Source organism: Halorubrum kocurii JCM 14978, assembly GCF_000337355.1.
Taxonomy (GTDB): Archaea; Halobacteriota; Halobacteria; order Halobacteriales; family Haloferacaceae; genus Halorubrum; species Halorubrum kocurii.
In genome coordinates this window covers 1-89,046 of record NZ_AOJH01000037.1, presented here as the reverse complement: position 1 = coordinate 89,046, position 89,046 = coordinate 1, and the positions used below count along the sequence as shown (strand labels likewise).

72 protein-coding genes and 9 pseudogenes are annotated in these 89,046 nt (G+C 54.7%); 47 read left to right on the top strand and 34 right to left on the bottom strand.

What is annotated here, in order from left to right:
* Together C468_RS04935 and C468_RS17515 are read left to right on the top strand one after the other, a co-directional pair.
* A partial coding sequence (locus C468_RS04935; protein ID WP_008847775.1) for an IS110 family transposase occupies positions 1–902 on the top strand: 902 nt, incomplete at its 5' end.
* A 466-nt stretch (positions 903–1,368) separates the two neighbouring features.
* Positions 1,369–1,854 carry an HNH endonuclease gene (locus tag C468_RS17515; protein ID WP_080510615.1) on the top strand — a complete coding sequence of 162 codons (486 nt, stop codon included), beginning with the start codon at positions 1,369–1,371 and terminating at the stop codon, positions 1,852–1,854.
* Positions 1,855–2,120: 266 nt separating this feature from the next.
* On the opposite strand, the gene C468_RS04930 is transcribed toward C468_RS17515, so the two are convergent.
* The gene (locus C468_RS04930; protein ID WP_008847774.1) at positions 2,121–2,726 is read right to left on the bottom strand and encodes a hypothetical protein; all 606 of its coding nucleotides are present in this window, start codon (positions 2,724–2,726) and stop codon (positions 2,121–2,123) included.
* 103 nt (positions 2,727–2,829) lie between these two features.
* Between C468_RS04930 and C468_RS04925 the strand changes: the two genes are divergently transcribed.
* Both C468_RS04925 and C468_RS04920 read left to right on the top strand, forming a co-directional pair.
* Positions 2,830–3,222 carry a hypothetical protein gene (locus C468_RS04925; protein ID WP_008847773.1) on the top strand — a complete coding sequence of 131 codons (393 nt, stop codon included), beginning with the start codon at positions 2,830–2,832 and terminating at the stop codon, positions 3,220–3,222.
* Entirely contained in the window at positions 3,219–4,106 is an 888-nt protein-coding gene (locus C468_RS04920; protein ID WP_008847772.1) for an SDR family NAD(P)-dependent oxidoreductase, read from the top strand. Before C468_RS04925 ends, C468_RS04920 begins: the two co-directional genes overlap by 4 nt.
* Before the next feature lie 106 nt (positions 4,107–4,212).
* On the opposite strand, the gene C468_RS04915 is transcribed toward C468_RS04920, so the two are convergent.
* The 6 genes from C468_RS04915 to C468_RS04890 form a co-directional block, all read right to left on the bottom strand.
* Positions 4,213–4,401, bottom strand: coding sequence for a ribbon-helix-helix domain-containing protein (locus C468_RS04915; protein ID WP_008847771.1), 189 nt, complete (start codon positions 4,399–4,401; stop codon positions 4,213–4,215).
* Positions 4,402–4,582: 181 nt separating this feature from the next.
* A complete protein-coding gene (locus C468_RS04910; RefSeq protein ID WP_008847770.1) occupies positions 4,583–5,752 on the bottom strand; it encodes an ABC transporter ATP-binding protein in 1,170 nt (389 codons plus the stop codon).
* 2 nt (positions 5,753–5,754) lie between these two features.
* Positions 5,755–6,636, bottom strand: a complete 882-nt coding sequence (locus C468_RS04905; RefSeq protein WP_008847769.1) for a carbohydrate ABC transporter permease — start codon at positions 6,634–6,636, stop codon at positions 5,755–5,757.
* A 1-nt stretch (position 6,637) separates the two neighbouring features.
* The gene (locus C468_RS04900; protein ID WP_008847768.1) at positions 6,638–7,522 is read right to left on the bottom strand and encodes a carbohydrate ABC transporter permease; all 885 of its coding nucleotides are present in this window, start codon (positions 7,520–7,522) and stop codon (positions 6,638–6,640) included.
* 18 nt (positions 7,523–7,540) lie between these two features.
* Positions 7,541–8,728: an ABC transporter substrate-binding protein gene (locus tag C468_RS04895; RefSeq protein ID WP_008847767.1), complete on the bottom strand. Its 1,188-nt coding sequence runs from the start codon at positions 8,726–8,728 to the stop codon at positions 7,541–7,543.
* 312 nt (positions 8,729–9,040) lie between these two features.
* Positions 9,041–10,054, bottom strand: a complete 1,014-nt coding sequence (locus C468_RS04890) for a glycerophosphodiester phosphodiesterase (protein WP_241430983.1) — start codon at positions 10,052–10,054, stop codon at positions 9,041–9,043.
* 344 nt (positions 10,055–10,398) lie between these two features.
* On the opposite strand from C468_RS04890, the gene C468_RS04885 reads away from it, so the two are divergent.
* Entirely contained in the window at positions 10,399–11,394 is a 996-nt protein-coding gene (locus tag C468_RS04885) for a M48 family metalloprotease (RefSeq protein ID WP_049912047.1), read from the top strand.
* Between the two features lie 225 nt (positions 11,395–11,619).
* Positions 11,620–12,867, top strand: a complete 1,248-nt coding sequence (locus tag C468_RS04880) for an RNA-guided endonuclease InsQ/TnpB family protein (protein ID WP_049912045.1) — start codon at positions 11,620–11,622, stop codon at positions 12,865–12,867.
* A 97-nt stretch (positions 12,868–12,964) separates the two neighbouring features.
* Here the strand turns inward: C468_RS04880 and C468_RS04875 are convergent, their stop codons facing one another.
* Positions 12,965–14,083 carry a hypothetical protein gene (locus C468_RS04875; protein WP_008847763.1) on the bottom strand — a complete coding sequence of 373 codons (1,119 nt, stop codon included), beginning with the start codon at positions 14,081–14,083 and terminating at the stop codon, positions 12,965–12,967.
* A gap of 121 nt (positions 14,084–14,204) precedes the next feature.
* Here C468_RS04875 and C468_RS04870 point away from each other — a divergent pair, with 121 nt between their 5' ends.
* The 6 genes from C468_RS04870 to C468_RS04850 all read left to right on the top strand — a co-directional run bounded on the left by C468_RS04870 (position 14,205) and on the right by C468_RS04850 (position 18,476).
* Entirely contained in the window at positions 14,205–14,963 is a 759-nt protein-coding gene (locus C468_RS04870) for a hypothetical protein (protein WP_008847762.1), read from the top strand.
* A 127-nt stretch (positions 14,964–15,090) separates the two neighbouring features.
* Entirely contained in the window at positions 15,091–15,915 is an 825-nt protein-coding gene (locus C468_RS04865) for an IS5 family transposase (protein ID WP_008847761.1), read from the top strand.
* A gap of 195 nt (positions 15,916–16,110) precedes the next feature.
* Positions 16,111–16,395 carry a hypothetical protein gene (locus tag C468_RS04860; protein ID WP_049912043.1) on the top strand — a complete coding sequence of 95 codons (285 nt, stop codon included), beginning with the start codon at positions 16,111–16,113 and terminating at the stop codon, positions 16,393–16,395.
* Positions 16,396–16,923: 528 nt separating this feature from the next.
* Entirely contained in the window at positions 16,924–17,076 is a 153-nt protein-coding gene (locus C468_RS18520) for a DUF7837 family putative zinc-binding protein (RefSeq protein WP_008847759.1), read from the top strand.
* A gap of 55 nt (positions 17,077–17,131) precedes the next feature.
* Complete coding sequence (locus tag C468_RS04855) at positions 17,132–17,545, top strand: TRAM domain-containing protein (RefSeq protein WP_008847758.1); 414 nt, start codon at positions 17,132–17,134, stop codon at positions 17,543–17,545.
* Between the two features lie 172 nt (positions 17,546–17,717).
* A complete protein-coding gene (locus C468_RS04850; protein ID WP_008847757.1) occupies positions 17,718–18,476 on the top strand; it encodes a hypothetical protein in 759 nt (252 codons plus the stop codon).
* Positions 18,477–18,598: 122 nt separating this feature from the next.
* On the opposite strand, the gene C468_RS18010 is transcribed toward C468_RS04850, so the two are convergent.
* On the bottom strand, positions 18,599–19,330 hold the full coding sequence (locus C468_RS18010) for a hypothetical protein (protein WP_152422872.1): 732 nt from the start codon (positions 19,328–19,330) through the stop codon (positions 18,599–18,601).
* A 374-nt stretch (positions 19,331–19,704) separates the two neighbouring features.
* On the opposite strand from C468_RS18010, the pseudogene C468_RS04840 reads away from it, so the two are divergent.
* Together C468_RS04840 and C468_RS17510 are read left to right on the top strand one after the other, a co-directional pair.
* Positions 19,705–20,046: pseudogene (locus C468_RS04840) on the top strand (hypothetical protein); the annotation flags it as partial.
* 136 nt (positions 20,047–20,182) lie between these two features.
* Positions 20,183–21,523, top strand: coding sequence for an RNA-guided endonuclease InsQ/TnpB family protein (locus tag C468_RS17510; RefSeq protein ID WP_008847754.1), 1,341 nt, complete (start codon positions 20,183–20,185; stop codon positions 21,521–21,523).
* A 147-nt stretch (positions 21,524–21,670) separates the two neighbouring features.
* Here C468_RS17510 and C468_RS18005 read toward each other — a convergent pair whose 3' ends face one another.
* Positions 21,671–22,429 (bottom strand): hypothetical protein, encoded by a 759-nt coding sequence (locus tag C468_RS18005; RefSeq protein WP_152422871.1) that lies wholly within the window; start codon positions 22,427–22,429, stop codon positions 21,671–21,673.
* 114 nt (positions 22,430–22,543) lie between these two features.
* Between C468_RS18005 and C468_RS18000 the strand changes: the two genes are divergently transcribed.
* Positions 22,544–23,137, top strand: coding sequence for a hypothetical protein (locus tag C468_RS18000; RefSeq protein WP_152422870.1), 594 nt, complete (start codon positions 22,544–22,546; stop codon positions 23,135–23,137).
* An 8-nt stretch (positions 23,138–23,145) separates the two neighbouring features.
* On the opposite strand, the pseudogene C468_RS18980 reads toward C468_RS18000, so the two are convergent.
* From C468_RS18980 to C468_RS19175, 4 genes and pseudogenes are all read right to left on the bottom strand, one after another.
* Positions 23,146–23,261, bottom strand: a pseudogene (locus tag C468_RS18980) (7-cyano-7-deazaguanine synthase QueC); the annotation flags it as partial.
* Positions 23,262–23,378: 117 nt separating this feature from the next.
* Complete coding sequence (locus C468_RS04835) at positions 23,379–23,630, bottom strand: type II toxin-antitoxin system HicA family toxin (RefSeq protein WP_008847753.1); 252 nt, start codon at positions 23,628–23,630, stop codon at positions 23,379–23,381.
* Positions 23,631–23,891, bottom strand: coding sequence for a type II toxin-antitoxin system HicB family antitoxin (locus tag C468_RS04830; protein ID WP_008847752.1), 261 nt, complete (start codon positions 23,889–23,891; stop codon positions 23,631–23,633). It lies immediately after the preceding gene.
* 105 nt (positions 23,892–23,996) lie between these two features.
* A pseudogene (locus C468_RS19175) lies at positions 23,997–24,141 on the bottom strand (7-cyano-7-deazaguanine synthase QueC); the annotation flags it as partial.
* A gap of 81 nt (positions 24,142–24,222) precedes the next feature.
* Between C468_RS19175 and C468_RS04825 the strand changes: the two are divergent.
* Together C468_RS04825 and C468_RS19320 are read left to right on the top strand one after the other, a co-directional pair.
* Positions 24,223–24,792 carry a DUF7342 family protein gene (locus tag C468_RS04825; protein WP_008847751.1) on the top strand — a complete coding sequence of 190 codons (570 nt, stop codon included), beginning with the start codon at positions 24,223–24,225 and terminating at the stop codon, positions 24,790–24,792.
* The gene (locus tag C468_RS19320; protein ID WP_080510614.1) at positions 24,785–25,222 is read left to right on the top strand and encodes a hypothetical protein; all 438 of its coding nucleotides are present in this window, start codon (positions 24,785–24,787) and stop codon (positions 25,220–25,222) included. Before C468_RS04825 ends, C468_RS19320 begins: the two co-directional genes overlap by 8 nt.
* Positions 25,223–25,236: 14 nt before the next feature.
* Here the strand turns inward: C468_RS19320 and C468_RS18975 are convergent.
* Both C468_RS18975 and C468_RS04820 read right to left on the bottom strand, forming a co-directional pair.
* Positions 25,237–25,341: pseudogene (locus C468_RS18975) on the bottom strand (7-cyano-7-deazaguanine synthase QueC); the annotation flags it as partial.
* Between the two features lie 5 nt (positions 25,342–25,346).
* Positions 25,347–25,703, bottom strand: a complete 357-nt coding sequence (locus C468_RS04820; protein WP_008847750.1) for an ATP-binding protein — start codon at positions 25,701–25,703, stop codon at positions 25,347–25,349.
* 344 nt (positions 25,704–26,047) lie between these two features.
* On the opposite strand from C468_RS04820, the gene C468_RS04815 reads away from it, so the two are divergent.
* A complete protein-coding gene (locus C468_RS04815; protein ID WP_241430980.1) occupies positions 26,048–26,860 on the top strand; it encodes a DUF5794 domain-containing protein in 813 nt (270 codons plus the stop codon).
* A 1-nt stretch (position 26,861) separates the two neighbouring features.
* Positions 26,862–27,401 (top strand): hypothetical protein, encoded by a 540-nt coding sequence (locus tag C468_RS17985; RefSeq protein ID WP_152422869.1) that lies wholly within the window; start codon positions 26,862–26,864, stop codon positions 27,399–27,401.
* Positions 27,402–27,493: 92 nt separating this feature from the next.
* Here C468_RS17985 and C468_RS17980 read toward each other — a convergent pair whose 3' ends face one another.
* Positions 27,494–28,267, bottom strand: coding sequence for a hypothetical protein (locus C468_RS17980; RefSeq protein ID WP_152422868.1), 774 nt, complete (start codon positions 28,265–28,267; stop codon positions 27,494–27,496).
* A 280-nt stretch (positions 28,268–28,547) separates the two neighbouring features.
* On the opposite strand from C468_RS17980, the gene C468_RS04805 reads away from it, so the two are divergent.
* Both C468_RS04805 and C468_RS04800 read left to right on the top strand, forming a co-directional pair.
* Positions 28,548–30,665 carry an AAA family ATPase gene (locus C468_RS04805; protein ID WP_080510613.1) on the top strand — a complete coding sequence of 706 codons (2,118 nt, stop codon included), beginning with the start codon at positions 28,548–28,550 and terminating at the stop codon, positions 30,663–30,665.
* An 8-nt stretch (positions 30,666–30,673) separates the two neighbouring features.
* A complete protein-coding gene (locus C468_RS04800; RefSeq protein WP_008847746.1) occupies positions 30,674–31,009 on the top strand; it encodes a hypothetical protein in 336 nt (111 codons plus the stop codon).
* A gap of 1,091 nt (positions 31,010–32,100) precedes the next feature.
* On the opposite strand, the gene C468_RS17490 is transcribed toward C468_RS04800, so the two are convergent.
* Complete coding sequence (locus tag C468_RS17490; protein WP_152422867.1) at positions 32,101–34,962, bottom strand: AAA family ATPase; 2,862 nt, start codon at positions 34,960–34,962, stop codon at positions 32,101–32,103.
* Positions 34,963–35,179: 217 nt separating this feature from the next.
* On the opposite strand from C468_RS17490, the gene C468_RS17975 reads away from it, so the two are divergent.
* Positions 35,180–35,554, top strand: coding sequence for a hypothetical protein (locus C468_RS17975; protein WP_152422866.1), 375 nt, complete (start codon positions 35,180–35,182; stop codon positions 35,552–35,554).
* A gap of 53 nt (positions 35,555–35,607) precedes the next feature.
* Here C468_RS17975 and C468_RS04790 read toward each other — a convergent pair.
* Positions 35,608–35,886 (bottom strand): annotated as a pseudogene (locus tag C468_RS04790) (7-cyano-7-deazaguanine synthase); the annotation flags it as partial.
* A gap of 158 nt (positions 35,887–36,044) precedes the next feature.
* On the opposite strand from C468_RS04790, the gene C468_RS04785 reads away from it, so the two are divergent.
* Together C468_RS04785 and C468_RS04780 are read left to right on the top strand one after the other, a co-directional pair.
* The gene (locus C468_RS04785; RefSeq protein ID WP_049912039.1) at positions 36,045–39,311 is read left to right on the top strand and encodes a PD-(D/E)XK nuclease family protein; all 3,267 of its coding nucleotides are present in this window, start codon (positions 36,045–36,047) and stop codon (positions 39,309–39,311) included.
* On the top strand, positions 39,308–43,180 hold the full coding sequence (locus C468_RS04780) for a UvrD-helicase domain-containing protein (protein ID WP_008847742.1): 3,873 nt from the start codon (positions 39,308–39,310) through the stop codon (positions 43,178–43,180). Before C468_RS04785 ends, C468_RS04780 begins: the two co-directional genes overlap by 4 nt.
* A gap of 38 nt (positions 43,181–43,218) precedes the next feature.
* Here C468_RS04780 and C468_RS04775 read toward each other — a convergent pair whose 3' ends face one another.
* The 4 genes from C468_RS04775 to C468_RS04760 all read right to left on the bottom strand — a co-directional run bounded on the left by C468_RS04775 (position 43,219) and on the right by C468_RS04760 (position 47,864).
* A complete protein-coding gene (locus C468_RS04775; protein WP_049912037.1) occupies positions 43,219–45,456 on the bottom strand; it encodes a Piwi domain-containing protein in 2,238 nt (745 codons plus the stop codon).
* A gap of 386 nt (positions 45,457–45,842) precedes the next feature.
* Positions 45,843–46,532, bottom strand: a complete 690-nt coding sequence (gene queC, locus C468_RS04770; RefSeq protein ID WP_008847740.1) for a 7-cyano-7-deazaguanine synthase QueC — start codon at positions 46,530–46,532, stop codon at positions 45,843–45,845.
* A 94-nt stretch (positions 46,533–46,626) separates the two neighbouring features.
* Positions 46,627–47,403 carry a 7-carboxy-7-deazaguanine synthase QueE gene (locus tag C468_RS04765; protein WP_008847739.1) on the bottom strand — a complete coding sequence of 259 codons (777 nt, stop codon included), beginning with the start codon at positions 47,401–47,403 and terminating at the stop codon, positions 46,627–46,629.
* The gene (locus tag C468_RS04760; protein WP_049912035.1) at positions 47,403–47,864 is read right to left on the bottom strand and encodes a 6-pyruvoyl trahydropterin synthase family protein; all 462 of its coding nucleotides are present in this window, start codon (positions 47,862–47,864) and stop codon (positions 47,403–47,405) included. Before C468_RS04760 ends, C468_RS04765 begins: the two co-directional genes overlap by 1 nt.
* Before the next feature lie 186 nt (positions 47,865–48,050).
* On the opposite strand from C468_RS04760, the gene C468_RS04755 reads away from it, so the two are divergent.
* A complete protein-coding gene (locus C468_RS04755; RefSeq protein ID WP_008847737.1) occupies positions 48,051–48,710 on the top strand; it encodes a queuosine precursor transporter in 660 nt (219 codons plus the stop codon).
* A 55-nt stretch (positions 48,711–48,765) separates the two neighbouring features.
* Here the strand turns inward: C468_RS04755 and C468_RS04750 are convergent, their stop codons facing one another.
* Together C468_RS04750 and C468_RS04745 are read right to left on the bottom strand one after the other, a co-directional pair.
* The gene (locus C468_RS04750) at positions 48,766–49,212 is read right to left on the bottom strand and encodes a phospholipase D-like domain-containing protein (RefSeq protein WP_241430979.1); all 447 of its coding nucleotides are present in this window, start codon (positions 49,210–49,212) and stop codon (positions 48,766–48,768) included.
* Complete coding sequence (locus C468_RS04745) at positions 49,184–53,260, bottom strand: DEAD/DEAH box helicase (protein ID WP_241430978.1); 4,077 nt, start codon at positions 53,258–53,260, stop codon at positions 49,184–49,186. The genes C468_RS04750 and C468_RS04745 overlap by 29 nt, the downstream gene beginning before the upstream one ends.
* Positions 53,261–53,671: 411 nt before the next feature.
* On the opposite strand from C468_RS04745, the gene C468_RS04740 reads away from it, so the two are divergent.
* From C468_RS04740 to C468_RS17970, 5 genes are all read left to right on the top strand, one after another.
* Entirely contained in the window at positions 53,672–58,336 is a 4,665-nt protein-coding gene (locus C468_RS04740; RefSeq protein ID WP_008847734.1) for a DEAD/DEAH box helicase, read from the top strand.
* Positions 58,333–59,262 (top strand): hypothetical protein, encoded by a 930-nt coding sequence (locus C468_RS04735; RefSeq protein WP_152422865.1) that lies wholly within the window; start codon positions 58,333–58,335, stop codon positions 59,260–59,262. Before C468_RS04740 ends, C468_RS04735 begins: the two co-directional genes overlap by 4 nt.
* Positions 59,259–60,092 carry a hypothetical protein gene (locus C468_RS17480; RefSeq protein ID WP_008847732.1) on the top strand — a complete coding sequence of 278 codons (834 nt, stop codon included), beginning with the start codon at positions 59,259–59,261 and terminating at the stop codon, positions 60,090–60,092. Before C468_RS04735 ends, C468_RS17480 begins: the two co-directional genes overlap by 4 nt.
* A 146-nt stretch (positions 60,093–60,238) precedes the next feature.
* Positions 60,239–63,013, top strand: coding sequence for a TFIIB-type zinc finger domain-containing protein (locus C468_RS04725; RefSeq protein WP_241430977.1), 2,775 nt, complete (start codon positions 60,239–60,241; stop codon positions 63,011–63,013).
* Positions 63,003–63,704, top strand: a complete 702-nt coding sequence (locus C468_RS17970) for a hypothetical protein (RefSeq protein ID WP_152422864.1) — start codon at positions 63,003–63,005, stop codon at positions 63,702–63,704. Before C468_RS04725 ends, C468_RS17970 begins: the two co-directional genes overlap by 11 nt.
* Before the next feature lie 19 nt (positions 63,705–63,723).
* Here C468_RS17970 and C468_RS19250 read toward each other — a convergent pair.
* From C468_RS19250 to C468_RS18960, 3 pseudogenes are all read right to left on the bottom strand, one after another.
* Positions 63,724–63,876, bottom strand: a pseudogene (locus tag C468_RS19250) (helix-hairpin-helix domain-containing protein); the annotation flags it as partial.
* A gap of 603 nt (positions 63,877–64,479) precedes the next feature.
* Positions 64,480–64,761, bottom strand: a pseudogene (locus C468_RS18965) (PadR family transcriptional regulator); the annotation flags it as partial.
* Between the two features lie 162 nt (positions 64,762–64,923).
* Positions 64,924–66,237 (bottom strand): annotated as a pseudogene (locus C468_RS18960) (homing endonuclease associated repeat-containing protein); the annotation flags it as partial.
* Between the two features lie 211 nt (positions 66,238–66,448).
* Here C468_RS18960 and C468_RS17965 point away from each other — a divergent pair.
* The 4 genes from C468_RS17965 to C468_RS04695 all read left to right on the top strand — a co-directional run bounded on the left by C468_RS17965 (position 66,449) and on the right by C468_RS04695 (position 71,788).
* Positions 66,449–66,907 carry a DUF6884 domain-containing protein gene (locus C468_RS17965; protein ID WP_152422863.1) on the top strand — a complete coding sequence of 153 codons (459 nt, stop codon included), beginning with the start codon at positions 66,449–66,451 and terminating at the stop codon, positions 66,905–66,907.
* On the top strand, positions 66,907–68,145 hold the full coding sequence (locus C468_RS04705; protein ID WP_241430976.1) for a tRNA-guanine transglycosylase: 1,239 nt from the start codon (positions 66,907–66,909) through the stop codon (positions 68,143–68,145). The genes C468_RS17965 and C468_RS04705 overlap by 1 nt, the downstream gene beginning before the upstream one ends.
* A complete protein-coding gene (locus C468_RS04700; RefSeq protein ID WP_008847725.1) occupies positions 68,146–69,696 on the top strand; it encodes an ATP-binding protein in 1,551 nt (516 codons plus the stop codon). It abuts the gene before it with no gap.
* A gap of 73 nt (positions 69,697–69,769) precedes the next feature.
* Positions 69,770–71,788, top strand: coding sequence for a tRNA-guanine transglycosylase (locus tag C468_RS04695; RefSeq protein ID WP_241430975.1), 2,019 nt, complete (start codon positions 69,770–69,772; stop codon positions 71,786–71,788).
* 39 nt (positions 71,789–71,827) lie between these two features.
* Here the strand turns inward: C468_RS04695 and C468_RS17470 are convergent, their stop codons facing one another.
* Together C468_RS17470 and C468_RS17465 are read right to left on the bottom strand one after the other, a co-directional pair.
* A complete protein-coding gene (locus tag C468_RS17470) occupies positions 71,828–73,072 on the bottom strand; it encodes a hypothetical protein (RefSeq protein ID WP_080510611.1) in 1,245 nt (414 codons plus the stop codon).
* Between the two features lie 142 nt (positions 73,073–73,214).
* On the bottom strand, positions 73,215–73,466 hold the full coding sequence (locus C468_RS17465; protein WP_241430974.1) for a MarR family transcriptional regulator: 252 nt from the start codon (positions 73,464–73,466) through the stop codon (positions 73,215–73,217).
* Positions 73,467–73,622: 156 nt separating this feature from the next.
* On the opposite strand from C468_RS17465, the gene C468_RS04690 reads away from it, so the two are divergent.
* From C468_RS04690 to C468_RS04645, 13 genes and pseudogenes are all read left to right on the top strand, one after another.
* Complete coding sequence (locus tag C468_RS04690; RefSeq protein WP_008847722.1) at positions 73,623–74,216, top strand: hypothetical protein; 594 nt, start codon at positions 73,623–73,625, stop codon at positions 74,214–74,216.
* Positions 74,216–75,136: a hypothetical protein gene (locus C468_RS04685; protein ID WP_008847721.1), complete on the top strand. Its 921-nt coding sequence runs from the start codon at positions 74,216–74,218 to the stop codon at positions 75,134–75,136. The genes C468_RS04690 and C468_RS04685 overlap by 1 nt, the downstream gene beginning before the upstream one ends.
* Positions 75,136–75,963: a hypothetical protein gene (locus tag C468_RS04680; RefSeq protein WP_008847720.1), complete on the top strand. Its 828-nt coding sequence runs from the start codon at positions 75,136–75,138 to the stop codon at positions 75,961–75,963. The genes C468_RS04685 and C468_RS04680 overlap by 1 nt, the downstream gene beginning before the upstream one ends.
* 589 nt (positions 75,964–76,552) lie before the next feature.
* Positions 76,553–77,497, top strand: coding sequence for a hypothetical protein (locus tag C468_RS04675; protein WP_008847719.1), 945 nt, complete (start codon positions 76,553–76,555; stop codon positions 77,495–77,497).
* Positions 77,494–78,156, top strand: a pseudogene (locus tag C468_RS19315) (hypothetical protein). Before C468_RS04675 ends, C468_RS19315 begins: the two are co-directional and overlap by 4 nt.
* A gap of 126 nt (positions 78,157–78,282) precedes the next feature.
* Positions 78,283–79,407 carry an HNH endonuclease gene (locus tag C468_RS04665; RefSeq protein ID WP_008847718.1) on the top strand — a complete coding sequence of 375 codons (1,125 nt, stop codon included), beginning with the start codon at positions 78,283–78,285 and terminating at the stop codon, positions 79,405–79,407.
* Positions 79,408–79,659: 252 nt separating this feature from the next.
* Positions 79,660–80,016 carry a hypothetical protein gene (locus tag C468_RS17960; RefSeq protein WP_152422862.1) on the top strand — a complete coding sequence of 119 codons (357 nt, stop codon included), beginning with the start codon at positions 79,660–79,662 and terminating at the stop codon, positions 80,014–80,016.
* Positions 80,013–80,384: a hypothetical protein gene (locus C468_RS17955; protein ID WP_152422861.1), complete on the top strand. Its 372-nt coding sequence runs from the start codon at positions 80,013–80,015 to the stop codon at positions 80,382–80,384. Before C468_RS17960 ends, C468_RS17955 begins: the two co-directional genes overlap by 4 nt.
* Positions 80,377–80,634: a hypothetical protein gene (locus tag C468_RS17950; RefSeq protein WP_152422860.1), complete on the top strand. Its 258-nt coding sequence runs from the start codon at positions 80,377–80,379 to the stop codon at positions 80,632–80,634. The genes C468_RS17955 and C468_RS17950 overlap by 8 nt, the downstream gene beginning before the upstream one ends.
* Before the next feature lie 270 nt (positions 80,635–80,904).
* Positions 80,905–82,278: an exodeoxyribonuclease VII large subunit gene (xseA, locus tag C468_RS04660; protein ID WP_049912049.1), complete on the top strand. Its 1,374-nt coding sequence runs from the start codon at positions 80,905–80,907 to the stop codon at positions 82,276–82,278.
* Between the two features lie 33 nt (positions 82,279–82,311).
* On the top strand, positions 82,312–82,530 hold the full coding sequence (locus C468_RS04655) for an exodeoxyribonuclease VII small subunit (RefSeq protein WP_008847716.1): 219 nt from the start codon (positions 82,312–82,314) through the stop codon (positions 82,528–82,530).
* 453 nt (positions 82,531–82,983) lie between these two features.
* Entirely contained in the window at positions 82,984–83,481 is a 498-nt protein-coding gene (locus C468_RS04650; protein ID WP_008847715.1) for a hypothetical protein, read from the top strand.
* 172 nt (positions 83,482–83,653) lie between these two features.
* Positions 83,654–85,045 carry an ATP-binding protein gene (locus C468_RS04645; protein ID WP_008847714.1) on the top strand — a complete coding sequence of 464 codons (1,392 nt, stop codon included), beginning with the start codon at positions 83,654–83,656 and terminating at the stop codon, positions 85,043–85,045.
* A gap of 63 nt (positions 85,046–85,108) precedes the next feature.
* Here C468_RS04645 and C468_RS18340 read toward each other — a convergent pair whose 3' ends face one another.
* The 4 genes from C468_RS18340 to C468_RS04635 form a co-directional block, all read right to left on the bottom strand.
* Positions 85,109–85,285, bottom strand: coding sequence for a hypothetical protein (locus C468_RS18340; RefSeq protein ID WP_161609720.1), 177 nt, complete (start codon positions 85,283–85,285; stop codon positions 85,109–85,111).
* The gene (locus C468_RS04640; RefSeq protein ID WP_241430973.1) at positions 85,282–85,893 is read right to left on the bottom strand and encodes a winged helix-turn-helix domain-containing protein; all 612 of its coding nucleotides are present in this window, start codon (positions 85,891–85,893) and stop codon (positions 85,282–85,284) included. The genes C468_RS18340 and C468_RS04640 overlap by 4 nt, the downstream gene beginning before the upstream one ends.
* Positions 85,894–86,552: 659 nt before the next feature.
* Positions 86,553–87,704 (bottom strand): DUF7537 family lipoprotein, encoded by a 1,152-nt coding sequence (locus tag C468_RS17945; protein WP_152422859.1) that lies wholly within the window; start codon positions 87,702–87,704, stop codon positions 86,553–86,555.
* A gap of 539 nt (positions 87,705–88,243) precedes the next feature.
* A partial coding sequence (locus C468_RS04635) for an IS110 family transposase (RefSeq protein WP_008847712.1) occupies positions 88,244–89,046 on the bottom strand: 803 nt, incomplete at its 5' end.

Genomic DNA, 89,046 nt, shown 5'->3' with positions numbered 1-89,046 from the left:
ACCTCGACGACCTCGCCCAGCGGTACGCCGGCGCACAAGCCGTGCTTGAGGCGACCTCCAACTACTACCACATCCACGATACGCTGTCGGAGCACTTGGATGTGACCGTTGCTCATCCCAAAAAGATCAACCAGATTGCAGACACCGACAAGAAAACCGACCGCGTTGACGCCAAAGAACTCGCGCGGATGCTCCGGTTAAATTCGGTGCCTGAAAGCTACGTTCCGACCGAGGAGGTTAGGGAAGCCCGCGCACTCGTGCGCGGGCGACAGACTCTGGTCGAAAACCGTACCAAGTACGCCAACAAGGTCCATGGACTCCTCTCCGATCACGGCATCACCGAAGACGTGAAACCGCTAACCGTGGAGGGACGAGAGTCCCTGCGGGGACTCTCGATCCCGACGCCGTTCGACACGCTGCTCGAGTCGTACCTCGACCTGATCGAGTCGCTCACCGAAGAGATTCAGAAGCTCGATGAGACGATCGAAGAGCGCGCTGGGTCTCTGAAGGAGACCCAGCTGCTCATGACGATTCCCGGTGTGAGTTACTACACTGCGCTGACAATCTACGCGGAGTTAGGTGGGATCGACCGGTTTGACGGTGACAAGGAGGTTGTCAGTTACGTGGGATTGAACCCGGTGATCCGCGAGTCAGGCGACTCGCGGATCGAAGGGGGCATTTCGAAACGTGGATCGGGGCGTGTACGATGGCTGCTCGTCCAAGCAGCAAACACCGCAGTTCATACGAGTAACGACGAGTATCTCAGTCGGTTTTACGACCGGTTAGCAAGCCGGAAGAACTCACAGAAAGCGATCGTGGCAGCAGCTCGGAAGATGCTGGTATCGATCTACCACATGCTTGATCGGAGAGAAGCGTACGATCCACCGGGTGTAACCGCATAGACGAGGGATCTGAGGGCCGCCGGTCCGGCGGCCCTCAGTGGCCGGCCGAGGCCCTCCGTGAGCGTCAGCTATCGCCAGACAGCGACCGCACCGCAGACACGTTCCGACCGCCTACCGGCTGTGAAAACAGCAGATCCCCAGACGGCGTAATCATTTTGTCGCTAGACGTGGTTTGCCCGGGTAGCAGCGTTTCCATAGGTGAAATNGGCTGTGAAAACAGCAGATCCCCAGACGGCGTAATCATTTTGTCGCTAGACGTGGTTTGCCCGGGTAGCAGCGTTTCCATAGGTGAAATTCTTAAGAGCTGATGAAATCGACGTGCGAGATACAGAGGATGAATACAGTACAATGGCTACATTCATTCTATTTCTGACCTACCGAATCGCCTGTAGTACTCGAAATTTGTATTGACCGGCGAAAATCCCACCTGAACAGTTATGCTACTCTGATTACCAAATATTCCACGATGAGTAAACACGTATGTCCGTCCTGTGGACGAGATGATTTCGTTCATGAACGAGATATGAAAGCACACCATACAATTTCTCATGGAGAGAAACTCGTCGACTATACCAACCCAAGAGAGTGCCCGACGTGCGGGGAGGTGTTTGCCAACGAGGGAGGGATGCGCGCACACCACAAAATAGTCCACTCCGAGAGCATCGCAGAAACCAGACGACTGCCTCAATCACTACGCGAACGGGTCATCAAGCGAGACGAACAAAAATGTCAACGATGTGGTGACGTAGTTACCCCCACTGATGAGGATGGCCCCTCCTTCGAAGTACATCATATTATTCCGTTTTCAGCTGGTGGCCCTGACCATGTTGACAATCTCATCGTTCTCTGTCGTGATTGTCATACTGCGGCACACTCACGCGTGAAGCAGATAGTCGATGAACGCCCGGATCTTCTTGAAGATCTCCAAGAGTTCGTGCTTGACAACGGTTAATAGTGCGACGACTGGGCCAACTGCCAGAGTAACGGACTTCACATATCTCCCATCACCGTACTTGTATCCGGTACTGACTGATTCGAACAGACAATCTTCTTCAAACTCTCAGCGGGAGATACGCGCTCTGTATTCAGCACGGCTCCAAGAAGACATCACCGGGTGAGGATTTCAACAGGACCTATCTCGTCGAAACCAGAGTCACCGAACAGTTCCGTGAGACGGGTATAGACTGTGCTTGTCTATGGGCGATTGTAGGCATCCGATTATATCTGAGGCGTCTTCCTATCGAACAGAGATGTGAATTTGACTAGAAGAACCAACACGATGGCGAGTCCGAGGGTCGGGTATTCGACCGTGACCACCAGCCATTTCGCCGATTGGGTGGTGTTCATCAAGCTTATGAGAACGGTGGGATAGCTATCGGGGTTTGAGTAGATCAGGATAACCCAGAAATTCTCCAATGAATCGAGGAGCCGTGAACAAACAGTCAGCACCATCCCGAGCTTCGGAATTAGCACTAGACGGTCGTCGAACGACAGTCGCTGCATCACGAGTGAATGGAGCGAGAAAAAGAGAAAGAACCCAGCGACAATAAAGAGGTAATCGAGCATAGAGAGGAGAACAACCGAATCCATGATCGGCTCGAATGCCTGTAAGATGGTGTCTACGCCGGTTCGATTTGTTGACTCCTGTAGGTCTGCGGTCGAATAACCGGATGTTTCGATTTCCCTCGTGACCGGGATAAATCCGAAAATAATGGTTCCGACGAACATACAGAAGGAGATGATTGCGACCACGCCATGCGTTCTAGAAGAGCCGGCCTCCGCGTAGGCTTCGACCGGCCGAAAGACGCTGATATCTCTTCGCATGTTTGCGACGGCGCTGGCGGTAATTTAGTGGCCGCAATGATAAAGTGAGGAGTCCATTCTGCTGGCACCGACTCTTAAGCTACGTCAGATTGAAAAACCGCGTATGCTACGGCGGTTTCTCGGTGCGCTCGGTGTTCTCACGACGCTCGTTCCGGATCGGATCGTGGACGTATTCGAGGGGATTGCGGTCGAGAACCCTGAGGAAAACACCGTCCATCCGTGGTTTAATCCCCTGATTCGGGCTGAAGGAGTCGTTATCACACTCGCTGCGCTCCGTGGCGGCCGCCTCTACGCGTGGCTGATGAATGTCACCGGAATCTTTGGTGCCGTCTTGCTTTTCATCCCGCGACTGTACGAGCACATCGCGGGGTCGCTCGTGTACGAAGACCCTGAGTCAGTGGAGTGGAACGAACACCTCACCGATGGTGTCCGCGTGATCGGCGCTGTGTACGTGCTCCTCGCGCTCTTGGACCGTCGGCGTCGAAACGGGAGATGACCGACGATCTCTCTGACCGCACGATCCTTCTCACAGGCGGAACGAGCGGATTCGGACGGGTGGCAGCGGTTGACCTCGCAAACCGAGGTGCGACCGTCGTAGTCGTCGGCCGCGACGAGTCGAAGGGGGTAACTCTCGTAGAACGGTCCAAAGACTTTGTCGGAACAATCGCGTTCCATCAGGCCGATCTCGCCTCCCAATCTACCGTTCGGTCCCTCGCAGCAACCGTGAAACGCGAGTACGACCGGATCGACGTCCTCGCTCACAACGCCGGACTCTCAGCCGGATCACGGCGTGAGAGTCCGGACGGAATCGAACTCACGCTCGCGGTGAACCACTTGGCCCCCTACCTCCTGACATACGAATTGCTCGACCACCTCCGTGACGCACCCGATCCGCGTGTTGTCGTTACTGCTTCGGACATCCACCGGCGGGCGACACTCGATCTCGACGACCTCCAACTGACGGGCGGGTACGACTCACTCGACGCGTACGCCCGCTCGAAGCTGGCGAACATCGCGTTCACGGTCGAACTTGATGCCCGTCTCCCGGACGACGCCGCAGTCACGGTCAACTGCGTTCATCCGGGGTTCGTTCCGTCAACGAACCTGTTCCGGGAGGCGTCGCTCCGAACGCGGCTGCTGGTTCGGATCGCCGGGATGGTTCCGGGTGTCGCCACCTCAAAACGGGCGGCCGCCGAACGCCTCCAAACACTTCTCGTGGGCCCTCGGTATGGCTCCGTAAGTGGCCAATACGTCGGCAGCGATGGTCCCGAAGACCCCGCTCCCGAGGCCACGAACCAAGCGGTTCGACGGCGACTCTGGCAGATAAGTGCCGAGCTGGTCGACATTACACCCGACTGGCCGGCATCGACCACGAACTAGCAACTGGTAGCATGCTCTCTCCCTGCTTCTGACGTATCTGTACTTCTCAGAGGAGCGTCGCTCGTGGGACTGCCTAAGCGCACGCTGAGTTTTCTCGCAGGGACAACTAATGAGATTCAGATTCATCCGTCTCAACCCGTCCGTGTCGTCTATCGATATCATCGAGCATGTCGAGCGTTTTCCGGATCGATGCCCGAACTGCGTCGCTTCGGTTGACGAACTTTCCCTCGTCACCAACGTGCTCGTCGAGGTCATCAAGCAATTCCTGGGGAATCTCGACGCTGACCTTCGGCATGTGTTCGTATTCGCAGAGGAATATCTTCAGCGTGTCGCACAGCACACCCAACAGCCCAATATTGTCTGGTACGGAAATAATACCGACGCTACTCGTAACAGTAGTTGGTTTTGTGATGATTTGTCGTGACCTAGATTGAATGAATATCCTGTCACACAGTATACTATTTCTTCTCGGATCGCTATTTCGAAACTTGGGACACTACCTGTTCATCGGATGGGAGATGTAACCCTGAGTGATAGAACGCTTCTCCGGTCTTATCTTCGAACAAATGAAGCCGCGCAGGGTCGTACGTGACGGACACCGTGTCACCGGCATGAACTTCTGTTCGCGGCTCTGCCTGTATGTTACACGCTGTGGCTCCGATTGAACAGTGTAAGAGCAAACTGTCTCCGAGCGGTTCTCGAACGTTTACCTCGGCGTCTATCGTCGGTAACCCGTCATCTGTCTGTACATCCGAGAGGCGGAAATCCTCCGGGCGAATGCCGAGAATCGCGTGCCGGGCGTCACTAATCCGCGTGTCCCCAGCTCCGTTCCGCTCAGTCGAGGGTGAGTCGTCGCCGGACGGAAGCGGAAGGGTAAACGCGTCGTGGACGGCGTGACCGTTCTCGATATCGACGGGGATCATATTCATCGCCGGGTCGCCGATGAACTCCGCAACAAACCGGTTCGCCGGGAAGTCGTACAACACCTGCGGCTCATCGACCTGCATGATCTGCCCGTCGTTCATCACGACGACTCGCTCTCCGAGCGTCATCGCTTCGGTCTGGTCATGAGTGACATAGACAGTCGTCGTCTCAAGCGCAGAGTGAAGTCGAGCAAGCTCAGCACGCATTTGGATTCGGAGTTTCGCGTCGAGATTACTCAGCGGCTCATCCATCAGGAAGACGTCCGGATCACGGACGATGGCGCGGCCGAGCGCAACGCGCTGCCGTTCACCACCGGACATCGCCTCCGGTTTCCGATCGAGTAAGTCTTCGATATCGAGGGTTTCGGCCGCGTCTTCTACCCGGCTCTCGATCTCCGCATCGGAAAAATCACCGCTCGATTTCATTCCGAAGGTAATGTTTCGCCGCCCAGTCATGTGGGGATACAACGCGTAGTTCTGAAACACCATCGCCACGTTCCGATTTTTGGGCTCGACGCCGGTGACGTCTCGATTTCCCATCTCAATCCGGCCGTCAGTCGTCGGTTCAAGCCCCGCAAGCAGCCGCAACGTCGTGCTTTTGCCACACCCGCTCGGACCGACGACAACGAGAAACTCTCCGTCCTCGATTTCGAGATCAATGCTATTGACGGCGACGACATCGCCGAACGATTTTTGTAGGTTCTGTAGTGTTACGGTTGTCATTGTTATTTTTGTTGGATGCTGAACGTCTCTAACAGTGGTTTACGGAACACGATCATCAGCAGTAGCGGTGGTAGCAGGGTTAGCGTCGAGCCGGCCATCACGAGCGACCACGAGAGCTGCCCGCCCTGAACGTCGCCCTGTAGCAGTTGGAGTCCGACCTGAGCGACTTGATTGGCTTCGGAGTCGATGATGATCAGCGGCCAGAGGTACTGATTCCACGCGTAGACGAACATGATGATAGAGACGCCGACGAGGACGCCTTTTGACATCGGCAACAGCACAAACAGCATGAATCGGAGCGGCCCGACACCGTCGATTTTCGCCGTTTCGACGATCGATGTCGGAATCGATAGGAAGTGCTGACGGAGGATGAACACCGTCGTAGCGCTGGCGATGTACGGAACGGTAATAGCGAGGATCGTGTTGCTCCACCCGAGATCGTTCATGAGTTGGAACAGTGGGATGAACCGAACGGGGACGGGCAACAACAGCGTAAACAGGATGAACAGGAACACGAGGTCCTTGTACGGGACTCGATAGTAGACAATCGCCATCGCCGCGAACACGGAGACAATGAGCTTCCCGACGACGATCACGAGCGACATCGCCAGTGAGTTCCACATGAATCGGCCGAACTGGTAATCGACCAGTGCCTCGCGGTAGTTCTCGACGGCGTAGCTCCCAGGTAGCAGATCGCCGAGGCTCGTCACCACGCCTGTCTCTTTGGTACTGACGATCACCGCGACGACAATCGGGAACACCACGACCAATACGAGGAACCACAGTTGGAGGTGCGTCCCGGGACGCACATCGTGGGTGGTTTCTGTTTGGTTCCCTCTAAGCGCGTTGGCCTGTCGCTTCGCGTATTGGAGTAGTTGGACCATTTTAGCCACCGTAGTAGGAGTATTCTTCAGTCACACGGAACTGTACGAGCATCAGTACGCCGACGACGAGGAACAACACGACGGACTTCGTCGAGGCGACGCCGAAATTGAAGAAGGAGAATCCTTCCTGATACAGGTCGAAGATCAAGATGTTCGTCGCGTTCGACGGCCCACCGCTCGTGAGTAGATCCACGAACGCGAACGTACCGAAGAACGCATAGATGGTGTTGATGATGACGAGGAAAAACAGCGTCGGCGTCATTATCGGTACGTACACGGACAAGAGCCGTCGGATCCCACTCACACCGTCAAGTTCCGCCGTCTCTGTGAGCGTGTCCGGGATGTTGTTCATCGCCGCAATCATGAAGATCACGTTGTAACCGATCTGTTTCCATATCGCTGCGAGCGCGACGACGACGAACGCCTGGGGGCCGTTGTTGAACCAGTCGACGTCAATTCCGAGCGCCTCGACCGGACCGGTCAACACGCCCAGTGTCGGATGTGCGATGAACAGGAAAACGAGCGCACCGACCGCGGGTGGAAGAGCGTACGGCCAGATTACGGAGATCAGGTACAGCCCCTGGCCGGTGTCAACCTCGTGGATGAGAAACGTGAGATATAGCGAGACGGAGATGACGCCGGCCACCACGACAGCAGCAAACAGTATTGAGAGAAGTAGACTCGAATGATATCCCGAGTCAGCCAGAAGTGTAACGTAGTTTTCCATGCCGACAAACTCGTCTACCTGCCCGAAACTTGAGTCGAAGAAGCTAGTTCGCACGGCGAGCGCTGTCGGATAGTACAGGAAGACAATCGAGACGAGCAGGGTCGGCAACAGCAGCAACCCGGACTCGATCCGGCTGTCAAAAATTTCGCGTGTGGACATGGGTGTGTGACTCCGCGGTCAGTTGTAGTACTCAGTCAGCACGTCGTCCACGTCGGTCTTGAGCGCCTCAATCTCGGCATCGATGCTGTCGGCGTTCAAAATGTCTACCGACTTGTTTTGGATGACCGTTTGGACATTCCGCGCCGGACCGAGCAGCGCCCGCTTGGTCGCCGGGTCGCTCGCATCGCCGTTTTGCAGCTGATCGAGCGCAACCTGGTACATCGGATTCTCTTCGAACCAGCCCTCCTCATCGAGCGCGTCGACCGACGGCTGCGTGATCGGGTAGTAGCCCGACCCCTTGTGCCACTCCGTTTGGACCTCCGGCCGAGACATGTATTCGAGCAACTGCCCGATTTCTTCATATCGTTCTTCAGGCAATCCGTCGGGGACGTAAAACGAAGCACCGCCAATCACCGGGCCGACACGGGTTTCGCTGATACTCGGATACGGCGCGGCACCGACGGTGAAGTCCTCAGAGTCAGCGATGAGCCCTGCGACAGAGGCGGTGCTAGTGAGTACCATCGCGGCTTCCTGTTCGATGAACAGCGACGTCGCCTCGCCCCACGCCTCGATCCCCGGGTTCGTGTAGAGGCCGTCGTCAGACATGCCCTTCCACCAGTCGTAGAGGTCGTAGGCCGCATCAGGGGTCCGGAATTCCGATGGCTCCCCGGCGTGGCCGTTTTCTGCATCGGTCAAGAGTTCGCCCTCGAACCCGTACCACGTCTCGACGAACCAAACGTGATTCGGCCATGTGATCCCGTACTGCGTCACGCCCTGGTCAACGAGCTGTTCCGAGGCGCTGCGGACTTCCGCCAGTGTCTGCGGCGGATCATCGGGATCGAGTCCGGCCTCCTCGAACGCGTCCCGGTTGATGTACATAATCGCGTTCGAGTTGTTGAACGGGAGCGAGGTGAGCTCGCCGTCCACGGTGAAGAACTCCGCGACGTTGTCGAGGAAAATGTCGGCGTCGAAATCATCGGGAAGAATCTCCTCGACCGGCCGCACCTGATCGGTGTCGAGCACTTGCTGCGCGAACAGCGAGTCGACCTGCAGCATGTCCGAGACATTCCCGGAGTCAAACGCCGAGAGGGTGTTCGTGAGGACGTTCTCGTAGGAGTCCTGAAACTCCATGTTCACGCCCGTCTCGAACTCTTCTTCGAAGTTCGTCCCGATCTGATTCAGGGTCTCACCGTTTGTTCCACCCATCGCATGCCATACGGTGAGTTCCTCGTTGATCGGTGAGAACTGTGCGCCACCACCGCTACTGTTTCCGCCTAAACATCCCGCAAGGCCGCTCGCTGCCGCGAGCGCGGCACCAGTTGTCGTAAGTGTGTTTCGCCGTGAGATCCCAGCCGGCTTCTTGGCATGTGGCGCCATACATATCTGAAGAAACAAAATCCACTGATAACTGCTGCTAATAGTAATATATGTCAACGTATATTGGATAGCAGAGATATATATTACTCTATGCGACTCGATACCAACCACGAGTCGCTAGGGCTAGTATCGGCCGAACGCTCACTTTGGGAGAACGGTAGAGTAGTCAGCGATGAGCCCGTTGACCCCTGCGTCGAGGAGGCGATCGGCCTGATACCACGATTCGACGGTCCAAACGTTGACATCCCATCCGTGGCGCTGCGCCGTTCGCACCAAATCTGTCTCACCGAAGCGTCCGTGGTCGAAGAACGGAGTGTTACGGATCATCGCTACGGGTGGATGGATCGCATCGGCGTCGTACGCCTCGGCAATTGCGACCCCATCGTCGACTGACTCCCAGAGGATCGGTGCGACAGACGCCGTTGACTGTTCAGCTACGACGGCAAGCGCTGCTTCATAGAACGACGAAAAGAGAATCTCGTGGTCGTGGGTACTTACGATGTCGACGACGCGGTCAATGAAGGGACGCCAGACCGCTTTCTGAGCGTCGAGCGCCTCGCCGGACAGTTTTTCGCCAAATCGGAGGGAAGTACTCCCAGGATTCTTCAACTCGATATTTACACCGACAGCCGACGGGATCGACTCGAGTAATTCTCCTAGCCGCGGAACCGTTTCCCCACTTTGGAGCACCTCCGCGCTGGTGACTGTTTCTGTATCTGTTTCCCAAACAACGCCCGATGTCTCGGTAATTCCCATTCCCTCACCGTCGCGGCCTGCAAGGTCGTCATCGTGAAACACCACGACATCGCCGTCGGCGGTCGGGATGACATCAATCTCAACAAAATCAGCCTGTCGACCAGGCCCGTTCTCTCGGGTCGCTGCCCGCGCAGCTAGACGCGTATTTTCCGGGTTCTCTCCCGCAAAGCCCCGATGAGCGATCAGCGTCGGATCTGTCGTGGGCTCGGGAGAACTCTGTTCGATCGGAGTCGCAGTTCCACCATCGGTTCGAGGGAGTGAGACAGATGTAAGCCCAACAGCTCCCGCAGCAACGGTCGCAGCACCCAGTAATAGAGCTCGCCGCCGAGAATTAAGCGCTGTGAAGAGCCTCTCGTTTATGACTCGCTCAGCGAACTGAGGTAGCCCGTCAGCTACCATTCCTGGGTCTCTTCGCAGATCGCTGGTGGATTCGATAGTCCGTACCGAAATGGCCGATCCACAAACCGGATTCGTATGGGGGTAGGTGCTGAGCACAGATTCGTAAGGGGGTGCTACGTAGATAGCCGCTGGTATGTGAGCTATTGAGCGGTATGTATGCTCAGTCCTGCTGAAATCCGCTTGTTCAGAGACAAAACTGAATGAAATAGCCGATCAATGAGACTGTTGTATTGACCGCGACTGAGACAAATAATCGCTTTCTAAGGATTTCAACAGAACCGACTGTTGGGAAGACAATCATAGCAAACCGAACTTACTACTGTGTCTCAAACCATCGGAAACCCATGCCCTCTCGACGGTGGTCGCTTCCCGTTCAGATGACCGTTACAATTCTTGGTATGGTGGCTGTCACGATCGCGTTTCTCTGTGGGATTTGGGCTGTTCTCTACGGTGTACTTTCGTTTCTTGATATCTCAGAAGCGTCATCGATCGCCGGAGGACTCACTGCGTTGATCGTGGTGACGATCGGCTACCTCGAATACAAACAGGTCGACACGATCGAACGGCTCGCTGACGCCGACCGCATCGACGAGGAGGCCGAGCCCGAGCTGTACGAGTTGGTGACCCGCGTCGCAGCACAACTCGACGTCCCCGTTCCGACGATCGCCCTTTCGGATCGACAGACTCCTGAAGCATTGGCTGTCGGATTCCGTCCGGAAAACGTCCATCTCGTCCTCTCCCGCGGGACGCTCGACACGATCGACGGACGTGCCGAACTTGAAGCGGTCGTCGCTCACGAACTCGCGCACGTGAAAAATCGGGATGCGATGGTGATGACGGCCGTGTCACTCCCCGTGATCCTCGCTCGCGGACTCGGGACGCGACTTGCCGACATCGAAAATCCGGGTGGAGCTGCGATCCTCATCGTTCCACTTGGGTTCGTCTCGACGCTCATCTGGGGAACGGGGAAAGCGATGACTGCCCGACTCTCCCGGGCGCGAGAACAAGCCGCAGATCGAGCCGCCGTTGCGGTGACTGGCTCACCTGCGGTGCTTGCGACTGCGCTCACGAAACTCGACCGGAGCATTTCAGATACGCCGAATCGGGACCTACGCGAGGTGTCGGGGATTTCGTCGCTCTCGATCCTCCCGCTCGAACCGGAAGAGTTGGAGAAAGTGATGCTCGGTCCGGACGGGAACAGAGAGCCGTCGTACTGGTGGCTGCGAAAACGGCTGTATCGGTTCGAACGCTGGCTGTTCCGGACGCATCCGCCGACAGATGACCGGATCGAACAGCTCGCAGCATACGAGCGACAACAGGACCGACGTTCACCGTCTTAGCGACAGCCGTTACCGTCTGATCCTGGTCTAATTCCGCACAAGCGGTTACTGTGGGGGTTCGGGTTCAGCGTTTTCGAGGTGCAGCCTCCGGCCTCAAGGAGCGACCGAAGCGTAGCAAAGGGAGTGAGTAGGCCGGAGAGGAAACCGACATGGTACGACACAACCGGCATACTGCGACCGACTGACTCCCAAGCGTATAAGTACCGTCAGGTACTCTCTGAAGTTATGGACGTGCGTCGAACTGCCGTCGTGAAACTCGACCTTTCCGACGAGCAACGTGATGTACTCCACCGAACTGCCGAGCAATACCTGTATTGCGCGAACCGAACCGCCGACTACTGTTGGTCCGACACCACCTACACTGAGTGCAGAACCAACAAGAGACAGGTTCGTGACGCACTCTACTCCGAACTTCGAGAGGGGACAGACCTACAGGCACAACTCGTCCAAGCCGCCATCAAACGCGCCGTCGAAGCCGTCAAAGCGTGTGTCGAACGGTGGAAGAAAGGGCAGCGTGTCTCTTGTCCGACGTTTACCGCTGAAACGATGGACTACGACGCACGGAGCGCGACCTTCTACCGCAACAAGGTATCGCTGGCAACCGTCGAGGGGCGGGTAGAACCATCGTTCGTTCTCCCGGCAGACAGCCCGACGCCCTACGAGCGGTACGTTCTCTCCGAGGACTACGAGTTCCGCGAAAGTACGGTTCGATACGATGCGGTGGACGACGAGTTCTACATCCAACTCTCGACGCGGCGGATAGACGGTGACGTAGAGGTTTCGGAAGATACCGGGCACCCCGACCAAACGGTCCTCGGTATCGACCTCGGCGTCAACTCGTTGGCAGTCTCCTCGACCGGTACATTCTGGCAGGGAGACAACTACGACCACTGGTGCCGTGAGTTTGAGAAGCGGCGTGGTGAGATGCAACAGCGCGGCACACAAGCCGCGCACAACGCCTTGCTTCGCCTCGGGAAGCGCGAAGAAGCGTGGCGGAAACAGTACATCCACACGGTCGCTAACGAACTTGTCGCGGAAGCTGTCGAACACGACTGCGACGTTATTGTGTTCGAGGAGTTGACCGACATTCGAGAGCGGCTTCCGCAGGCGAAGTGGCACCACGTTTGGGCGTTCCGACGCCTCTACGAGTACGTCTCCTACAAAGCGCCCGAACAGGGGGTTTCCGTGGAGCAGGTCGAGCCGAACCACACATCTCAACGCTGTTCTCGGACGGATTGTGGGTTCACGCACGAGGACAACCGCCACGGAGAACACTTCTGTTGCCAGAAGTGTGGCTACGAGGTGAACGCGGATTACAACGGTGCGAAGAATATCGGGCTACGGTACGCCCGAAAGCGGACACACAGACTCCGTTCCTCGCCCAAGTCGGGGAGCGGAGACGCAGAAGTAGACCTGCGTGTGAATGGTGGGACGTTGAACGGCGAGAGTCACCGGCCTATTGCTGGTGACTGATTGCCGGGAGTTCACATCAAAGCCCCACCCTCAAGGACCGAGGCGCGTATGCGCCGAGGGAGTAGGGTGGGGTAGTTTACTGTCCAACTCCCGCGGACTACGACACGAGATCGATCGCCTGCTCGGTCAGCCGATAGCGGTACGCTGGCCGGACGAACACGATCTGTCCGTAGTCTTCCGACTTCGTCACTTCTTCAGAGGATTCGATCGCTTCGACAGCCGTATTGAGCCGCTCCACCGGGTCACCGGACCGCAGGTACTCAATCGTCTGTTCTGGTTCGATACCGAATTCCGCGGCAAGGATACTTCGAATTGTTCGCCCGGCACCGTCGGCGACGGCGACGGACGGTGCTGAGACACGAGCCTGTGGTCCGTCTTGCTCCGCAGCGTCCTCGGAAAGCGCTGTGACCTGTAGTTCGTCGTCGATATGCGCGATGAGGGCATTCAAATTCGCTTCAGCTTCCTCAGTCACCTGCCCGTTCACGATGTCGTCAAGCCGCTCGCTGATCGCAAAGACGTCCGGTCCGGGCGGCGCAGTCTGCGCAAGGATTCCGATATCCACGAGGTGGTTGAGCACCGTTCGCGGTTGGTACTCGATATCAACAGCAAGCGAGTCGATCAGCTCTGCTCGCTTGATCCCCTCTGCTTCGGAATCGATACCTGCGTTGTAGAACGCTTTTGCCACTGTTACCTGGTCGTCGACGCTGTGGGTGCTCTCGTTCCGCTCGCGGATATACTGCTCCAAGCGGTCGAACTCGGTGTCGTCACCCGCGTCAATTGTGAGCGCGTCGAGGACTGCGTCTGGGAGTTCCGGACGTGATGCGTCACGGTGCCGTTGGGCTTTCTCAGAAAGCCGCGTATTATCGTAGAGGGCACGCGCGACGGGGAGTCCGCGGAGATATTTGTACTCATAGAGAATCTCCACACCGTGTTCAGTCAGGCCGTAGAACTGCGAGGGGAGATCGCGCGCGTCCTCATTCGGCGGGTGCTGATAGCAGTCGATAATATCGTTGTCCCTGAGTACCTCCACTTGGTCCCGGATTGCGGCCTTGTTCTTTGGCATCATGTAGGCCAGCTCGTCGAGTGACGGGAGATGCTCCGGGTGTCCAAGAATGAACTGTAGGATTAGGTGTCGCGTTTCCTGTGACAGGAGGTCGTAGATCTGCCGCTGCTCTTCGAACGGCCCGTCACCCGTCGCGGCAGAGGTGTCGCTCATACTGTCGCTTAAGCATACCTCGACGATGCGAATAATACTTTGGGTCAACCAATGTGGTAAATCAGTAGATATACCATATTAGTTAGCAAGCTATTTGCTTCCTCGTCGAGGAACCCACAGTATGGCTGATCCCGGTCCGCCCCCAAATGCGGCAGAGATCATGGAGAGCGTGAACGATGCGCTCCAAGGTCTCGAACTCGAACCGCACGAAACATCGGATATACTGGGGTTTGCCAACCAAGAACTTCCACACCTCCATACCCCCGAAGACTCGTATTTCATCCTCGGCAGTTACCGCGATCCGTATCTCCGACGGCTTCGTATTGTTCAGAACGAACTCGACAAGCGGCTCGGTACGTACCCGTTCTTGATGGGTGATCTCCCGGAGTTGGATCTCGATCGGCTTCCGGTGTTTCGCATTCGATTCACTCTCCTCGCTACGCATGCCGACACAATTGTCGCTGTGTATGAACAGGACGCCGGCGGTGAAGTCACCGAACTTGGGAAAATCAGTACCACGCCGTATTTCGACAAATCGTACGTGCTACCGCGGGACTACACATGGATGACCGAACAGCACCTCGACACGGAAGCCGATGTCATCGCAGCAGCTGCGACTATTTATTTCAACGACGATCTCGACGACGCTGCCATCGAAGATGAGATCGACTCGCTCACCACTGCCGCCACCAAGAACAATATCGATCTCACAGCAGCGGCGGTCATCGACCGATTGGCGGATCGAGAAGACAGCGAGCACGCACCGGTCTCATACAGCTGGGTCCACCTCAACGAATTCCGTCTCTTCGAACTCCACGACCGGTGCTTCGCATGGTCTACCCCAGATGGGCTCCGTGATTCCGTTGATGAAGTTCCGTAGTGGGGCAACAAGTTCGTCAAACTCTATACAGTGATTACAGCCCAGTTTCATCTGCTGTGTTGAATAGCGATCTTATCGACTTGTATCACGGGGTAGAAGGACGAAGCCGAGGAAATCGATTCTGTCCATGGAAGTCGATCTCCTCGACTTCGTTGAGCAGTGTCGTCGCCTAGTCAAACAAGCGTTGGGAAAGCACGCGGGCGAACCCGCCAGCGGCGGGTTTGCCCGCTGGAAACACGTTGTGCTACACTGTTTTCGGCTCGAAGACGGCCACAGCTATCGTGAAACGCCGAATCGGCTGAAGTACATGGCTGAGATTCGTAACGTCCTCGGCTTAGATCGAGACGATCTCCCAGACTACAGTACGATCTACAAATCGTTTGATCGCCTGAAAATGTGGGTATGGCGGGTGCTGCTGCGCGGAAACGCGCAGCAGCACCCGCAGTCTGGCCACGCCGCTCTCGACAGCACGTTCTTCGATCGCCGACGTGCGTCATCGTACTTTCGTCAGCGGGCAGGACGGACGATACAGACGCTGAAAGTGACGACATTGACTGATGTGGAATCGCTTGCCGTTCTTGATGTTCACATCGCAGCTCGGTGGAAGCATGATACGAAGACTGGACCGCAGGTCGTCCGCCGAAACGCGGACGACCTGCAGTCTGTCGCCGCCGACAACGGCTTCCAAGACTGGCATACCGAGTACGAAATCGCCGCACATGACCTTGAGTACCTTGTTCATTACCGCGGCTCGTCAGCGAACGCAGCTGCGAATAACGCACTCAACCGAGCGAAGGGCTACTCTCAGCGGTGGATGGCCGAAACATCGTACTCGACAACGAAGCGCTCGCTCGGCGACGCCGTGCGAGCGCTGGGCTGGTATCGGCAGTTCCGTGAAATCGTCTTGATGTTCGCCATCACCAACATAGAACCACTGTGTGAGCCGCTGTAACCGTGACTCAGCATCTATTCAACACAGCAGTTTCATCTACATCTGTCACCAACACACTTCGATCGTGTTAGAGATCTTGTGCGAGATACAGAAGCTGCGTGCGGGATGGACAAGGGTCGCAAGCCCGAACCGTTGGAAACGTCTCACCGCAATTGAGTAGGAACTTTGAGGGGGATAAGCGGAGAGTGGAGAGTCATGAGTCCGACCGTCCAAGAACTTCAAAACGCGATTCGAGTGGCGACGGGCCGCTTCGAACGGGAAATCAAGGCGTCGTTCACGAAGGAGGAGCTCCAAGCGATTTGTGAGGCACTCGGAGTCGATGGCAGCGAGGCGGGGCAATCTTCAACACCGCAGATGCGCCGACTCATCCGGGCGCACGTCGGCATCGCAGAGTCGCCCGAGGCGGCCGACGACTCCACCTTCCGGAAGGCTGATCTCCAAGCGGTTGCTGACGGAGTCGGAGCATCATTCGAATCGTAGCCGACAGTCGCCCAATCAATCTGGCTGCTGCTGTTTACGGCCTGACTCCTCGAGTGAGATCGGCTTCTCTTGACCGACTCGCTCCCTGTATCTCACACAAAATCACCAATCCAATCTGTAGGTTTATTAGCAGAGCATTCGCACTCATCAGCGACTAGCAGTTCAGACAATGATCTGTCTGAAGAATACTGAGGTATCCCGAACGCGGCAGTCTACTCTGAAATCTGAAAGCGCTCTATCTCATCTGATCCACAGTTGGGACACTCATCTGCGCCCGACGCAAGATTCTCACCGCACTGGCGGCACTCCACGACTACCTCTGTCCCGTCACCAGGCAGTAGCCGAGTAAGTACTGTGCGGACACTCATGGGTTCCAACGTTTTGGTGGCTGTGAGTTAATGCTACTGGTGATCTGTGTTCTCCGGAAATTCTGTGCGTTCGACCCGCAAAGCCGCCAAAGGCTTAGGTTCTCTCCCGAGTGAAATTCATTTGGAAGGAACGCTGTCACACGCTCCTTCCCCCCTTTCCATGAACGCTGACGAATCCTCGATCGGTCGGTGCCCGGAATGTGGTGGGGAGATCTCGGAAGCGTGGATTCTTGTTGAGTACGAGAAAAACGACGGCACCGAGGGCGTGTGGACCGAGTGTCCGACGTGTGAGGACGTTGTAGCCCCGGAGTAGTCGCAGACAGCAGAATAAAGTGCTCTTCATCGCGTCTACAGTGTAAGGTATTCAAATGGAGATTTCAGAGGAACTTCAGTGTCTGTTCTCGGGCAAGGTCGAAGAGCATGATGGGTCATATGTGGTTGAGGTACCGGAGCAAGAACTCCGCCTTGGTGAGCTACAGGCAGACGAGACGTACCGTGTGGCTGTTCTCCCGGCACCTGCGACCAACGAGGCAACCAACACTGATGCTACTCCGGAGCCCGAGCAAGCGCCACAGACGCCTCCTGTTGAGGAGGGCGAACAACGTACCGTCGAAATCGAAGACATTGGCAACCAAGGCGATGGTATCACCCGTGTTGAGCGCGGGTTCGTCGTTATTGTTCCCGACACTAAACAGACCGAGCGTGTTACTATCGAGATTACCGATGTACGCGAGAATGTCGCTTTCGCGGAAGTTATCGAGCGCGTCAGTTACTACGAGTAGTCTGAAGCGCCTTTGTTGAGCTCCTATTCTTCAGATATATTATCGTCTTAAACAGCCGTTGGGTGAAGGGTGCGAACTGATCGCTGTGGTTGCCACCAGTTTCAGATGGCGTCTTGTATGGTAACGCGGAGTGCCAGAAGATATTCACCGACTGAGGGGAGGATATACGGCGATGAATATTCCGCCCTCCATTGAGGAATCGAATCGCTTGACTGTCCGCGGTCTGATTCGGGTCGCCATGGCGTTGGCCCTCATCGGTCTCATCTTTTCTTACCCAGGAGCCATTTCATCGCCGTACAGCGATACGGGACTTGCCGGATACTACGATAATCAGATAGTCGAACGAGCTAACGATATTGAATCGATTGAACACTCTGCGGTTACGGACGAAACGAGCGTTTACCAATATAATGAACTGTCTCCCGTTGCCAAGGAGGTGTTCGACAAGACACGGTCTGCTGCGGGCGACTCATTTACGATAGTTCTCTGCCATGAGTGGACACTTATCTGCGATGAGTACTACGAGTCCGATGTCCCCGACGAATTTCAGTACGGTGCCGTGGGGCACAATGTCGATGAAAGCGAGTTATATACCGTGGTCGAAGACGAGGGAGAAGCATATGTTCTTCAAACGGGGGCTCTGGGGCACGCAGACGGGTGGAATCTGGCAGGCCTCCCGCTGGTGATCAGTAGTTCCTTACTGGTGTTATTGGTCTCGGGAGTCCTCGTACACAATACGATTAGACCCCCGGAGCAGAGCGGTAACGGCTTCGCTGCTTGGGATATCGGTGCCGCCTTTCTGATCGGAACCTTCGCTCTCGCCGTTCCCTATCTCCATATGTGGGACATCCTCTCCGTGTACTGGTCCCGTCGGTTGATAACAGGGGGCGTCGCTCTCGGTGTTCTGGTGTACTATTACAGACTCAGGTAGTCGATAGCTCGCTATTTTTCCGTCACGGGGCACCGTCCACCTTACTAGATCAATCAGCGTAATACTGACACACAGTGCCCGATCAGAACATAGGGTGCTGTCAAATCGAATCGTCTAGGATGTCAATCTGTGAGTGTCACCTCCGCTGCGTATTGCATATTCGGGGTTTGAGGGTCGCGGTGTTGGACGATCACGACATACAATGCCTCCCTACAGATGTTCCGAATTGTCGTCTGCACGTCTTCATTTACGTCTTTGCGGACGTGCTCGTCGACAAATTGCGTCGCTGCCTGTTCTGCCTGAAAATAGAAGCCTTCCTCTTCATATGCGGTCCACGCAGTGCGTCCGGTCCACCCAGCAAGCCCCTGGTAAAGCCGTTCCCTGACGACGCGGTCAGCTGCGGTTTCCCACGCCGTTATGAGGTCGTCCGCAACATCCGGAGCGTACCGAACCAGGGTAGTGAACGGTTTTACAGGTCGCCCGACCGTTTCATGGCTGTCGATCGCGTCAAGTGCTCCATTAGCGATCCGTTCAGCAACATGGTCCTCTGCTAGTTCCAAGACTTCTGTCTCAAGGGTTTCACCGTAATCTGTGACTGTGAGCCGAGCTTCGTCACTAGGTTCAGACCACGTTCGAACCGCAATCCACTCCTCACCAGCTCTGATGAGGTGATTAGCTACGTTCCGATCTGAATCATAATCTCGGTTGTGAGCACTAACCGAGATATTACAATCCATTATCGGGTCATCGTGTCTGAGCGCCTCTTTGGCTTTGGCTTCAATTGTTTCGAAGCGGCCGCTATATTCATCGCTCTGGTCACTACCGCCGTCGGTTGGTGTATGTTGTCGCGTCATTGGTAGCACGTGCTAACCGCTGTCCGCACCGCAAACACGCGACGTCCGATGACGCGCTGGCCCCGCGTCATCAAAGGACTATGATACCAAGATTTGGGGTATCGGGTGAGCTTGCCAGAGATTCCTAAGCATCGTCAGAATACAGATGCATGAATTTTCTCGGGCGTCGCATATCTATGATTCTGATTTTCATGCTTATAAATCCTCGTCGTCCCCGACTTTTGAACTCTCGCTCGTCACAATACACGTAGGGCGACAGGCACACTGTTGCTGACCAGTCTGAGCGCAAGGAAACGCACGAGACTCCTGTACGGTAATGAGCCCAAACGCCCAGACACGAATGCTTTTGCGTGGGGTTTGAGAACTCACGCGTCATGACAAATCACATAGAGCCCACCGAGGAGTATGACGGGCGAATCAGAGTGAAACTCGTTGATGACCATGCCGATACACGAGTGATCCCGTGTTCATCCTACACGGAGGCGATAACGCTCGTCAAAGAACATCAACACGAGGTCACCACCGCGAAAATTATCGACCGAGAGCAAGAAGTGGTCTTCAGTTCAGCTGACATGGACATCGACGTCTGGGAGTCGATTTGGAAAAACGAAAAACGTCGCCTATCAGTCAACGTCGAGGACCGCGACTGCCCGTACGATAACGTCTCTTGCTTTTTCGATGACCTCTGTGTCCAATGCAAGATGGACAAATTACGGAGAGACAAGGAGAAAGCCTCGCCGTTCACGCCGGGGATGAATCCGACAACTTTTGAACAATCTACGTTCGATAGCAGGACCGGGGATCCGACCGAATTCCGTAGCTTTACAAACAAATAACTCGTGTTGATTTCGTGTGAAGCGATCCAATCAATTCGACGTTCGCCCACGCTCTGTAAAAGAGCGCGAGGTGTTCGTTCGATGGTTGGATGCTTCTGCAAGTCTTTGGAACGAAACCAACTACGCTCGCCGTCAATCATTCCTCTCAAACACTAATGATAGTGTCTGGGAGGTTGACACCGGCACACTCGAAAGTAAATACAAAGGCGTTCTCAGCAGTTCCGTTGCCCAACAGATCATCCGAAAGAACTCTGAAGCGTGGCGGTCGTTCTTCAGTCTCAACGAGAAATACCACGCTGGGAAACTCGATGAGAAACCGTCGCCACCCGGGTACTGGGGTAACGAAGAAGACGGGCGCGTGCTTCGCACGTACGTCCGCAACGACCAGTACACACTCGAAATCGGAGAACGCTCCCGGCTCGAAGTGCCGATTGGGTCCGAGCTCAAAGATGAGCTTGGATTGAACCATAACCAACGCCTTCGTCTCGAATTCACAGGTGATCCAAAGTGGAGCGGTGAGCAAGGCCGGTTAGAAATCGTGTACGACGAAACCGCTGACTCATTCAGGGCTTTCCAACCAATCACTGTAGACGGTTCTCGATTGGATTCACCACTGGCCTCTCACGAGGCCGCCTTGGATGTCGGCGCGAACAACCTCGTCGCCTGCACAACAACAACCGGTCACCAGTACCTCTACAGTGGACGCGATGAATTTGAGCGGTTTCACGAAACCACCGAAGAAATTGCGTACTATCAGTCACGCCTCGAGAATCAACGAGAAAGTAGCAGCCGTATCGAGCGGTTGTATCGCAAACGCACAAACCGTCGGAATCACGTACAAGATGCGCTTGCGCGCGATTTGGTTGAGCGCCTGTACGAAAGTGGCGTGTCAACGCTATATGTCGGCGATATCTCCGGTGTGTTATCGACACACTGGTCAGCGCGTGTGAATGAGAAAACACACAATTTCTGGGCATATCGCCGATTCATCGATCGTGTTGAGTGCGTATGTGAAGAGTACGGTATCTCGGTAGAGGAGGAATCTGAGGCGTGGACGAGTCAGACGTGTCCGAAGTGTGGCGAGCGGGAGGAGACAATTCGCCATCAGGATACAGTGACGTGTCCGTGCGGGTTTGAAGGACACGCTGATCTCACCGCTTCGGAATCGTTCTTAAGACAGCAGAACAACGAAGTCGGGCCGATGGCACGGCCTGTGTACCTCAAGTGGAACAATCACAACTGGCGGGAGGATCATAACCCGCCCTCCGCCGTGGAGACAACAGCCAACGAGGCGTACACACACCAGAGTACCACATCGGGTGGGAATATCGCTCTCGGGCAGGCTCAGAACGACTGACCGTCACGAGGGGAATCCTCGCGCTTCAGCGCGGGGAGGATGTCAAAGGACGAGTTCTAACCCATTCTGTAGAAGTCGTGGCTCACCAGCTCTGTTGGAATACTCAGTATGTGACAGTTCACACCCCCTAATCGCTCGGTACCTGGGTCAGTACTGTTCGACCAAGTGGACGAAACTATTGGCACGCCAGTATGAGGTGAGCATACTATCGGTATGCTCCCCGGTCTCTGGGTCTTTAGCTTTCGCGGGGAGGTTTAGTGTGTGGATTCCTGCGAGTCCATCGCCGAGTACTGGGCTTCCGCTTAACCCCTCATAATCACTATCAACACCAGGTTCACCGCTAACGTGGGTGACAGCGACGTTTTTAATATTATCAATTTGTAACTTTTCTGGAGGGACTGGCCCCTCTGTCGAGAGTTTGTATGGCCCACTTATCTGTTCGGCGTAGGCATCGGTGTCGTACTCGTCGAATGTCGGGAACGAGTCGGCCGGAAATCCAATAGTATCGAACGTTTGTGATTTTGGATGAGTATCGTCGATATCATCGGGCCCAAAGACAGTATATCCATAATTTGTTGGGTCAAACGGTAATGGGATAGCGATGACATCGAGACGTAAGTCGATAGTGGCATACGGGATGTCCGAGGACAGAATAGTTTCAACGTCGAATGTGTCGTCAGATCGGAGGTAGATGTCAATCTTACCGTGGGTGTTGGGCATCTCGAAACCCATCTCGAGATCGCCAGTTTCCAGTTGCGACCCACTCGTCGGGGCTACATTGTGGCGAGCAGTTATGAGATGTGTCTCGTGTATTTCAAAAAAGAAGCCGGTGGCTCTCATATAGTTCCCAAGGACTATCGGGCAACTCACTCGCGGGTCGATTTCTACAGGTTGTAGCGGTGTCATGCGTACTAGCTACAACGGGGTAGTGTGGTGTTTGTACCGAGAACATCGTAATCTGATTCCGATTACGAAAAAGCGGGATATTTTATGTAGATCTGTTTGTGTACTCTAATTCGGATGAGGACTTCACCAGATCGTGACCGGGGCATTCTGACACGAGACGACCGCGACTACCTGACCGGCCGAAAAAATCTGACAGACGGCAGTGAACGGAACACCCGACAACGGATCCGAGACCGTACTCGAAACGCGCTGTACGATTTAGAATATCTCACGACGGAGCTTGAGGACCGGGATGTGACACAGCTTGTGGTTGACAATGGTGAGCAGGACAAAGCAATCTTCGACGCTACAGAAGACCTGATAGCGTTCGCGTTTCGACTCTGTCAACGACTTCCCGACTCAACAGACCACTCGACGGATGAGTTATTTCGAACGCTGATGTATGATGGCATCGAAAAATCGCTTGCTGACGACCATCAGATCCTTGATTTTGATCTTGATCTCAAATACGGCGACCCAGGTCTTGCAGAGGCAGAAATCCTAGAGAGCCTACACAAAGGCAAACCTCTGTCGCTGTCGCAGCTCCGTGAAGCGGTCAACAATGGATATCTTGATGATTCCTATATTTTCAGACCGCTTGACGGCAATGGGTTTCCGAAAAACGTTGATCCCAAGGAGGAACTATCCCACGACGATTACAGATGGTGACCGCCAGACTACGATAACTCCGGCCGCTCAGCGTACGCAATCGGATCGCGTGACTCCCAGCATTCCGAAACGCCTCAAGCCGGAACACACACACATCACACGTCCCGCACGCCAGCTCCTCCTCCCAATCTCAATCGCCTGCTGAAACACGTCGTAAAAGGCCGAGCGGCAATAGGATATCTGGGGAAATGGTCCGAGTGTGCGAGAATAAACGGCCGACGAGTCGGTGTCGAGCGGAGCGTCACCGATGCTCGTCGATCCACTCACACCACGCGTGGAAGTCGTCGGCTCCACACTGGTCAGCAATCGACTGTAGTGTCCCGGTCGGGATCGCGTCTTCTGACGCCATAGGAACAGTCACGATCCGGACTTCGTCCGTATCTGGTGATTCATACCGCATTTTCAGGTGACTACCGACACGACCGACACGCTTGTACCCGAAGTCGTGGAGGACAGACGCAATCTCGCGCCCGGAGAAGTTCGTCCGGACCATTCACCGCATAAATTCGGGAAGCTCCTTGTCACCGGGCTCCGTCTCTTCGAGACCCCACTCTTCGAGATCCTCATCGGTGACGGGTTCACCACCACCTTCGTGAAGTTCGATCGCCTCCGCAAGCATCCGGAGCGCTTCCGCTTTCGTCTCGCCGAAGGAGGCGACACCGGTCTCGATATCTCTCGCAGTGATCGAGCCGTCATCCTCGTGAATGAACTCGACGCCTTCCCCGTTGGATGCGTCGCGTGTCGCACTCGCCATACTCTTTCTTCGTGGACCGCTCGAATAAGCGTTCTGTCGGATGCGACCGAGAGGGTGAACACACAGCCCCGCTACAAAAGCAGGACGCGGACTGGCCGATGAATGCGAAAATTCCGGCCGCTCAGCATAGCCAATCGGATCACGTGACACGGCATTCCGGAACGCCTCAAGCCGCATAGATATCACACGTCCCACACGCCGGCTCCTCATCCCGATAACACGACTACCTGATGTCGTACGGTATACCAAGCTACGGTAAAACAGAATTAATTCAGTAGACCACAGATATATATCGCTTCGAACCGACGTCTGTAATAACGAGGCGACACGAATGGAGGTTACTGACATCCCTGAGGAAGTGTACGACGGTGCGGAATCGCCGCCGGACCTCACCGAACTTGAGTCACCTGAGACGCTTCTCAAAGACGGACCGATCCGCGAACGGCTCCTTGATGTCATCACCGGGCTTCGAACCCCCACAAAGGTATCCGAGATCGCTGACCTCGCTGACTGCGGGACTGAGACTGCCCGAGACTATCTCGCGTGGTTCGATGAGATGGGCATGGTCCATCGTCACGACGCGCGGCCCGTCCGGTACGAGCGCAACGACGCGTACTTTCAGTGGCGACGCATCGATCGTATCCGCGACGAATACTCCGAGCAGGAAATCGTTGACCTCCTTACAGACACACTTGACGAGATCGAAGCGTACAGAACACAGTTCGACGCAGACGATCCGAACGACGTCTCTCTCGTCGACGCCAGTCAAGACAGAGCAACTGAAGACGCGTGGGAGGCGCTCTCTGAGTGGAAGACACTCGAACAGCGAGCAGCGCTCCTCGACGCGGCGCGACGTGACCACCCGGCCCCCGGTAGCACTCCCAGTCACATCGATGCCTGAGCAGCCGGGCGATCCACCCAGTACTGGCCCAATCGATGCTGCAGTTCTCGACCGAATTGCTGCTCACCTACTCCGAAGCGCCCGATTCGAGAGTGTCCATACACGGCCTTCGTATGCGCCAAACGCTATCGTTGCTGACTACGACCTCGGGTACTTTCCTAGCGGAGTCACACGTGCGTCACTTCGAATCCGATGGTTCGAGACCGACGACTTCAGCATCCACTACGCCGAGCAGTATCAGACGAACAATTCGTGGGAGTGTCGATGGGATCGCCACCCCAACGATCACAACACCCGCGAGCATTTTCACCCGCCCCCGGATGCATCAACACCAGGCGACGATGATGAGTATCCACCCGAGTGGCGAGACGTGCTCGCCTCCGTACTCTCTCGTCTTGACGAACGGATCGAGGCATTCTGGGACGAGTAAAATCGACTCGTGGGTTACGAAAACTCCGGCCGCTCAGCATACCCGACCGGATCGCGTGACCCAGCATTCCGAAACGCCTCAAGCCGGAACGCACAGGCATCGCACGTCCCACACGCCGGAATCATCAGTTACCGTGTCGGGTGACACAGTACGGGAGACCTTTCACTTCAACGGCCTCTACATCCGGTGCTTTCACGACAGCTTGTCCTTTGCCGAAGTTCGGAAGATCTTTCTTGAACTCGGAAGGGATGGACGGCACGTCATCGACGACCTCAGCCTTCAGTCCGAGGAAAATGTTCGTATTGATTTGCTTGATCACGTCGTCGTCAACGTCATCCGGATTCTGTGTGATGAGACACAGTCCAAGCTTGTACTTCCGGCCCTGCTTGACAGCGACGCGCGCCCGTCGGAGAATGTATTCTTCGCGGAGGCTGCTCGCACTCGCTAAGTAATTGTGCGCCTCGTCAACCGCGACGAGCATCGGCGTGTCACGAACCGCCGGGTCTACCTGATAATCATCGATCTTGTTCTCGATGATGTACGAGAGACGACTGCGTTGTCGTGACAGTGTTCTTGGTGACGCCCAACAGATGATCCGACAGAAGACTAATATAATCTGCCAGTACTACTGTATATTACAAGAGTCACATCTTGGCTGTAAGCCCCGCGAGTTGCCGTCGGTCGGCATATCTCAATGGTGCATTCCACCATGCCTACCGGTGTGGAATCGTCTCCAACCGCCGCCGTAACGGCAACTGCGTACTTCCTAGTCTATTCGTTACTTCCGAGCCAGCTTGAGGTCACCCGTACGACGGAGGGCCGGCAGTGAGCCGTCTGTCAGCCCTCTCGGCGACCCGCGGCGGTCTCAACACAGTCAGGCAGTTGATGGCAGTCAGCGGTGCCCAAGCACTCGCGTTAGTGATGCTGCTCCCGTTTGCGGGAATTTACCCGTCCATGGTTGCTACCGGAGCGCTGAGTTCATTTTCGAGCTCAGTTGCACTTGGCGTAGTCGTATTCGGTGGGCCAGCGGCAGTCGCTATCGTCCTTGCAGAACTCACCACGAACAGGACACGGGGGCTACAGATCGTGGCTCTGATTGGAGCCGTTCAACTTCCCGCAGCAGCCCTTACCGCAACGATAGCGACGGCTTCCCGTGCTGTACTCTGGGTTGACGGGTTCGCTGTCCTCACAATGATTGTGTTATTTGTGATTGCTTTTGAAATTGTTAACAATTCGACGCCGCAGTGGGTTCCCTCATTACTGACTATTGGATTGATGCTAATTTGTTTACTACTTCTTGACGCGGGCGTGAGTGTTGTGAGCGGTGAAGTAACACTTCTCCTCCCGGGCGACGGAGTTGTAGACTGGGTATGGACAGTCGTTGCTACTGAGCGAGTGCTTATACTGCGGTCAGTGGTCGCCTCCCTCGCCGGACTCTCCGTCGTGGCTGCTACCGTTGTCTGCGGCCCAGGGTTACTCGATTACGTCATCGTTCAGCGATTCAAGAACGGCTGCGCAATCGCGTTGTGTCTGGTCGGCCTCGAAGTCGCAGATATCGTAACGGACGCCCCGACACTAACCATAATTGTCGTTTCACTAGCGCTCGCCGTCAACAGGGGCGAAATCGGGGATGAATAAGATGAACGTCATGGTTACTGCCGCGTATGGCACTGTGCTCGCCGCGTCCACTAGCGTGTACTACGTGCCGACAAAACAGCCCCCGAAAGGAACGAAGTGGCCGGCAACAACGGAACAATGCCCAGACCTCAAGCGAGACTCAGTGGCGACAATCGGCGCTTCTGCTGGGGACACAGTCGAATTGACTCCTGACGACCTCCGCGACTTTGACGGTGTCATTTCGTTCTGCGGGAAGCCAGACCGGGCGAGCAGCCGTGCGTCAGATTGGGCTCAAATAGAGGAGCTCGTTGGCCCGCTGCGATATCGTGACGACGTCGAAACCGCCGCAATGTACTGGGTCCATGGCCAGGCTCGACCGCGAATTCCGGTGCGTGTCGCAAGTCGTGGTCTCGGCGCGATGGGGTTGTACCTCCTTGCGCATAACCACAGGCCATGGGCTGTGGCAAGGGGCCTCGGACTAACATACGCGAAACTGTTTGAACACCTCAGAGAAGACGTGTACGAGGAGACACCGTCGTTCAACTGGGGGGATGACCTATGACGGTACTCCACCAAGATCGTGAGCGTCAGGTGGAAACTAACCGGTCCGAGAAAATAAACAGATAGTACCCTACAGCAAGGGACAGATTCGGTTTATACCGATTCAAAATACCGTCTGTGAAGACCAAGGAAATCTTGACGGTTATGTTCAGTCCACGCTAGCGCACGTCTAACGCTAGTTGCATACTCTTTCAGGGACACTTCCCCACCATCCACTTCTTTTTCAACTTGGCGTGGAAGTTTGCCACCAATAGTTTGTACCCGCTGTTGGATATCTTCGAAGCGTAGTTCTGTACTGCCTTCTTCAATAATACGGTCCAATTCATCACGTAGACTCTGTACCTCTTGTTCACGATCCCGAAGTTGCTGATACACTTCCTTCGAGAGCGAAACACCATTCGGCTTCGGTGAATTAAACGCGTGAATCCATTCTCCGTCTATCCGATGTTTCTGCTGAAATTGCTTAAGGGAATCACAATCAAACGCGTCACGTCGAGTGACGTGCCCGCCAAATCGATACCGACGCCAGCATTTCACGCCCGCAATATAAACCGGGTTTTCGCCTTGATCCGGTGATAGCTGAATCACGCCTGGCTCTGAGTCAGGCTCGTTCCCCGGTTTCCATCCCGTCCACGGTTCAGTCCCTTCCTCGTTAACGGCTAACTCATCACACGCCTTACAGACAGGATTTGCGTATCCGATCGCCAAATTGTGGGCGTCTGTATCCGGTGTCCCACAGATCGCACACCGGATTTGAGTAGTCTCCGAATCAGTATCAGCAAAAGCCGAGTGTTTTGAGGTGATGATATATTCACGAGGCTCAGCCGCAGCCACTAGCGAAGACAGGTCAAATTTGTCAACACCCACTCGTTGTCACCGTCTACTTGACACTCTTACTGCGTGTTAAAAACTGTGTGGAGGCCTGGGAAAGTGAGAAACAAAATCAGTGTGAGTGGAACAGTCTCCTCAAAACGTCGGGAGACTGTCGGGGTATCTGAAAAGATCTAACAGAATGCCCTCTCTGTCTTGCTCGGCATTATTTTGACCCCGAGAGCCACGGTGGTATTAGAACGGTCAATTTCGGTGATTTACGATTTGACATGTGCCGTAGAATTATGTTGGTGTAGCGGTTGATACTCGGTACCGGATGGGAAGCAACGACGAAGCACTATCAGTAGAGACGGTTCAAAGTGGAATTTGGATCGACAAATCGATCGAAAAGCGAGACGGCCTCTACCCACGCTGTATCCGTTTGACTTTCGAGAACCGGAATGAGACCGACAAGGTCGCTGGTATTGTCGAAGAATTTCCCGTCACGTGCGATATCGCGTCAACAAAAGCGACGGACAAGGAATTCGTCACCTGGGGAGCTCAAGCGGAAACCAATGAGTTTCAGATACGCATCGAGTTAGCAGCAGGCGAACAACGAACGATTCGATACTGGCCCGGAAAGTCACCATCGACTGCATTCAACGAGCTCGCACAGCGGACTCCACGTTTCGAGTACGTGAAGCCCTCCCCAGCCGCAGATAACCAGCCCGACCCTGTCCCGGGAACCCAATCGACACCTCACTCCGACCCCGACGCTGTGGTTGCCCCAGACAACGAGTACATCGACCCGCCCCCAGATCTAGACTTCAGCGAGATCGCTGGGCTCCATGCCGTGAAACAAGAGCTCCGCGAGGAGATTATTAGACCGTTCACCGACCCACAGTTCGACGAGTACGACATCGGCAAAGCGAACGGATTACTGTTATTCGGCCCGCCAGGAACCGGGAAAACGCATGTCGCAACTGCGCTAGCCGGTGAATTAGCATACAACTTTTTCGAAGTCGACGTCGGGTTGCTTAGAGATAGTGAGTTCGGACAGACGCAAGAGAATATCGCGGAGGTGTTCGAACTCGCAGAAGAGCACCAGCCGTGTGTCGTGTTTTTCGACGAACTCGATAGTATTGCTCCGGAGCGGGACTCTGGTCTCCACCAAGGACGTGCCGAAGCAGTAAATCAACTCCTCCGGCACGTCGGCGATATTAACGAGCGGGATACTGACGTGGTCGTAATCGGGGCAACGAACCGACCAGACCAAGTCGATGCCGCGTTGAAACGGACGGGGAGATTTGACACGCGGATCAAAATCGGAATGCCAGATGCGATGACGCGGCTGGCGATCCTCGAAACTGAACTCAGATCGTTTGATGGGGACGTCGACCCGGTTTGGACGGATACAACGTTTATCGACGCGTTCGTTGAGGCAACGACGAACCTGTCTTCAAGCGATATCGTTGAGGTAGTCGATAAATCGAAACGTGCGAGTGTCCGTCGCAATGCCCGCGGCGAGGTTCCATGCGTGTCTGCCGATTTAATCATGGAGCAGGTGGCTGGTGTGACCGAAAAACAGTCGGCTGACACTGCCGGTGAGTTCCTGACCGAAACACCGGATATCGATTTCTCAGCGGTCGGCGGAATGGACGAGACAAAACAGCGACTGACAGAAACCTTGCTCGACCCCCTGACGAACCCAGAGCTGTATGATCAGTACGGGTTAGAGATTTCGAACGGCGTACTATTGTACGGACCACCAGGTACGGGGAAGACGTATATTTCAAGAGCACTCGCCGGAGAGGCCGGGTGCTCGTTCCTTCCGATTACCGCATCCGACATCGTAAGCAAATGGGTCGGTGAGGCTGCACAGAACATTCAAGATCTATTCGAGAAGGCGAAAGACGTCTCGCCGGCGATCGTGTTCATCGACGAGATCGATGCCATTGCGAGTTCACGCGGTGGCATTCAAATGAGCAACACCGAAGAGCAAGCAGTAAATGAACTCTTGACGCAGATTTCTACTCTCGACAATTCAGATGTGTTCGTCATCGGGACGACGAACCGGCCAGATATTATTGATGACGCGCTCACCCGCTCCGGTCGTCTCGGCGAACGCGTGGAAATACCGCCGCCTGATGGGACGGCCCGTGTGAAGATTCTCAAGACGCAACTGGCGGACCGGCCGGTGGATACGTCCGAAATCGACTGGGACGAGATTCAACACCTCACAGAGACAACATCGGGTGGGACACCGTATGTTGCAGCTGATCTGGCAAAGATCGTCGATGAGGCCGCCCGGTACGCAATGTCCGAAGCACAGCCTGATGACATCGAGTTGATCGCACAACAGCATCTTGAGCAAGCGATTCACACCGTTGATCCAAGTTTGGCTTCAGCTCACGAGACAGATGACCCCACTGACATCGGTGTCGGGTATTACTAGTCGTGGACATGGACGAGACCGAAAATCAGGACGGAGTTGTCGAGGAGGTCATCGAATCGCCCCCTGAATCGAGCGACATGGGTCAGGTGATACCAGAGTTCTGTTCGGTTCGTGACGCCCTCAACTGGTTTGCCGCCCAGCGAGGATTCTTTGAGGAATTTGGGATGGATACACGCGTAGACTTAGACCGGGAGGGGCGAGTGAGTCTCTTAGTAGGTCGTGAGAGAAACAAAGTGTGGTTAGACACTTTTGCAGATGCACTTGGACTGAAGATCACTGAAGCGAATGACGACGAGTTCATCTGGCGATTAGTCGATGACAGTCCGGAGTCGAATGAGGAGTGACAATCCGATTCGCTGAGTTCACCACGGCTCGATTTTATCAAGACGCAGCTAGGCCAGGCGAATGAATATCGTTGAGTGTGTTCTAACGTAGGAAAGGTTGTATGTGTGAACTGTGTTATGAAGAGTCCGATGCCGATTACGCCGGGGACTCAATCGAAGAGAAACGCCGGAAAGCAACGTGGTCAATTATTGAGCGACATCCGGAATTAGAGCTCAACGCTGATGATGTCCGTTTTCGGTTCGCGCCGGAGAGTGAACAAGCGTGTGTTCGAGTGAACCTCTCAGGGAACGGTCCCCAATACGAAATTCATGTTCCGGGGTCAATGGGGCAAGCGATGTCTGATTCACCGTCTATTCGCGGTGTGGCAATGGTCGCGTGGATCGACTCAGATCAGACGTACAAAGCGATCTGCGAAACGCTCGATATTAGCCCAAATATGAGGTACGATGCGTTTTTTCTCTCAGAAGATCCGCCGGTAGACCCCGCCCGAGAGGGGTCTCGTGTTACAGTCGACGAGTATGAACATGAGATTCGAGACAGCCATACAGACTCAGAGTGATTTGTATTGTTTAATCTGAGACTGGTGTCAAGCTTATTTGAATCTCTCCGTGATTAACGACTAGACACTCGTTGACCCATCAATAGACAAGATAGATGGCTTCTACGCCCTGTAATTATACTCATGATGTTTCTGATGACACTCTATTCCCCTATCTAGACGATACGTGGCATTGTCCGCGCACTGCTGTTTCTGATGGAGAGTATTGCCTTTATGACATCTCACCAACGCATGCTGCTCGGCGGCAGGAAGACCTCACTGAGACATTCTTACATAGTATTTATTCACCAACTGAATCGGAAAGTGCTCACAACAATTCTCCAAATCGTTTTGTTGGTGTCACACTACCTACATTAGATCTGTCTTATCACATTCTCCGAGGGCAAACAACTCACCCAATGGATTTGCGAGACGCGACGATCCGTGGAGATATGATGGCAGCACGCCGATATTTTGTTCTCAATATTGCTTGATAGCGCAACAATTCGTGGTGATATTCAACTACAGTCAGAGGATATGATATTTAAATTCTCAATTATATGTTGAATGGCTAGCGTCAGTATCTTCGATCGCCTGCCAAAGATGGTCCTGTGTGATTTTCGAACCTTGATTCATAGCCACCCGTGCAGCTGTTTCTGTGATGAGTTTCATGTCGGAAGCGACGTATGGATGACCATTTGCATCCTTTCTGCTCACCATCTTGATTTCTTCCCAGTTTATTTTATCAGTTGCAAGTGGTCGATCTGATAAGTGATATTTGAGCATCTCTATGCGTGCCTCATCGTCTGGTGGTGGGACTTCGATCGTTTCGTCAAATCGTCCCGAGCGTGTAAGCGCATCATCGAGCGAAGAACGAAGGTTTGTCGCAGCAATAACTACTACATCCTCTCCCTGCACCTCCGACATCCCAGTAAGAATCTCGTTGACAATCTGTTTTTGATCTTGATGCATTCTATCTCCACCACCCCGTTGGCTTGCAATAGCGTCGATCTCGTCAATGAACACGATAGATGGCTGGTTGTCAAGCGCAGTCTCGAACAACTCACCAACATTCTGAGTTCCTTCTCCGATCCATTTACTTACAACATCAGACGCAGTAATACTGATGAGATTGAATTCTAGCTCACCAGCAACAGCTTTGCTTAAATACGTTTTACCGGTGCCCGGAGGACCGTATAATAACACTCCGTTTGTAATGTCTAATCCGTATTGTTCATATTTTTCCGGGTTTTCTGCGGGGTCAATGATTGTTTGACTGAGTTTGCGTTTTAAACCATCCATGCCAGCAACGTCATTGAAATCGATTTCCGGAGGCTCCTGAATCATTTTTGCCGCCGAATTATCTTGTTGGCGCTTCGAAACTATCTCTTCGATACTTTCGAGTAAATATTCTACTCTGACAACAGGCGTTGATCCGTCTTGAGATGCTGCAAGAGCCTTTCGTATTGACGATTTCCCGATCTCAGCCATGTCGCTACTGACAAGTCCGTCGGTCTTCGATCGGATGACATCGGAATCGATATTGGTGAGTTCATTCGGTGGACCATCGTCTAACGTTGATTGAAGAATACCATACCGTGTCTCGAAGTCCGGAGCTCCGATATGAATTGTCGTATCAAACCGCCCTGACCGCTTAATTGCAGTATCGACATCGTCGAGCGTGTTCGTCGCAGCAACAACAATAACGTCATCTTCGCTCTCATTAAGTTTAGAGAGTTCTCCAAGTAATTCATTTATCATGCTACGCTCTGATTGTGTCATACCACCTGTTTCGGAACGTTCGCCTGCGATAGAGTCAATCTCATCAATAAAAATTAATGTCGGTTGGGCTGTTTTCGCACGCTCAAATAGCTCGTTCACATTCTCAGATCCACCACCGACATACTGACTTTTGATATCGGAGGGATCAACCTCCATATAATTGTAACCTAGTTCACCAGCGGTTGCCTTTGCAACGTACGTTTTGCCTGTTCCTGGCGGTCCATGGAATAACACACCTGTTACAGATCCGATTCCGTACTCATCGAATCGGTCGTCCCTCGCGGGGATCAGTACATCCTCTTTGATGCGTTCTTTGACATCAGAGAGTCCAATTACATCGTCAAATGATCTCTCTGGTGGTCGATCAACCCCTTGGACATCTGATGGGTCAGGAATAGATTGTTCTGTGTGTTCGGCACCCTCTGTTTGGGTAACTGTCTCATCGGATGTGGTCGGTGTATCATCCTTTGGTTGTTGGACTGAGCCCGTTGTATCATCCTGATTTTCAGTAGTATTGCTTGAGTGATTAGTAATGCGGAAGGGGGGTCGAGAATCAGTTGTACCGGATTTTTCACCGGATTCGTCATAAATCTGCTCTAGCCAATTAAGTATCGGAGCCTCTGTGATACCTGCAAATCCGACCACAACTTCGAGCGTAGATGAGTCATTAACGGTGGTTCTAATTGTGACGTCTGTAATGTTGGGATCTACCACTTTCTGTTCCGCTAGTCTGATCGCGTCGGAGTTCAAATACTCCTGCGGACCTGATATGAAAAATATGGCTGTTGGGACGTTGTCATAGGCTGTTAATACACCAACGTCATCAGCTGCTGCTTTGGTGAGTGAAGTTAGTTCTTCAGTTGCTTCATCAGGATCAATATTGGCCTCCTCCCCCAAGAACCGTGAAATTGTACCTTGGGAACCAGTGGTAACGGTAGTGGAAGCACATCCAACTGCCGCAATTCCGGGGGACCCAAGCATCGTATTGATCTCATCATGGAGCAATGCGTTGCCAGTAGCCTTTGACTCTGTATTTATAAATGAGAATAGCCCCAAAAGTTGACTTGAGAATGCCTCAGTGGCATCTTCACGCCGAAAATTGTCCGATTCATTGTCATAGTAGTGCCCGTTGTCAAAAAGAAACACGCCATCTGCACTCGGATATATTGTGTTTACATTTAGACACGCGTTAAGAACACACAGTCCCCCTTCACCCATATGAGGAAGTACGACAGCTGCGTACACTGGCTTCGTGTCGATTGCACGGAATAAATCAATCAGCGTTGAGGCACCCCCAGCCATTCCACCACCAGCACAGGTTACGACAAGATATGCGTCGACTTCTTCTAACATTGAATTACTAATCGCCGATGCTATTTCCCGTTCTTCATTACTAACGATATCTGATCCCATTTCGAGATTGGAACCAACACCGTGTCCACCGACCTCAGAAAGACCTACTGTAACCCGCTTGGATTTAGAGATATACTCGAGTCCTGCGATATCTGATTTCGATGAGTCGATTCCAATCGCTTCATAAATAACATGACTTCCCTCAGTGAACTCTTTTTGTATCATTGAATCCACAATTCTGTTTCCTCCACTTCCAAGTCCGAGAACGCCCAAATCCATACCTAATCTAACTAACCTGAGCACCTAACCTTTGCCAAATCGGAGAATGTACTCTTGAATATTAGTTAATAAAAGGTATAAGATGGAAGCTGACACTAGGCTAGCCTTTCGTGTATGGCTCGGATATTATCGGACCAACTAGAATCCGTAGAATTAATTATATCTCATCCACAGTGGACTTAGTAGACCTATGAGAAATAGAGTGTGACATTATAAAATGGGAACACCAACAATAACGAACGGAATTGTTCGGGCTATTTTCGAGATCGCGTTACCATCAATTGCCGTTTTTCTGGGAGTTGTCTACGCGCAAACCGCTTGGGGTGACGTCGTAGCCGGATTTGTCTTTTTATTGCTAACGGGAATTATGCTGTTGAGTATCTATATCTCTGCCAAATATTGGACAAAAACCTACACAGCAGGATTCGTTCTTGCTGGGTTAGTATTGCTGTTTATTTCGCCAGATATCACCTCTGATCTTGTACATCCGATATTTGGACATCTTGGAACAATTTTGATTCTGGGATTTCTGATTTTGATGCTAAAACTCCTCGGAGAAAAGCTTGGTATCGGTACAGTCTGGGGAAAATAGGGAAAACATCTGAGCGATTAACACAATTCATACCGATATATTCCCGATTTCGCTTACGAGAACTCCGGCCGCTCAGCATACCCGATCGGATCGCGTGACCCAGCGTTCCGGAACGCTTCAAGCCGGAAGGCACACGCATCACACGTTCCACACGCCGGCTCCTCATCGCGGTAACACGACCACGTCATCTTGTACGGCACGCCGAGCTCCAACCCGCGCTCCGCGATTTCCGTTTTCGACCACTCAACGAACGGCGCTTTCAGTTCAATCTCTGTCTCCGGTTTTGTCCCGACATCAATGACGTTCTGAAAGGCATCGAAAAAGGCCCGCCGGGTGATCCCCATGGTACCGTCAGATTCGCTACCTCCGAGTACACCACTCAACAGATTAGTGGTAGGGTGAGTTACATCTGTAGCAGGGTCTAATTCACCTGAGAGACACCGGCTTGGACAGCACAAGTTTCACGTAGTGATCACGAGAGGATAACATAATGACGACCTGCCGGATGTTCTCTCGATCGACGCCCTCCCGCAGTCGGGGTACCGCACTCCGGTGGGCTGGTGACCGGGCTACGGGCGTGCCGCACTCGGTGTTGTATCTTGAACCGCCGGCGGTGGACGATACAGTTATCGGTGATCAGTGGAATGCGCACGGGTCACGTGTAGAACTTCAGCTTGACGGGTTTCGGACGCTCGTCGACGCGCTGTACGAGGCAGATACGTATGCCGGACCGTCGACGTTCGTCACGGACGCGGAGCGTCGGTGGATCGTCGAGGAAGCGCTCGCTCGCATTGAAGATCCAACCCACCCGTTATATACCGAGAATGACCCTGCCGTTGGGCTCATCGAACAGGCTGAAGAACTCTTGACGCTGCTGGAGTTTGCGGACGCGATCACAGCGGATGAAGTCAAGCAGCGTCTCACCCGGGAAGGGCTTCCAAATCTCGGGCGCGTGTTGTCGCAGTTCGTCAGGCTGGTTCACGAGGCACGTCGTGACGGGCTCGGCAACGCGAAGACGTTCCGGAGTGAACGGTTCCGTCACGTCCTCAACGCCGGACAGCAGCTCGTGGGGTCCGAACTCGCCGCGACCGACGTAGTGGTCATCGGTTCGTTCCAAACGATCTCGCCATTGGAACGCAATCTCGTTGAACTACTTGCTGACACGTTCGACACTGGGGTCGTGGTACCGCGCGTAACTGAAAGCGATGAGCCGAACGGCGCGGACGACGCCGTCCGCCGCATCTATGAGTGGTACGCCGATCTTGGGTTCACGTCGACAGCGACTGTCGAACACTCGGAATCGCCTACATTGCGGGAAACCGCGGCTGCATCTCTGTACCAGCACGTCGACGGAGGCGACGAGTCAGTCACGGTCGGCTCCGGCGTGGCAGTCGAGACGCACGCAACGATTCAGCGAGAGGTGCGCGCCGTCGTGAGCGAGGTGCGGTCGCTAATCGGGGAGGGTGTCAATCCCGAAGCGATCGCTGTCGCGCCGTTCGATACAGAAACGTACGGCGACCGGCTCACGGATGGACTCCATGATGCGGACGTGCCGGTATCGTTCCATTCGTCGCAGTCATTTTTCGCTACGTCGACTGGGAAGCTGTTCGAAGCGGTGATGGATCTCGGGACGGAGCCAGACCGACAGGCTCCGCTGGTCAGACTGCTGTCGAACCCACTCGTGTATCCCGGTCAGCGAGGATCTACTCGTCGGGTGCTTCGGACCGCAGAGTTATTGGAGTCGACACAGGTCTCTGTGCTCGCTGACCACGTGGAGGCGACGGACGAGAACCTGGTCCGAGACGCCGTTGAGGCGTGTGACAAGTTCGCAACCAACGATGACTTCGACGCTGCCCGTCAGGAGCTGTTCGCCGCTCTTGGCATCCCGACGAGTGACGACGGGACGAACCTCACGGATGGCGTCGAGTTTTCACGGCACGTGACGGCTCGGGAGCAACAGGCGATAGAGGCCGTGGCCGACGTGTGTGCATCACTGACTGATCTCCGGCCATCAAGTCGGCGGACTGTCGACGCGGACACGACTGTTGAAGCCCTTCGACGCGCGCTCGAACAAATCTCGATTGACACGACGATCGGTCGGGAGTCGAACAGCGTCCGCGTGTGCTCACCGGTCGAGGCGGTCGGGAACGACACGGATCACGTGATCGTACCGGGACTCACGACCGAACACACGCCGTCGCCCCCGCGCCGCTTGGCGTTCGCGCGGCCGCTCAACGACGCGCATTCGGACTTCGAAGCTGCGGACCCTGTCTCAGGGACGCGGTACGTGTTCGCGCAGTTGCTTGCGTCCGACGCGACGGTGACGTTCACCGCGCCTGAGCGCGATGCGAATGGTGACCCGTACGTCATCGCCGACACGGTGCTAGAACTTGAACGCGTCACCGAACAGGAGGTCAAACGTGGTGACAGCAACCGCGCGGGACCAGCGACGTACGCAGACGTCCATCGATCGCTCGCCACTGCCATCGACACGGACGCCGTCACACCGAGGGAGGTCGTGGAGAACGCTGACACGTACGACATCGATATACCGGGTGCGAACGCGCCTGAACGGCTCGCAGGCGGCGTACAAGTTGCTGCCGCACGCGCAGCTGATACAGTCGGTAAGTACGATGGGCACGTCGACCCAGAAGTCATCTCTGACTTGCGAGATGGCGGAAAACCGTACAGTCCGAGCCGCCTCGAAACGTTCGCCGACTGCGGGTTCAAGTATTACCTCGGAAACGTCCTCGACATCGAACCGGATGACGAGGTCACGTTGGAGCCAGACGCGCTCGACGTCGGCACGTACGTCCACGACGTGCTCGAGCGCTTCTACCGGGACTGGCGGGCGGCAGGCCACCAGAACGTCACCGGGGATACACTGTCGGACGCAGAAACGAAATTGTACGCGGTTGCGGCTGAGCGGCTCGTGGAGTTGGACGCACGTGACACCGCGTTCCACGACGCGTGGCTCGCGGCTCTATTCGACGGGCTGGACGTTCCGGACAACCAATACGGAGACTCAGTCGCCGCTGCCGGACTGTTCAAACGGTTCCTCCGTGCCGAGGTCGAACTCGCTCCCCGGGACGTAACGCCGACGTACTTCGAGGCACACGTCGGACTCACCCCTGACGAGCCCGGCCCCGAAGTGATCTCGGACGGCCCTGTCCGCGTTCCCGGGACAGACGTGGAGATCCGTGGAAAAATCGACCGGCTCGATATCACATCAGACGGCGGACTCGTCGGCGTAGACTACAAGACAGGGAGCACGAACAGCGAGAGCGATACGATCGACGGGTACGCCTTTCAGCTCCCCGCGTACTTATTGATGGCCGAAGACGCGCTCGACGGCGAACCCGTCGGAGCGTCCTACTACCGAGTGACTCCGAAGAGTTCTGTCTCCCCGCACGACGGCACGATCGGCGGTGACGAAGATGCCGCCCACGCGTACTGGGGAACAGACGACCCGGACCCGTTGCGACGCTACCGATCGCTCACGTTCGACACGCGCAACGAGTTCAACGAATTCCTTCATGAGACTGTTCCCGACCGGATCGCCCGCATCTCGGCCGCCGTCGACGACGGGGCGTTTCACCCAACCGTCCTCGACCCCGATACCGCCGGGTGCGAGTACTGTCCGTATCGGGACGCGTGCGACGTCCGCCACCACCGCAGACACGCCGTTCACCAGCAGCTCACCGACACGAACACGCCGCACTACGCTCCCGGCCTCGACACGGAGGACACCAAATGACTGACGACACGCACACAGACGACTCACACCCCGCCGGCGACAACGATATCCCGCTGACCCGCGCACAGCAACGCGCTGCCCGTACGATCGACCGAAACGTCACGGTGAAAGCCGGTGCCGGGACCGGGAAAACGACGACGCTCACCGAACGGTACCTCACGATCCTCCGGGCACACCTCGACGGCCCGGAAAGCCTCACTGCCGGTAATGGGGAGCCCGCGTACCATGTCCCGGACGACATCGACCGAATCACAGACCCGGCAGCGGCGCGCCGCCTCCCTGAACGAATCGTCGTCACGACGTTCACGGACCGCGCCGCCGAAGACCTGAAACGCTCCATCCGCGAGAAGATCCGCGACCGCCTCGCGGACATCGACGACCCAGATCAGTGGGCCGTCTGGCGCGCCGCTGCCGACGGCGTCGAAGCTGGGTACATCGACACTACACACGGGTTCTGTAGTCGGATCCTTGAGGAGTACGCTGTCACGCATCCTGCCGTCGACCCTGACTTCGACGTGCTCGAAGCCGGTGAAACCGCGCAGCTTCGCACGACGGTTGCGACCGAACTTGTCGAATCAAATCCCCCAAAAACGCAGAAGCTTGCCCCCGTGTTCGACCGGACAAAACTCGTGGATGTGCTCGCCGGACTCATTGCCGAACCCGACATGACCGGCCACTGGATCGACGAGATTCGTGACTTGGAAGACCTCGACGAGTACGAGGCGTACCTCGTCGAACTACATCCACTGGATGTCGATCCGAATCACTTGCTCGATACCGTCCGTGAGGATCTTGACACCCTCCGTGAGTTGTACGGCGACGACGAAGTCAGCGACAGACTCGGAACAAATCCGATGAAACGTGTCGGAAATGAGATTCTTGACTTCTACGAGGACCTCACCAGTATGGATGTCGAGGCCATGTCTCCGATCACGCAGCTCTCGCTGTGTCTCACCCTCTGCGACATTCTCACGAACGGTGACGGTGACCGGTACGGTGACGGAACGTACTACGGGAACAAGTCGTTTCGAGAGAGCGACGGCCAGACCGCAGTACGCTTCCGGGAGGCGATGGACAGTGTACTTGATGCGCTTGAACCAGACGCCCAGCCGACCGACGTGTCAGTTGACCCCGACCGTGATGCTCACGACCTCCTGATCGCGCTCGCCGACCTCGCTGACACGGCGCTCACCAAGTACGACGACCGGAAACAGCAGCGTGGTGTACTCGACTACAACGACCTGATTGGGCACGCCCTCACCTTCCTGACGGACACAAACACCGAGGCAACCGACCGCCTCCGTGAGGATCTCTGGTACGTCATGGTCGATGAGTTTCAAGACACCAACACGCGGCAGTGGCAACTGGTCCAAGCGCTCACAAGCGATTCGGACCCGTTTGACGCTGATAACGTGTGTGTCGTTGGCGACATCAAACAGAGCATCTACCGGTTCCGGGACGCTGACGTCACCGTCTTCGACGATGCCGCTGACACGATCCATGCCGCGAACACCACGAACGGATCGAGTGTATGCGACCCGGCGCTCACCACGAACTTCCGTACCCTCCCCGAGACACTCCGTGGTATCAACGGCCTGTTTGACTGCGTGTTCGGGTACGGTGACGACGAACCGTACGAAGCGGTGAGCGCTCCACTCATCGCCGGGCGCGACACGCCAACCGATCTCGATCCGATCACCGAGTACCTACCCGTCCCGGTCGACGCCGACCTCCGCGACCGGTATCTCTCTCCGGATCACGACCTGACCGACCTTCCCGAATCCGAACCGGGCGACATCGAAGCGACTGCCATCGCTAACCGAATCGCCGAACTACTCAACGACGAAACGCTCGTCACCGATCACGACGACGACACCGACGACGACACGCGTCCCGTCACACCAGACGACATTGCCGTGCTCATCCGGTCCCGCAGCGATCTCAAAGACTACGAGCGCGGACTTCGCGGCGCAAACCTTCCGTACACCGTCATCAAAGGCGAAGGGTTCTACGACACGCCGGAAATCCGCGCGTTCACCGCACTCCTCGACGCGCTCGCAGACCCGACCGACGACATCGCGCTGTACGCCGCCGCCCGATCTCCATTGTGCGGCCTCACCGACACACAACTCGCAACCGCTCACGACCCAGGCGACACGTTATGGACCTCTCTCCAAGCAAGCGACGATCCGGACGTGACATCCGTCGTTACCGACCTCGAACGCTGGCGTGCGTACGCCGGCACCGACGACATACCCGGAGCGACCGCTGACAGTTGGGTCGCGCTTGCTGACCGAATCCTCGAAGAAACCGGGTATCTCGCCGCGATCGCCGCCGACGAACGCGGTACCACCGCTCTCGCCAACATCGACAAACTCCGCGACAAACTCCGCGAATTCGACGCCAGCGGCGTCCCCAGTCTCGACCGTGTCACTACGCGCCTCACCAACCACGCTGAACAGGCACGGAAGGAACCCGAAGCCAACGACGCCACCGACGCGACCGGTGTCCGTATCATGACCGTCCACGAAGCGAAAGGTCAGGAGTACCCGGTTGTCGTCGTCCCCGGTCTTGGGAAAGGTTTCAACGACAAAGCCCGTCTCAGCAACGGCAGCATCGAGTACGAACGCGTCCCGATCGATGGTGAGCGGCGTCCCGTCCTCGGCCTGAACGTTCCTACTGACGACCGCACCGACACGAACGCGACGCTTATGCGACACGTGGCCCGCGACCGCCGTCGCGCAGAAGAGCATGCCGAAGAAAAACGCGTCCTCTACGTCGCCGCCACACGCGCCGAAGACCACCTCATACTCACCGGCCGCCACACCGCCGATAACGACCATGAAACGGGAATCGAACAACCCGACCCGGACAACCCGAGCTCCTACCGCGACTGGGTCCAACCGGCGCTCTTCGGCGACGACGATGGCGCTGTACGGAATTGGAATACACTTGAAACCGACGGCTCGTTCACCGTCACGCACCCATACGATATCAACGGAACTACCGACCACGGTAAAATCACAGTTCGCTGCCCACCCGACACCGAACGATACGATCACGACCCCGATCCCATCTCGGCCTCTACGCACCGCTCCGCGTACGAGTACGAACACCCGTGGGAGTTCACCCTCTCCGCATCCGACCTGAGCCGTATCCCCGCCGGCACCGCCCAACTCCAACGTCACGACGACACACACCAGGTCACCGCCACCGCCGTAACGCACGATGCCGACAATAGCGACGGACACGACTCTCCCAATCGAAACACCCGCGACATCCCCGCCGCGATCTACGGGCACGCCGTCCACCGGCTCTGCGAAACCCGGCCACCAGTTGAGTACCGCCGCCCCGTCATCGACCAAGCAATCCAAGAACAACACGACCGCACTCCGGGCCTCACCGACGACACGTATCCCGACTCAGCGTACGACGCCATCGAAACTGCCGCCGCCTCTGCCATCCACTACCTCGACGACTTTCATGCGGATCTCGACGTTCAACAAACACATGATGAGTACTATATCGAACTCACCCTCGACACTGGCACCGTCAGCGGCTTCATCGACCACCTCATTGTCACTCCAAAAACATACCACGTCATCGACTACAAAACCGACCGGAAACCGTCAACTGAGACAACCGAGGAGTTTCTCGACGAACGAGCTACACACCATCAACCACAGATACAAGCATACGCTGCCGCGCTCAGCCAACAAGACCCTACACGGGACGTGGCTGCCACGCTCTACTTTACCGACGTAGAAGACACCTACACATGGGAATCTACCGAATTCACGCACGCATTCAGCAACACGATTCACCAAATCGAATTGCTCCTTGACGATACGCCAGTACATATCGACTAGAAGCACTGGCCTCGAGTGCTGACGCACTCGCTGTGTAATTAGATGTACGCCGGCCCTTCAATCACCGTTCCCGGTGAGACATACTCCTCTCGCACGTACTCAGCAGCCATGTCAGCGTACTCGATCGGCACTGGCAATCTCGGGCTACGGACCGGACTACCAAAGTGAATCTCAGATAGCCAGTACGCCTGCCGAGTCAACGTTTCAACGTCTGTCGGACCGGAATCTTTCGTCAAGCGGAACGTTCGCGGTGTTCCCACAGGGTTGTCATCATGAATCTCCGGCTTTCCGAAGGCATGGATAATTGATTGAGATCGATCAGCATCGACGAACCCAACACCTTTCTCTGCGATACGGAACCGAGTCCCGTCGAATTCGGCAATTCGAGGCTGGCCCGATTTCCGAATACCTACGATATCAATCTCTGCCTCTATGCCGGATAATCCCTCCCGAACAGCGTCAATATCTTCAGAGATCTTTCCATCCCGCATTATACACAAGCGGTCAATATCGCGCCCCTGTTCACCTGCGAAATCGAATACGAGATCTCGAACAAACTGTTCTACGTGACGCGCTGAAAACTTCTCACCACCTTGCTGCGTGGTAGATTCCGCCGCAAACGTAGTCCCATCGGCTAACACGACGCTGGCACTTGCCCCAGCGTGTTGTTCTGAAGATTCATCGTACGTCACATCGAGACCCATGAAGGCGTCTGTCTTTCCCGGCAGCGAATCGATCTGCCACGGAGTCCCACCAACCTTCGCAACGACGGCACTCAACGCATTCAAGAACTTGTCATTCCCTATGCCTGCCTTCTGACCCACAATTTCATCAACAGTTGACTTCTGCATCATCTGCGTCGGAATACCTTTTCGCAGAAGCGTGCGCTTCAACTCCTTGTACGGATCATCGATCCCGAAGTCCTCAGCTACTCCCTTATTCGGCACGACTGCCAACACAGCGTCAGTTTCTTCGTGTAAATCTTGTACAACAGGCGTGTAATTTGAGACGTCTCCCAATTCATATCCATACGCACGAACACCTGCTGACGCGGACAGGTCATTCAGCCCACTAACAATGAGTGGAATCAACTCCGAAGCCTTCTCCCCCCACCGTTCTGGGGTGAGCACGCCAAGCCTGTACTGCGACGGAGATTGATAGACTCCATTCTCACGAAGGCCCGAACCAGGATCACGCGCCCGCTGCTTTCCACCGAAAACCAACCGGTTTTCCTCACGCATCTCCAGCAATTCGTACGATGAATTTACCGGCCCTGGTTCAAGTTCCATATCCAAGACCGGTAAGCGACTCACATTTTGGAGGAATTCCTTTGAGAGCTCAAACCGCTCATCAGGCATCATCGCACTTCGGGAATTAAATCTAGAGTAGAACTCCCGGTCCTGATCCTGAACCTGCTCTATGCGTGGAGATAGCCTGAGGAAATGAGGAGCCTGTCGCCGAGTTTTATTACCGTATTCGACTTTCAAGAGACGCGGATTCTCTTCAGCAAGCCGCTGTCTCCACTCTTCATCAGCAACGCCTTTGTGCATCTCATTAACGGACGACCCCGCGTCTGAGATATGATCGGTGTACCGATAATCACTCCATCCTCGAAGAGTTCCTTGCCCCTGCGTACCGTACCGTTCCGGATCATGGGCGACCCGCTTCCCGTACGGATTATCTTGCTCAGAATAAATCTCGTCAAGCGTCGAATTACTCCGAATTGAGAACCCAGAATCGACATGAACCAACACGTTACCATCTGCAGTCACCTGAATCTTCACGTCGTGTTTCGGATGGGCGGAGAACCCTTCTGACCCAGTCGTGAACTCCGGTTCATCACGTACAATCTTATTGAGAAATCGGAAGGAGTACTTCTCAGTTGGTACAGCACGCTTGAAACACGACTGAACGAAACTTTTGATCTTTTCTCGGTCCTCCGGTTGTGCTGCAGTAAGAGTAACACTCTGACGGTTAATCGGCGTCACATTCCGCTGCCAAACACGAACTGATCTCGAAAGATCCGTCTTTGAGAGGACATTCATCTTCCCTATTTCAGCCACAGGCGACCCGTGCTCCTGATCTAAATAGTATGCAGCAGAAGACGTGAACTGTTCCCGATCCCAATACTGCTCGACTCCTCCTGAAACCTTCAAATCATATTGGAACGCATCGACTTCATCTAACTGGATTTCCCCACGCCCGTTCAACAGATACGTGCCTGGCTGAATTTCGGCCTGACGTTCAACCTCTGTTGAACGAGAATCTTGAGACATAGTCAATAGCACCCTCCACTCTCGAAAAGTGTTTTGTTGTCTAATTGTCGTACATAACGAAATATGATGTGCGCCTATCCGTTCACGAGCCATTTCAAGCAGTCAGAAGAGGGTATATTTTGACTCAGTAGGGTCGACCGGCAATTGTACCGAACACTAATGTAGTGTACCGGATTAACTGTCAGGGTGGAAATAAAACGGAAAGGCGATCAGAAGTGGCACTTTGCCGAGAATACTCGGTGTGGGTGGGCAGACCACTACGCGACTCACAATCAGTTCACGTCAGAGAAGCACGTCAACTCTGTATCGGAATTGCCCTCAAATTTTTGTGGCGAATGTGAGAAACGCAGAGGTATTGATTCCGGCCAGTAAAATCGACTCGTGAGTTACGAGAACTCCGGCCGCTCAGCGTACTCGATCGGATCGCGTGACCCAGCATTCCGGAATGCCTCAAGCCGGAACGCACACGCATCACACGTCCCACACGCTGGCTCCTCGTCACGGTAACACGACCACGTCATCTCGTACGGCACACCAAGCTCCAACCCACGCTCCGCGATCTCCGTTTTCGACCACTCGACGAATGGCGCTTTCAACTCGATCTCCGTCTCCGGTTTTGTCCCGACGTCGATCACGTTCTGAAAGGCGTCGAAAAAGGCCGGGCGACAGTCGGGATACCCAGAGAAATCCTCGGAGTGCGCACCGATAAATATCGCCTCCGACTCAGTCGCTTCCGCGTACGACGTCGCCATCGACAACAGATTCGCGTTCCGGAAGGGGACGTACGACGTCGGAATTTCGTCGCTTTCCATATCCGCGTCAGCCACATCCATCTCTTCGTCGGTCAGACTCGATGCCCCAATCTGCGAGAGGTGCCCCGTCTCGATATGGAGAAAGTCAGCCGCATCAACCTTCTCAGCAAGCGCCTGTGCGCACTCGTACTCTTTGTCTTCCGTGCGCTGCCCGTATGAGGTGTGGAGGAAGTACGGCTCGTACCCCTGTTCCATTGCTTCGTACACAGCTGTCGCACTATCCATCCCGCCGGACACCAGAATGACCGCACTTTTGTTGCTCATGATTGCTCAGTTGCGTCGAATCGATTTTCGCTCTGTCCACCACACCGCACTCGCGGCACCACACGATCTTGGCCGAACTGTCTCAGTACAGCACTCATGTTCCCGGTGCGTCGTTCCATAGGTCCACGTGCAGTCGCGGCGTGTACCGGTACCCGTACTCCATCGCTAACTGGGCGACCTCGCTGCGCGTCCCGTCGAGTTGCTCGCGCGTCATGCCCTCCGGCATCAACAACACGTCATCATCCGCCACGGTCGTCGCCGTCGCCGCTCGCACTCGGCCCACCAGATCCGTAATCTCTGGGAGATCCGATTCGTCGGTCACGACGAACTTGAGCTGCGTCTCGTAGTCGTCGACCATCTGGGAGAGCGCATCCATATCGATCCGATTCTGTTCGTGTTTCTCCTCCCACTCGCCCTCCCCTTTGGGGTCACGATCGGGTGTCGGCGTACTACTCGCCAGTTTCGGGCTGATACTCGCCAGGTCGATCGGCGCGTCCCGGTAGATTGTCCCATTTGTCTCTACCGTCGTATGATACCCCTCTGCATCGAGCCGTTCTAAGAGTTCGACGGACTCCTCGTGGATGAGTGGCTCGCCGCCCGTGAGTACGACGTGGTTCGCCTGCTCGTGGGACTGCACCTCCTCGATGATCGAGTCGACGTCGCGCCACGCCCCGGTCGGCTCCCACGACGTATGGTAGGAATCACAGAACCAACACCGAAGGTTACACCCAGAGGTCCGCACGAAGACAGAGGGCACGCCTGCGAGCGTTCCCTCGCCCTGCAACGAGTAGAACACCTCGTTGATCGGAAGCCCCTCACCAGCCGCCTCAGCGTCCGTTGTGGGCTCCTCGACGTCACTTGCGACCGGCATCAGTAGGTCGCACAGAGCTCGCCGGTTTCGCTCACCGACACGGAGACGTCCGAGACGGTGTCTGGGAACGCCTCAAGCATCCGTTGTTCGAGGAGGACGCTCATCACCTCTGCCGTTGGTGGGTGCTCCAAGATGACGAGGGCGTCGCCGTCGCCGGCCTGCTCGAACGCGTCAACGAGCGGGTCGCCTTCCTCAACGAGAAACCGGTGGTCCCAGGCGTCGATGACGTCTGTGACGTCGCCTTTGTCGACGACCCACCCTTCCTCGGTGAGTTCACCGCTTACCTCGACGGTGATCTCGTAGTTGTGGCCGTGTGGCCGCGAGCACTTCCCGTCGTGGTGGAGGATTCTGTGGCCCGAGCTAATTCGGATGGGATTGTCTGCTCCGATGTGGAGTGTGCGTTGGCCTGCTTCCTGAAGCACATCTGCTTCGGATTCGTCTCTCGATATACTTCGGGCCATACTCGAAGAATATTCGGGGAATATATAAAGATTGAGTTTCGTTACTTCATCGATGGAACAGCAGCACCACTCACACTCACGATCGTCTCTCCGCCGACTCTCTCGTTGGCCATCGGTACCCACCTCAGCCGAGCCGCAACACAGCACCGCACGCAGTGGTCCGGTCATAGCGGGTGGTGACCGCTAATGGAGACCGAGGATACTCGCGCGATCTTTACTGCCGTTTTTGCCGGCTCAATCATCCTCGCAAACGTCCTCGCAGCGAAACTCACGTGGATCGAACTCCCCGGGCTTGGCGGTGTCGCCGTCCCCGCTGGGTTCGTTGCGTTCGGCGTCGCGTACCTCGCCTCGGACTTGCTCGTCGAGTATCACGGGAAAGAGTACGCTGCGACTGTGGTCAACGGCACCGTCGTCACGCTCGTCATCGCGTATGCGCTCGTCTTCCTCGCCATTTGGATGCCATCCGCTCCGTTCTACGGTGGGCAAGACGCGTTCGTCTCGACGCTTGGCGGCTCGGCATCGATCATCCTCGCCTCCGTCGTCGCGCTCGCGTTCGCCCAGCATCTCGACGTCCGACTCTTCGCTGACCTGAAGGATCGTACCGCTGGTCGGCATCGCTGGCTCCGAAATTGCGGCTCCACTGCAATTAGTCAGGGCGTGGACACGGTCGTGTTCATCACGCTCGGCTTCGCTATCTTTCCGGCACTCGGCCTCGGTGGGGACCCGACGTGGGGTTGGGCGCTCGTGTCGATCGTCGCTGGGCAGTACATCGTGAAACTGCTTGTGGCGCTGATTGATACGCTCCCGTTCTACGCTGTTACGGAGTTCGTGGAACGGCCGGCTTAGCTAGGTGTTGAATGTGCCTCTGTGATAAATAATAGACCAATTCCCACAGACGGAGTTAATTTCCTAGATCTAACTCCTTTGTGAGGTACGTCTCTACGTTCCCGTAGTCGTTTTCAAGAACCTCGCAGAGCTCTAGATTGGTCAGTAGCCCCCCTCGGGTAATATTCGCAGATCCGACGTAGACGTACTTCTCGGTGATCACTGCTTTCGCATGGAGGTCGCTAATCTGGTGAACGTTGACGTTCTCAATATCCGTGAGTCGAGAGAGTGCGTAGTCGTTACTCGATTCGTCAGGCCGGACGTAGACGTCGAGTTGGGTGTTCAACGCTCTAATCGCAGCAGTCAACTTCATTCTGCGTTCGTTGACATCCTTCGTGAGTGGGAGATGTACGTCGACATCGCTTAACCACGGTGAACAGATCACGACATGCTCACTGTATGTGAGTGCGTGGCCGAGCAGATATCGGAGGCCGCTAGAGGGTAAGGAAAATGCTCGTCCCATCGTACTCACCTCCCGGTAGGACTTCACGGTCAAATAGCTCATCACCGAGGTCTTCATGCTCAACCCGCTGAATCAGCTCTTCACGGAGTTCCTCTAAGAGGACGTAACTAAGCGTGTCCGATTGGTCGTGGCCTGAGATACATTCCGACAGTTGTAGATTCTCGACGCAGCCGTCGATATTCGGTGAAAAGAAGAGCGCCTTCACCCGATCGTGATTGTCGAAGTCCGTAAGGTGCTTGTTCACTTCTTCCTCGGGATACGTGTCATTACCATCTATTCGAGCTGATGCGACCACGTGTTTCACGGTACACGCACGTCGTACGGATATGTTCTCTTCACGAACGAGTTGACGGGCTCGATCGATGGACGACTGTACTTCTTCTACGACTTGCTCGACGACGTGTTCAAACACTGGCACCCTGTCCGATGCACGGACGATTTCCTCGATTTTCGCCCGACCGATATCGGAAGTGGAGACCTTGTCGATGAAATCTTCGTCTGCCCAGAGTCGTTCGCAGATCACCTGCGGATCGTACGTGATCCGAGTCGCTGATTCGAGTGTAGTTCCCGGGTCCTCTTGGAAGTCCTCAAAGACCATGTCCACGAGTCCCTGTCCGCCCTGCGACCGCTCGAAGACGTAGACAACCTCCTCCTCGGAGTCTATGCCGTAAAACAACGATCCCGGAGTTACCCCAGCCACGTCGGCAACCAATTGGGTGAAAAAGTGGGCGGCCGTGTGTACACCAATCTCCCGTAGTCCGACCTCGGAGCGATTCTTGTATCGATCGACTCGTGAGATGACATCCGGGTCGTCAATCCGTTCGAGGTAACCCGACACGTCGAACGTAATACCGCGCGTGTCTAGTTCGAATCCGAGTGTCTGTTCGGGAGCCTCGATGGAGCGTTCTATTCGATCACCGCCCGTGAAGATGTATTCGTCCGCCGAGCGAGCATACGTTGCCGGCGTGATCTCTAAAGATGCACCGCTGAGTCTGATCTCGCCTGAAACGTCTGAGAGAGTCGAAATCTCCCGCGATTCAGCATCACCGCCGAGGACAACGTCCGTTTCGACATCGGGGCTGGCATGGATCTTACCGTAGGCCGAGTCGTTATGACGCAAGCAGCTATCCTGGTCGAGAATCTGAAGACACTGCGGACAGTATCTGACGATGTTCAGTGCCTTCGATCCGCTCAGATCAGTGACTTCGTCGAGTCTGATCGAGTCGGGAATGATGAGGCCGTCCCGTCGTTCGCCAGGTACGTCTTCGAAAACGAACCGGACCGTATCGTCTTCAACTACTGTTTCGGGGACGAACGCTTGCAGACGGCCGGCTTCTTGTTTGTATTCACTTCTGAAGGGGGCATACGAATGAACTAACGTATCAATTGACTGGTCGCTCCCGTCGGTATCGTTCTTTCCATGGAATACGGTGAAATACTGCCCCGCGTCATCGAAGTAGTTCTCGGGAACATACCATACCTCCCCGCCGAGAGAATCATTGTTAACCTGTAGAAAACGATCGTAGTAGTACGCACCGCGGAGGAGATGCTTGACATAGTAGAGACTGAGGAAATTGGATTGGATCGACTGGTAGTCGTAGAGCTCCTCAAGAGATTGTTTGAGGTAGTAAATCCGTTTTCTCTCACGGACAAGCGCGCCCGCTCTTCCGTCGTCGGCCGCGTCCGCAACACGTTCGACTGCGTCCTCGAGGTCACCGACATCGTAATTGAGTCGTGGAAGATTTATCTCGTCACGATCGTAGGCGTTCTTTATTCTGAGGACACTTGCCTTAGAGTCGTAGAGTAGAGGAAGTACGTCACGGAAGCGATCGAGCTCTGCCATCGGGTCAGGATTCGAATCCGCAATGGTGTCTCTAGACTGCACGAGGACTTCTTCCAACCTGTCGAGAACTGACTCCTCAACAAGTGGGTCATCATGTTCTCGACACCGTTCCACGAGGACCACTCGCTCTTGGACGTATGCCAGTATGTCCTCACGGACGCCTTCAACCATCTCTCTCGCCGTATTTCCGGTAGAGGAGTCACCGTCAAGTCCGAGATTGCCCAGTTTTCGCTGTATTTCCGCCTCTCTGCTCTCGATTTTAGCCAACACGTGTGTAATCGGCTCCTGTCCGGTCAACGGTGAGAATGAATCGGTCATCCCAAGCTCACGGGACAGTACCGCCTGGGGATCGGAGATCAGGTTATGATACGATTCCCAGCCAAGTTCATCGACCAGATACTCCTTGTGAAACTCCGTCTTTTCTTGACTCGTGGAGTAGTGGTGGCGGTCACGGACGCGTGATGAAACCTCGTAGAACTCACGGTATCGCTCGTGAATCCAATCAATTACCTCATTGTCAGACTTCAGTGGTGTCCTGATCTCGGAGCCGAGGAATCGATCAGCTCGGTAGAACATGTTCGCGTCGCTCGTGAGATCCGATAGGAAGACGAAGATGAACGAGTCTGTTCCCGACTCACGGGCAGCACGCCCGACGCGCTGAACGAACGATGAGAGGTTCCACGGCGTCCGATACTGCGTAACGATCGAAATATCCCCGACGTCGATACCGACCTCAAGGAAGTTCGTCGACAGGAGTACGTCGCTTTGTACGACTGAGGCATCGAACCCAACGTCGGAGAAGACGGACGAGAAATTCAGAGGTCCGTCCACAAATTCCCGGTCCATCCCGTTAGCAACTTCGCGCCAGTCCCCTGGCTCATCAATGTCGGTGTGATAGCGCCACAGACCTCGTTGTCGGTCCGCGTCTTCTAGCTGCGAGCGCTTCTGATTAACTTGGCTGATACTATCGATAAACGAGAGGACCTTTCCGCGTGGTTCACCCTTCTGTTGGAGCATTGCGTGACCAAGAAGCAGGATCTGTTGGATGAACATAGACGAGACACCGGGCCCGTCCTCCGTCGCCTTCAGGAAGAAGTAATGCTCCTTATCGTTGTGATCGGTAGCGAAGTCTTCATCGGGTGGAGAAACAGCTCTAATCCGACCGTCCGGAATCGGGAAAATCTTGGCTGCAAACTGCTCGGCGTCGTCGACGGTCGCACTCGCTCCTAGCCAGAGCGTTGAGTGATCCGTAATCTCCTCGATGTTCTCGATGATGTTCGCTGCGTGTGCGCCACGAATCCCAGTATAAAGGTGTACTTCGTCGAAGACGATTGCATCTATGTCATCGATGAGACTGTAGTTCGGTTTCAATCCGAACAGCTCTAGCGATTCGAGTGTCGTAAGAACGATGTCCGGTCCACCACTCTGCCGGATGTCCTCCCTGTTCAGGACGACTTCTCGATCGCTAAATCGGTGCGATTCGTCGTGTTCACAGACGAGGTCGTAGTGACTTCCGCCCCCTTCGTACTGAAACGCATGCGGATCTTGGTGATCACCGCACCAACAGTTGGCAAGTCTGAACCGCTTTCTCCGACCCGTTCCCTCGAACAGTGCATCTTCCGTGGAAACGTCCTCGGGCTTGTATGCTGTGTCTCCCGACCAAACGCCGACCGACAGCTGCTCGTCGGTCGTCGTTTTGATCGTGTGGAGGTGTTCGAGGACACGGCCTAATTGGTCCTGTAACAACGCTTTACTGGGATATACTAGGGCAACCCGATCGAGATCGTCGTCCTGTAATAACTGGTACAGCGGACCGAGGAACGCTTCCGTTTTTCCGAATCCGGTTGGTGCAGAGAATATTGCACCTTGGGAATCACCTCCCCCTCGTCGTTCGTTGAGGTCGCGGACGATGTCCCAGCTCGTCTGTTGGAAGTTCAGAGGTTCAAATCCAAAAATGTCGATAATGTTCTCGATGAACTCGTCATCGCCGTCGTATTCTCCCGGACTTCGGCGCTTCTGCGGCTCCTGAACGTATTTGAGCGCGGAGGTGACCCGTGGAGGGTCCTCTGTATCTGGGCCGAAAATCTGCGTATTTTCGAGAATCCCGTGAACGAGGGGTTCTACATCATCGTCGACGCGCGATCGATCCGAATTCGAATCAAAATATTTCATCGAGTGAGATACCACGTGTGGTTCGGATATCAAGTTCAATCTTCCGGCGTAGGTTGGAATAACTGCGAACTAAATATCTTGTTAATAATAAACGTGGAATACAGAAAAGGGGAAGGAAGCAGTTTCTGTAGATTTCCACGACCATTACGGCCTCACGGTGTGGTTTTCAGCAAACTCTTACCGGCGCGCCAGTATCTACCGTGATTCTTTGACCCGTGACTTTACATCAGAGTCGCGTAAATCGTGAGATAACGTTGACAAACCGACCGTCAAATCTAGCGATCCGGGTCCGGCATCGGAACGCCATGAGATCTCGCCTTCTTACTGTTGTCGAGTACGTGAACCCGAAGGTAAGATCAGATACCATATAAAATGAATTCACCACAAGACAGACTCAACGCTGCCACCGATAGAGCAGCTGAGATCACCTGGTGGAACCGTGCCATGACCAAGCTCAACGATGTCGATGGAGTGGAGGGGGCTCAGTCGTTTGTTTCTGATCAGACAATCGAGCGTAAGGGTCCTTTTGTCGAATTCGTCGATGCACCCGCGTTCCACAGTCAGACCGCTGCCGAGTTTCTCGACGGTCTTGATTACCACGACGACATTGTGGATGCTATTCGGCGAGAAGTGTTCGGCGGCGATTCTGACGGTCAGCTCTACCAACACCAAGCGGAGACGATCAAAGCGATAGAAACTGATCCCGGTGACAATGTTCTCGCGGTCCCGACCGCATCCGGAAAGACCGAATCGTTCTTCCTTCCGATCCTCAACACCTGTCTTTCCGTCGACAATCCCGGACTGAAAGCGGCAATTCTCTATCCCATGAAGACCTTGGGATCCGATCAGTTCAACCGTTTTATCACATACCTCGATCACATCAATCGGGATCGTGCCCCGGAAGATCGAATCACAATCGGCATCTGGGACTCCGATACGCCGGCTCGTGTCGGGGCTCGGGACTTCGAGATGGAGGAGGGGACGTACGTACGCGGACTAATAGACCCACAAAATCCGGACGAGAAACTGCGGATACTGAGTGATTCCGCGGTCGGAACGGCGGATAACTCCTACTCGTGGATTAAGGTAACTCGTGATTCTATCCGGCAGGGAGTGGATATCCTCCTCACGAACCCGGAAGCATTGGATTACATGTTCGTCAACGATAAGGAGGAGACAAGAAACATTCTCGGAGACCAGCCAGGTCAGCAGCCGCTAGAGCATATCGTTTTTGACGAAGCCCACGTGTGGAGCGGAATTCAAGGGGCAGCGATTTCAATGCTCTCGCGGCGTCTAAAAGAGTTCTATGCGGACAACGATCCGCAAGTTACGATGGTGTCCGCGACAGTAGACAATCCCACGGAACTCGCCGCCTCACTCACCGGTAGCGATGAGGATTCAATCAACAGCGTTGAGTTCACCGGCCGAAAGTTCCGCCCTCAAACTACACCCGATTTCGGCCGACTCCCGGGGAGCAGTCTCGACGAGATCGTGGCTGCGCTCGCAGTCGCCCGAATCGGTGTAGCCGACCCAGATAGATTTATCGCCGAGCATGGTCTGCAGAGCGCGGTTGAATCCCTCAGAGAGGTCGGGTTACTGGCCCAGGACTCTATCGAACCTTCATCCTCAGCCCCGGGGTGGGCGTTCCAACCACTTTACGACGCAGCAGCCGAATATACCGAAACCAACGATATAGCTGATGTTGGCGAAACCGTGCGAACGGAGGAGGGTAGAGACGCTCTCGTTGAGGCCGCCATCGAGTCCGGTGGATTTGCGAGTGGGTGGCTTGAGTTTGTGCTTGAAGAACTCCCCGAAGTGGCAGCTTTCACCGAGTGGTTCGACCGGGATACAACGGGTGAGGTAGGATTCCGATCCTACGAGGGCCTCGTCGCGGAGGTGGAGCGCGAAGGGGTTTCAGACCCGGAAGGCGTTCTCGATACGATCATGGCCTTCGGTCGACTCGCAGGTATTGTCACTGAGAAATACCACGTATTCCTCAAGCCACCACACCGGGTCCACTGGTGCCGTGACTGCGGGGCGCTCTCAAGAGACAACCGGTGTCGTAAATGCGGTGCCGCACCAATCCCAGAGGTACAGTTCTGTCGCAAAGGGACATGTCACGAACCGTACGTCGCGGTCGACAATGAGGAAGAAGAGAAAACGTTCGCACCGATACGCGGTGATGGTACTGGTGGTTGCCCGGGATGCGGAGGATCGCCCCGATTAACTGATATCGGTGTTCCCACGTCTTCGCTTCTCTCGTACATGTTATCGGAGGTATGCCGTGTCGCACCGTCCAATAAGACGCTCGTGTTCTCGGACTCGCACAGCGCTGCTGAGAGTGTGGGCGAAGAAATCATTGGAACCGAGTATGGACTGATGGCCCAGACGGTCTACCTCCAAGAGTTGCTAGAAGCTGGTGGTGAAGCCGACCAGTACGAGCTTTTCAAGTCGGTTGCCGATACCCTCCGCGAGGAGTACTGGGAGCCGCTAGTTCAGGAGAATCTCGACGAGGACGCGGAAGCTTACAACTTCCTCGTCCCGTTGAGGGAGGATATCGAAGCTCACGCATATCTCTCCAACTGCGAGGCGCTACTCGATAGCGCGCTTGTGACCGCTGATGCCGTCATGGGGTTCGATGATCCAACGGACCTCACAATCGCACATGCACTCTACAAGCGGTTCGTGCTCGGCGACGCCTCGTTCCAATACGCCGGCGTAAAGATCGACGGGTTATCTCGGGAGAAGGTTCTCGACCGACTCGACAGCGATCTCGAAACCAGCCGTGCCCGGATCGATAACGTCCTCAACGACGTCCTAAGTCGGTTTCTTGAGAGTGGAATCGTCTCCGTCGCCAGTCACGAATCCCTCAAGCGCGGAGTCGATCGAGCCAACATTACAGATGACGAGAAGCGTGCCAAAGTGGGGAACTACTTCGATGAGGCAAGAGATTCCCTCGAGCAAAGCGGGTTGGTCGAACCGCCGGCAGAGAGCGGAGTGTTCACTCGGAACGTTCGAGAGGACGAGTCGAATCTCATTTTGATTCCCGACTCGGCGTTCTGTACGGAGTGTTACGCGTCGTTCCCCACTACGGAATCGGGTGACGCTCCCGATACCTGTTTGGAGTGTGGAAAACCGATAGAGACGTATTCCCGGTTCTCCCGAACGGATGAGGGAAAATTCGTGGCGACTCCCGGATACGCCGATGTCGAGTCCGGATGGGACTACGCTGTTGACCATTGGGCCCACGACGTGACCGAACCGATTCAGGGGGGAGAGGAACCAGAGTTCGTCACGGTCGGAATACATAAAGGGAACATCTCGCCAGCAATCCGTGGTGCTATCGAAGAAGGATTCCGCAAGGATCCACCGGAGGTGAACGTAGTCAGTTCAACGCCGACGATGGAGCTCGGGGTCGATATCGGGAGCCTCGATACGGTCGCACAAGTCGGTGTTCCACCGACGCTCACGAACTACGTCCAACGATCCGGGCGAACTGGTCGGACGCGAGGTAGTTCGTCACTCGTGATGACGGTGATCCGTGGACAACACCCAGTCGACGGCCACTACTACGCCAATTTGGATAGTTATCTCGGAGAATTTGAGCCCGTTCGGATTCCTGATCCGGAGGACTTCGACGAGGTACTCGCGGGACACGTCGTCACAGAGGTATTCGCATACCTTGCTCGAAATCCGCACGAAGACCAAGTGTTTGAGTTGACCTATCGGCTCTCGGAGCCGGAGCTTGAGAATTTGGAGAAGTTTGTCACCTCCGTTGAGGACAAACTACAGATCCTCCAAGAGTTCATTCAAGAGGAGATGGACGATGTCCTACGAGAATATCTCTCCGGTATTTTTGGCCAACGTGGAGTCGAGGTGTACGAAGAGGTTTTCTTCGGTGACGGCCCGCTCTCCCTATCACGGCGTGTTGACCAGACGTTTTCGCGGCTCCGCGGGATGTCCACAGGTGCGGCGACAAACCGAGATCTCACAAGCAACACGTCACGTCTCGATCAGTGGCTGAGTAAGCTCGGGTATCTCGCCAACTACCGAAGTTTCGGTCAGAACTTCCCCGTTCAATTCAGCGGTCAGCGGGAAGAGATCTCTTTCGAAGGGAGTGGCCGACTGTACGACATGTATCCCGGAGAAGAGAACGAGCTCGGGGGAATGGTGTCGCTACACGGAACAGAATACATCGTCGATGACGTCCGGGGAACACAGAAACCGCTCACTGATGTCGCCGTCTGTGACAACGAGGAGTGTGATCGGCGGTTCCGGAGCTTCGATCCTGACGAGACTATCTGTCCACATTGCGACTCCGACCTCACGACCACACAAATTCACGGCATCTCGTCAGTTGAGTGCTCGGTAGCCAAGGGAGGACAACGTTCCTATCGGACGTTCGCACAGATGTCGACGTACGTTCGTTCGACAGACGCAGAGCGCGACCGTCAGGAGACGAAGCTATTTGGTTTAGATTGCGATATCGAATACGGACAATTCGAGCTGACGGACTTCGTTTATGCTTTCGAGCGCGGTCATTCGATGAGCCCTTCGACCGAGATACTGCGATCCCAGGCGTTGATCGAGAGAGAGGACGGTGGCGGCTCTACTGATGGACTCTCGTGGCGCGAGCGACTCGAAAAGTCACAGGAAGAGACGTTCCGTCCGGTGGGGCAACAACATCACACGCAGGGACTGCGCCTCGAGTTTGAACGTGATGCGATCGCCGAGCGGTTCGAACGGGTGACCCATCCCACGGCCTCATGGCCACAGCTGTTGACCAGCCTCGAACAGGCACTTGATCGGGCTATTCCGGTTGTCGTCAAGTGTGACCGGTCCGACTATCGAGTCAAGGCGTCAATCACCGAAGATGCGGTTGAAGTATACATCGTGGACGGTCGCCAGGGTGGCAACGGTATCGGCTGGCACGTTCATGAGAGCCTTGACGAGGTCGCCGACAACGTCGTCGATGTAGGTGATTGTGACCGATGCGTCGACTACTGTGACGAGTGTCTGTTGCTCTCGCGGACGCCGAGCCACTATCTCGAAAATGATCTGCTTGATCACCGGACACTTACTGCCGTCGTCGATGGAGGTGAGCAGTGAGTCTACAAGCAGTCCAAAATCGGATGAACGACGCTGATGTCGCGTTCATCCACGACCCAGATGGAAACGTCCATTATTGGAAACTGCGATCGCTCCCCGCGATTAATTATCTCGGTACGGAACACGCCACGTACCCGACTTCGTGGCGTCAGCTCAAGCACACGTGGCAACACGAACGTGGGGGTAGACAATACGACTTTCCCGGGTATGATTATCACGTTAGCGGGGGAATACAGCTTCCTCCGTCAGAGGACCTCTGTGTCGTCACGACGAGCTACTACGAAAAGAACACGCAGTACACGATGAATGACCTCGTCAATCGATACGCGAGTTCCGAGGGATCATTGATCGTCGTCGCTGACGAGCGTCGCTTCCAACCATCTGGTGGTCTCCGCCCCCTCTACCACGAGCCGTTCTGTCGACATATCGGGCGGTATGACCGCGTTTATGAGGCATTTGTCGAGCATTACGAGAGCGAAGGCTGGGGGATGCCGCTTCGAGACACAAAAAATCTCTTTGTACAAGACAACGCGAACCTCTATGAGCTGGTCGAAGGTGATACGGTTGAGACGACGTCCGAACTGTTCGACGAACTCACGGAAGCGCCATACCTTCCACTCTACGAGACCTTCTCAAACATTTTCGCACGCCGGGACGAACTTGGGGTCTCACCCTTGGAGAGTGACGACGTGATCGAAGCCTTCGGAGGCTGGCTCCGACGACGAATCGAGTGGGACAAATCGACTGCATCGGAGGTCGCACACGATCTGAATCGGTCCGTCTCGATGGAAGGAACAACCTTTGACCCCTCCTACGCGAAACGTAGTCCAAAGATCCGTTTGGCCCGGGAGGCGGCGAAGGATCTCAACCCCGAGACGAGCCCGATAGACGCACGGTATCACGACTGGCTAATGCACTCACTATGAGCGAAACAGCACCTTACATTCTGAACACGGTACAGACGCCTGCCCCGTTGCGGACCGTTTACTGGTCGATAAAGCGCGGAAACACCACCAAAGATGAACTCAAAAACGACACCGTACTTAGTGACGATCTTCTGAACCAAGGAATAAACGGGTTGCGTGCAATTGGACTCGTCGGCCGTCGAGAGCCCGATTACTACGCCGTTGACCTCCCGTGGAAGACCGGCGATGAAGAGCTCGACTTCCGGCTTGGTGTGCTATATAACCTTACTTCGGAAGCCGAGGAAACAGACTGGGGAAGACAGTCTGTTGTCCTACTTAACTATCAATACCTCCTTCAAGAGGAAATTCAAGCATTCGATTCCGACGATTCCTCCCTGTACAAGAAGATCAACCGACGGCACCGCGAGCGTGGATACGTTCCTCAGTCTCAACATGGAGAGATTGATTTAAACGAACACAAGTTCGTCAACTGGTCCCGGCTCGTTGACTTTCTTAACCTCGTTCACAAGGCCAACGGCAGAAGACATACCGTCTACCCAGGCCCGGATATGATTCAAGAGTCGATACAGCTTGCAGTGAACGAAGTTGGGACAAACGGACGCGTGACAATTACAGAGTATATCGATTGGCTGCGGGAAAACCTCTTTCTTATTGAGCTTACAGCCGACGGGAACGTACCAGCCTCCCTCTCGCGGGTTCTTTTCAACCTAGTGCGGGAGGAGGAGATTAGAATTGTCGAATCGGGCGACGCTGCTGCCGTCGATCTGAATGGAGTCCCTCGGCGGAGGGGAATCGACAGAGACGCGAACTCGATTGAGGTGATTCAATGAATCAAATTGTGAAACCAGACGAATCCGACCCGGCACGTTGTCCACACTTCGACGAAGTCGATGAAGAGACGCTTCGTCGATTGTTCAGTAAGGTCGCTGCAGTCCGTTCTGAGGATTACGACCTCTTCCAATTCACGCACCGTCCCATGGAGGTCTTCCGCGGTACAGCCGCGGGAGGTGAAACGTGGGGTGAGGATCGCATCTATCAAGAATTCTCTGATAATCGCGTCGGGAATTTCGCCGTCGTCATCGAAGGAGAAGTCGGTACCGGTAAATCGGAACTCTGTGCGTACCTCTCTCACCGGCTCCGACTCGACGGTCGTCCGATGCTTCACATCGACAAAGACGACGATCTGATGTCGATCCTTTCCGAGCGGATTCCGGAGTTCTACCAGGAGCACTTCGGTGAAGAGCTGTCGGGAGCGTCTGAGTTCAAGCGTCTACGTGACGACATCGTCGATATCCCGCAGACCGTAGCGGACAATGCCACTTCGGGAGCGACGCTCACACTGCGCAGGCAGGGGTACGACGTTGCTCCCGACGGTGAGCAGACCGACAAGATACGTGATTATATCGCCGAGAAACTGAATCGTCTCGTCGAGCGGGGCGAGTATGCTCAGAAGATTCAGTTCATCGGAGAAAACGAATACAGACAGCGCGATGAACTGAAAATTTTCAATGAGGAGATTGGCGTTTCAGAAGCCGTCGAAGCGTTCAACAACGCTCTTTGGCAGGTAATCAGGGAGAACTACGATACCTCATCGCTTGGTGACGTGCTTGACCAAGTCGGACAACAGTTCGAGGACACTCGGCCAGTCATCGTCTTCGAGGACTTCTCTATCGCCGCGATGGAAGCAGAGCGACTTCGAAAGTACATGGAGCGCGACAAGTCCGCGGACAATTGGGACTTCATTGTCGCGGGAACCCGTGACTCTACAGAGGTTTTACACACCCGGACGGCAGAGGATCGCTTCGAGTTCTTCCAAACGAATGAACAGGATTCGAATACGGTGCTATTCCTGAACGAAGATTCCGCAGTCGACTTTGTGCGCCCGTATCTCGGATATATCAAATCACACGACGATAGCGTTCAATACGACCGGGACACCGACGATGGAACGTTCGATCTCAAAGAAGCCCCAGAGGGATCCATCTGCGCCGATTGTGGCTTCTGTGAGGAATCGTTCCGTGACTTATTCCCGTTCAACCAGACGTTCGTTCGGCGGATCTATGCCGGATTCGACGAGAGTCAGCAGTCCCCGCGTGAATTTATTATGACGATATTCGAGGTGTTACAAGATTACCATGAAGGATATATTGAAGCTCCGTCGTCCGCGGACGTTCTCAGGCCACTCGGGAATACGGTTTCTGTTGCAGACGAGGTTTACGAAGATGCCGAGGAGTACGCCGATCTCGCTAAATGGTACGGACGTGAGCAGGGGGACCACGTCGTTATCAATAGAGAATTTGTCGACGCGTTTGGTTTCGAAACGACCGGGCTACCCAGCGAAATAGAAGTTGGCGCTCATCAGGTAGAGATAGCATCTACCGGGGACGGACCAAACCCCGATCCCTGTCCTGAGTGTGGTGCTGTAGCGTGGAGGACTGATACCGATGGTAGCCGGATTTGTTCTGAGTGCGGCTACAAAATTGGTGGTGGTGGTCCATCTAGACTTGAACAGGAAATCAAGGAACAAAAAGAACAGATTGACTCGTGGATCGAAGACCCGACGAAGTATATTGAAACGGACGAGTACGTCAAACGTGCTCTCCGGGATCTCTTGGAAGAGATCACTGATGATCTCCGTCTAATCGAGGGGACCTCACTGCGCTACATGCTCAGTAGCCAGAAATCTCCATTCGTCTATCCGGATTCGAACGAGCCACCGGATCCCGACCAGATCATCCTTGACAGAGGTGATTTTCGCCGTTCCGACCTTCGTCGGCTCGTCGAATTTGGAGTACGTCGAGACATGGAACCGAGATCCGCAGACTATTCGGCACAGTTGGAAGCCGCCGGTACTCAACTCACCGGATACGCTGAAGAGTGGCGTAACAAGATCATCGAAACACAACTGAACGGCGACAGCGTGTTCTACAAGCGGCACGCTCGATACGATTTCACTGACTTCCTTCTCGCAACGTATTCGACGCTAACACTTCTCGATGATCCGTGGCACGAAGTGACTGCCGAGCGGCTGAACGAGCGGTACCAATCTGACGATGAACTCATGATTGACCGGCAACTGCTCTCGGGGCTTGACGAAGTGCTTGGACATGAGGAGATTAAGGCAGTCAAGGAAGCGATGGAAGACGCAAAGTACGTCGAAGATGTGCTTGGCTCGTTGCTAGGCGTTTCTGCCAGCACTCTCGACGTACCGGAGGTCCGCAACCGTTTGGAGCAAAACCCGCCTTTCGAAGTTCTCGGGATGCTCGGTCGCCAATACATCGGAAATATCGCATCACGTGTCCGATTCGCATCGGGTCATAACGTAAGTGACCTTGCTGACACGATGTACGATGTCAGGAAGGCGCTCAACGACACAACGGACCACGGCTATCAGCGCGAAGCCGTTGAATACGTCTCAGAGATGCTGTCGGATACGGACATACAATCCGTTAATGATCGGTACAAGAAACTGAAGACGTACGATGCGGTTGATCCCGATCTCACGGAACAGCTAGGGCAGGTGTGTAATCACACTCAATCAGAGTTGGATGATGCCGTGAGTGCAGCTGAGCTTGCCAATCGGCTGTATGGTGGAAATCCATTCGCTAGAACTACAGCAACTCTGGCTAGTCTGAAGCTTGATAACGATGTAGTGGTGACGAATTTCAGAGAAGTCCCGCTAACAGGAACTAGTGGTACCGATAAGCTCGGAGAGGAGTTCACGGAGGTGAGTACTCACTATGTCGACTGAACAATCTGAAAATTTGCCCGACAAAAATTTCGAAGAAAGCATCGAAGAGATCTACCAACAGTATCGTCACCGACAGCTTGCTTCCCGATTAGAGGATATCGCCGAAACGATGGAGGAAACGATACTCCAACGGATCCTGGCTGAAGAGTTCCTTCAGACTAATCTCGAAATCGACGAAGATGCCAAACAAGCCGTTGCCGAGGCACGAGAGTTGTTGGAAAAAGACGATTTCGAGGCACTCGGTGACCGCATCGATGCGCTCAGATCGAAGGTTGAAGACCAGAAACGCCGGGTGAGTAACGAGATTCACGAGATTCGAATCGGAATGCAGAGTCGCGTGAACGGAATGAGGCGACTCAATGAGCGTGTTGAACGTGTGAGCGAAGTCAGACTCCAAGCGGTCCACGAACTCCTCTCCGATTGGGATTGGAAAGGACAAGTCTACCGAGACGATGAGTGGAGCTTTGAAAGACTCAAGCAGCGGGCTGCAGACTACGGAAAGGACATGCGGGAGTACTTCGAAGAGTGCCGCGAAGAGATATTCGGCCCGTACGTTGGGACGCCGTTAGAACCGATCGTTGAGGGATTGCTATCCGATAAACAACTCTTTCTCGACGAGCTTACCGACAAGCAAATCGACTTGTTGCGCGATTCCGACCTCGAAGATTACGTGGAGCTCTCGTTGTCGTAGGCATCAAGCGGCTATTCCGCTACCCGAGTTCTGCTTTGATACGCAAAGCCGTTCCGTCGTCAAGTCCCGAGACGGAACGGAGGTCATCGAGCGAGGCATTTTCTAGATCCGCAGTCGTCATATACCCGGATTCCATGAGAGCCTCCGCGTCGGCTTTCGTCGCACCTCCCACTCCAATAAGCTGATCAATGTCGTGCGCTTTCTCTGACTCACCACTTACACACTCGTCTTCTTCATCTTCCTCAAGCGGCCGCTGAACACCAGATCCCTCAATGGGAACGATTGTGAGGTCTTTCGTACTACTCAATTGATGAGCGTATCCGTGATCGGTTTCCCATCGCTTGAGTCTGACCTCATTTAACCGGAGTTTATCCCCAATCTGAAAATCAATCTCAATGTCGTGCTTGTTCCAGATCGTGAAGTCGATTCGCTTCCCGTTCGATAGCTTGATGTCGACGATTGAATCGCGCTTCCCAGATGAAATATCTCGAATTTTCATCACTTCTGCAACTACGTTAGAGAGACGTCCTTCTGGTACTTCACCGAGGTCGTCCGAGACTGTGTCCGACTCTTCGACGCCCCATTCGAAGTCATCTCCTTCGGTTAGCTCACTGTCAGAGTCCTGTTTGCCATCCTCTGTGGCCGAACCCTGAGGAATATTTTCTGTGTAAGTATTATCTCGTTGCTCTCTCTTACTGGGTGTGTCGTCCTTAGTGGTCCTTGATGTCGTCCTATCTTCGGGTTCAGGAGTGCGTGTTTGATTTTCGTTAGTGGCGACTCGATTCTGTTGCCAGTGATATCGAGCTTCAATGTGATTGGCACCGAAGTCCGTCAGCTCGTATCGATTGCTCCGTTCGTCCTGTGCCGACTTCTCGAGGAAGCCTGCTTCCACGAGCGTGTCCAGGTTGGGATAAAGACGACCATGGTGAATCGTTCCGTCGTAGTACTCCTCTAGTTCCCGTTTAATTTCGAGTCCTTTCGGTGCTTCCAATCCATTGATCACGACCAACAAATCACGTCGAAAACCGCTGAGTTCGGCGAATGCCTCAGAGGACACCTCCGAATCCCGCTGATCGGCCGTCAAATCTCCGTCTTCTGGCTGTTCCGACGCCGTATCCTTCGCAGGAGAATCTGTATCTGAATCGTCATCGTATTCCGCAGATTGATCTCTGTCGTGATCTGACTCTACCGCACCGTGTTCCTCCTTTGCAGCATCAACGGCAGCATCCCAGTTTTTGAAATACTGGTAGACGGGAGAGGCGGACATTTCACCCAAATCGTTCATATCCGATGTACTAGGTCGACCGTCCACCTTCTCGATTAAGCCAACGAGGGCATCGACGACTTCCTGTCTCGAGTACGTTTGTTGATTTGGTTGGGCTGATGAACTCTCGTTCGTCCGATCAAACGACGCTTGATCCACGGCAGTCGACCACGACCCGAACGCCGTCTCATAATCTTCAGGACTGTACTTCCCGTCAGTTCGCATTCTCCCTCGAGTTACCTTCCGGGAGAAGCGCTCATTTAGCGCGAGGAGTTCGTCCAATAGCTCTGTACGCTCCGGTGATCCATTGCTTGTATCTGAAGTCTCAGTCGAATCGGTACCCTCAGAGCGAGATTTCTCATCCGAGTGACTGTCAGAATTATCAGCACTTTTGAGGGTAATATCGATAACGGCACCATCAGCCAAGGTTACCTCTTCCTGTATTGTTTGATACTCAGAGTGGTTGACCTCCATCTTGACCGATTCGGAGGCTTCGGAAACAGAGATACTACACCGCCCAGTTTGCGAAGTTCGTCCGTCAACTGAGAGTGTTGTACCAGTGACTTTGACCCTTGCGTCGGAGACTGGTTCTCCATCGATATTAGAAACGAGTATCTCAACGGTTACAGACATATTTGAGTTTGAATTCGACGAATTCCCCTTGGAATCCCTATTACGGCCGGACTGGTTTAGTACATTAGCAGATTGTTCGGATCTGTTGGGAGGCTTGTTTGCGTCGTTATCTGTAACTTCTTTGTTTGTTCGCTCTACTTGCTCATCACCAGATGATTCATTCGATTTCTTTGCCTTCTTTGCTGAGATCTCAGAGATGTGTTTTGAAGCCTCGTTTAAACTCCCACCTTTCTGTGTGTACATATCGTACGTCTCATCGTCTGTTTGGACAATAATTCGGTCTTTTAGAACGCCCTGAGATATCTCGACATCTCGAATATCCTCGAACCGGACGGAGAACGTTTCATCACCGCTTCCTTGACCGACGACATAGAGGAGACGCTCGTCAGTTACGAGGAGGACTGTCCGATAGCTCGAATGAGGGCTTATTGTCTCATCGGAGTCCCCATTACCGACTGTAACTCCTTTAGTGAGATTCTGAAGGGCATAGTCCACACGCTCACCGTCGTGAAGTCGATTAATAAGCGAATTATCGTTGAAATACCCCGCAGATAGTATTCCGCCACTACCCGTCCCTTCTAGTAGTGACTGGTCGACGTTACCTTTCGATTGCTTCGAGATTCTGTCTGCGTCCATTTGGTTACTGATATTACCGCGACATGCCCTTCGCTTCCGTATTATGGTAGAATAGTTCACGAGTTCTTGAAAGCATAACGGTAGAGGTTGTGACACGTAATTGACGATAGTATATAATAAATTTCTGAAACATAGGGTTTTCGACGGAAATAGATGATTTAGTTATCCCTAGGGGACACACTTTTGACTGGTCGGGATCGATACGGATGCAATGCCCACGCTCCTCGTTCAGTCCTGTTCGGCTACCAAAAATGATGTGACTAAACCTACCCGAGCTATCGAAGTGTATGATGGCTATTTTTTTAGAATTATCAAAAAAGCAATAAGAGAGGGCGCGTTTCGCTCAGATATAGAACTTCGAATACTCTCTGCGGAGCACGGAATACTCCACGCTGACGATGAAATCACCAACTATGACCGTCGTATGACGCCCTCTCGGGCTAGCGAATTACGCGATTACGTTACAGAAGACCTACGTCACTGTATCTCAAATGGTGATTATGAGACTGTCATCATGAACATGGGGTCTGTCTACACTCAAGCTGTTGGCGATATTTCCAACAATAATAATGCCGACATAAACTATGTCAAAGGTGATGGGATCGGAACAAAAGGTCGGAAGTTGAAACAAGTGGTACGTAATGATATGAGCAGCGAGGTGACTGCTTGATGGAATCTCGGTCAGAGCAGTTCAAAAACGACATCTTTGAGATCTCCGCTGAGGCGGGTGACGCTCGAAGTGGAGTTTTACAGATCGGCGACACGAAACTATCGACTCCGAATCTTCTCCCAGTTGTTAACTTCTATGCCGGGGGAACAGACGCAAGTCTGTATGGTGGCGGTATCCACCGAACTATCAAGGAGTTCATGAACGGAGATGAAGTCGTAAACGGTGGTGATTACAGCCGATATTTCGATGGTGTGATGACATCAGTTGCGTCGCTTACGGACTACGGCATCTCGAGAGAACGTTACGAAGACTACATTTCTGCCCCGATCAGGGAACGCGATGTGTTCGATTTTGACGGCACTCTCTTTCTTGACTCAGGTGGATTCAAATTCCTCGGGGATCGGACACTCGATGGTAGCGATTTTGAGGTCGAAGTCGATCAGAAGGCAATCGTTGAGATACAGAGACGGCTCGGGGGAGACGTCCTTGTAAACCTCGATCATCCTATTGCCCCGGACGATGACTACCCGACTCGCGTTGAGAAAGCGCGACTGACTGCGGAAAACGTCGACGAGTTTCTCGACTTAACCAGCCGAGACGACACACGATATCTGACACTCCACGGGTACAATTACTCAATGCTCGATACGTTTCTCACAGAAGTTGAGAAAGTCATCGGCCGGGACCGTGTCCATCGTGAATTCGACGGGGTCGCTTTGGGGAGTCTCGTTCCACTCAAAGATAATAAGGGTAAACTGATCACCGCAGTCAGCGATTGTCGTGAGGTTTTGAGTGACTGGGGATTCGAGGAGCTGCCTCTCCATATCCTCGGCATCTCGTCAAGTGCGATCCCTCTCTTGGCCGCAGTTGGTGCAGACACATTCGATTCATCATCGTACATTCACTCGGCGATTAACGGGAAATACGATACGTCGCTGTACAATTCGGAGCCCGTAGATGATGTCGATTTTACGGAATGTGACTGCCAGGTCTGTAGTGATGATATGTTAGTGAGGCGCATGAAGGGAGATGCGGAGTATCAGAAAGACAAGCTTGGCGCTGTTGCGATGCACAACCTAATCATTCAAAAAGAGGAGATAAAGAGAATCCAATCCGCGATTCAAAGTCCAGGAGATGACGCGTTGATTTCGTATATCGAACAGTCACTCGGACGAGAGAAGTCGATGCAACAGCACGCACATCGCGTTGTGAACGAATCACTTGGAGGATACTTCTGAATGTCAACAACCAAAATACCGCAAGTCAACGAAGTAAACGAATTTTTAGAGATCGCTAGCGACTTCGAGGATCCGCTTGAGGTGATCCGTGAATCGCTGTCGAACAGTTATGATGCCGGTGCGACCGAAGTCGAGATCACTATTCGAGATCGACCAATTGGATCTGAAATTGTTATCGAAGACGACGGCGAGGGGATGGACCACGCAGATCTCGAGTCGTTCTTCGATCTCGGCAATTCCACGAAGCGCGGCCGTCAAAACGGATCGATCGGCTACAAAGGTCACGGAACGAAGATTTTCTACAAGAGCGAAGAAGTCCTCGTCAATACCACGAAGAACGGGCTCAACTTACGCGCACAGATGGAGCAACCGTGGGAAAAGCTCAATAACCGAACTATGCCTGAGTATGTGCTGAACGAGGAGGCAGTCAAAGAGGGCAACTCCGGGACGCACATTCGTATTACCGGATTCAAATCCGGTCATGGGTTTTCGCCGACATCACTCACCTACAATAAGATAGAACACTACCTGAAGTGGAAGACGCTCGCCGGATCTACAGGCCACTTCTTTACAGATGATTTCCGAGAAATGGAGATAACGGTCATCCTCGGCGACGAAATCGATGACACACGAGATCGACTGGTAATGAACAACAAGCTTGAGTTCCCGACCGAGCAGCGAGAGCCCGGGGAGGGTCAGTTCTCGGAATCTCGGATGTGTAAGCACTACCCACCCCGGGAACTCATCGTTGAGACTGAGAACGGAGATACAACAACCGTAGAAGTAGTTGGGATGGTGGGTGGCAAGGACGCTCGCAACGAGCTCCCTACTTACGGAAAGCACTCGGCACAGTTCGGCGTCTGGCTGGCAAAAGACCACATCAAGGTTGAGCGGGTCAACGACACGATCTCGCACGACAACGAGTTCCTCCACTTCTTTTTCATCGCAAACTGCCAAGACCTCGAGTTGTCCGCGAACCGAGAAAAGATCCGAAACAAATCTAGCCCAGTGTATCAGGCCATCGTAGAGGAACTCAGCCACTACCTTTCGAAGATTGCGTCAGATCCGTGGTTCAAAGACTACTTGTCTCACCGTCGTAAGGCGAAACTCACTCGCCGCGCAGAGTCTCAGCAATCATCGATCGAAAAACGCGAACAACGGATTCACGAGCGGAATCGATTCACGCCATCGAACGACGCCGAAGTCGTTCTCGGGTTGGAGCGCTCGAACCGCTTTGGGGCTGAGCCTGAGATCTCGGTTGAAGATTACGACCCGAGTGCAGAGGTCAACGCGTTAGTTCGTCAGGATACGAATCTCTATGCGAGCTCTATCCATCGTCAGCTCACGGATCACTTTGAGGCAGATAAGCCGCTTGAGAGCGTCGATAAAATCATTTGTTGGTCGTACGGCGACCGCGACGATTTGAGCGAGCTTGAGCGTTCAGGATATCATAGCGGAGAGATTTCGATTGATTTCGAAAACGACCGACTGATCTATAACAACGGTCGTCGGGATAATATCCATATCGTCACGGTTCAAGACAGACTATAGCGGATCCGATTGAAGCTGGCTCACTACGGAACGACCGAACTTATCACATCCCATCGTCAAAGACGTGTAGAGAATGGCATCGTTTGAGACCGACGCGACTGACGATGCTGGCAACGCACGTCGCGGTACAATCCACACACCGCACGGCGACGTTCAGACACCGGCATTCTTCCCTGTAGTCAATTTTATCGGTGGTCCCAACGAGAAATCCGGCGGAATTTGGAGTCGGTTACGGAATCATCTCTTTGGGGAACCCGAGTTTCAAGGCGCGATGTTTCAAGCGATGAGTTTCTTGGATTTCAACATCACTCCCGAATCGCTTGAGAACTGGCGCTCGGAACCAATTCACGATCACTTTACTGACCATGAGCCAGTCAAGCCATATCACCCACAACCGGAGAGTTTCACTAGGCCGTTATTTGTAGACTCAGGTGGGTTCAAACTCTTGAACTCCGATACGTTCGGTGACCCTCCAACAGAGGGAGGAGATGATAATGACTGGGCCATCTATACGAACCCAGAGAGTATCCTCGATTTGCAGCTTGATTATGGTGCTGATATCATCGCTACTCTAGACTATCCGATCCCACCGAATCTGAACGAGGAGGAGACGACTCAACGAATGGAAGACAGTATTGACAGTGCCATACGCTGTCTTGAACTCTTGGAGGATCAGCCAGATCCACCCGCGGTATATGTCGCTATTCACGGTCACGACTACGAAACGATCAACTGGTACGTCGGGACGTTCCTTGACCGTGCGACGCACATTGACAAGTCATTTGAGGGATTTGCAATCGGGTCACTCGTCCCGCTTCGAACGAACGTCGAAATGCTGGTTGACATCGTGCAAGGTGCGAAGGATGCGATTCCTGCGGACCGGGAAGATGATCTCGGGCTTCATTTATTCGGGATTAGTGGGAAGTTCACGGCACTTCTGACGCTTCTTGGCGCGGATTCATTTGACTCGTCAAGCTATATGCAAGCAGCACAGTTCAAGAAGTTCATCAACCGAGAGATCGGAGTTTCAGACGAGGAACTCGTTCGGAACCCGAACGCTTCGACACACGACTTAGGTGATTTTGGTGTCGATGTCGACCGGACAGCCGACGCACGATGGGCAGCAGACTGGTCGAAGTTTACTGCGGATCAGATTCCCGACGACTGGGGCTGTCAATGTCCCGCATGTGAGCATCTACGGCGGATAGGTTTCGAACAGCTGCAGAGTACAATGTACGACAGTAAGTCGTATGATCGAGACGGATATATGAAGAGCGATTTTTACGCACTAATGAGCTATCACAACTTCTGTGTCTACCAAGACGAAATGAATCACGTGCGGAAGCTGATCAACGACAGTGGCGGTGAGTTGCTTGAATACGTTGCCAAAATGGCTCGCAACGATGTCGGGAACATCAAGCGGGCATTAAAACGGGCAACCGTACGAGATCGAGAGTTGGCACAGCAACTCCGAGAACGCGGCTACAATCGGTTAGTCGCCGATCAGAGCGACGCAGAGCAGGAACGGCTTGATTTGGATATCCCAGTTGATGATCAAGAGATCTCACTTGAGCACACACCGGAAGACTTCAACATTCTTGACCGGAAGGACTACCGGGTCGGCGACGAGCGCGTACTGCTCGTTATCCCCTGTAGCCAAACCAAGCCATATTCTAATTCTCGAACACACCGCGTCGTCGCAGATGCAACCGCTGAGTGGAACGACCAAATTCACAAAGTGACTGTCTCCGGCATGTACGGTCCCGTACCTGAACAGTACGAGAATCTCTCGCAGATCAAATCATATGAGTACGTGCTGACCAATGCCGAGAAACAGCGCCAACAGCTCGTCGTGGACCGGTTGGTCTCCTACCTCGAAGAATACGGCTCACAGTTCGACGCCATCGTCGGCTATGCCACCAGCAAAACCTACCGCACGGTTATAGAGCAAGCATTCGCCCAGTACGGAGACGGCGTTGTCCTTCCAAAAGAGCCGAAAATGCGCGCACTCACCGAACACTTCAGAACAACTAATCTCGAAGAGCTGTCCGAGCACCTAGACGACGTGCTTTCATCCACACCCCCCCAGTAGCGTTGCGCCCGCTATTGACCACTTCGACACTCGTGTACTTCAGATCGGCTGTTCCAATCGCCAATTGCTCTCCTCCGGTTCAAGATTACTCGAATCAGATCCGGACTCCGCAAGGATGCCGGAATGATACAGCATCTGTTTGAACTGGTACACGACCACCGAACGGTACACTTGTGACTCTAACAGCGAGGCTGTGATCAAGTCACCGTCACCAGTCAGTACTGCAGATCGTGCCTCTTCCGTATCTCGAATAAAGAACTCGACCGCGAACGTGGGCGAGGTATCGAACAGATGCTCTACAACGATAGGAAGGATCGGCGGCTGATCGTTGTTCTGAAGCTCCTGAATGTGGTTTACGAGTGTCTGTGTTGCGGGAAAAGAGAATACAACCCACCGGGCAACTAACGCCCAGTCTGATGCTAACTGGGTCAGTCTTGTCCGCTCCCTTTTCCATGATTTGAACTCTTCTAAGACAGAGTTCAATGACTGCTCGTGTTTTTGTAACCCGAATCGAAGCACTTCCTCACCTAAAGGAGATAGAACGTCGGAACCATCTGCTTGCTTTTCGATCAACCCGAGGAAGGCGGCACCATCCCTAGCACTTCTGAAATCCCTCACTACGTACTCTTCGAGAACATTCTCAGTCGGCTCCGGATGATAAACACAGAATGGGTATCCAAGATAGTTTTTCGGTCGGTTGAGATGAAACGACTGGTCAGCAACACGCTGTGGGCCGGCTTGGAAACGTATCGTCGATGCCTCTCGACCGACCTGTGTGCCAACTACTCGCGGTTTCTCAAGCACATCTACCGACCGGTCTTCTGTGACTCCGAGAATACCGACATTTAACTCTCGACCAAGTGCTCGGGTATCTGGCGAGATAGAACTTCGAGGAGCGGCCAAAAATCCGAGATTCGCTTCCTGTAGCCGGTTATGAGCTTGAACAATTCCCGTCTCCGTGTCTACCTGTCCGGTCGATCCATATCCCTTCGCTTCAACGACGACCAGAGGCGGCGAATCTAGGTCTCCATGGTGACCACGAAACGAGTTACTCGCAATCGAACCGGCACCAACAAGATCCGGATACCCTGAACCCACACGTACGTGATTGAATGGCGCTAGGGTCTCGGTTACTTCCTGTGGGATTGGTACATCATTCAACCACTGGTCGGTCGAGAACTGAGTATCGACAACTGTGTATCCTGAGCCGGTCTCATCTCCGGTAAACAACTGCTCTTTTGTCGTTGCTAGCACTTCAGGCTCAGTCATTGACAGTGTTCGCATATACAAGGGGAGCTATTCCAGCATCAAATAGATCCGTAGTGGTGTTCAGCTTGGAATGAACAGTTAGGCAGATCGATTTACGAGTGTTCAGACTCGAGATTACCTCTTCCACCGAAACAGAGTGAGTTTGAGAGAAGGCTCATTACGATCTAGGATCTTCAGTAAGTTGCCAGAGTGCTGTTGGCTCATGGACATATTCTACAAACTCCGCAGCATGAAGTCTATCTAGCCTCTTTGTTACAGTCGGTCGAGATAGACCTGTAAAATCCACAAGCGCACCCGTTGTGAGATTGCCTTTAGATACAAATTCATCAATCACTTTCTCAGTATTCTTGTCTATTCTCAGGGGCATGTTTACGTCATGTCTTTTTTGGTTCCTCTTATCTCTCACCATACATATTAGTAAACACGAACTACCTTTACTATTCGTTAAGTATAAGTAAGCAGGAGCATTAGGAGAGATTGAACACTCGGTCCCACGGGGCAGTCGATTAGAATGCCCGCGTGTTGGCGCACGCGGACCGGGTTCCCACACAGAAAGTAAGAACCCATGAAACAGAAGGACTTCACCGGTCAAGAGAACGTCGATCAGTTAATTGAAGCAATAAACCAAGTGGAATTTCATGCGCTCGGGGAAGGGCCGGCAGCATGTCAAATCTGCGACCGCAAACTCCGGGAAGGCGACGACCTAACGGCCTATGCCTTCCGGGCAGCTGGCAACCCCATTTTTGAGATCGGATACGTGATGTGCGGGGCGGACGAGCACGCGCACCCGACAGAGTTCATGAGGGGCGTCCACGAACTCGTCGTGACAGGCCGAATTGGCCTGTGTACTGACGTGGCGACCCAGTCATCGTGGCTGGTGCTCATCGAGCCAGAACCAGTTGTGGCGAGCCGACCCACATCGACCGACGCCTACACGATCGGTGAGGAAACGACACGCGAGAGCGACCCGCTCCACACGCACCAGGCCACCGAGGCTGACCCGACACCACCGTTCGAAGGCATCCATGAGCGCGGGTCAACGCAACTCGAAGGGACCACCGAGCACACGGCCGACTACTCCCAGAGAGACGGGACACAGCAGGCCGAACACAACGAGCAGGTCCACCAACAGGCGACCAACCAGGGGGGTGACGAGTAATGCCCCCAGCATTCGACACCGAACACCTCGACCACGAGATGTCACTCCCAGACGACATCGAGAATCTCACACTCCCGGACCTGTATGTGGGCCTCGAAATCCCACTGCTCGCACCGGGTGATGGGATCGTCACGGATCGCCATCACGCCTCGGCGGACCGCTACGAGGCGGACGACCCACAAAACCAAATCGGCGGGATGGTGTCTCCGTTCCCACTCTCGGGGTGGTTACGCCACGGCTGTGAACGCGTGATACAGATCGCCGGCGGCACGGCGTGCCACCCGGGCGAAGCGAACGCGGACTACATGCTCGAGGACGTGTACGAGCGCGACCTCGACGCCGGGTACCACGAGAAAGGCTCGTGCGTCGACGGCGATGCGGGCTGTGTCCTTTACGACTTGTTCGGCGGGTTCAACGACCGGGCGGGACGGCTGGTGCGCCGGCCGCTCCGGTTCTCGCCAATTCGCCGGCAAGTCGACGTCCTACAGGGCGAAGCGGAAGCGCACTACCGGCAACTGAACACCCAGGTGCGCTCACGCAACAGCGAGGATGACGGGCAGCCGCTGCGAATGGCGTCCCGGGACGTTGTCGGGAACTTGGTGGGGACGTGGAAACTCTCGTTGCGAGAGCTGAAACCGGAATACGTCGGGCTCCTGGTTGAGGCGGTCGATTACCTTGACGCCCATAGCGACGAATTCGAACTCCAACTTGGCGGCGCGCGGAACTTCGGGGCGGGCATGGTCGATGCGCGCGTCATCAACCCGCTCTACACGGACGCTGAGATCAAGCGGGTGTACAATCGCGCCCAAGACGCCACCTCGGGAATGGCGTGGAAAGATGACCTGTGGCGGGAGTCAGTGCGTCAGCAGTTCGTGAAACCGCTTCAAGAGCGGGTTAACGGCGATGCGGGGGCGACATAATGCCCCCGGCGGCAACGGATGAGGCCGCGAACGTGGACCTGCGAGTGGCGTACCGCCACGACGTCCACAAACTTCGCGGTCGCCAGCACGGGTCGGGACGTGACGAGCTGTTCGATGTGCCGGTGAACGACTCAGTCCCGTTGCAGGCGGATCGAGATGCGGCGTTACTGAGCCGGCCGGACGGTGAACCCGAGCAGACGGTTGCGAATCACGCGTCGCCGGCGCGGCTGTCGCTGCTGACGGGCTCGGTGCTCGAAACAGGGGCGGTCCCGGTACAAGAAACCACAATTGAGCCGTTGATCGATGGCTCGCCAGACGAACTCCACGCAGCGTGGCTGACGAGTGAGACCGCAGCGCTGGTGAACGAGTCGGTGTATCTCCCGTACTCGTCGCTCAAATACCACATATTGCTGGTGGCCGCGTTGCTCGACGCATATCGGGCGGGCCACACATTTGACGACCTGTTTCTGGTTGCTGAGCCGACGTCGGAATCACCACCGCGGAACGCGGATCGAAAAGCGAGACAGCAGGCGGCACTCGCCGCGGACTGCGTGGTGCCACACCGAACCATCCTGTGGACGGGAGCGGTGACGATGCGGCTGACGGCGTCACCAGATGGACCAGCGGCGTGGCCTGGCCCAGTCCCGGCTGAATCGTTTGCTGATGTATGGAACCGAGTGTCTGGGTCGCCCTTGGGCCGTGAAGCGCAGTGGTGGCGACACGTCGACGCACAACTCCGCCGAATCCGATCGTGGTCGACAGCGCTACAGTACATCGAGGATGCTGTCGCCGAGGATACGCGAGGGACGACGGAGGTGAGCGGGTGACCCGCCGACACGATCGTGACTGGCGGACCGCCGACCCCACCCATGCGATATGGTCGTGCGGTGAGCCTGTGGGTCGGACTCTCGGTCCGCCGGCATCGCAGGTGAGTGGGTGTCGACATCCGCTGGCCAGCCAGGAAGCGCACGCACCGTCAACGACCGAGCACGCCACGGCTGGGACGCCAGACACGACAGACTGTCCGATATGGTCAAGCGGTGAGTCTGTGAGTCGGGCTGCCAGTCTGCTTGCGTCGTTAGTGGATGGGCGTCGACAGTCGCTGCCCTGCCCGGGAGCGCCCGCGACACTGCCGGCTCGACGAACGTCGACGACAGCTGGGGGCGCACACCATCCCGGCGACCCAGCAGCATGGGTCGGCTGTGAGTCCACGGGGCGGGCTCCTATCAGGAGCCTCCGTGTCAGTCGGTGGTGGTCGATACCGCTGAGCGCACTCACTGAGCGTGAATATCGGCTGCGGGCGAATCAATCTACGACAGCCCACGGTCACACAGGACGTGAACAGGTTACAACTACTGCACACAACGAGGAATGTGAACATGTTACAACCTCCACTCGAAGCGACGGGGGTGTGGCGTGACGACGATCCAACAGCTGGTGTTCGAGCTGACGACCCCGTATGCGGGGCGGCCGTACCATGTCTCCGGCCATGCCCTGTTTCAGGCGATTGCGTCGGACGTCGACGACCGGACGCGACGCGAGCTACAGGTGAGTCATGGTATCTTCAGCCCGACGGAATACGGCTCCTACCCAGAGTCACACTCCCAGGACGGGTATGCCGGCAAACTCGGCGGCTCGCTGCCACCGGTTGAGTCGTACGAGGATCTGTTCCTGTTTCGAGATGCGGCCCAGCGGTGGCTACAGACATCTCGCCCGCGTGACGCCCAGAACACGATGGATCGTCAGTCCCATGGCGGGCGGCTGACGGTCGCGCCAGAGTCGTTCTTCGGCGTGCCTGCGGAGCAGCGGAATTCGAAGCGCCGAGTGAAATGGTACATCCACGCGTATGTCCATAGCGAGCGCGAGGGCGTGCTGCCGCTTGATGAATCCGTGCTCAATGGGATTCTGCTGGGCGGTGCTCGGAACTACGGCTTCGGCGAGGTGTCGCTCACCGACTCGCAGGTTGTCGACCTCAGCGCGCTCTCGTTCGATGCGCTGCGGGGTCACGACGCGTATACCATCGAGCTGGTGACGCCCTATGTCCTCCAAAGTGAGGCCCCGGACGCGGACACTCAGTCAGTGCCCTGGTGGTGGGACACGTCGGTGACGGGCCTGGGGAGCGATGCGCCGACACGAGACCGCCGGTTGCGTCGCCGCGAGGAGCGCCTCGCTGGGGAGAAGATGTACGAACTGGCGACAGTCGATCACGGGCAACTCGTCGGCTACACTGGGAACGACCCGGTACAGACGGCAAAGAACGGCGTGCGACGGCTGGGGACGCATGCGCGGTTCGGCTTCGGTGAACTGCGAGTGCGGCCGGCCAGCCACGATCGTGTGCCGGAGCGAGGTGAGGTGGCATAGTGCTCGATCAGGTGGCATTCGATATCGAGACGACCGGTTTCGACGTGGATGATGAGGTAACCGTTGTCGGGTTTGCGATGCCGATGGGAGTTCGGGTGTTCGTCCAAACTGCCGGGCGGACAGCCGGCGACGTCGAGGCCAGCGTGAAAGCGCGGCTGTCGGAGACACTCGTGAACGTCTCGACACACACCGATGAGGCCACGCTGCTGGCGGCTGTGGCGACGTTCGTCAGAGATCGGATACAGGACACCGAAACACTCCTCATCGCGTTCAACGGCGAGGTGTGGAGCGGTGGCTTCGATCTGCCGTTCCTACGGAGTCGGTACGCGGCCCGTGAGATGGCGTGACCGTTCGATGTGGCGTACACAGACGTGATGCCGGTGATTTCGGATCGGTTCAACACGACGGTCGACGGCGAGGAACAGCGCGGATTGGCAGCTGTGTACGAGCTACTCGGCGACGGGACCTACAGCGGAATCGATCCGTTTGACGACAGTGCGGCGGCGGTGACCGCCTTCAAAGATGGGCAATTCGACGAACTCGTCTGCCATAACGTGGCGGATATCCTCCGGACGCAGGCGCTCGGCCGGGTTGCTGAGCGGTACTGCGGGAAGGCGGAGTTCAACGTGAAATCGCTCACGGCGACACGAGACACGTGAGTCTGGCTCGGTGAGCGGTTGCGGCGCGTTCCCCAACAGCGGGGCTACTGATTGAAGCGATACACCACGGGGATGAGCGATGCTGGCGGTCACAGTGCGTGCGAAGCCGGACACAGAACCATATACATGAGAGATTCAGAAGACGAGGACACGCCTGACGGAACAGGAGCAGACGACGAACCAACAGCGGACGAGGAGCCCGCGGACACAACGCCGGCCGATGCCGAGACGCCATCGGACCAGTTAGAGACGGCGTCGATGGCCTCGGGCGCGGAGCGGAACGAAACGGTGGGTCAGGCGACGCAGAAGAAGGTGTTAGAACGCGACCGGTATCGCTGCCGGATGTGTAATGTGAAAGCGCCGGCCGCTGGCGGCCTGGCAGATCTCGAGGTCCACCACGCAGATCGGGATCCGGATGATGTCGACGAACACGACCCAGCGAACCTCCTCACGGTGTGCCGGAGTTGCCACTCGTGGCATCACATGAGATCGACGCCCAGCGATATACCCATCCGGCTGACGGAAGCCGATGACAAGAAATTGAAGTCCCACGAGTACGAGATTTTGCGGATCCTCTATGACAACGGCCCACTCCGCACAAAGGAGATTGCGGACAAATTAACAGTTGAGATGACCCGCACGGCTGTTCGAGAGCGGTTGTGGCATTTGGGCGGGCTCGATAATGAAGTGGCTGAGCGGGCAGAGCCGCTCGTGACGAAAGATATCGCTACCCAAGAGTGGGGTTTACTCCCTGATATTGTGACGAGCGCCCGTGGCCACATCCCTGATGACCCGAAATTGCTCGTCCAACGGACAGAAGACGAGCTCGTGCGGCGAGCGCTTGACCGTGGGTGTGATCGCCAGACAGTGATGGAGGTCTTCGATGTCTCGCGGCGCGGCACATTCTACAAGGAGACGCGCTCGAAGATGTATGACTTCCCGCTCGACGCGTTCAGCAGGGGCGGTCGGCCGCGGGTTTCGAAGGAAGCGTCAGATGAGGAGGACTCATCGACGGCAGCGAGAGGACCGGACGAAGCAGAGGCGATACAGAACGCGGCGGCGCGGGCAAGCGAGGTGACTGCTGATGAGGGTGAAGAGTCTGCCGCCAAGATCGTGTCAGATGCGGATGAGTCAGTTGTCGAGGTGGATCAAGAGGATGCGGTTGACGATGCGACTGATGCGGACGGCGTCCAACAGTTGTTAGAGGAGGCGCTTGACGCACTGCGGGACGACGACGTCGTCGAGGAGTAGCCCGCTTTCAGGCGGCATTTTTGTGGTGTAGTCGTTGTGATGCGGGGGAACTTGTGTGACGTGTTTCTAGGTGACGGTACCGATGATTTCGAAATCTGACTAATGAACGACCTATTCTGTTACCCGTGCGAGATACATGGCGCGTATCTCGCATAGAATCAGCCTCTATTTGGCTCAGGTCAGACCGGTTAGTACAATTTGTGTATATTGTGATCCTCAAATTACAAGTGCCTGTTTCTCTATTGTCATTATATGCGTCAAACCATTGAGATCGAATTTGACTGTTCAATCTGTAGCAAGCACATATCGACAGAAGTATCTAGAAATGAAGTCATAGAACTGGTGACTGAAGAGCGAGGCGGCAGTTCAGTTCCCATTTTAGCTGATGACTCAGAGGATAGGATAGCCGAATGTCTTCCAGATGTCCCTCCAGATGTTTCAATTTATATAATATTAACAATAATGAATGTGCTCAGTAATGTTGACGGAACTATCTCCATGGGTGAGCGTGTCCGTAATATGCTTGAATCCGGAGCTGAAGAAGCTCGTTGTCCAGAGTGTGGAGAGCCAATCAATGAAGATAACATAGAGGTTGACGTGGAAGAATGAAAGAGGATAACCCTGAATTCCCTGTGGTTGATCGTGATGAGTATTCGGACGAGGTTGCTAGGTTACCCGTAGATTATATCAAAGAGTATGCGAAGCAGGCTTTTAAATCGGAGAAAGATATTGTAGTTGTATTTCAGGAGGAGGCATCTTGGGACATGTTCCGGTATACGGCTACCAGTCCGTCAGGTATGTGGGTAATGGAGGATCCTGAACAGACTACTGACGAGATTATTCAGAGGCTCGAAAATGAATCAATATATTCCGTTCTTAGTGAATACAAAATAGAGAACATAGCACTGTCACGGTCACTAGATGAACTTGGAAACACGTTCATGGCGGATTCAGACGTTTTGTATGAAAATGAGTAACGAAGTTACAAGATATGGCGAAGCGGCATTTAGACGAGTGGCAGATGATTTTCAAGACGAAATTTTAGTTATTTTTGGGGAGAATGTGTCAGAAGATTTGGTGCGTCTCCCCCCTTCATCTGAGTCATTCTCAAAAGAAGATACATCCATGAGTGTGGACGAGCTGATTGAGACACACGAGGATAGTGAGGACTATGTCAGAATTCCATTAGATGAAGTCAAGAGTTCACTTATTTCGCGTGATATCTGAAACCATGTTCAGTTGACTCTCGCCAGCCAGCTACCAATAGTTTGGCAGGCACGTTCTATCGGCTGGTTCAAGATTTAGATGGGAAATATCTTAGTTCCCGTTCTAATGACATACTCTATATTCAGCAAACGGTTCTTACCAACACCGGAAACACCAACAGACCTGGGCAATTCTAAGTTGCCTACATCAGCGAACGCGCAACTCTACTGCTAGGAGATATCTGCGGAAGAGAGCCAGACTCAAGCCGTGAGAGATGAAACCGCAGACCAGATGGCCGATACGCACGATCCGCGCCCAGAGGGTCCATCGGTTCCGGAGGGGAATGTATGGTCCGTTGGACAGCTCAACGCGGAGATTGGATCTGTGTTGGATGCGGCGCAGGATCGGCTTCCGTCATACGTCGTCGGTGAGGTTTCAGACATTAACCGGTATGACTTCGGGACGTTCTTCGATTTACGCGATTTAGACGATGACGCCACCATTTCGTGTATCATGTGGGCCCACCAGCGGGAGGCGATGGCCCATGAGTTGGAGGAGGGAACTGAAACGATTGTTCGCGCAACCGTTGATTTCTATCACGATGATGGTCGCACCCAGCTTGCGGTGAAGAACTTCTGGCCGGTCGGTGAGTCAGACCGATCAGAGGGTCTCGCCGCGCTTCGGGCCGAGCTCGCAGAAGATGGGTTACTTGATGAGACCGCGAAGCAACCACTGCCAGAGTACCCACGTCACATCGGGGTTGTGACATCGCTAGCTGGGTCCGCTCGCCGTGACTTCGAGGAAGCAGTCCGGGCCCGGAATCCGGGGGTCCCGATTACAGTCTGTGGCGCGACAGTCCAAGGCGAGGCCGCAATCGCCTCACTCGTTACGGCGGTGCGACGACTAGAGCAGGACTCGGCAATCGATGTGATTGTCGTGACGCGTGGCGGGGGCGCTGACGCAGATCTGTGGTGTTTCAACGAGGAACCCGTCGTTCGGGCGATCGCTGATTGTGCGACACCGACGGTCGTTGCGGTTGGGCACGAAGATGACGAGACACTTGCGGAGGCGGTAGCGGATCACCGGTCGATGACGCCAACCGACGCTGGTGTGGCGGTCGAACCGGACCTCGCTTCAGTTCGCCAGCGCGTCGCCGATATTGAACACCGAGTGGATCGTGCCTACACCTCGGTCGTCACCGACCGTGTGGCGACACTCACCCAACGGCTTGACGCCGGGCTCCAAACGCTTCAACAACGAGCGCAGGCTCGGGAGGCGACACGGCAACGCACCGCTGATCTTGAACACCGGATCACGGTCGCGTACGAGGCGCTCGTCACGTCGCGGCTGACTGCGATCGAAACCCAGCTGAATGACGCGTACCAGGCCCTCGAACATGCTGTGGAGACGGATGCGGTGACTGTTCGGGCCGCGCAGCGTCGAGTAGGAGGGCTTGAATCGCGGATCGACACGGCGTATCCGACACGCGTTGACCGTGAGCTTGAGGCGCTCGAAGTGCGAATCGAGGATGGGTACCGCGAGATCGAAACCGACGCCCGCGTGGAAGCGAGTCGGCGAGAGGCTCGACGACTCCGGGTTGCGGTCATTGTGTTGCTTGTCGTGCTGGGGCTTACGCTGCTGGCACTCGCCGTGCGTGTTCTCTGAGGGTTCAAAAGGCTGGGCGGCAATCACCCAGTTATGAGTCAGCACGACGACATCGATATTGGCGGGACAATTGAACGCCTCGAAGAGATTGCTGAAACGCTTGAAGACGGTGAAGTCGGACTAGAGACGGCCAAAGAGCTACGCGAAGAGGCGGATGAGAAACTTGCGATGCTCCGAGATGCGCTCGATGTTGGTGACGGAGACATTATCGAGATTGCTGGCGACGAACTTGATGAGGAGACGACGGAGTAGCATGGTGCGCGGCCTCGCGTGAGACGGGAGTAAACAGTCTTCACGAGTCTGTACACCCACACTTGTGAGTGCCATCGTCGATCAAAATGCGACGGATAGCATCGACGAGATGAGCATCTGGGAAACGGACGAATACAACAACTCGTCGTAGTGCTGCGGGCGACCCCCACTTGGTGACTTGTTAATTTCTCCCCCAAATCTGAAGAATAGGCCCCCTTCAGCGAACTGCTGTTGCTATATTACGCCTAAAAATACGTCTCCAAGAAAAGTGAATATTAAAAATGTCACTCGCAAGAAAGCATATATACCCAGCCCGTTGAGCCACAGTTGAAAGACTAACACCGGACATCTCAAGAATCTCTAGGATGCCCCAATCCCTGCATCCGTAGTACTTTGAGGGAGAGTCCGGCTTCCTCGTCAGCGGACGGAGTAGCTACGGCTACGAAATTCACCATGACAGACGAGAACATTAGCGAGAAATTCCGGACCGACTCGCAACGATACGGTAACGAGAAAACGATCGAAGAAGCGTTCAGTAACCAGGCTCACCGCAACGAAGGCGAGCTTAACGCTGCACTCGAAGACACGACACACCTCAGCGAACAGGAAGCATTCGCGTTCGTGCAGGGATGCCTCGGGACATTCGCATCGGTGTCAAATGAGGAACTGGCTGAAGACATGGTTCAAGGACAGGGGTTCGAGAGCCTGTCTGAATACCGTCAAACCTGCCGTCGAGCTCGGGAGAAGGTCGCTGACGCGATATGGATTTACGAGCTGATTGACGCGTACCGGTTCCCAGATCTCCCCGAGGGATGCGCTGAATGTAACCAGGCACTCGGCGGGATGTGGGTTGAACCAGACGATGGACCAAGTCCACTCTGCAGGAACTGTGCCGACATTGACCCCGACAAGCACTTCCCACCGTGGGAACCTGACGACTCCCGCCAGTAACACACGGCGAACACATTTTTATTTCAGGTAGCGGAGTGACGGGGCCTCAACTGAGATCAAGATACATTCAACGGTTGCCTCTTGCTACTACATAATATGATATCTCTAAATATGATACTCTAAAATATGATTATACAGAATATTTTTATTCTACACCCACTAACACCGCAGTATGACTGGCTTCGTGAATCGCTCGGAGGAGTTGAATCGGCTTCATAGCCTGTTTGACTCAGAGAACGCGGAGCTCGCTGTCGTGTACGGACGGCGACGACTGGGAAAGACGAGACTCGTCAAGAAGGCGCTTGAGGGACGAGAGAACGCTGTTTTCTATCAGGCGCGACAGAAGACGCGGGAACTCCAACGAGAGCAGTTCGTCGAAGCTGCAGCTGACACGGTTCCCGGTATCGAGGACATTCGTCCCGATTGGGAGCGGCTGTTCCGGTATCTGGGCGACCAGAATGCGATCGTTGTCCTCGATGAATTTCCCTACTTGATCGAACAGGACGAGAGCCTCCCGTCGGTGTTACAAGCGTTGTTCGACCACGAGTTCGATGAGTCGGAGACGACGTTCGTGCTGGTCGGGTCGTCGATCAGCATGATGGAGGAAGCGACGCTACTCGGGGATAGTCCGCTGTACGGGCGGACATCCCTCACACTCGACATCCGTGAACTCTCGTTCGACGCCGCAAGGGAGTTCCTGCCAGCTGATGCGACAGCGGATGAGGCCGTCCGTGCGTGGAGCGTGTTCGGTGGCGTCCCCTACTACCTTGAGGAACTCGACGCTGACCGGTCGCTCGGGGAGAACGTTCAGCAGACGGTGCTGACTCGTCACGGGTCCCTCCGCAACGAGCCGGAGTACGTCCTCCGCATGGAACTGACTGAGCCGACGCGCTACTTCTCGATCCTCGAAGCGATCGCCGGCGGGGCAACCGGCCGCAACGAGATTGCCGGTGTGACGGGTATCGACTACAATCAGCTATCGACGTATTTGGACCGGCTCTCGCGGCTTCGGCTCATCGAACGGCACGTGCCGGTGACTGAGAAGCCCGAACGATCCAAGCGAAGCCAGTATCGGCTGCGTGACCCGCTCTTCCGGTTCTGGTTCCGATTCTTGTACGGGAGTGCGGACCGCTATGACCAGTTCGGCGACGAAGCCTACGAACGACTCGTCGAACCGGAGTTGGCCGATTTCGTTGCGCCGGCCTTCGAGCAACTGTGTTGTGAGGCCCTGTGGACGCTGTACGGCGAGACGCCGATCGTCGATGTCGGGCAGTGGTGGTACCAGGACCACGAGATCGACGTCGTCGGACTCACTGACGAAGACACGCTCGTCGTCGGCGAGTGCAAGTATCAGGAATCACCGCTCGACTACAGCGCATTGGCGTCACTAGAGACGCATGTTGAGGAACTCCGGTGGCAGCCGGCAGGCGCTGGCACGCGAACCGTCGAATACGCGTTGTTCTCCCGGAGCGGCTTTACCGACAGCGTTCACGAAGTCGCTGCCGAACGCGACGAGATACGCCTCTACACGATTGACGACGTCGTCGCCGCACTCGGCGGGTGAGCAATTCGTCACCCTCACAGATTGGCCACTGCCAGGTCGGGATGTGTCACCAAAGCTACATCGTCAATCGATCGAAAGCGTCTGTGGATTCAGCGGATCGTCTAGTGACGCCGTTTGGACCAGCGGCTCCTGTTCGACAAACAGGTCTCGAATCTCGCGCAACGCTCCGGCGTCGATAGGGCCGAACACCTCGGATTGCTCATTCGACTGGCGTTGTTGAGAACGTTCGTCGTCGGTCATACGACGACGGATGGATCGCCATTGCCATCGTCATCTGTGTCTGTGCCGGTAAGGTGACCAGTATGAATCGCCTCACCGATAGCGAGTGCGGCTTGGGCAAGCGCGAGGTTGCGTCGTGTCGTTTGCCACTCTGTGAGGAGCGCACCGTGGTTGCTGTCGGCGTCGTCGACAGTCAACTCACGGGCGAATTCCTCGGGTGAATCGACATCATGTTCCTCGCGCCACGCCTGTATCTGTGCCTTCTTATCCGCGATTCCGGATGCGATCTCTCCCAGCGTCTGTTCCGCGAGGAGCGACTGTGCGTGTTCGGTGACAATGGCCGTTTCCGACCGTCGGTACTGCGTCGTCTGGCCGTCCTGCGACGTCGTCACCTCGCCGGCGTTTTCGAGTGTTCGCAGGTGCTTTCGCGCCGTGGTCGCCGAGACACGGGCACGATCGGCGATTTTCGCAGCTGACGTCGGTTCGTAGGCACGGCGGATAATCTCGTATACTCGTTCGAACGCCGTTGTCTCCTCAATCCATTCGTCTTCGACGACATCGTTCACATCACGGTGTTCGGTACCGCCATCCGGGCGTATTCGATGAAGTGGGGACATATCCTCGAGCATCGTATAGCAAATAACGGGAGAACAGTATAATAATCTGTGAAGTAGTATATTGATCATCAGACGCGAAATGCGTGGTGCTATCATCAACTGTATTAACCAACAATCTCTCGGCACATTTCGAATTTGTTGGTTAATGAGGCCCCGGAAATTCGGCTCTGTCAAATCCGATAGTTCAAATACGAGATGATCTGAAACAGCCGGTCGCTGAGGAGTACTTACTCTTCACGTCGACTCTCTTCAATCTACCTCGCTTGTTCGTTGATATTGTAATGATTCCGTGATGGCTCTCCTCCGTCGGATTCTCGAATGCGACGTGGTGAGCTGTTCTGAGACCTCCCTCGTCGAGAGATGCACTTCTGAGAATCCGCTCAGCGGTGTCACCGGCTTCGATCAGTGTCTGATCCGATATTTGGAGCCTTGTGTCGTGTGCTCTCAGAGGTATCGGCTGCCGTTTTCGAGTCTGATTCAAACAATCCACTCAATGCTGCTTGAGACAGTGATATGTTTTTGTGGACGTGCTGAATGTAGGGCGCTAATGCGGTGCGAACCGAGGCCAATCTTTAGCAGAGACCGCTCGCTCAGTATAGAAGAAGCACCTATCGCCTTTTGTTGAGTGACTGGCTCCTAAGGGTGTCGCAAAAAAAGAGTATATCGAGTGGTTAGAGGCGTTCTACGTGGTCAAAGAGGAGGAGAGACGATAATCGCATACGGACAGTCGTTCGACCGTTCAGTTGGGTTACCCCGTCTGGGACTTGTTCTGTATCAACCAACAGCTCGTTCGTATCCGACAACCCAAGATACAGTTGATCACCGACCGAAAGCGCTGACGGAACTCGTTTGCCTCCATCACCTTGGTCGGATCGCAGTCTGATTCGTGTATCGGAGGGCACCTCGCCACCATTCACGAGCTCCATTTCGAATGCCGACCCTCCCTCAATCAGGCTGATGTCGAATTGAAGCCCATTCTCGCGTGCTGTGTCGGCCCAATCGGGCTCTGACACTGTTGTCTCACCAACATTTTCAATACGTGAGGTGAGGCGCTGTTCCTGCGTAGTCCCATCGAATGTGACGGTCAGATCAAAACTCAGCTCAGCCACAAATCCGGAATCCGTGACGACGGTTGAGGCTTCGTATTCGTCTATCTCTCCGCCAAAATTGATACGCTCTGGGTTACTGACGCCGGTGGACGTGTACGTTACAGCGAAGCCATCTGCTGCTTCGACGACCTCTTCGGCTTCGCCCCATTCTGTCGCAGTGAGATACTGCCTGAATTGACCGAGACCGGTTACCTCATTCGTGTCTGGTTGCTGGTTATCGATCCGATAGCGTTGGTCGAATCCCGACTCAACCTGAATGTACGAAACCGATTCGCTATCTGGTGCCCAAATGTACTCAGTGCCGTCTGTTTGCTCAACCTCTCTGTAGATATTATTTGAATCAAACTTATTTGAAGTTGTCTCAGAGAACTCATTCCCGTCAAAGATATCAGTTCGATCCCGAGTAAGTGTTAATGACCCGGCATCAGTAAGTGTTGATTCGTGAGTACTGTAGAGCTGATTACCGGCAATACCATTTTGCGTAGCTCCTTCTGGGTATTCAAACTCCGACAGCGACGGAGTAGAATCCTCGGACGTTGATGTCTCTTCTTCTTCGGAGGGTTCAGACGATTCCGCGTCCTCTGGTGTTTCCTCCTCTCCGGAGGTGTCAGATTGGTCTGCGTTTTCGTTACCGGAACAGCCGGCAAGTGCTGTAGTTAGTGCAGCAGAACTAACCAGAAGTGAACGTTTCGTAATTGGGATACCATTATCCATCACTCATAATTATCCTTAGTACCTTTACACTTAATACTGTGTATGTAAGACAGAAGCGTTACTAAACTATTCTGTATAATGATATAATGAACGCTGAAGGGTTCTGTATATCCCTTGAACAACAGGTGCTCGACATGTCATACATTCATTTCGAGCGATTCAATTGAGCAGTTTTGATAGCTGTGTAAGATACACTCTCTGTATCTCGCACAGGGCTCCTGACACAATGAAGGTAGATCCGTACTGTGTGTCGGTATGTGGGTCGCCTGTACTGAGAGATTCCTGCGTCCCCTGTACTGATGTGAACCGGGGAGAAATGTATCTCTTGCTGAGGATTTCACCTATGGAAACGCTGCTAGCCGACCAAACCACGTCTAGCGACAAAATGATTACGCCGTCCGGGGATCTGCTGTTCTCACAACCGGCAGGCGGTCGGAACGTGTCTGCGGTGCGGTCGCTGTCTGGCGATAGCTGGCGCTCACGGAGGGCCTCGGCCGTCCACTGAGGGCCGCCGGTCCGGCGGCCCTCAGATCCCTCGTCTATGCGGTCACACCCGGTGGATCATACGCTTCTCCCCGATCAAGCATGTGGTAGATCGACACCAGCATCTTCCGAGCTGCTGCCACGATCGCTTTCTGTGAGTTCTTCCGGCTTGCTAACCGGTCGTAAAACCGACTCAGATACTCGTCGTTACTCGTATGAACTGCGGTGTTTGCTGCTTGGACGAGCAGCCATCGTACACGCCCTGATCCACGTTTCGAGATGCTCCCTTCGATCCGCGAGTCGCCTGACTCGCGGATCACCGGGTTCAATCCGACGTAACTGACGACCTCCTTGTCACCGTCAAATCGATCGACCCCACCTAACTCCGCGTAGATCGTCAGCGCCGTGTAGTAGCTCACCCCGGGGATCGTCATCAGCAGCTGGGTCTCCTTCAGAGACCCAGCGCGCTGTTCAATCGTCTCATCGAGCTTCTGAATCTCTTCGGTGAGCGACTCGATCAGGTCGAGGTACGACTCAAGCAACGCGTCGAACGGTGTCGGGATCGAGAGTCCCCGCAGGGACTCTCGTCCCGTCACGGTCAGTGGTTTCACGTCTTCAGTGATGCCGTGATCGGAGAGGAGTCCGTGAACCTTGTTGGCGTACTTGGTGCGGTTTTCGACCAACGTCTGTCGCCCGCGCACGAGTGCGCGGGCTTCCCTTACCTCCTCGGTTGGAACGTAGCTTTCAGGCACCGAATTCAACCGGAGCATCCGCGCGAGTTCTTTGGCGTCAACGCGGTCGGTTTTCTTGTCGGTGTCTGCGATCTGGTTGATCTTTTTGGGATGAGCAACGGTTACAT

Bases quoted from the DNA above. Each gene is read 5' to 3' on its own strand.
- C468_RS04650 (WP_008847715.1), top strand. From the start codon at position 82,984: ATGACAGACGAGAACATTAGCGAGAAATTCCGGACCGACTCGCAACGA.
- C468_RS04885 (WP_049912047.1), top strand. From the start codon at position 10,399: ATGCCCTCTCGACGGTGGTCGCTTCCCGTTCAGATGACCGTTACAATT.
- C468_RS04925 (WP_008847773.1), top strand. From the start codon at position 2,830: ATGCTACGGCGGTTTCTCGGTGCGCTCGGTGTTCTCACGACGCTCGTT.
- C468_RS18520 (WP_008847759.1), top strand. From the start codon at position 16,924: ATGAACGCTGACGAATCCTCGATCGGTCGGTGCCCGGAATGTGGTGGG.
- C468_RS04920 (WP_008847772.1), top strand. From the start codon at position 3,219: ATGACCGACGATCTCTCTGACCGCACGATCCTTCTCACAGGCGGAACG.
- C468_RS17465 (WP_241430974.1), bottom strand. From the start codon at position 73,466: ATGGTGAGAGATAAGAGGAACCAAAAAAGACATGACGTAAACATGCCC.
- C468_RS17985 (WP_152422869.1), top strand. From the start codon at position 26,862: ATGAACGTCATGGTTACTGCCGCGTATGGCACTGTGCTCGCCGCGTCC.
- C468_RS04910 (WP_008847770.1), bottom strand. From the start codon at position 5,752: ATGACAACCGTAACACTACAGAACCTACAAAAATCGTTCGGCGATGTC.
- C468_RS04820 (WP_008847750.1), bottom strand. From the start codon at position 25,703: ATGCTCGTCGCGGTTGACGAGGCGCACAATTACTTAGCGAGTGCGAGC.
- C468_RS04850 (WP_008847757.1), top strand. From the start codon at position 17,718: ATGAATATTCCGCCCTCCATTGAGGAATCGAATCGCTTGACTGTCCGC.
- C468_RS17515 (WP_080510615.1), top strand. From the start codon at position 1,369: ATGAGTAAACACGTATGTCCGTCCTGTGGACGAGATGATTTCGTTCAT.
- C468_RS04875 (WP_008847763.1), bottom strand. From the start codon at position 14,083: ATGAGCGACACCTCTGCCGCGACGGGTGACGGGCCGTTCGAAGAGCAG.
- C468_RS04655 (WP_008847716.1), top strand. From the start codon at position 82,312: ATGAGTCAGCACGACGACATCGATATTGGCGGGACAATTGAACGCCTC.
- C468_RS04740 (WP_008847734.1), top strand. From the start codon at position 53,672: ATGACCAAGCTCAACGATGTCGATGGAGTGGAGGGGGCTCAGTCGTTT.
- C468_RS04680 (WP_008847720.1), top strand. From the start codon at position 75,136: ATGCCCCCGGCGGCAACGGATGAGGCCGCGAACGTGGACCTGCGAGTG.
- C468_RS04900 (WP_008847768.1), bottom strand. From the start codon at position 7,522: ATGTCCACACGCGAAATTTTTGACAGCCGGATCGAGTCCGGGTTGCTG.
- C468_RS04685 (WP_008847721.1), top strand. From the start codon at position 74,216: ATGCCCCCAGCATTCGACACCGAACACCTCGACCACGAGATGTCACTC.
- C468_RS04915 (WP_008847771.1), bottom strand. From the start codon at position 4,401: ATGCCGAAGGTCAGCGTCGAGATTCCCCAGGAATTGCTTGATGACCTC.
- C468_RS04855 (WP_008847758.1), top strand. From the start codon at position 17,132: ATGGAGATTTCAGAGGAACTTCAGTGTCTGTTCTCGGGCAAGGTCGAA.
- C468_RS17490 (WP_152422867.1), bottom strand. From the start codon at position 34,962: ATGGATTTGGGCGTTCTCGGACTTGGAAGTGGAGGAAACAGAATTGTG.
- C468_RS17975 (WP_152422866.1), top strand. From the start codon at position 35,180: ATGGGAACACCAACAATAACGAACGGAATTGTTCGGGCTATTTTCGAG.
- C468_RS17950 (WP_152422860.1), top strand. From the start codon at position 80,377: ATGAGTAACGAAGTTACAAGATATGGCGAAGCGGCATTTAGACGAGTG.
- C468_RS04890 (WP_241430983.1), bottom strand. From the start codon at position 10,054: ATGGTAGCTGACGGGCTACCTCAGTTCGCTGAGCGAGTCATAAACGAG.
- C468_RS17965 (WP_152422863.1), top strand. From the start codon at position 66,449: ATGCCCACGCTCCTCGTTCAGTCCTGTTCGGCTACCAAAAATGATGTG.
- C468_RS04835 (WP_008847753.1), bottom strand. From the start codon at position 23,630: ATGGTCCGGACGAACTTCTCCGGGCGCGAGATTGCGTCTGTCCTCCAC.
- C468_RS04880 (WP_049912045.1), top strand. From the start codon at position 11,620: ATGGACGTGCGTCGAACTGCCGTCGTGAAACTCGACCTTTCCGACGAG.
- C468_RS17960 (WP_152422862.1), top strand. From the start codon at position 79,660: ATGCGTCAAACCATTGAGATCGAATTTGACTGTTCAATCTGTAGCAAG.
- C468_RS04780 (WP_008847742.1), top strand. From the start codon at position 39,308: ATGACTGACGACACGCACACAGACGACTCACACCCCGCCGGCGACAAC.
- C468_RS18010 (WP_152422872.1), bottom strand. From the start codon at position 19,330: ATGACGCGACAACATACACCAACCGACGGCGGTAGTGACCAGAGCGAT.
- C468_RS04930 (WP_008847774.1), bottom strand. From the start codon at position 2,726: ATGCGAAGAGATATCAGCGTCTTTCGGCCGGTCGAAGCCTACGCGGAG.
- xseA (WP_049912049.1), top strand. From the start codon at position 80,905: ATGGCCGATACGCACGATCCGCGCCCAGAGGGTCCATCGGTTCCGGAG.
- C468_RS04640 (WP_241430973.1), bottom strand. From the start codon at position 85,893: ATGCTCGAGGATATGTCCCCACTTCATCGAATACGCCCGGATGGCGGT.
- C468_RS17970 (WP_152422864.1), top strand. From the start codon at position 63,003: ATGTCGACTGAACAATCTGAAAATTTGCCCGACAAAAATTTCGAAGAA.
- C468_RS04690 (WP_008847722.1), top strand. From the start codon at position 73,623: ATGAAACAGAAGGACTTCACCGGTCAAGAGAACGTCGATCAGTTAATT.
- C468_RS04765 (WP_008847739.1), bottom strand. From the start codon at position 47,403: ATGCCGGTCGCAAGTGACGTCGAGGAGCCCACAACGGACGCTGAGGCG.
- C468_RS17480 (WP_008847732.1), top strand. From the start codon at position 59,259: ATGAGCGAAACAGCACCTTACATTCTGAACACGGTACAGACGCCTGCC.
- C468_RS04825 (WP_008847751.1), top strand. From the start codon at position 24,223: ATGGAGGTTACTGACATCCCTGAGGAAGTGTACGACGGTGCGGAATCG.
- queC (WP_008847740.1), bottom strand. From the start codon at position 46,532: ATGAGCAACAAAAGTGCGGTCATTCTGGTGTCCGGCGGGATGGATAGT.
- C468_RS04645 (WP_008847714.1), top strand. From the start codon at position 83,654: ATGACTGGCTTCGTGAATCGCTCGGAGGAGTTGAATCGGCTTCATAGC.
- C468_RS04665 (WP_008847718.1), top strand. From the start codon at position 78,283: ATGAGAGATTCAGAAGACGAGGACACGCCTGACGGAACAGGAGCAGAC.
- C468_RS17945 (WP_152422859.1), bottom strand. From the start codon at position 87,704: ATGGATAATGGTATCCCAATTACGAAACGTTCACTTCTGGTTAGTTCT.
- C468_RS04695 (WP_241430975.1), top strand. From the start codon at position 69,770: ATGGCATCGTTTGAGACCGACGCGACTGACGATGCTGGCAACGCACGT.
- C468_RS04865 (WP_008847761.1), top strand. From the start codon at position 15,091: ATGGAAGTCGATCTCCTCGACTTCGTTGAGCAGTGTCGTCGCCTAGTC.
- C468_RS04860 (WP_049912043.1), top strand. From the start codon at position 16,111: ATGAGTCCGACCGTCCAAGAACTTCAAAACGCGATTCGAGTGGCGACG.
- C468_RS04725 (WP_241430977.1), top strand. From the start codon at position 60,239: ATGGAGGTCTTCCGCGGTACAGCCGCGGGAGGTGAAACGTGGGGTGAG.
- C468_RS04800 (WP_008847746.1), top strand. From the start codon at position 30,674: ATGGACGAGACCGAAAATCAGGACGGAGTTGTCGAGGAGGTCATCGAA.
- C468_RS17955 (WP_152422861.1), top strand. From the start codon at position 80,013: ATGAAAGAGGATAACCCTGAATTCCCTGTGGTTGATCGTGATGAGTAT.
- C468_RS04705 (WP_241430976.1), top strand. From the start codon at position 66,907: ATGGAATCTCGGTCAGAGCAGTTCAAAAACGACATCTTTGAGATCTCC.
- C468_RS04700 (WP_008847725.1), top strand. From the start codon at position 68,146: ATGTCAACAACCAAAATACCGCAAGTCAACGAAGTAAACGAATTTTTA.
- C468_RS18340 (WP_161609720.1), bottom strand. From the start codon at position 85,285: ATGACCGACGACGAACGTTCTCAACAACGCCAGTCGAATGAGCAATCC.
- C468_RS18000 (WP_152422870.1), top strand. From the start codon at position 22,544: ATGAGGACTTCACCAGATCGTGACCGGGGCATTCTGACACGAGACGAC.
- C468_RS04905 (WP_008847769.1), bottom strand. From the start codon at position 6,636: ATGGTCCAACTACTCCAATACGCGAAGCGACAGGCCAACGCGCTTAGA.
- C468_RS17470 (WP_080510611.1), bottom strand. From the start codon at position 73,072: ATGCGAACACTGTCAATGACTGAGCCTGAAGTGCTAGCAACGACAAAA.
- C468_RS04785 (WP_049912039.1), top strand. From the start codon at position 36,045: ATGACGACCTGCCGGATGTTCTCTCGATCGACGCCCTCCCGCAGTCGG.
- C468_RS19320 (WP_080510614.1), top strand. From the start codon at position 24,785: ATGCCTGAGCAGCCGGGCGATCCACCCAGTACTGGCCCAATCGATGCT.
- C468_RS04760 (WP_049912035.1), bottom strand. From the start codon at position 47,864: ATGGCCCGAAGTATATCGAGAGACGAATCCGAAGCAGATGTGCTTCAG.
- C468_RS04775 (WP_049912037.1), bottom strand. From the start codon at position 45,456: ATGTCTCAAGATTCTCGTTCAACAGAGGTTGAACGTCAGGCCGAAATT.
- C468_RS04895 (WP_008847767.1), bottom strand. From the start codon at position 8,728: ATGGGTGGAACAAACGGTGAGACCCTGAATCAGATCGGGACGAACTTC.
- C468_RS04750 (WP_241430979.1), bottom strand. From the start codon at position 49,212: ATGGGACGAGCATTTTCCTTACCCTCTAGCGGCCTCCGATATCTGCTC.
- C468_RS04830 (WP_008847752.1), bottom strand. From the start codon at position 23,891: ATGGCGAGTGCGACACGCGACGCATCCAACGGGGAAGGCGTCGAGTTC.
- C468_RS04755 (WP_008847737.1), top strand. From the start codon at position 48,051: ATGGAGACCGAGGATACTCGCGCGATCTTTACTGCCGTTTTTGCCGGC.
- C468_RS04805 (WP_080510613.1), top strand. From the start codon at position 28,548: ATGGGAAGCAACGACGAAGCACTATCAGTAGAGACGGTTCAAAGTGGA.
- C468_RS18005 (WP_152422871.1), bottom strand. From the start codon at position 22,429: ATGACACCGCTACAACCTGTAGAAATCGACCCGCGAGTGAGTTGCCCG.
- C468_RS04870 (WP_008847762.1), top strand. From the start codon at position 14,205: ATGGCTGATCCCGGTCCGCCCCCAAATGCGGCAGAGATCATGGAGAGC.